This window comes from Nocardiopsis lambiniae, from assembly GCF_031845465.1.
GTDB classification, from domain to species: Bacteria; Actinomycetota; Actinomycetes; order Streptosporangiales; family Streptosporangiaceae; genus Nocardiopsis; species Nocardiopsis lambiniae.
On sequence record NZ_JAVREP010000013.1, the window covers coordinates 1 to 115343 of the forward strand.

Genomic DNA, 115343 nt, shown 5'->3' on the forward strand with positions numbered 1-115343 from the left:
GCGAACGCCCCTGACACCCCCCGTACGGGTAACACCGACGGGCGCCGCCCCCCGCGGGGGGGGCGGCGCCCGTCGCCGTCGATCAGGCCTTGCGGAAGCCGAAGGCCACGCCGAACTCCTCCGATGAGGTGCGGTGCAGATCCGCACCGATCTCACCCGCCGTGAAGGCGTCCGCCAGCACCTCGCCGGCGATGGTCCCACCGTGCTCGGCGAGCGCCCGCGACGTGACCTCGTCGGTGGCCGTCCACCACACCTGGATACGGTCCGACACGTCCAGGCCGCTCTGCTTGCGGGCCTCCTGGAGCATACGCACCATCTCCCGGGCCAGACCCGCCCGACGCAGCTCCGACGTCAGCTCCAGGTCCAGCGCCACCGTCTCACCCGACTCCGAGGCGACCGCCCAGCCCTCACGCGGCTGCTCGGTGACCAACACCTCGTCGGCGCTGACCTCCACCGGCTCGTCCTCGACCCGGACCCGCGCCCAGCCGGTCTCGCGCACCTGGCGCACCAGCTCCGCCGGGTCGGCCACCTGGATCGCCTTCGCGACCAGCGGCGTCCGCTTCGCGAACCGCTTGCCCAGCGCCCGGAAGTTCGGCTTGACCAGGTAGTCCACCAGGTCACCGCCGACCGACGACAGCGAGTCCAGCGACGCCACGTTCAGCTCGTCGGCGACCTGGTCGCGCAACTGCTCCGGCAGGTTCTCGAAGCCCGAGGCGCCCACCAGGGCGCGCGCCAGCGGCTGACGGGTGCGCACCGCCGAGTCCACCCGCGCCGACCGGCCCAGCTCCACCAGACGACGGGTCAACCCCATGTGCTCCGACAGGGCCGGGTCGATCAGGTCCTCGCGCACCTGCGGCCACGACGCCAGGTGCACCGACTCCGGAGCCCCCGGCCGCCGCAGCGCCGCCCAGACGTGTTCGGTCAGGAACGGCACGACCGGCGCCATCAACAGCGTCACCGTCTCCAAGGCCTCGAACAGCGTCGCGAACGCCGCCGCGCCCTCCGGAGTGTCCGCCCCGCCCCAGAAACGGCGCCGCGACCGGCGCACGTACCAGTTGGAGACGTCGTCCACGAACGCGGTCAGGCGACGGCCCGCCGTGGTGGTGTCGAAGGCGTCCATCGCCGCCGTGACGTCGCGGACGACCTCGTTCAGCTCCGACAACAGCCACCGGTCCAACAGCGGCCGGTCCTGCGGCGCCGGCGCGTCCGCCAGCCGGGTGTGGTCCCAGCCCCCGCCGGCGTTCGCGTACAGGGTGAAGAACGACACGGTGCTGTAGTAGGTCAGCAGCACCTTGCGGACGATCTCCTCCAAGGCGGCGTGCCCCACCCGACGGGCGGTCCACGGCGAACCACTGGCCAGCATGAACCACCGCAGCGCGTCGGCGCCGTGCCGGTCCATCACCGGGATGGGCTCCATCACGTTGCCCAGGTGCTTGCTCATCTTGCGGCCGTCCTCGGCGAGGATGTGACCGAGCACCACGACGTTCTCGAACGCGTTGCGGTCGTGCACCATCGTGTTGACCGCCAGCAGCGAGTAGAACCAGCCGCGGGTCTGGTCGATCGCCTCGGAGATGTACTGCGCCGGGAAGTTCTCCCGGAACACCTCCTCGTCGACGTGCGGCGCGCCCCACTGCGCGAACGGCATCGACCCCGAGTCGAACCAGGCGTCGATGACCTCGGGTACGCGCCGCGCCACCCGCTCCTCCTCGGGGAGGGACGGGTCGGCGTCCGGATCGGGGATGACGATGTCGTCCACGTAGGGGCGGTGCGGGTCCAGGTTCGACAGGTCCTGCCCGCTCAGCTCGCTCAGCTCCGCGAGCGAACCCACGCAGATCCGCCGCCCGTCGGGGAACTCCCAGATCGGCAGCGGGGTGCCCCAGTAGCGGTTGCGCGACAACGCCCAGTCGACGTTGCCCCGCAGCCACTCCCCGAAACGGCCCTCCTTGACGTTCTCGGGCACCCAGTTCGTCGCCTGGTTCTGCGCGATCAGCTCGTCCTTGACCGCGGTGGTGCGGATGTACCAGGACGGCACCGCGTAGTACAGCAGCGCCGTGTGGCAGCGCCAGCAGTGCGGGTAGGAGTGCTCGTAGCTCAGATGCCGGAACAGCAGACCCCGGTCCTTCAGGTCCCGCGTCAGCGTCCTGTCGGCCTCCTTGAAGAACACCCCGCCGACCAGGTCCAGGTCCTCCTCGAAGGCGCCGTCGGGGCGCACCGGGTTGACCATCGGCAGCCCGTAGGCGCGGGCCACCGCCATGTCGTCGGCACCGAATGCGGGCGCCTGGTGGACCAGACCGGTGCCGTCCTCGACGGTCACGTAGTCGGCGAGCACCACGTAGTGGGCGGGCTCGTCGAAGGGCACCAGGTCGAACGGACGCCGGTAGGTCCAGCGCTCCATCTCGTCGCCCTCGAAGGACTCCCCGGTGAGTTCCCAGCCCTCCCCGAGGACCTTCTCGAACAGCGGCCGGGCCACGACCAGGCGCTCGTTCCCGTCGGTGGCCACCACGTACTCCACGTCGGGGTGGACCGCCACGGCGGTGTTGGACACCAACGTCCACGGGGTGGTCGTCCACACCAACAGCGCGGTCGGGTGCTCGGGGGCGGCCAGCGGCCCCGACGTCACCGGGAAACGCACGTACACCGACGGGTCGGTGACGGTCTCGTACCCCTGGGCCAGCTCGTGGTCGGACAGGGTGGTGCCGCAACGCGGACAGTAGGGGCTGATCCGGAAGTCGCGGACCAGCAGGTCCTTCTCCCAGATCCGCTTCAGCGCCCACCACACCGACTCCACGTACCGCGGGTCCATGGTGCGGTAGGCGTCGTCCATGTTCACCCAGTAGCCCATGCGCTCGGTCATCGCGGTGAACGCGTCGACGTTGCGCAGCACGGACTCGCGGCACCGGGCGTTGAACTCGGCGATGCCGAAGGACTCGATGTCCTTCTTGCCGGACAGGCCGAGTTCCTTCTCCACGGCCACCTCGACGGGCAGGCCGTGGCAGTCCCAGCCGGCCTTGCGGTCCACGTGGTAGCCGCGCATGGTGCGAAAACGCGGGAAGACGTCCTTGAACGCGCGAGCCTCGACGTGGTGCACGCCGGGCTGCCCGTTGGCGGTGGGCGGGCCCTCGTAGAACACCCAGTTCGGGCCGCCGCGGGTCTGGTCGAGGGAGCGCTGGAAGACGTTCTCCTTCGACCAACGGTCGAGGATCTCGCGCTCCATCGCGGGCAGGTCGATCTGCGCGGGCAGCTGGGGTAGTGCGCGGGATGCGTCCGGCCGGGAGTCGTTGGCCACCGTCGTACCTTTCCATCAGGGGAGTTCCTGACGGAGGGACGAGGCCAGGGGCCCCGCGGTACCACCCTCCTTGGAGACCGTGTTCCGTCCGCGCGACGGCGGCCGGGTCGGTTCCCTCTTCGTTGTGCTTGTCGGGTCTACCGGGGACGCGCGGCGTCCCGTTCTTCCGACGGCTCCGGGGTGATCTTCGTGCCGGTCGTGCCCCCGGGCTCCCACCGCCCCCGGGTCGCTTGGACGGGACCGCGCTTCTAAGCTGTGTCCGTCCGGTCGGGGCCGGCACTACTCGTCCCCATCGACACCCGGGCCCAGGATAACGCAGTGCGGGGCGGAACCTCGCGCTTTTCTCTAGGGAGCGACACCATGGCCGAGAACGTGCGCGGCACCGTCCTGGTGACGCTGTCGGATCGGGACGACGCCGAGGAACTGGCCGAACAGTTGGTCGAGCAGGGCTACGAACCGTGCCTGGTCCACCGGGACATGCTGGCGGGGGAGGACGACGCCGAGGACGCCGACTGGGTCATCGAGGTGCACACGGGCCCGCACGGCGGCCCGGCGGTGTTCGACGAACCGCACCTGGCCGCCCTCGCCGAGGACTACGGCGGCTTCGCCACCGCCGAGTAGCCCCCCGGGCCCGAACCCGGCCCGGGAGGGCCTGCGCCCGGCCGAGGCCGCCCGCGCGCCGACGCCCCCCGTCTCCCCGCCCCACCGGGTGGGAGGCCACCGGTCCGGTCCCCGACACCCCGCACCCGCGCGGGGCCCGTCACCGGGCCCGGTCGTTGCCAAGGGGCCGGTGCTCGCCTAGGCTTCCCCGCACCACTCGCGGCTCCGCCCACGGGGGTGATCCCGCAGGTCGGCGGGGTTCGGGCGGGTGCCGCACGGTCGGGGGAGGCAACGCGATGAAAGCCACCGAGGCGGCGGATATGCCGGTGCTGCCGGGGGAGGACCCCTGGACGTCGGAGGAACTGGTCCGGGTCCGGGAGCGACTGGAGAACGACATCGCCACGGCGCGCGAGGAGATACGCCAGGTCGAGCGACAGGTCGCCGAACGACTCACCGACCCCGTCGAGGGGGCGGGGGACGATCCCGCCGACACCGGGGCCAAGGCCTTCGAACGCGAACACGAGCTGGCGTTGGCCTACAATACTCGTGACCTGCTCGCCGCGAGCGAGCGGGCGATCGAACGGATGCACGCGGGGACCTACGGGATCTGTGAGTCATGCGGTCGGCCCACCGGCAAGGCGCGCCTTCAGGCGTTCCCCCGGGCCACCCTGTGCGTCACCTGCAAACAGCGCGAGGAGCGCCGCTGACTGAGGTAGAGCCCTCCGGGGACAGCAACATGACCACGAACCGCAAGACGGGGATCCCCCCGCGCCGCTATCCGATGCTGGTGCTCATCGCGCTCACCGCCATCGGTGTCGACCTCCTCACCAAGGAATGGGTCCTGGCGACCTTCCACGAGGGTGAACGACTCGACGTCATCGGCAGCGTCGTGCAGTTCACCCTGGTGTACAACACCGGTGCCGCCTTCTCCATGGGCACCGACCACACCTGGGTGTTCTCCACCATCGCCACCGTCGTGGTGATCGCGATCGCCTGCTACGGCCTGCGCGTGCGCAGCGCCTGGTGGGCGGTCGCCCTCGGCCTGATGATGGGCGGGGCCGCCGGCAACCTGCTGGACCGGATCTTCCGCGAGCCCGAACCGTTCCACGGCGCCGTCGTCGACTTCGTCAAGGTGATGAGCTTCCCGGTCTTCAACGTCGCCGACTCCTGCGTGGTGGTCGGGGCGATCCTGGTCGTCGCGCTGACCTTCAAGGGGCTCGACCCCGACGGCACCTGGGCGTCCGACAAGACCGAGGCGGCCGTCGCCACCACCGACGACACCGAGGGCGACACCGCCCCCGGTGACGACACGACCGAAGGGAAGGGCCAGTGAGCGACACCCGCAGCCTGCCCGTGCCCGACGGCCTGGAGGGCGACCGGCTCGACGCGGCGATCGCCCGGCTGTTCGGGCTGTCCCGTACCCGCGCCGCCGAACTCATCGTCGACGGCAGCGTCCTGGTGGACGGCGCCGAGGCGGCCAAGTCCGACCGGGTCCACGCCGGCGCCTGGCTGGAGATCACCCTCCCGCCGCCCCCCACCGCGCCCGTACCCCGCCCCGAGGCCGTGCCGGGCATGCGGATCGTGCACGAGGACGCCGACATCCTCGTGGTCGACAAACCCGTCGGGGTGGTCGCCCACCCCACGGTCGGATGGACCGGCCCCAGCGTCCTCGAAGGCCTGCTGGCCGCCGGCGTGCAGGTGGCCACCAGCGGTGCCGCCGAACGCCAGGGCATCGTGCACCGGTTGGACGCCAACACCACCGGGCTGATGGTGGTGGCCAAGAGCGAGATCGCCTACAGCGTCCTCAAGCGCGCCTTCAAGGAGCGCAGGGTCGACAAGCGCTACCACACCCTGGTCCAAGGGCACCCGGACCCGCTGCGCGGCACCGTCGACGCCCCCATCGACCGGCACCCCGCCGGTGACGGCCGCTGGGCCGTGGTGGCGGGCGGACGCCCCTCGGTCACCCACTACGACACCCAGGAGGCGTTCCGGGCCGCCAGCCTCCTGGAGATCAGGCTGGAGACCGGGCGCACCCACCAGATCCGGGTGCACATGTCGGCGCTGCGCCACCCGTGCGTGGGCGACGCGCTCTACGGGGCCGACCCCACCATCGCCGAACGCCTGGGCGTGCGACGCCAGTGGCTGCACGCGGTACGGCTCGGGTTCGATCACCCCACCGAGCACCGCCCCGTCGAGTACTCCAGCCCCTACCCGCAGGACCTGGAGCGCGCCATGGAGATCCTGCGCGAGGACTGAACCTCCCGCACGCGCCGGACCTCCCGCACACACCGGGGCCCCGACCCGCACCGCGACCGCGAACGGTCCGGTGGCGGATCGGGGCCCCGCGTCGTTCCCGGCCCGGCCCCGGTCAGGCCGAGGGCGGCCGGACCGGCCGGGTGCGGATCATCCCCTGGCACAGGGCCGCGCCGACGATGATGACCACCGCGCCCAAGGGCTGGTTCCAGGACAGGGACTCGCCCATCAGCGTGATCCCGGCGGCGATCGAGATGACCGGCACCACGTAGGTCACCGTGGTGGCCACCGTCGCACCCGCCTCCCGCACCACCGAGTACTGGAGGATGTAGGCCACCCCCGTGCCCAACACCCCCAGCACCACCACCGACGCCACGACCTGCCAGGTCACACCGGTGGGAACGTCGGTGGTCAGGGGCACCAGCACCGCCAGGGGGACGGCGGCCAGCAGCAGTTGCAGGGTGCTCAGCTCCAGCGCGCTGTGGGAACTGCCCGCCACGAACCGGCGCAGGTACGGGGTGCCGATCCCGTAGCAGGCGGTCGCGGCCACCACGAAGGCCATGCCGATCATGGCGTCGCGGTCGCTCACACTCACCTCGCCCAGGGAGTTCCACACCCCGAACACCACCAGCACACCCAGGAACCCGACCGCCAGACCCAGCACCCGGTCCCGGTCCGGGCGCCGCTCGTCGGCCAGCAGCACCATCGAGAAGGCCACCCCGAACAGCGGCGTCGCGGCGTTGACGATGCCCATCACCGCCGAGGGGATGAGCTGCCCCGCGTACCCGAACAGGGTGAAGGGGATCGTGTTGAGCAGGAGCGCGGCGACGGCCATGTGCGCCCACAGACGGGGCGAGGCGGGCCACCGGCCACCGCGCAGCAGCATGACGACCAGGAGCGGCAGGGCGCCGGCGACGATACGACCCAGGGACACCTGCGTCGGCGCCAGCGACTCGGCGGCCACCTTGATGAACACGAAGCTCATGCCCCAGATCAGGGCCAGGAGGGCGAACTTCACCCGCCAGTCGGCCAACGGGCGGCGGGTGTCGACGGGTGAGGCCTCGGGCGGGGAGAGTACGGACATGGAACGGTTGTACCGTGATCCGATGTGTTAGGTCTACTTCGCATTTCTTAACTCGTGAGTTAGTGTCGCTTACATGCTCAGTGTCGACCGCCTCCGTGTCCTCCACGCCATCGCGGCACACGGTTCGCTCAGCGCAGCGGCCGAGGCCCTCCACGTCACCAACTCGGCCGTCTCCCAGCAACTCGCCAAACTCGAACGCGAGGTCGGCCAGTCCCTCGTCGAGCGCAACGGCCGGGGGGTGCGCCTCACCGACGCCGCCGAACTCCTCGTCGAACACGCCGCCCGCATCCTGTCCATGGTCCAACGCGCCGAAGCCGAACTGGAAGCGCACCGCGACGACGTCACCGGACACCTGCGCCTGTCCGCCACCCCCACCGCCGTGCGCGGCATCCTCCCCCAGGCCCTCAACTCCCTGCGCGAGGCCCACCCCCGGTTGCGGGTCGAACTCTTCGAAGAGGAACCCCGCGAAAGCCAGCAGTCCATCGCCCGCGGCGATGTCGACCTCTGCATGGTCATCGACTGGAGGGGATCCCCCCTCACCCTGCCCGACGGCATGAGCCGCGCCCCGCTCATGGAGGACGTCGGCGACATCGCCCTGCCCGCCGACCACCCCCTCGCCCACCGGGAGATCCTGGAGATCGACGAGATCCTCGACCTGCCCTGGATCAGCTGGTCGCGCGGGTCGATCTGCAACGAATGGCTCTACGACATGATCCGCTCACGCGGCGGCGAACCCCGCGTCATCCACAACGTCGAGGAACACCAGACCAAACTCGCCCTCATCGCCGCCGGAATCGGGGCCGCCGTCATGCCCCGCCTCGGCCGCGGCCCCCTACCGGACGGGGTGCGCCTCGTCCCGGTCCAGCCCGCCCTGGTCCGCCAGGTGTACGCGTTCTGGCGCACCGACGCCTCCCGCCGCCCCGCCATCCGCGCGGCCGTCCGCGCCCTGCGCGACGCGGCCTCCACCTACGACACCCGCCCCGTCCCCGTCTGCTGACCACGCCCACCGGAACGGACCGCCCGGACGCGGCGGGGACACCGCGCCCGGGCACCGGTCAACGAGGGGCCTCCAACAGTTCGGACAGGGTGGCCACCGGGCTGATCACCTCCGGGTCCGTGCGCACGTCCACGAGCGTCGGCAGATCGGCTCCCACCGCCTCCCCCAAGGCCTTCACCAGCTCCTCCCCGGTGCGCACGGTCGCCCCCCGGGCCCCCAGGGCACGGGCCCACCCCGCCAGGTCCAACGGCCCACCGATCCGGGTGCCCGCCAACCGCCCCATCTCACGCGCCTGGTGCATGGCGATCGTGCCGTACAGACCGTTCTGGAACACCACGATCGTGATCGCCGCGCCCTCGCGCACCGCCGTCTCCACCTCCTGGCCGGTCATGAGCGCGCCGCCGTCACCGGCCACCGCCACCACGGTGCGCTCCGGCGCCGCGACCTTCGCGGCCACCGCCGCCGGCACCGCGTACCCCATCGCCCCGCTGGTGGGCGCCAACTGGGTGCCCGGATGGCGGAACCACCAACCCCGGTGGAGGAACGACGCGAAGTTCCCGGCGTCGTTGGTCACGATCGCGTCCTCCGGCAACGCCTCCCGCATCCCCGCGACGACCTGCCACGGGTGCATCCCCGGCCCCCCGTGCGCCTCCGTCTCCTCCGGGACGGTCGCCGACTCCACCCACGTCCGCCGGGCCGTGCTCCAGTCCCGGTAAGGGGCCTGGAACGGGGCCTCGGCCAGCTCGCCCAGCGCCACCCCGGCATCGGCGACCACCGACGACCACAGGTCGACGTGCGACCCCGGCCGGCCCGGATCGATGTCGATCCGGGCCACCCGGGCCCGCGTCGTGTCGGGCAGCCGATACCCCTGGGTGGTCGTCTCGCTCAACCGGCACCCCACGACCAGGACCGCGTCGGCCTCCTCCAACGCCGCCAACGTCGCCGGCGGCGTCCCCAACCCCAGATGCCCCAGATAGAGCGGGTGATCGTTGGGGAACACGTCCTGCCGCCGCCACGCGGCGTACACCCCCGCCCCGAACCGTTCGGCCACCCGCACCAGATCCCCGCGCGCCGACCGGGCACCCCCGCCCGCGATGATCACCGGGCGCACCGCGCGGGTCAGCCACGCCGCCAACCGGTCGCGTTCCGCCTCGCCCAACGGCGGCCGTGACGGAGCCGGCGGCCGGGGCGTCCGACCGGCCGCGACCGGCGTCCCGAAAAGGTCCCCGGGCACCGCGATGGCGACCGGCCCCGGACGCCCGGACCGGGCCACCCGGATCGCCTCGGCGGTGACCTCGGCCAACCGGTCGGCCCGGTGCACGGTGGTGGACCACTTGGTGATCGGCGCGTAGAACGCGGTGAGGTCCACCTCCTGGAACGCCTCCCGGCCCAGCCGCTCGGTCTCGGCCTGGCCCAGGAACACGATCATCGGGGTGGAGTCCTGCATCGCGGTGTGCACCCCCACCGCCAGGTTGGCCGCCCCCGGGCCGCGGGTGGCCGCCGCCACCGCCGGGACACCGGTGAGCTTGGCGTCGGCCTCGGCCATGAACCCGGCGCCGTTCTCGTGCCGGGTGGAGATCAGCCGCATGGCGGGATGGCGGTCGATGGCGTCGGCGAGCTCCAGGAAGCTCTCGCCCGGAACGGTGTAGCAGCGGCGGACGCCGGCCGCGGCCAGGACGTCGACCACCGCCTGCGCGGCCGTGCGGTCGGGGGGTGCGGTGCGGTGATCGGCTGTGGCCATGAGGGTGGGGTCCCTTCCATCGTCGCAAGGTCCACTCGGTGCGTCCGGGATCGGCCGGGCGTCTGTCGCCGACTCTGACAGGCGCGCCGAAGCCCGGTCAAGGAACGCCTTCGGCACCCGGGGACGACCGTCCGTCCGCGCGATCCGGTCCACCGTGATCACACCACGGAACGATCGGGGAGGGGGTGGATTCCCCACGATCGCCACGTCCGGCCCCACGGTCCGCGGACCCGTGCCGCGAGGGCCGCCACCGGGCGGCGCACGGGTGCGGCCCGAACGGCACGGACCCGGAATCGCCGGGGGAGCGGTACGGCCACCCCGGCCGCCTCACAACCCCAGGGCCCGCAACCCGGCGGTGACACCGGCCGCGACCAGGACGACCACCAGGAACGGGGCGCGCAGCGCCAACGCCGCCACGGCCGCGCCCACCCCGCCCATCCGGGCCGTGTCCCACGCCAGGGCCTGCCCCTCACCGCGCAGCGCCTCCACGGCGATCAACGCCGCCAACAACGCCAACGGCACGGCGGTCGCGAACCGGCGCAGCCACACGTTGTCGAGCAACCGGCGGGGCGCGGCCAACCCCGCGTACTTCAGCAGGTAACACCCGACCGCGGTGGCGATCAACGCGATCCACAGGGTCACGACCGCACCTCCTCGGTGTCGTCGGCGGTCTCGGCGGCCGGGGACTCCGGACCGATCAGGGCGATGAGCGCGGCCGAGGCGGCCAACAGCACCGGCACCCCCGGCGGCAGCACCGGAGTGGCCGCGAGCGCCAGTCCCGCGCCCAGCCCGGCGATCAGCCGGGCGCGGGCGCCGCCCTCGCGCAACCGGGGCCACAGCAGGGCCAGGAAGATCGCCGGGCCGACCGCGTCCAGCCCCCACGCGTCGATGTCGCTCACCCGCCGGGTGGCCAACGCGCCCACCAGCGTGGTGACCACCCACGACGTCCCCAGGACCACGAAGGTCGTCGTGAACGCCAGCCGGGCCGACGCCCGATCCGGTTGGGCCAGCGTCGCCGCCGTGGTCTCGTCGATGACCCCGTGCGCGGCCAGCGCGCGCCGCACACCGCCGCGCCACCCCAGCACCTCGGCCAGCCGAAGGCCGTACAGGGTGTTGCGGGCGCCCAACAGCAGGGCCCCGAGCATCCCGGCGACGAGATCGCCGCCGCCGGCGACCACACCGATCAACGCGAACTGGGACGCTCCGGTGAACATGAACGCACTGGTGAACACGGCCTGGGCGGGCGACAGTCCGGCGGCCACGGCGGCGGTGCCGAAGGCCAGACCGGCGGCGCCCACGGCGACACCGATCCCGAGGCCGTCGCGCACCGCGGGAGAACGCAGAAGGGAGATGGCTTTCACGTTCGCCCACGTTAGGAGCGGGGCGGGGCGCCGTCTTGTACGTTCTTGCGCCCGGCTCAGAGGACGGACAGCGCCCGCTGGTAGGCGCCCGGCGGCACCCCGAGGTGTCGGCGGAAGTGCCGGTTGAGGTGCGCCTGGTCGGTGAACCCCACCTCCACGGCCACCTCGCTCGGCCGGCGGCCGGCCACCAGCAGGGCGCGGGCGCGGCCCACCCGCACCTGGTTGAGGTAGGCGTGCGGGGGAAGCCCGTACGTGGCCGAGAACGCCCGGGACAGCGCGAAGGGGCTCAGACCCACCTCGGCCGCCAACTCCTCCAGGGTGGGCGGGCCGGTCAACCGGGCCGCCAGGATCTCCCGGGCCCGGACCGCCTCGGGGCGGGCCGAACGCTCGCGGACCTCCGGGGGGCGTTCGCGTCCGTGGGAGCGCAGCAGCGCCGCGATCCCGCGCCGTACCAGGGAGGAGGAGCCCAGCCGGTCGCCGCGTTCGGCCGCCAGGTGCGCCGCGTGCAGGAGCCGGGACGCGTCGGGCGCGTCGATGCCCGACTCGGTGAACGCCGGGGTGCCCCGCAACCCCAGCTCCCGAGCGATGTCCACCACCACCTCCGGCTCGGGATAGAACACCCGGTAGGCCCAGCCCTCGGGGACGCCCGCGTGCCCGGTGTGCACCTCGTCGGGGGCGACCACGGCCAGCCCGCCCGGACCCACCCGGGAGGTGCCGCCCGGGTGGGTGTACTCCTCGACGCCGCCGGTGATGATCCCGAAGGTGTAGGTGGGGTGCGTGTGCCGGGTGAAGGTGGTGGTGACGAACCGGGCGGTGAGCATCTCGGTGCCCGGCAGCCCGGAGAAGCGCCAGTAGCGCGCGTGCTCGGCGCGCGGATCCTCAAGGGCGGGGTGAACGACACTGGGCATGCCCATGCGCCCAGGTTAGTCGCCGGGGCCCGGACCCGGCCGGAGCGGTACTACGCTGCGGGCATGACCACTACCGAGATCCGCCCGGCGCGCGGGGAGCGCGATCGCGCCGCCGTGTTCGTCATCCGGGGCGCCGTCTTCGTCGCCGAGCAGAAGGTGCCCATCGAGGAGGAGTGGGACGAGCGCGACCCGGCCGCCGAGCACCTGCTGGCCCTCGTCGACGGTGTGCCCGCCGGTACCGTCCGACTCGTCGACCAGGGCGACGGGACCGGCCTGCTCGGACGCATGGCCGTCCTGCCGGAGCGGCGCGGCGCCGGCCTGGGGGCCGCCCTGGTGCGGGCCGTGGAGGACCGGGCCCGCGCACGCGGACTGCGCGCGGTGGAGTTGCACGCCCAGACCCACGCGCTGGGCTTCTACGAGCGGCTCGGCTACGCCGCGCACGGCGAGGAGTTCCTCGACGCCGGGATCCCGCACCGCCACATGGTCCGCGACCTCGCCTGACCTCGCGGACGCGTGCTCCCCGTCCTCCGGCGGTGTGACGGGGAGCGCACGTGCGGGCGATACCCGACCGGAATACCACCGAGTAGGATTCGGTTTGACGTTGGTGTCCCCGACCACCAGCCCACACGCCGATCCGACGAGGAACACATGACGGTCAACACGCAGCCGGCCCCCCAACGCCCCGACCCCCGGGCCTTCGGGCTCCCCGTCGTCGAACAGGCCGACATCCCCGCCGAGCTGCGCGACCTGGTGGCCCGCGTCCACACCCTCATCGACGTGGTCGCCAACACCGGAGCCGACACCGACACCCTCGCCGAGGCCGCCGCCACCATCGAGGACGTCACCGCCCGCCTCGACGTCGCCCGCCGCCAGATCGGCACCATGGTCCGCCGCGAACTCGACGACGGCACCGCCGAACACGGCACCATCACGAACATCGTCGCCGGCGACACCAACCCGGCCGCCCCACCGCTCTTCCTCCAGCCCACCGCCGAGGGCGTGCGCGGCGAGGTCACCCTCGGCACCCTCTACCAGGGCCCGCCCGGACTCGTCCACGGCGGCTGGATCGCCGCCCTCCTCGACCAGGCCGTCGGCACCGCCTCCTCCCTGGCCACCTCACCCGGCCTCACCGCCAAACTCGAGGTGGACTACCGCAGGCCCACCCCCCTGTTCAACCCGCTGGAGATCACCGCCGAAGTGCGGCGCACCGAACGGCGCAAGGTCTTCGTCACCGGCCGCATCCGCGTCAACGGCGAGATCACCGCCGAGGCGAACGCCATCATGGTGCGCGTCGAGATCCCCGCATAGGCGGGTCCCCGTGCACACACCCCACGGACGCGCTACCATCACGGACATGACCCACCGCTATCGCGTGTTTAACGAGCCGACGCTCCCGTCGGCCGTCGACACGTAGGCGGAAACGGGAACGTCGGCAACAGAGCACTCGGGCATCGCGCCCCGGTGCTCTTTCGCTTTCCAGGCGGCCGACACCCCCGCGCGGGACACCGTACGGCCGCACCCAACGCGACCGGAGGCCACCGTGCACGACCAGACCACCACCCCGTCCACCACCCACGAGATCGCCCGGCTGCGCGAACACATCGACGACGTCGACGCCCGCCTCGCCGAACTCCTCGAACAACGCGCCCTCATCGCCGCCCGGGTCCAACGGCTCAAGCCCGTCGGCTACTTCGCCGGCCGCGACATGGACCGCGAACGCCGCCTCGTCGAACGCATGGCCCGACACGCTCCCCGCCTGGGCGCCGACCGGCTCGCCGCCATCATGGACAGCGTCATCAGCGCGGGCCTGGCCGCCGCCGAGGAGGAGGCCACCCGCCAACACCGACCGTGACCGGACGGCCCGGGCGGCCACCGTCCCCCGCCCCGAGGCGGCGAGGACGCGCGGCCCGGGCCCCATCCGAACCCCGGACCCCGAAAGCCGCCCCGACCCGTCGGCGCCGCGCACCCACGGGCCACCCGCCCTCCCGACGGAGCCGGGCACCCGGTCACGGCGCCACGTCCACCCAGACGAGCCGGTGATCCGACCCCGGGAACGGACGCCCGGCACCCGTGAGCCGCACCAACGGGTCGTCCAGAGCGGGCCAGAACACACCCCGCGCACCCACCGACGAACCCCGCGACGGCAACACGTAGTCCACCCTCAGGTGCCCCCGCCGCGTGTCCTCCGCGCACACCTCCCCGTGCCCCACGGCGCCCACCGCGCTCCCCACCCGGCCCCGGCCACCCTGGGAGTGAGGCAGCGGATCCACCACCCGGGAATGCTCCAACAACCGGGTGATCGCCTTGGACGACGACGCGCCCTCCCCGGGATCGGCGTTGAGATCCCCGGCCACCACGAACGGCGCCCCCGGCTCCAGACCGCCGCGCACACCCGCGTCGTCCCGTATGTAGCCGTCCGCGCCAGGGGTCAGATAATCCACCCAGAACCGGACCTCGTCGTGATTGCGCAGCACGTTCCGCCGCTCCGGACCGTCGAACGCCGGCGGCGTCGGATGCGACGCCAACAGGTGCACCGGACGGCCCCACCCCGGATCCACCGGCAGATCCCAGTGACTCTTGGACGACAACCGCGCCACCGCCCGCGCCTCCGGCGAGAAGAACGGACCCCCGGTCACCGGATCCACCGGCAGCAGCGCACCGGGCATCTCCGCCCACCGCAACGACCGGAACGTGCGCGCCCGCGCCACGCCCAACGGGTACCGCGAGAACACCGCCATCCCGTACTGGCCGGGAAACCGACCGAACCCCAACGCGTCCTCGGCGTAGGCGACGCTCCCCGGCTCCCTCACGACCCGACCGTCACCGTTGAGATCCACACCCGACGCCACACCCGTGTTCACCGGAGCCGCGTAGGCGTACGGGTAATCGACACCCTCCGCACCGTTCCACCCCCGCGCCAGATACCCCCGCGCGAACGACCGCAGGGCCCGCCCCGTGGGATCGTGGTCGAACTCGTTCACCAGCAGCACGTCGGGGCGCACCCGCTGCACGATCTCGGCGATCACCCGCGCCCGCCCCCACCCCGCGGACGCCAACGCCCGAGCCATCCCCCCGGGCCGCCCCCGGGACAGGGCCGTGTTGAACGTCGCGAACCGCACCGCCCCCTCGGGCACGGGCGGCGGCACCGACGGCGACACCGCCACGGCGGGCGGAGCGATCGGCGCGTCCTCGGTGACGAGGACCAGGGTGGCGGTCGAGGCCGGACGGAGAGAGGTCACCGACCCATCCTCGCGCCCACCGGGAAAATCCCTTGCGCGAGGCGCCCGACTCCGCTTCCCTGACAGGCATGCCCGAACCCAACCTCCCCTTCCGCTGGGACGTGGAACGCGATCACACGGGATCCCTCACCGAACCCGTGCGGCCGGACGGGACCTACGTGGACGCCCTCGTCGAGTGCGCGGCCAAGGTCCTGGCCCGCAGCGCGGACCGGGACCTGTACTTCGTCGGTCGTTCCCCCGACAGCCTGTACGACCTGCTCCACGGTGTCCTCGCCGACACCCCGCACCGCGACCGCGTCCACCGGCTGCCGCTGTCCCTGTACGGATGCGACGGCGGGAACCTCACCCCGACCGAGCGCGCACAGCTCCGGGTCAACCTGACCGCCCAGGGCATCACCCCGGCCCGGCTCGTCGGGGGCGGCCGGGCCATCGTGTTCTGCGACCTGGTCAACGAGGGGAGCACGTTCGAGAACCTGCACCGGGAGCTGACGGCCTGGGCCGACGACGAACGCGCGGACCGCAACCGGATCCGCGGCCGGATCGGCTACCTGGGGATCGTCGCCCGGGAGAAGACCAGCCCCAACACGTGGCGTTGGCAGCAGCACGCCCCCTGGGTGGAGGAGCTGCCGTCCCGCGCGGTGCGCAACGTGTCGATTCCCGGATGGCTGTGGGGCTTCCTGGGGAACGTCCAGCCCAAGACGGAACCGTCGTTCCGCCGCACCCGCTGGGCCGACCCCGAGGTCGCCCGTCCGCGCCACGACGAGAGGACCCGCGCCGCCCTGTCGGCCGCGGTCGCCCTCCACGATCGGGGGCGCGACCCCGAGGTCCGCGACGCGTTCCGACAGGCGCTCACCGCCGACCCCGCCTTCCGCGAACCCTGGCTGCGCACCCTCGCCCACAGCCTCCGTTCCTGAGGAGGAGACCGAATCCGAGCCCCGTGCCGCGTCGCCGGTGCTGAGACACCACCCCACCGGACGCGAACGCCATCGCGAGGCCGCCCGGCCGACCCGGGCCCGGCTCGCGGACCTCATCCCGCACTCATCCATGCTCTCGACTGTGGAGACCGCCCAACGGTCGCCACCGGAAGCCCGAGAGGGCGACGAGGCGTTCTCCGGGTTCACCGAACCCTGTGATGAGGTGCCCGGAACCGGGAGAGCCCTCGACCGGGTGACGCCACCTGTGGAAAACCGGGGGAGGGGTGGTCGCGGATCGTATGGTGTGGTCATGGTGGAGAACAGGGAGCACGTGGACGAACCGGCCGGGTACGCCTCGGTCGATGTCGCGCTGCGCGCCGCCGTCGAAGCCGTCGACCGGGCACTCGGCGGACCGGTGCCCCCCGGGGACGAGGCCCTGGTACTGGACCTGATCACCGCCGTCCACCGCCACATGGACGCCATCGAGCACCGCGCCCTGATCGCGCTGGCCCGTGTACAGGCACGAGGACGCCTCCTGGAGGTGGGAGGACAGCGCACCATGGCCGCCTGGATGACCCACGCCTACGGCATCTCCTCCCGTCGGGCCGCGGAAATGGAACTCCTGGCCCAACAACTCCACCACGGACGGTTGCCCGACACCGAACAGGCCCTGGAGCGAGGCGAGGTGTCCCTCGGCGAGGCCATCGCGATCGCCAAAGAGGCGGACAAGGCCGCCGCCCACGCCGACCACCTCGAAGAGACCCTCGCCGACGGCGACACCGAACGGATCTCCCCCGAGGAGGCGCGCAGGACGATCGAGGCCTCCGTCCTCGCCGCCCGGGAGAACAGCGACACGTTGTCGGTGGCGCGGATCCACCGTCTCGGCAACCGACTACGGGCCTCCCTGGCACCGGACCGCCTTGAGGAGGACCACACCTGGGCGTACGCCGGACGCGGGGCCCGGTTGACCACCACCCACGACGGAGCCTTCCGATTCGAGGTATGGGGAGCGGCCGCCGACGCCACCCTGGTGCGAGCCTGTCTGGACTCCTACACACCGCCCCCGCCCACCGGTCCCGACGCCCTCGTGACCCCGAGGACCGAGCGCACCTACGAGGCGTTCACCACCGCGATGGGCGTGGCCCACGCCCACCACGACTGCGCCGGCGTCGAAACACCCGTGGTGCGCTTGGACGTACTGGTGCCCGACACCGTGCTGGCCGGCGATACCACCGCCGGGGCGGCCGTGACCGACACCGGACGGGTGCTCCCCGTATCGGTGCTCCGTGAATGGTTGACACGCTCCACGATCCGCCCGTTGTTCGTCGACGGTGAGGGAGTGGTCAGGTACGTGGGAGAACGACGTCGACTGGCCTCCTCGGCGCTACGGGCGGCGGTCTTCAAGAACCACAGCGGATGCGCGTGGGAACAGGGATGCGACCTGCCGTTGCGGTGGTGTCAGACCGACCACATCGTGGAGTTCTTCCAAGGAGGACCCACCCGGGCCGACAACCTGCAACCACTGTGCTCCATGCACAACCGGCTCAAACACCGCCGGGCGCTGGCACGGGACCGGCACGGATACTGGGCCGGACGCCCCCACCGCGGCCACCGGGCCGACACCGACCGGGAGAGAAGACGGACATCGTCCGACACGGCGGGACGGTTCCCGGCGCCACCACCCGAGCCACCCCCGACCGCTCCGGTGCCCTGACCCGCGCCCTCGACCAGGTCACCCGACCCCGCCCGCACCCCGGTGCGCTCACCCGGTCGTTCCGCGGCCCCCGACATCGTCGACGCGGTCCGTCCCCGAGCCATGGCGGATGCGCTTCGAGCGTCGTGGGAAAAGCGTAGGCTCAAGAGACACCACCCGTCCGCCCACCCTTCCGGGAGCACTCCACCCATGGCAGACTCCTTCGTCCACCTGCATGTCCACACCGAGTACTCCATGCTCGACGGTGCGGCCAAGCTCAAGCCTCTGTTCAAGGAGGCGGGGAGACTGAACATGCCCGCCGTGGCGATGACCGACCACGGCAACATGTTCGGGGCGTACGAGTTCTACCAACAGTCCAAAGGCACCGGGGTCAAGCCGATCATCGGCATCGAGGCCTACGTGGCGCCCGAGTCGCGCTTCCACAAGAAACGCGTGTTCTGGGGGCGGGCCAGCGGCTCCGACGACACCGCGGCCGAGGGCGGCAAGGACATCTCCGGCGGCGGACGCTACCTCCACATGACGATGCTCGCCCGCAACGCGACCGGGCTGCGCAACCTCTTCAAGATGTCGTCCCTGGCCTCCACCGAGGGCTACTACATGAAGCCCCGCATGGACCTGGACCTGATGTCCGAGAACAGCGAGGGCATCATCGTCTCCACCGGGTGCCCCTCCGGCGGCGTGCAGACACGCCTGCGGCTGGGACAGGAGAAGGAGGCGATCGAATACGCCGCCGGTCTCCAGGACATCTTCGGCAAGGAGAACGTCTTCCTGGAGCTGATGGACCACGGCGTGCCCATCGAGAAGGAGGTCCGCGACGGCCTCCTCAAGGTCGGCCGGGAACTCAAGATCCCACCCCTGGTCACCAACGACTCCCACTACGTCTACGAGTCGCAGGCCGACGCCCACGACGCCCTCCTGGCGGTCGGCGTGGGCAAGAACCTCGACGACCCCACCCGGTTCCGGTTCAACGGTTCCGGCTACTACCTCAAGAGCGTCGACGAGATGCGCGGCCTGCTCACCTTCGACGAATGGCAGGAGGGGTGCAGGAACACCCTCCTCATCGCCGAGCGCATCGACCCCAACGCCTACGACGAGGTGTTCGCGCACCGCCAGCTCATGCCCGAGTTCCCGGTGCCGGAAGGGGAGGACCAGGCATCCTGGCTGGCCAAGGAGGTCGAGCGGCTGCTCAGGAGCCGCTACCCGGACGGGGCGAGCGACGAAGTGCGCCGCCGGGTCGACTTCGAACTCGGCATCATCAACGAGATGGGCTTCCCCGCCTACTTCCTGGTCGTCTCCGACATCTGTCAGTACGCCCGCAAGGAGGGCATCGCCCTGGGCCCGGGTCGTGGTTCGGCGGCCGGCTCGATGATCGCCTACGTCCTGGGCATCACCGACCTGGACCCCCTCGAACACGGCCTGCTGTTCGAGCGGTTCCTCAACCCCGAGCGCGTGTCCATGCCCGATATCGACCTCGACTTCGACGAGCGTCGGCGCGGCGAGATGATCGAGTACGTCACCCGACTGTACGGCGCCGAGCGCGTCGCGCAGATCCTCACCTTCGGCACCATCAAGGCCAAGGCGGCGGTCAAGGACTCCACCCGCATCCTCGGCATGCCCTATTCGGTGGGCGACCAGATCACCAAGGCCTTCCCCGCGGCCGTGGGCGGCAAGGAGATCCCGCTCGACGCCGTGTTCAACGCCGAGCACGAGCGGTACCCCGAGACCACCGAGCTGCGCAACCTCGTCGACAACGACCCCCAGGTCGCCAAGGTCATGGAGACCGCGCGCGGTATCGAGGGACTGACCCGCGGCACCGGTGTGCACGCGGCCGGCGTCATCCTGTCCAAGGAACCCCTGATCGACGTCATCCCGCTGCACATGCGTGACGCCGACGGGGCCATCATCACCGGCTTCCCCTACCCTCAGTGCGAGGACATGGGGCTGCTCAAGATGGACTTCCTGGGCCTGCGCAACCTCACGATCATGGACGACGCGGTCAAGTCCATCAAGGAGGCCGAGGGCCTCGACATCGACCTCGCCCAGCTCTCCTTGGACGACAAGAAGACCTACCAGCTGCTCTCGCGCGGTGACACCCTGGGCGTCTTCCAGCTCGACGGCGGCGCCATGCGCAACCTCCTCAAGCGGATGGAGCCGAAGAAGTTCGGCGACATCGCGGCCGTCCTGTCCCTGTACCGGCCCGGCCCGATGGCGGCCAACGCCCACAACGACTACGCCGACCGGTCGAACGGGCGCCAAGAGGTCACCCCCATCCACCCCGACCTCAAGGACGCCCTGGAGCCGATCCTCGGGGAGACCTTCCACCTGCTCGTGTACCAAGAGCAGATCATGGCCATCGCCCAGCAGCTGGCCGGGTACACGCTGGGCGGCGCCGACCTGATGCGTCGCGCCATGGGCAAGAAGAAGAAGGAGGCCCTGGAGGCGGAGGAGGCCAAGTTCTTCCCCGGGGCCATGGAACGCGGCTTCTCCAGGGAGGCCGTGCAGGCGCTGTGGGACGTCATGCTGCCGTTCGCCGGCTACGCGTTCAACAAGTCGCACGCCGCCGGGTACGCCCTGGTCTCCTACTGGACCGCCTACCTCAAGGCCAATCACCCCGCCGCGTACATGGCCGCGTTGCTGACCTCGGTCAGTGACGACAAGGACAAGATGGCGGTCTACCTGGCCGAGTGCCGGGCTCAGGGCATCAAGGTGCTGCCGCCCGACGTCAACGAGTCGGGTCTGCGCTTCACCCCGGTGGGCAAGGACATCCGCTTCGGCATGGGCGCTGTGCGCAACGTGGGCGCCAACGTCGTCAACTCGATCATCAAGACCCGTACCGAGAAGGGCGACTACACGTCCTTCACGGACTTCCTGTCCAAGATCGAACTCGCGGCCTGCAACAAGCGGGTCATCGAGTCCCTCGTCAAGTCGGGGGCGTTCGACTCCCTCGGTCAGCCCCGTCGCGAGCTGTACCGTCACCACGAGGCCGCGGTGGACGGCATGATCAGCTCCAAGAAGCAGGAGGCGCACGGCCAGTTCGACCTGTTCGGCGGCGGGGACACGGACGGTGACTCCACCCCGATCGGATTGAACATCCAGTGGGGCGATGAGGAGTGGGACCGCAAGACCAAGCTGGCCTTCGAGCGGGAGATGCTGGGCCTGTACGTGTCCAGCCACCCGCTGGCCGGCGCCGAGCGGGTGCTGGCCCGTTCCCGGGACACCTCCATCGCCCAGATCGTCGCCGGTGAGATGAGCCGGGAGCGCAACGAGGTGCGCATCGCCGGGCTGATCTCGAAGGTGGAGAAGCGGGTGAACAAGGCGGGCAACCAATGGGCGATCGCCACCGTGGAGGACCTGGACGCCTCGATGGAGGTGCTGTTCTTCCCCAAGACGTTCCCGTTGTACGTGGACGCCCTCATCGAGGACACCGCGGTGACGGTCAAGGGCCGTCTCAATGACAGGGACGGCACGTGGTCGATGTTCGCCTCGGAGATGTCGATGCTGGACATCTCGCACATCACCGAGGGAGAACCCCCGGTGCTGCTGACGGTGGACGAGAAGCGGTTGACCCCGGACCTGGTCGATGAGTTGCGCCAGGTGTTGAGCACCCACAAGGGGGAGACCCCGGTGCGGATCCGGGTGGACAACCCGGTCCGTTCCAAGATCTTCGCGGTGGACCGCTACTCGGTGCGGATCTCCCCGGAGTTCAACGGTGAGATGAAGAGCCTGTTGGGGGCGTACGCGGTCGACTACTAGACCGGATGTTGCCCTGATCCCCCTACGAGGAGATCGGCACCCTGGCCTACCAACTCGGCGCTGTGGCGGTCCAGGTGGAGCGGGCCAAACGCCTGCTGTCCGACACCAAGCGCGGCCTCTACCGCATCCTCGCCGCCGACGACACCGCCCCTCGGGGGGACGACGAACTCGACTGACACCGTCGGACACGGAGAACGGGTGTCGGCCGCGATCGCGGCCGACACCCGTTCGGTGTTCTCCGAGCGTCCTACTCTCCCGTGGTGCCGTCGGCGAGTTCGCGCAGGAGGTCCAGGTGTCCGTTGTGGCGGGCGGTCTCCTCGATCATGTGGACCAGGACCCAGCGCAGCGTCGTACGCCCCCGGGACCCCAGCACCTTGCGCGAGGAGGACCCGAGTTCCAGTTTCGCGGTGATCTCCCGGGACCTGGCGCATTGCGCCTCGTACTCCTCCAGCAGCGTCCCCAGGGGCACCTCGGCCCCCAGCCGCCATTCGGCGTCGGGGTCCTCCTCGCCGTAGGGGGCCAGGTCGGGCTGGTCGAGCATGACCGACTCGAACCAGAACGCCTCCACCCATCGCAGATGACAGACGATTCCGCCCACCGTCATCAACGGCGACGTCGGCAGCGGCGCCGCCGCCGACAACGACGGCTCCAGCCCGGCGCATTTGGCGTGGACCGTGGCGCGGTGCCAGTCCAGCCACGAGGTGAGCATGGTGCGTTCGTCGGCGGCCATCGGAGGGTCGACACGGGCGGTAAGGGGAAGGCGCAGAGTGCTGTTGTTGTCGCTCATGCCGGTATTCTCCGTTCCGGTCATGTCGTCGGGCCACCGGTTTTCCATGGTGACGACACGATGGCGAGGAGAAGGCCGCAGATGAACGACCAGAACAGGGCGAACGCACCGCGCGCGCCGCGCCCGGTGATCGTGGGCGCCTGCGTGTTCGGGGCACCGGCCTTGGCCGGGGTGTTCCTGGGTCTGCTCTGGTGGCTCGTGGCCCCCGACCGCGCCGAGGGCACCGTCCTGGGAGACGGCGGGGTCTTCACCGGCACCAGCGAGGCCCTGTTCGCGGGGGAGGGGACCTTCGTCATCATCACCGCGCTGGCCGGGCTCGTCTCCGGTTACGCCGTCTACATGGCGCAGTTCCCCCTGGCCCGACGCCGCCCTCGGGACCTGCGCCTGCTGTGTCTCATCGCCGGTTTCCTCGGTTCGGTCGCCGGCACCCTGCTGACCTGGCGCGTCGGTGTCCTGCTGGACGCCCCCCTGCACGCCGCCCTGGAACGGGCACAGCCCGGCGATCGGGTCACCCTCGGTCTGGACCTGGCCGCGACCGCGTTCCTGGTCGCGTGGCCCTTCGTCTTCGTCCTCCAATACGCCCTGCTCGACGTGATCAGCATGCTCCGGAGGGACCTGCCGGGCGTGCCCGGGACGCGGTCCACCGCCGCGCGCGACGACGAACCCCTCGCACCCGCCCCGACGCCGACCGGCCCCTCGCCGGTGGGCGAGGGGCCGGATCCGTTGCCGCGCTGACGGGTCAGAGGGTTCGCACGCTGTCCTCGTACATGCCATCGAGGATCTCCTGGTACTTGGCCTCCACCGCCCGACGCCGCATCTTCAGGCTCGGCGTGATCTCGCCGCCCTCCACGGTCAGGTCGTTGGGCAGGATCGCGAACTTCTTGACGGTCTCGTGCCGGGGCAGGGTGAGGTTGAGTGCGTCGATGGCCTCTTGGACCATCGCGCGTACCTTCGGGTCCCCGGTCAACCCGGCGTAGTCGAGTGCGCCCAGTCCGTTCTCCTCGGCCCAGGTCGCGATGGCCTCGGGGTCCAGGGCGACCAGTGCCACGCAGTAGGCGCGGCGGTCGCCGTGCACCACCAGGTTGCTGACGTAGGGGCACAGTGCCTTGAACCGGCTCTCGATGCCCTGCGGCGCCACGTACTTACCGCCGGAGGTCTTGATGAGCTCCTTCTTGCGGTCGGTGATGCGCAGCTTGCCGTCCTCCAGGACGCCGATGTCGCCGGTGGCGAACCAGCCGTCCTCGTTCAGGACCTCCTCGGTGGCGCCCGACATGTTGTGGTAGCCGCGCATGACGCCGCCGCCGCGCAGCAGGATCTCCCCGTCCTCGGCGATCTTCACCTCCGTGCCGGGCATCGGCAGGCCCACGGTGCCGAACCGGATGTCACCGGGACGGTTGAGGAACGAGCCGGCGCTGGTCTCGGTGAGCCCGTAACCCTCCAGGATGATGATCCCGGCGCCGTGGAAGAACCGGCCGATCTCGGGGGCCAGCGGGGCGCTGCCGGAGATGAAGAACTTCAGTCGGTCGCCGAAGCGGGCGCGCAGCTTGGAGAAGACCAGCCGGTCGGCCACCTTGTGCTGGAGGGCCAGCGCCCCGGTGGGCTCCTTGCCCTCCTCTTTGAGCCGGGCCACCTTGTCGCCGACGCCCACGGCCCACGTGAAGATGCGGTACTTGGCGCCACCGGCCTCCTTGGCCTGCATGACGACGCGGTTGTAGACCTTCTCGAAGATGCGGGGCGCGGCCGCCATGAAGGTGGGACGCACGATGGCGAGGTTGTCGACGATCTTGTCGACCCGCCCGTCCACGGCGGTGAGGAAGCCCACCCGTAGCTGGCTGACCTGCATGAGTTTGCCGAACACGTGGGACAGGGGCAACCACAGGTACTGGACGTCCTGGGGGGTGAGCAGTTCCCAGCCCTGACCGCGCAGTTCCTCGTCCAGGTCCGACAGGGCCTGCGCCTCGTAGAGCCAGTTGCCGTGGTCCAGCCGCACCCCCTTGGGACGTCCGGTGCTGCCGGAGGTGTAGATGAGGGTGGCGAGGTGGTCGGATTCCACCGACCCGACGAGTTCGCCGAACAGGTCGGGCCTCTCCTCGTGCGCCTTCGCGCCCAGTGCGCTCAGCTCGTCGAGGGTGATGACCCAGCCGTCCTCACCGCCTTCGCCGTCGAAGACCACGACCTTGGACACGCCGGGGATCTGTGCCCGCTGGTCGACGAGCTTGGCCACCTGTTCGGCGTTCTCGGCGAAGACCACCATGCTGCCGGAGTCGGCGATGATGTAGGCCGCGTCGGGGGCGGTGGACGAGGGGTAGATGGTCGTGGACGCACCGCCGGCGCACAGGATCGCCAGGTCGGCCAGGATCCACTCGATCCTGGTGCCGGCGGCGATCGCGCAGCGGGCCTGCGAGGTGACCCCCAGGGAGTGCAGGCCCAGTGCGAGGTCGCGCACCCGGTCGCGGGTCTGGGACCAGGTCAGGGTCTCCCAGGTCTCGGGAGCGCCGGTCGTGTCGGGGACGGGGTAGGTGAACGCCGTCGCGTCGCCGCTCTCGGCGACACGCGAGACGAACATGTCCGGAACAGACGAGAAGGGGGATGCAGTGTTACCCATGTCACAAAGCTACCTTCGGGTAGTGGGGGCGGCAACAGCCGATGTCCGCTTGTGACCGGGTACCCCCGCATCCTTCCCGCGATCCACGCGGGAAAAGCTCAGTCCGTGCCGATGGGGGCGGTGACCGCCTCGGTGAGCGAGATGAGGTCGCCGGGGGTCAGTTCCATTTGCAACCCGCGCCGTCCGGCCGACACGTACACCGTCGGCAGATCCCTCACCGACGCGTCGATGACCGTCCGCAGTCGTTTGCGCTGACCGAGCGGGCTGATACCGCCCCGCACGTACCCGGTCGCCTTCTCCGCCCTGGCGGGATCGGCCATCACGGCCTTCTTCCCGCCCACGGCGGCGGCCAGCGCCTTGAGGTCCAGTGTGGTGCTCACCGGTACCACCCCGACGATGAGGGTCCCGTCCACCTCGGCCACCAGTGTCTTGAACACCCGTTCGTGGGGCACCCCCAGCGCGTCGGCGGCGTCGGTCCCGTAGGAACGGCCTTCCCCGCCCTCCACCTCGTACGGGTGCAGGGTGTAGGTGGTCTTCGTCCTTCCGGCCGCCACGGTCGCGGGCGTCGCCTTTCCGCTCATGGGCTCCCCCGGTCCCTCTTCGCAGGCGTACGTCCGGTCGGCCCCGGAGGCCTGCTCTGTAGGGCAGGCTAACGAACTTCGTGCGGTTCGCGGCCCGACGGGCCAGGGGCGAAGGTCCTCAGTTGAAGGAGACCCCGTTGTTGAGGAAGGGGCCGGCGGGCAGGGTGTTGAGGGTCGGCGTGTGCACGATGCGGTTCTCCCGGCGCAGGAACCGGGCCAGCACCGCCAACCGGGTCGCCGCGTCCTCGGCCTCCAACAGGCGCTGCTTCTCGGACTGGTCGAGCACGACCGTCTCGGACAGGGCGTAGGACAGCGGGATCGGTTCCTTGGGCATCTCCGAGAACGCCCCCGTGCTCAACCCCGCCGCGGACAACCGCTCCCGGTAGATCTCGAACAGCGTTCGCGCCCGTTCGGCGTGCTCCTCGGCGTCCGGGCCCGCCGCCTCGGGCAGGAACCCCACCGAGGCGGTCGGATAGACGTCGGGGGAGGAGGCGTCGACCTCCGTCAGGTCCTCGATGGAGAACCGGGTGCCGCCCTCGATCACCAGGTCGTAGCGGCCGTCGTCGTAGGTGCGCACGTTGCGGACCAACGCGGTGCAGCCGACGCCGCTCACCCGCGGCAACCGGACGTCACCCCCCAGGGTGGGCGCCCCCACCGTGCTCTCGGCGCTCTGCGCCGACGAGGTGCCCGCCACCTCGTGTCCCAGTTCGATCCACACCACCCCGAAACGCCGGGGCGAGCGATCGCGCACGGCGGGCTCGCCCCGGGTGAGGGTGGGGCCGAGCAGTTCGGCCACCAACCGGCGGTAACGCGGTTCGAAGACGTGCAGGGGGACGTTCACACCGGGGAACAGAACGGTGTTCAACGGAAAGATCGGCAGAGCCTGGACCATGGCCCCAGTATGCCTTTCGTCACGGCGGCCGAGGCCCGGACACCCGGAGGGGCGCCCGGCTCCCACCGGGCGCCCCTGGGGCGTCGAACGAGACTCAGGAGACGGAGGGACCCGCCGTGGTCGGCGCGTCCTGGCTGCCCTTGTCCTCGCTGGGCATGTCACGCGCCACGAAGTTCTCCACGTCGAACAGGTTCCCGTAGGAACGGTCCATCACGTTCAACAGGGTGGACATCTTGGCGATCTCCTCCACCTGCTCCTGAATGAACCACTGGAGGAACTGCTCGCCGGTGTAGTCGTCCTCGTCGCGGGAGACCTTGGCCAGCCGCTGGAACTGGTCGGACACCTCGCGCTCCTGGCGCAGGGCCAGGGCGACCAGGTCGCGCGGCGCGGCGAACTCGGTCTCGATCTCGTCCACGCCCGGGAACGCGAAATCGATGTCCCGGTCGATGAGGTAGCGCACCAGCATCATGGCGTGGTCGCGCTCCTCCAGAGACTGTTCGTAGAACACCCGCGCCAACTGGGGAAGGTCCTGGGTGTCGAACCAGGCGGCGATGGCCACGTACTGGTGGGAGGCCGTCAGCTCATGCCGCACCTGGTCGACGAGGAGTCGGTGGAACTTGGAAAGGCCACTATCGCTGCTCTTGTTCGAAGTCATGTATCCATAATAACGCATGAAAAGCCATTGGGGGAAATCAAGAAACGCCTTGAAATTTGTTAGGCAAGCCTTTCTGAAACTTTTTTAGGTTAGGTATGCCAAAGTAAGGAGGAACTTATTTCGAGTGTTCGTGCGCACTGGTGGCGAATGCCGGAAAGGCGGCCTCTCGCACCTTCGGTTCCGATGTGGCGTCCATCATTCGGACGCCCGAGCCCACCCGTCGGGCGTCGCCCCCTAGACTGGGGTCGTGATCAGTCGAATCGACCTCCGAGGCAGCCAGGACGACCCCCGCGACGCACTCCCGCGCGCGGCGATGGACGTGGCGGACGCCGCCGAGCGCGTGCGCCCCCTCTGCGAGGACGTTCGCCATCGCGGTGTCGAGGCGCTGATCGAGATCACCGAGCGCTTCGACGGGGTCCGCCTCACCGACATCCGTGTCCCCAAGGACACCATCGACGCCGCCCTGACCGACCTCGACCCGGCCGTGCGCGCCGCGCTGGAGGAGTCCATCCGCCGCGCCCGCAAGGTCCACCGGGACCAGCGCCGCACCGACCACACCACCGACGTCGTGCCCGGCGGCACCGTCACCGAACGCTGGATCCCCGTCGACCGCGTCGGCCTCTACGTGCCCGGCGGCCGTGCCGTCTACCCCTCCAGCGTCATCATGAACGTCGTCCCCGCCCAAGAGGCCGGGGTCCGCTCCCTGGCGGTCACCTCACCGCCCCAGAAGGAGTTCGGCGGCCTGCCGCACCCGACGATCCTCGCCGCCTGCGCCCTGCTCGGCGTCGACGAGGTCTACGCCGTCGGCGGAGCCCAGGCCGTCGCCATGTTCGCCTACGGCGCCGGCGACTGCGCCCGCGTCGACATGGTCACCGGGCCGGGCAACATCTGGGTCGCCGCCGCCAAACGCCTTCTCAAGGGCATCATCGGCATCGACGCCGAGGCCGGTCCCACCGAGATCGCGATCCTCGCCGACGCCACCGCCGACCCCGACCACGTCGCCGCCGACCTCATCAGCCAGGCCGAGCACGACGTGGTGGCGGCCTCCGTCCTGGTCACCCCGGACGAGGCCCTGGCCGACGCCGTCATCGAACGCCTGCGCGTCCGCACCGCCGCCACCCGGCACGCCGACCGCGTTCGCGAGGCCCTGTCCGGACCCCAGTCCGGCGTCGTCCTGGTCGACGACCTCGACCACGGCCTCGACGTCGTCAACGCCTACGCCGCCGAACACCTGGAGGTCATGACCGCCGACGCCGCCGCCGTCACCGCCCGCGTGCGCAACGCCGGGGCGATCTTCGTCGGCGCCTTCTCCCCGGTCTCCCTCGGCGACTACGCCGCGGGATCCAACCACGTGCTGCCCACCGGCGGCTGCGCCTGCCACAGCGGCGGCCTCAGCGTGCAGACCTTCCTGCGCGGGGTGCACGTCGTCACCTACGACCGCGACGCGCTGGCCGATGTCGCCCATCACGTCATCACCCTGGCCGAGGCCGAGGACCTGCCCGCCCACGGCGAGGCCGTCGCCGCGCGGCTCACCCCGCCCACGGCCTGAACCGCGACGAAACCGGACGGTGGCCGACGCCCCGGGCCCGCGCGCCCGTGCGGCCCCACCGGGGTCCCGTGCGCCCCACCGACCACGACCGACCATGAGCGTGACACCCGTGAGCTTCACTCTGAACGACCTGCCACTCCGCGACGACCTGCGCGGCCGCTCGCCCTACGGGGCACCGCAGCTCGACGTCCCGGTGGTCCTCAACACCAACGAGAACCCGCACCCGCCGTCGAAGCGCCTGGCCCGCGCCCTGGCCGACGCCGTCGCCGAGACCGCGCTGGGCCTCAACCGCTACCCGGACCGCGACGCCGTCCGCCTGCGGCGGGGACTCGCCGACTACCTCGGCCACGACCTCGGCACCGCCAACGTGTGGGCGGCCAACGGCTCCAACGAGATCCTCCAGCAGATCCTCCAGGCCTTCGGCGGCCCCGGCCGGGTCGCCATGGGCTTCGAGCCGTCCTACTCGATGCACCCCATCATCTCCCGCGGCACCGGCACCGGCTGGGTGTCGGTGCCCCGTGACGCGGACTTCCGCGTCGACGTCGACGCCGCCCTGGCCGCCATCGCCGAGCACGCGCCCAGCGTCGTCTTCCTGACCTCGCCCAACAACCCCACCGGCACCGCGCTGGACATCGCCGACATCGAGCGGGTCACCGCCGCCGCGCCCGGCGTCGTCGTCGTCGACGAGGCCTACGCGGAGTTCCGCCGCGAGGGCACCCCCAGCGCCCTGGCCCTGCTCGCGGACCACCCGCGCCTCATCGTCTCGCGCACCATGTCCAAGGCGTTCGCGCTGGCCGGGGCCCGCCTGGGCTACCTGGCCGCGCACCCGGCCGTCGTCGACGCCCTCCAGCTCGTCCGCCTGCCCTACCACCTGTCGGCCGTCACCCAGACCGTCGCCCTGGTCGCCCTGGACCACGCCGACGAGCTCCTCGGCGCCGTCGACGACCTGCGCGCCGAACGCGACGCCCTGGTGGAGTGGCTGCGCGCCCACGATTTCGCCGTCGCCGACTCCGACGCCAACTTCGTCCTGTTCGGCGCGTTCGAGGACCGCACCGAGGTCTGGAAGGCCATGCTCGACCGGCAGGTCCTCATCCGCGAGGTCGGCCCGCCCGGCTGGCTGCGCGTCACCGTCGGCACCCCGTCGGAGATGGCCGCGTTCCGCGACGCGCTGCTCGCCGTCACCGGGCGCTGAACCGGCCCGGACCCCGTTTTCCCACAGGAGGAACCCACCATGAGCCGTATCGGACGCGTCGAGCGCGCCACCAAGGAGACCAAGGTCCTGGTCGAGATCGACCTCGACGGCACCGGCGTCGCCGACGTCTCCACGGGCGTCGGCTTCTTCGACCACATGCTCGACCAGCTCGCCAAGCACGGTCTGTTCGATCTGACCGTGCGCACCGAGGGCGACCTGCACATCGACTCCCACCACACGATGGAGGACACCGCCCTGGCCCTGGGCGCCGCCTTCCGCGAGGCCCTGGGCGACAAGACCGGCATCCGCCGCTTCGCCGACGCCAAGGTGCCCCTGGACGAGGCGCTCGCCGAGGTGACCGTCGACGTCTCGGGCCGCCCTTACCTGGTGCACGGCGAACCCGAGGGCATGGCCCCGATGATCGGCGGCGACTACGACACCACCATGACCCGCCACATCCTGGAGTCGTTCGTCGCCCAGGCCCGGGTCGCCCTGCACGTCCACGTCCCCTACGGCCGCAACGCCCACCACATCGTCGAGTGCCAGTTCAAGGCGCTGGCGCGGGCGCTGCGCTTCGCCACGGAGAAGGACCCCCGCGTCACCGGGGTCCCCTCCACCAAGGGCGCCCTGTAGATGGACGATCTGTGGGGACTGGCCCTGATCGTGCTGGGCGGCTTCCTCGGCGGAGGCGCCTACGCGCTGTGGAAGGTCAACAAGCCCATCGCCGTCGCCCTGGCCGGGTGCACGGTGCTCGCCGTGGTCTCGGGCGCGCTGCGCCTGGGCTACTTCTAAGGGGAGGAACCCCATGCCGTCACGCGTGGTCGTCTTCGACTACGGGTCGGGCAACCTGCGCTCGGCCCAGCGCGCCATGGAACGCACCGGCGCCGACGTCACCGTCACCTCCGACCCGCACGCCGCCTTGGACGCCGACGGCCTGGTCGTCCCCGGCGTGGGCGCCTTCAGCGCCTGCATGGCGGGTCTGAAGGCGGCGCACGGCGACCGCATCATCGGCCGTCGTCTCGCCGGCGGACGCCCCGTCCTGGGCATCTGTGTCGGCATGCAGGTGCTCTTCGACAAGGGCGTGGAACGCGCCGACCCGCAGGCCGAGGACCAGGTCACCGACGGCTGTGGCGAATGGCCCGGCACCGTCGAACGCCTGCACGCGCCGATCCTGCCCCACATGGGCTGGAACACCGTCCGTCCCCCGGAGGACTCGCGACTGTTCGCCGGGATCGGGCCGCAGGACCGCTTCTACTTCGTGCACTCCTACGCGGTGCGCGCCTGGGAGCTCGTTCCGCACGACCCGCGCCTCGCCCCGCCCAAGGTGACCTGGGCCGAACACGGCGAGCCGTTCGTGGCCGCCGTCGAGAACGGCCCCCTGTGGGCCACCCAGTTCCACCCGGAGAAGTCCGGCGACGCCGGGGCCCGCATCCTGGCCAACTGGGTCGCCACCCTCCCGCAGACATAGCTTTCGGACCAACGAGCACGAGAAGGCCCCATGACCGGCGAGACCAACCCGCCCGCACTCGAACTCCTGCCCGCCGTGGACGTCGCCGGCGGCCAGGCCGTCCAACTCGTCCAGGGCAAGGCCGGGTCGGGCGGACAGTACGGCGACCCCTTCAAGGCCGCGACGGCCTGGCAGGAGGCCGGCGCCGAGTGGATCCACCTGGTGGACCTGGACGCCGCCTTCGGCCGCGGCCACAACCGCGACCTGCTGCGCGACATCGTCGGCCGCCTCGACGTCAAGGTCGAGATGTCCGGCGGCATCCGCGACGACGAGTCGCTGGCCGCGGCCCTGGCCACGGGCTGTACCCGGGTCAACATCGGCACCGCCGCCCTGGAGAACCCCGAGTGGTGCGCGAAGATCATCGCCGAACACGGCGACAAGATCGCCATCGGCCTGGACGTGCGCGGCACCACCCTGGCCGCGCGCGGCTGGACCCGTGACGGCGGCGACCTCTTCGAGACCCTGGCGCGCCTGGAGTCGGAGGGTTGCGCCCGCTACGTCGTCACCGACGTCAACAAGGACGGCACCCTCAAGGGCCCCAACCTCGACCTGCTGCGCACCGTGTGCGAGCGCACCGACAAGCCCGTCGTGGCCAGCGGCGGCGTCTCCAGCCTGGCCGACCTGCGCGCCATCGCCGCGCTGGTCCCGCTGGGTGTGGAGGGCGCCATCATGGGCACCGCCCTGTACGAGGGCGCGTTCACCCTGGAGGACGCCCTGGCGACCGTCGCGGAGGCCGCCCGGTGAGTCTCGCGGTCCGTGTCATCCCCTGCCTGGACGTCGACGCCGGCCGGGTGGTCAAGGGGGTCAACTTCGAGAACCTGCGCGACGCGGGGGACCCCGTCGAACTCGCCGGCACCTATGACGCCGGCGGCGCCGACGAACTCACCTTCCTGGACGTCACCGCTTCCAGCGGTGACCGGGAGACCACCTACGACGTGGTGCGCCGCACCGCCGACCAGGTGTTCATCCCGCTCACCGTCGGCGGCGGCGTGCGCACCACCGAGGACGTCGACCGGTTGCTGCGCGCCGGGGCCGACAAGGTGGGCGTCAACACCGCGGCGATCGCCCGCCCCGAACTCATCCGTGAGATCGCCGAGCGGTTCGGCCGCCAGGTCCTGGTGCTCTCGGCGGACGTCCGCCGGGTCCGCGAGGGCGACGCCCTCACCCCCAGCGGGTTCGAGGTGACCACGCACGGCGGTCGCCGGGGCACCGGCGTCGACGCCCTGGACTGGTGCGAACGCGCCGCCGAGCTGGGCGCGGGGGAGATCCTCCTCAACTCGATGGACGCCGACGGCACCAAGCGCGGCTTCGACCTGGAACTGATCCGCGCGGTGCGGGCCCGGGTGGGGGTTCCGCTCATCGCCTCCGGCGGGGCGGGCGCGGTCGAGCACTTCGCCCCGGCCGTCGACGCGGGCGCCGACGCGGTCCTGGCCGCCACGGTGTTCCACTTCGGCGAGTTCACCATCGCCGACGTGAAGGAGAGCCTGCGCGGAGCGGGCCACACCGTCCGCTGACCACGACCCGTCCGCGGCCCGTTCCGGGAACGGGCCGCGGACACGGATCCCCCGCGCCGTGGTCGGCCCGACGGGTGGCATTCCGACACGAGTGGAACCGGTGACACCGGCGTCGTCGACCGCGCCCTCCGTGCCCCGGCCGGTCATCGGGGCCGCCGGAGGTCCCGTCTCCGCGGGCGCCCGCCCCTCCTCCCGGGCCCGCGCACCGTCCCGTTCCATCGTCTCCTGGACGGAATAGCACCGATCCGCCCGACGCTGAAACAATCCGGTGGAACCTGTCGGTGCCGCTGGATAGGTTGGCACGACACGCGCCCCGTGCCCTTCGGCATGCCCGAAAGGACGCGGGGCGCCATCGTCGATCCGCGCCGGGAACCCTCCCACGAGGAGCACGCGCCCGGCCGCGCACAGGACCCAGGAGAACGGGACGCGTATGGCGCAGGGCACGGCAACAGCGGGAACGCACACGGAGGAGGAAGCCGACGCCTCACCCGACACCGCGCACAGAGGGGTGTTCGGCCGGGGCATGAGGGTGCTGTGGGTCGCCGCCCGCACCGAACCGTGGATCTTCACCGTCGCCGTCCTCGGTGCCGTGCTGCACGCGGCCGTCACCGTCGGTTCGGCCTCCGTCCTCGGACACCTCACCGATGCCACCATCATCCCGGCCTTCGCCCAGGGGGCCACCACCACCGGGGCCCTCGTCGCGGCCGCCGCCCTGCTCATGGCCGTCGGTCTGGGCAAGGCGATCGGCATCGCCCTGCGCCGCATGCTCGCGGCCCTCATGCAGTTCCGCCTCCAGGCCCGTTACCGCCGCTCCGTCGCCCGCAAGTACCTCGAACTGCCCCTGGCCTGGCACCACCGCCACCCCACGGGACGGCTCCTCTCCAACGCCAACGCCGACGTGGAGGCGGCCTGGCAGCCCCTGGCACCCCTGCCCATGGCCGTGGGCAGCGTCTTCATGCTCGTCATCGCCGCCGTCGCGATGCTCGTCACCGACCCCGTCCTGGCCCTGGTCGCCTTCGTCGTCTTCCCCGTCCTGGTCCTGGCCAACGTCATCTTCCAGCGCCGCGTCTCACCCATGGCCTCCCGCGCCCAGGCGCTGCGCGCCGAGGTCAGCGGTGTCGCCCACGAGTCCTTCGACGGCGCCCTCGTCGTCAAGACCCTCGGCCGCGAGGACACCGAGACCGAACGCTTCACCGAATCCGCCCACCGCCTGCGCGACGCCCTCATCCAGGTCGGTCGGTTGCGTTCCATGTTCGACCCCGTCATGGAGGCCCTGCCCAACTTCGGCGTCCTGGCCGTCCTCCTCCTGGGCATGTGGCGGCTGTCCACCGGGGACATCGAACCCGGCGACCTCGTCCAGATCGCCTTCCTGTTCACCCTGCTGTCCCTGCCCATCCGCTCCTTCGGCTGGATCCTGGGCGATCTGCCCCGCAGCGTCGTGGGCTGGGACCGGGTCCAGTCCGTCCTGCGTTCGGAGGGCTCCATGGAGCACGGCGACCGCGTCCTCGCCGACAGCCCCACGGGCATCGCCCTGAGCGTCCGCGACGTCGTCTTCTCCTACGCCGACTCCTACGACACCGACGGCCGCGACCTCATGGACGACCACGAGGGCGGGCCCCGCACCGTCGTCCTCGGCGGCGTCGACCTGGACATCGCCCCCGGCCGCACCGTCGCCCTCGTCGGCCCCACCGGTTCGGGCAAGTCCACGCTCACCACCGTCCTCATGCGTCTGGTCGACCCCGACGCCGGGACGGTCTCCTACGACGGCGTCGACGTGCGCGACCTGGCCCGCGACCAGATCCCCCGCCACGCCGCACTCGTCCCCCAGAGCACCTTCGTGTTCGAGGACAGCGTCCGCGGCAACGTCACCCTGGGCGAGGACATCGACGACGAGCGGGTGTGGGCCGCCCTGCGGCTGGCCCGCGCCGACGGGTTCGTCGCCGAACTCGACGGCGGCCTCGACGCGCCCCTGGGGGAGAAGGGCACCACCCTCTCCGGCGGCCAACGTCAGCGTCTCGCCCTGGCCCGCGCCGTGGTCCGGCGCCCCCGGCTGCTCATCATGGACGACGCCACCTCCGCCGTGGACCCCCAGATCGAAGCCCAGATCCTCGCCGGCCTGCGCGAACGCGACGCCGCCGCCACCGTGGTCGTCGTCGCCTACCGGCGCGCCACCATCGAACTCGCCGACGAGGTCGTCTACCTCGAACAGGGGCGTGTCCTGGCCCGCGGCGCCCACGCCGACCTCCTGGAGACCTCCCCCGGCTATAACAGGCTCGTGACCGCCTACGAGCGCGCCTCCGCCGAGAACGACGCCGAGCGCGCCCCCCTCCCGGAGGGCCCCGCCCCCGTCGACCCCACCCGCCGAGCCGCGGTCCGCGGCGACGACCTCACCGAGGAGACGAGCCGATGAGCGCGCCCACCCGCACCCGGGACCGTGGTGAACCCACCGTCGACGGGAGCGACGCGCCGACGCGCGCCGATTCCCCGGTGTCCCTGCACCGGTCCACCGGCTCGGCCATGGACACCCTCCGCCGCGGCCTGCGCCTGTCCCCGGAGTTCGCCAAGGGGCTGTGGCTGACCCTGGTGTTCGCGGTCGTCGCGACCGTCGGCAAGGTCGTCGTGCCCGTCGCCGTCCAACAGATCATCGACAACGGCCTCGTCACCGAGGGCGGCCCCGACCTCGGGTTCGTCGCCCGGATGGTCGGCGTCTGCGCCGCCCTGCTCGCCTGCACCATGGTCTGCTCGTACCTGATGAACGTGCGCCTGTACAAGGCCACCGAGTCGGGGCTGGCGACCCTGCGGCGCAAGGCCTTCCGGCACGTCCACGACCTGTCCGTCCTCACCCAGAACAGCGAGCGCAAGGGCGCCCTGGTCTCCCGCGTCACCAGCGACGTCGACCAGATCAGCACGTTCATGCAGTGGGGAGGCATCCTCCTCATCGTCAGCACCGGGCAGCTCCTCGTCGCCACCACCCTCATGGCGGTGTACTCCTGGCAGCTCACCATCGTCGTGTGGGTCTGCTTCCTGCCGCTGCTGTTCGGTGTGCGCTGGCTCCAAAGGCTCCTGTCGAAGGCCTACCTGAAGGTCCGCGAGCGCACCGGCGACATGCTCGGTGTCATCGGCGAGACGGTCATGGGCGCCGCCGTCATCCGTGCCCACGGCACCGAGGAGCGCACCGCCGACCGTATCGACAGGTCCGTCCTGGCCACCCGGCGCGCCCAGGTGCGCGCCCAGCGCCTGTCCGTGGCGGTCTCCCCGTTCGCCGAGATCGTCTCCGCGGTGGGCAACACCGCGGTCGTCCTCATCGGTGTGTGGCTGGGCCTGGACGGCGACCTCACCGCCGGCCGCCTCATCGCGTTCCTGTTCCTGATGACCCTGTTCATCCAGCCGATGATGATGGCCACCGAGATCTTCAACGAGGCCCAGAACGCCATCGCCGGTTGGCGTCGGGTGCTGGGCGTCCTGGACACCGTCCCCGACATCGCCGACCCCGGCGAGGCCGGCCGGGTCCTGCCGCGCGGACCCGTCCGGGTCGACTTCGACCGTGTGAGCTACTCCTACCCCGACGGCCCCGTCGTCCTGGACGACGTGTCCGTGGAGATCGCCCCCGGCACCCGGCTCGCCGTGGTGGGGGAGACGGGTTCGGGCAAGACCACCTTCGTCAAGCTCCTCACCCGTCTGATGGACCCCGAGCACGGCACCGTCCTGCTGGACGGGGTCGACCTGCGCGACGTCGCGTTCTCCTCACTGCGCGGACGCGTCGTCATGGTCCCGCAGGAGGGCTTCCTCTTCGACAGCTCCCTGGGCGACAACATCCGCTTCGCCCGCCCCGAGAGCACCGACGTCGAACTGGAGGCCGCCATCACCGACCTGGGTCTCGCGGAGTGGCTCGACAGCCTCGCCCACGGTCTGGACACCCCGGTGGGCCAGCGCGGTGAGTCCCTGTCGGCGGGCGAGCGCCAGCTCGTCGCGCTCATCCGCGCCTATGTCGCCGACCCCGACCTGTTGGTCCTGGACGAGGCGACCTCCGCCGTCGACCCGCACACCGAGATGCGCATCCAGCGCGCTCTGGACCGGCTCACCCGGGGTCGTACCTCCGTGGCCATCGCGCACCGCCTGTCCACCGCCGAGGCCGCCGACCGCGTCCTGGTGTTCGACGACGGGCGCATCGTCCAGAGCGGTTCCCACACCGAACTGGTCGCCCGGCCGGGCGTCTACGCCGACCTGTACGCCTCCTGGGTGCGCTCCTCGGCGTGAGGGGCCGCGTTCACCGACCCGGCGAACCCCACCAGTGGGCCGCCAGCAGGCCCGGGACCACGGTCTCGGCCATGAGGGAGACGTCCGGGTCGGTGTCGCCCGGGTAGCGCACCGTCAGCTCCGCCCCCGGCACGCGTTCGCGGCCGGGGGTGGGGCCCACCGCCACGAACCGGCCCCGCAGCTGCCCCAGGTGTTCGGAGAACCGTTCGTCGTAGGTGGAACCGGCGAACAGCAACGCCCGATAGTCCGTCCGGGCCGCCATGTACCGGTCGGTGTGCGACCACTCCCCGGTCTCGCAGGTCCGCGCCACCATCACCGGGCCCTTGCGCAGCAACTGCGCGCCCTGCACGGCCGACACCGTCCGCTCGGCCGGCGCCACCAGGTGCACACCGTGCGATGACGTCAACGTCTCGGCGGCCTCCGGAACCCACGTGGGCGCCGACGACGTCAACGCCTGCACCGCGTTGGCCGTCCGCCGCAACAACCCCGGCAGGGTCCGGCTGCTCCCCAGTACCGGCGCCCCCAGCCGGTGCCCCAGGAGCAACGCCAGCGCCAACGCGTGCTGGTAGGCGCGGCATCCCAGCCCCGCCGCCTCCGCGCCGGCGTGCAGGGGGACCAGCAGGTCCGCGTACCGCGCCACCACCGCGTCGGCGTCCGCCGCCAGCACCACCACCGGGGAACGGCCCACGTACCGGTCCAGGGCCGTGCACAGCTCGCGCTGGCCTCCGCCCAGGCTCACGCCCACCACCAGGGTCTCCGACCCGGCGGGCGGCTCCTGCGCCGACGCCGAGGAGTCCGCGAACGCGCCGATCCCCGCCAGCCGCAACCGGGCCGCCGCGACCTCGCACACGCCCCGGGCCGCCCCGATCCCCAGGAGGCGCACCGCCGCCGGCTCGTCGTCGAGCAACGCCGGCAACGCCGCGTAGGGGTCCCGGCGCGGAAAGCGGTCGGCGAGCGCGGTCAAGGCGGCGGGCATCCCCGCCAGGTCGGCGGCCAGCGCCTCTGCGGTCACGGCAGACCCCCACATCGTCCTGATCGGGCCGCCCCGGGCGGCGGCCTCGCGCACGCACTCTAACCTCCCGGGGAGAGCGCCCCGGTGACGCGGGCCCGACGGCCGCCCATAACCTGGAGGGCATGAGTGTCACCAGCCTCGATCCGGCCATCGCCGCCCGACTCAAGCGCACCGAGGACGGTCTCGTCCCCGCCGTCGTGCAGCAGCACGACACGGGCGAGGTCCTCATGCTCGCCTGGATGGACGACGAGGCGCTGCACCGCACCCTCACCACCGGGACCGCCACCTATTGGTCGCGCAGTCGCGGCGAGTACTGGGTCAAGGGGGCCACCTCCGGCAACACCCAGCGTGTGGTGTCGGTCGCACTCGACTGTGACGGCGACACCCTGCTGCTCCGCGTCGAACAGACCGGGGCCGCCTGCCACACCGGTGACCGCACCTGCTTCGACGCGGGACGGCTGCTGTGACCTCTCCCACGCCCCGGGCCCGCCGCGAATACGGGATCGCCGTCGTCGGTCTGGTCGTCGGCGCCGCGCTCCTGCTCGCCTCGGCCGGGCGTGTGTGGGCCACCGGCGACCTCACCGCCGCCGGGCCGGTCTCCGCCGCCCCGGTCGAGGTCACCGGCGCGGACCTCACCGGCGTCCCGAGCGGTATCGGCTGGGCCGGTCTGGCCGGGATCGCCGCGCTCCACGCCGCCCGCGGACGGTTCCGGCGCCTCATCGGCGCCCTCCTGGCCTTGGGCGGTGTCCACAGCCTCATCGCCATCGTCGGCGCCGTGCGCCCGGAGGCGCTCACCGCCGCCGTCGACGACGCCGCCTCCGTCGGCGCGGCCCGGGCCGACGGGGTGCCCGACCTCATCGTCGTCGGCCCCGCCATGGCTGCGGCGGGTGCCGTCCTGCTCTTCCTGGTGGGGGTCCTCGCGCTGGTGCGCGCCCCCTCATGGCCCGGTATGGGGAACCGGTACGATCGGGACGCCGCACCGCGCGCGGACCACACCTCGACACCCGCCGACCTGTGGAGATCTCTCGACGCCGGTGACGACCCCACACTCGACGCCCCCGGTGGCGACACGGCCCCCGCGCAGCCCGCGGGACGTGCCGCCACCGGGGACGGCACCGCACCCGCACAGCCGACCGCCCGGTCGGCCGACTCGAAGGAGAAGCCCTGATGTCCGCTGATGAACACCACGACGACCACGGCAACACCGTCTCCGCCTGGTTCCTCACCGTTTCCTGGATCGTCGCCTGGTCCGTCGCGGCCGTGGCCATCATCTTCGGTGGCGACCTCATCACCTGGGTCGTCGTCGGCCTGGTCGCCAGCGTCGTGCTGGCGGTCGTCGCCGGTGTGATGAAGAAGGCGGGCCTGGGCCGCAAGGAGCCGCGCCCGGTGCCGCCGACCCGTGAGGAGTGGGAGGCGGCCAACAAGAAGGCCGTCGCCTAGACCTTTTCCGCCTCTCGGGGGACCCGCCCATGGGATCTCGCGGCCACATCCGGACAGAACCGGCGAATCCGCAGCTCACAACGACTGAGTAACGGAAAATGGACGAAGGTCCCATGGGGCGGGTAGATTCACCTCCACCGGCCGTGACCGCCGTGCGTATCGACTGGTGGTCCGCCCCCGCGGTCTGGCAACATGCGTATTCGTCCGCGGCGTGAACGCACCGGTGAACCGACCTTGGCCCATGTCGGTCCGCGTGCCCTGCCACACGCCGCGTTCCGCAACCCTTGTCCACGTTCTGGAAAGTTGTTCTCATGAGCTATGGTCCCCCGCCCCCCGCCGGTCCTCCCGGATACGGTCCGCCCGGTGGCGGTTACGGCCCGCCCCCCGGCTCCACCCCGCCGGACAACGGCCTCACCTGGGCCATCGTCGCCATCTTCTGCTGCTGGCCGTTCGCCATCCCGGCCCTCATCAACGCGACCAAGGTCAACGACCTGTGGAACCGCGGTGACCAGGCCGGCGCGCTGGAGGCCCAGGCCCAGGCGAAGAAGTGGACCAAGTGGGCCTTCATCTCCGCGGGCATCATGTGGGGCCTCATCATCGTCTTCTACATCCTGATGTTCGTGCTCTTCGGTGCCGCCATGACGGCGTCCACCACCACCTACTGACGGACGCCGGTAGGGCCCTCTGCCCCCGGACGCCGGACGGCGTCCGGGGGCAGAACCCTTTTCCACCCCATCGACCCTTAAGCTGGTTCACGTGCAGCCCGAACAGAGCGACCACCGGCCCGGGACCCCCGGTCCGGCCGAGCACGCGCCCCTTCCCCTCGGACAGCGGATCCTGCGCAGGCTGCACCGGGTCCCCCCGCCCGTCTGGCCGTTGAGCGCCGGTGCGATCGCCCTGGCGGGCGCCACCCTCCTCCACTTCGTGGATCCCAACGAGCCGGGCAACTACCCCACCTGCCCCTGGCTGCTGATGACCGGCACCTTCTGCCCGGGCTGCGGGACCATGCGCGCCATCGCGCTCACCACCCAGGGGGACGTCCTCGGCGCGATCAGCATGAACCCCCTGCTGACCCTGCTCGTCCCCTACATCCTGTGGTCGTACGTCCAGTGGGTCGCCTCCACGATCCGCCCGCCCCGGAGACCGCCCCGGCCCACGCCCTCCTGGTTCCTGTGGACCCTCACCGTGACCGTCACGGGCTTCTGGGTGGCCCGCAACCTCCCCTGGTTCTCCTTCCTCGCCCCCGGGACACCGCTGTTCCCCGGCTGGTGACCCGGGGCGTCCACCGAGTCCACGTACCGAAAGGCCCGCACCATGAGCTACCCACCCTCCGGCGGTTACGGTCCGCCCTCCGGCGGCTATGGCCCGCCCCCCGGGGGTTACGGCCCCCCTCCCGGTGGTTTCGGCGGCCCGCCGCCCCCCTCCGGCCCGCCGAAGAACTACCTCGTCCACAACATCCTGGGCATCTTCGGCTGCACGGTCATCGGCATCATCGGCCTCATCTTCGCGCTCCAGGTCAACAGCAAATGGCAGGCCGGGGACTACACGGGCGCCGAGGAATCGGCCAAGGTCGCCAAGATCATGGGCATCATCGGCCTGGTCGGGTTCATCCTCGCCCTCCTGTTCGTGGTGCTCTACGTCGTGCTCATGGTCATCGGATTCGCCATGCTCGGCACGGCCACCAGCGATCCCTACTACTACTGACGGGTGAGCCCCTCGGCCACTCCATCGCGGCCGGCGGGGCGCCCCCGGATCACCACCGACTCGCTACCGTTTCGTCATCAGGGACCTCTAATCTCGCTTATCGGAGAGCCGACCGCCCCGGTCGGACACCTGACGAGAAACGGTCCCCCATGAACATGCCCGCCGAACAGCCGAAGAACTACCTCGGCCTCAACATCCTCGGCCTCTTCGGCTGCACCGTCGCCGGCATCATCGGCATCATCTTCGCCCTCCAGTCGAAGAACAAGTGGGAGGCCGGGGACCACTCGGGCGCCCAGGACGCGGCCAAGATCGCCAAGATCACCGGCATCATCGGCCTGATCGGCTTCATTCTCGTGGCCCTCTACATCGTCCTCGTGGTCATCGTCGGCGGAGCGATGGTCGCCGGCATGTAGCCGCCCCCGCCATCGGCCCCCGCCATCGGCCCCCGCCACACGCCGTGTGCGCGGGGGCGACGGCGTCCCCGCCCCCCGGTGTCGATACGATGAGCCCACACGGCGCGACGACGGTCTCCACCGGCGGCGCCCGCGGCCCGCGTCCCGGCGAGCGCCGCGACCGGCCACGACGATAGGGAGCGGTAACCAGTGAGCGTGCTCGACGAGATCCTCGACGGAGTACGCGCCGACCTGGCCGAACGCCAGGAGGCACTGCCCCTGGACCGGCTCAAGGAACAGGCCGCGTCGGCGCCCACCCCCAAGGACGCCGAAGCCGCACTGCGCCGCCCCGGCGTCCACGTCATCGCCGAGGTCAAGCGGGCCAGCCCCTCCAAGGGCCCCCTGGCGACCATCGCCGACCCCGCCGCACTGGCCCGCGACTACGAGGCCGGCGGCGCCGCCCTCATCAGCGTCCTCACCGAACAGCGCCGCTTCAACGGCAGCCTCGCCGACCTGCGCGCCGTCGCCCGCGCCGTCGAGACGCCGCTGCTGCGCAAGGACTTCGTGGTCAGCTCCTACCAGCTGTGGGAGGCCCGCGCCTTCGGCGCCTCCGCCATCCTGCTCATCGTCGCGGCCCTGCCCCAGGAGGCCCTGGTCTCCCTGGTGGAGCGGGCCCGATCCCTGGGACTCATGCCGCTGGTGGAGGTCCACGACGAGGACGAGGTCGACCGCGCCCTCGACGCCGGCGCCACCGTCATCGGTGTCAACGCCCGCAACCTCAAGACCCTGGAGGTCGACCGGGACACCTTCGCCCGGCTCGCCCCCCGCATCCCCTCCGACATCGTCAAGATCGCCGAGTCCGGCATCCGCGGGCCGCACGACCTGCTGGCCTACGCCGGTGCCGGCGCCGGAGCCGTCCTGGTCGGTGAGAGCCTGGTGCGCGGTCGCAACCCGCGCGAGGCCGTCGCCGACCTGGTGACCGCCGGAGCGCACCCCGCTCTGCGGGACCGGAACTAGGGGACGGACGGCTCCATGGGGGGAACGACGGCGCACACCGCCATCACGGCCCGTACCGGCCGTCGATGGCGATGGCTCTAGGGAACCCGCCGCGCACCACGCGCGCCCGCGGGTTCCCGTCGCCGCGTTGACCCACGTCAGAAACGCGCCGCGGGCTCCGAGACCGTCACCCGCGGCGCAGGTCCGGCCGACGCGCGCACCTCCTCGCGGCGCACGCCCGGGGTGGGCCGTCGACCCAGCATCCGAAGGACACGTCCCATGAACCACGATCCGCACCTGCCCGACGCGCGCGGGCATTACGGCCGCTTCGGCGGTCGCTTCGCCCCCGAGGCGCTCATCGCCGCCCTCGACGAGGTCGAGACCGCATGGGAGAAAGCCCGTCAGGACCCCGACTTCCAGGCCGAACTCGCCGGACTCCTCAAGGACTACACGGGGCGCCCCAGTGCCCTCACCGAGGCCCGTAACTTCTCCGAGCACTGCGGCGGCGCCCGGGTCCTGCTCAAGCGCGAGGACCTCAACCACACCGGGTCGCACAAGATCAACAACGTGCTCGGCCAGGCCCTGCTCACCAAGCGCATGGGCAAGACCCGGGTGATCGCCGAGACCGGCGCGGGACAGCACGGCGTGGCGACCGCCACCGCCTGCGCCCTCATGGGTCTGGAGTGCGTCATCTACATGGGGGAGGAGGACACCCGCCGCCAGGCGCTCAACGTCGCCCGTATGCGCATGCTCGGCGCCGAGGTCGTCCCCGTCACCATCGGCAGCCGCACCCTCAAGGACGCCATCAACGAGGCGTTCCGGGACTGGGTCGCCAACGTCGACCGCACCCACTACCTGTTCGGCACCGTCGCCGGCCCCCACCCCTTCCCGAAGCTGGTCCGCGACCTGCACTTCGTCGTCGGCGCGGAGGCCCGTGAGCAGGTCCTGGAGCGGATCGGCCGACTGCCCGACGCCGTCGCCGCGTGCGTGGGCGGCGGCTCCAACGCGATGGCGATCTTCGCCGCGTTCATCCCCGACGCGTCGGTCGCCCTGTACGGGTTCGAGGCCGGCGGCGACGGCGCCGACACCCCCCGCACCGCCGCCTCCATCAGCTCGGGAAGCCCCGGCGTGTTCCACGGGGCCCGCACCTTCGTCCTCCAGGACGAGTACGGGCAGACCCTGCCCAGCCACTCCATCTCCGCCGGCCTCGACTACCCGGCGGTGGGTCCCGAGCACGCCCATCTCGCCGACACCGGCCGGGCACACTACGAGGCGATCACCGACGCCGAGGCCATGGAGTCCTTCCGGCTGCTGTGCCGCACCGAGGGCATCATCCCGGCCATCGAGAGCGCCCACGCGCTGGCCGGCGCCCGCACACTGGGGGAGCGGCTCGGACCCGACGCCGTCATCCTCGTCAACCTCTCCGGGCGCGGTGACAAGGACGTCGACACCGCGGCCGCCTACTTCGGCCTGATCGACGCGAAGGACGAGGCGTGATGACCGTGACGACCCTTCAGAGCAAGCTCGCCGAGGCCCGCGACCAGGGCCGGGCCGCCCTCATCGGCTACCTCCCCGCCGGTTTCCCCGACGTGGAGTCCTCCATCAAGGTCATCGAGGCCATGGTCGCCGGCGGTTGCGACGTCATCGAGGTGGGCCTGCCCTACTCCGACCCGATGATGGACGGCCCCACCATTCAGCGCGCCGCCGATGTCGCCCTGGCGGCCGGGACCACCACCGACGACGTGTTCCGTGTGGTCGAGGCGACCGCCGCCACCGGTGCCGCGGCCGTGGTCATGTCCTACTGGAACCCCATCGAGCGCTACGGGGTGGAGCGGTTCGCGGGCGAACTGGCCAAGGCGGGCGGGGCCGGGGTCATCACCCCCGACCTCATCCCGGAGGAGGCGGGGGAGTGGACGGTGGCCACCGACGCCGCGGGTCTGGACCGGATCTTCCTGGTCGCGCCCTCCTCCACCGACCGGCGGTTGGAGCTGACCACCCGGGCCTGTGGCGGGTTCGTGTACGCGGCCTCGCTCATGGGCGTCACCGGTACCCGCACCCAGGTCGCCGACACCGCCGCCGGGCTGGTGCGGCGCACCCGGGAGGTGACCCGTGATTCGGGTCTGCCGATCTGTGTGGGGCTGGGCATCTCCACGGGGGTGCAGGCCGCGGAGGTGGCCTCCTACGCCGACGGGGTCATCGTCGGTGCCGGTTTCTGCCAGCGGGTGTTGGACGCGCCGGACCTGGAGACGGGGCTGATCGCGGTGACGTCCTTCGCCGAGGAGCTCGCGGCGGGCGTCAGGTCCCGCTGAGAGGGGACCTCGGGGGTGATCCCGGGGGACCTCGGACATCGTCGGCGGGCCGTCCCCTCACGGGGGCGGCCCGTTCTCTCTTCCTGCTGGTCAAAGCCAGGGTTAAGTCGGTGAGAATCGGGTGAGAAGGGGCCTTCCGGGGGTCGGTGACACCGCCGGCGGGGGTCGCGCGGTGGTGTGATGGGGGAGTGACGGACACCGGGGTCCGGTAGCGGTGCGCCCGGTTCCACCGCCCGGGGTCGTCGGGTGATCACAGACGGTAGGATCTGCATGGTCACCGAGAGCGACTCCATAGGTGCGGAGTGCGACAAATCAGCCCCCGATTCCCGAAGGCCCACTCCATGGACACAACCGACGAAACCCCCGCCCTCGTCTCCGGGTCGCGCTGGGACACCGTCCAACCCTGGATCACTTTCGTCTGCCGCCTCGCCCTCGCCGGAATCCTCGGGTACTCGGCCTTCTCCAAGTACCCGCCCGCGCTCTCCGTCCAGGCGGTCGAGGCCTACGACCTCTTCCCCCACGAGCTCGCCCGCCTCATCGGCTACACCCTCCCCCTCTTCGAGCTCGCCCTGGCCGTTCTCCTCCTCGTGGGCCTGGCCACGCGCTTCACCGGTGCCGTCGCCACCCTGCTCATGCTCGTCTTCATCGCCGGGATCGTCTCGGCCATGGCCCGCGGCCTGAGCATCGACTGCGGCTGCTTCGGCGGCGGCGGCGCGGTCGACCCCGAGGAGACGACCTACGGCCTCTCCATCACCCGCGACATCGGCTTCGCGGCACTGGGGGCCTTCATCGCCCTGTGGCCCCGCTCGCCCCTCGCCCTGGACCGCGCCCTCGGACTCTTCCGCTGACCCGCGATCCACGACCACCCCGGAACACAGGAACAGAGGAACACCATGGGGAGCGAAACGCGCAAACGCGCCCGCGAACACCTCAAGGAACGACGGGCCAAGGAGAAGAAGGCCGCGGCCCTGCGCAAGAACCTGATCGTCGTCGGCGCCGCCGCCGCGGTCGTCCTCCTAATCGTCGTGATCGGCTACGCCGTCCTCGACTCCGACCGGAGCGAGGGCTACACCGGGCCCATCGCCGCCCAGACGGTCCAGGAGGACGGCAGTGTCGTCATGGCGGACGACGGCGTCCAGGCCCCCGTCGTCGAGGTCTACGCCGACTACCAGTGCCCCGCCTGCCGTCAGTTCGAGATCACCAACGGCGGCCTCCTCAAGGAACGCGCCGCCCGGGGCGAGGCCATCGTCCACTTCCGCCCGGTGAGCATCTTCGCCCAGCAGCAGGTCCCCATCAGCGGCAACTCGCTGCGCGGCGGCGCCGCCGCCCGCATCGCCGCCGACCACGGCGTCTTCGTCGAGTACAACGACGTGCTCTTCGAGAACCAGCCCACCGAGGGCCGCGAGGGCTTCTCCACCGACCAGCTCAAGGGATGGTTCGCCGAACTGGAGACCTCCCCCGGTCAACAGGAGGAGTTCGGCGCCCGCCTCGACGAGGAGGCCGCCGTCGTCACCGAGTTCACCGAGGAGTTCCTGCCCGCCCTCACCCAGGACGCCGTGGACCGGATCGGCCAGGAGACCCTCGGCACCATGGTCCTCACCGACCTCCTCGCCTGGGGCGCCGACAACGGTCACGACCCCGCCTTCCTGGAGGGCACCTACACCGGCGAGATCATCGAGGCCACCGGCAACGCCTACACTCGCTACAGCGGTGACGACGCCTTCGGCGGCACCCCCTCCATCTACATCAACGGCACCTTGCTCGACAACAACACCGCCATGACGGTCAGGGGCCTCTCGGAGGCGATCGCCTCCGCCGACCCCGGTAAGGTCGAGACCCAGCCGTTGGGCGACGGGGGTGACGAGGAGTAGCACCCCCGAGGACACCCCCCGCACGCGGGGCGAACCCGAGAGCAGAGCAGTGACATTGTCGTCGACAGCCATCGAGGGCGCGGCCGGAACCGGTCGCGCCCTCGCGGCCATCCCCAGCCCGCAGGTGAACTCGATCCCGATCGGGCCCCTGGAGATCCACTTCTACGCGCTGTGCATCCTCGCCGGTGTGATCGTCGCCGTCCTGTGGAGCGAACGCCGCTGGAAGGCGATGGGCGGTGAAGCCGGCACCATCCTCGACATGGCCGTGTGGGCGGTCGTCCTCGGCCTCATCGGCGGCCGCCTCTACCACGTCATCAGCGACGCGCAACTGTACTTCGCCGAAGGCCGCGAACCCATCCGCGCCCTCTACGTGTGGGAGGGCGGACTCGGCATCTGGGGGGCCGTCCCCATGGGCGCCCTCGGCGTGTGGCTCGTCGCCCGCAAACGCGGCCTGTCGATGTCCAAGCTGTCCTTCGCCATCGCCCCCACCCTCCCCCTCGCCCAGGCCATCGGCCGCTGGGGCAACTACTTCAACCAGGAACTGTTCGGCCGGCCCACCGACGTCCCCTGGGCCGTGGAGATCCACCCCTACCCGGAGGGCCACCTGCGCCCCGGCATGGAGTTCGGTGTCACCACCTACCACCCCACCTTCCTCTACGAATCCCTCTGGTGCCTGGGCCTGGCCGTCCTGCTCGCCTGGGCCGGCCGCCGCTACGAGTCCTCCCTCCAGGGCGGCCGTCTCTTCGCCCTCTACGTCATGGGCTACTGCGTGGGCCGCTTCTGGATCGAGTACCTGCGCGTCGACCCCGCCAACGACTTCTTCGGCCTGCGCCTGAACAACTGGACCTCCATCGTGGTCTTCGTCGGCGCCCTGGCCTACTTCGTCTGGGCCGGTCGACGGCTCGACGCCTTCTCCGGTTCGGTCCTGCCCCACGGCGCCGACGCCGGGACCCAGGTGTTCGGGGTCACGGGGGGCGGTGAGGTCGGTAACGACGGAACCGTCTACAGCACCGCCGACACGGGGGATTCGGACCTCGACACCCCAGGTGGGGACGCCGGCACGGAATACCACCCGAGCCCCGAGCGATCTAGTAGCGAGGGCTCGACCGAGAACGACGCCGATACGGGAACCGATTCCGGGGCGAAGCCCGAGTAGACACGGGGAAGGTCGCACGCCCGCCGTAACGGGCGAGACGACCGCGCACGACATCCACCTCCACCCATGAGGGTGGCGACGTGCCCGCACGTGCCCCCGTACCTTTCGAGCAGACCACGGGTGACCATTGAGAAAGACCGTGAGCAGAGCCGAGTCCGGGTCCGGCCGTAGAGGTCGGCGCGGCGGTACCCGCCGCGCCGACACCGGCCGTATCCGCGACAACGCCGACGACTACGGCCACGACGAGGCGTACGACTACGACCCGGAGGAGGACTACTCCGCCGAGTACGGTCACGCCTCTCCTCGTGACGACGACCACGACCCCGTCGCCGATCAGGGGTCCGCGGACGACTCCGGGGAGCACCGGGACGACCGGGCCCCCCGGGGACGCCGCGGAGCCCGCCGGGCCGCCCCGGCCAAGGACACCGCGCAAGGCGGCACGGTGGACCGGGTGTCCGCCTTCTCCGCCTCCGCGATCAAGAAGGTCTCGGTCCTGGGCGACCGGTCCAACCAGATCGTGTACACCCTCGCCGAGCAGAGCAAGCGCAAGCGCGGCACCGTGATGCTGGGCGTCCTCACCGGCGCCTTCGCCGTCGCCCTGGTCGCGCTCCTGGGTCTGCTCTCGTACCAGCTCTTCAGCGGGGCCGGCGGGGTCACCTCCGGTGGCGACGGCAGTGTCGTCGCCCCGCCCGAGGGGCACAGCACCCTCACGCCGCAGCTCTACCTGTCCGAGCCCGACCGCGCCGACGTCTTCGGACCCATCGAGGAGCGGCCCGAGGGCCTCGAACCGATGACCGAGGAGGCGGTGTTCGGTCCCGTCGGGGAACTCGAACTGGACGACATGAGGCTGGAGCTGCGCGACGGCATGGTCACCGACTCCTGCACCTCCCTGGTGTGGGGCGAGGAACTCGGCCAGAGGCTCATCGACGCCGACTGCGTCAACGCCGCCTCGGGCCTGTACACCGACGCCGACCAGGACCACGTCGCCCAGGTCACCCTGTTCGACCTGGCCGACGCCGACGCCGCGGCCGACGTCGAGGCCGCCCTGGACCCGACCAACGCCGAGACCGGCGCCGGGTTCCTACTCAGCCGCACCAGCGACGAGATCCCCGGCCTCCAGGACGGTTTCAGCCAGGCCAACGTCCAGGTCATGGGCCACTACCTGGCGGTCTTCTGGGTGGCCCGCACCGACGGCAGCCCGCCCGGGGAGGACACCGACCTGGCGAAGTTGAGCGTGGCCTCCATGAACGCGGTCGGCTACGTCTACGACGAGGTCATCACCGCGCAGGCGCGACAGGAGTAGCGGACCGACCGACCGCTCCACCGAGACGGCCGTGCCCCCATCGGGAGCACGGCCGTTCGCGCGCCCCGGACGTCCCGATAGGATCTCGGACAGATCACCCGGTCACGCGACCGGGTCGAGCGCGGGGCGCGCACACCGCTCCGGGGCGGCCCCCTGATCCCCCCGCGACGCCCTCGCCGAGTGCGATGGGCCCGGTGGCGCGCACGCGGGCCCGTCATCCGAGGAAAGGTCCATGGGGTGTCCCCTTCTGAAGCGTCGGCGTCCGGCACAGCGGGACGTCGGAGGAAGAACAGCGAACCCGATGACGCCGGGCGCTCCTCCCGTACGAACGGCCGCCGCCGCTCCGGAGGACGCCGAAAGCAGGAACCCAGGCGGTTCGGTCGGCTCATCGGTGTCATCGGCGGTGTCCTGGTCGTCGCCCTCATCGGTCTCGGCGTCGTCCTCTACCTCGACCGGGGCGGGGAGGGCGGCGGGGACGGCTCCCCGCCGCGGACCCGACCCGTCGCCTACTCCGTCTCCGACAGCGAGACCAACGACATCAACACGGTGCTGGCCACCCGCGAGGCCGACAACCGCCCCCTCAACGAGGGTGAGCTGTTCGGTGAGCGCAGCGCCGAGATCTCCAGCCGGGGCGTGGCCTTCACCCTGCGCGACTTCGAGCTGGCGGAGGACTGCTCGGGCGCGGTGTGGGGCGACGGCGTCGCCGAGGCCCTGGCCGGTGCCGACTGCACCCAGGCCGGGCGCGGCACCTACGTGTCCGACGACCACTTCGGTGTGGTGGCCATCTTCAACCTCGCCGACATCGAGGGCAGCCGGGCGGTCGCCGCCGCCATGGCCGAACCCGAGCTCCCCGAGGGGGAGGAATCGCCCGCCGACGCGCCCGTCACCGGGTTCGTGATGCCGCCTTCGGGCGCCGACCCCTTCGACCGGCTCGGCTCGGGTTACAGCGCGGCCGAGGCCACGATCAGCGGCCACTACCTGGTGGTGGTGTGGGTGCAGCCCACCGACTCCGCATCGGTCGACGAACGCGTGAGCCTGGCCAGCCCCCTGGTGACGCTGGGCAACTTCCGGGACCCGCTCTACCGGCGTCTGGTCAACCTCAAGGACGACACCGACACCACCGAACCGACCGGGGGCACGGGCGTCGAGACCACCGGGCCCGGCACCGGCGGCTGACCCGCGCCCGGGGTCGCGCCCGCGCGGGCGCGACCCCGGGACGCTCACTCCTTCGCCGCCGCCGCCCACACCCGTTCGGCCACCGAACGCAGCTCCGCGAACCGGTGTCCGGGCAGGTCCAGCAGGGTGTGACCGGAGACCCACTCCGGAGCGGCGGTCACCGCGTGGCGGGCGGTGCGCTTGTTGATCGGTTCCTCGCGCTCCCGCGCGACGCGGATCGTCCCGGCCCGCAGCACCGACGTCAACGTGCCGTGGGCGTGCTCTTGGACGTGCGCCAGCAGCCGGTCGACCGGGTCCGTCGGCTCGGGGGCGGGCGTCAACCGGATCGCCGTCAGGTCCGGGGCGCCGAAACCGCGCAGGAACCGCACCCGGAACCGCGGCTCCACCAGGGCGCGCAGCCCCGTCTGTCCCCGTTCGTCGCGCACGCACGCCGCCGCCGACGGCACCAGCAGGTACCCGGTCCCGTCGGGGCAGGCCAGCGCGGCCCGTGCCGCGATCCGATCCCATCCGCCGGTCAGGTCCACCACGGGCGGCCCCGACAGCGGCACGGCCGTCTCCATCCACGTGGACAGGCGCACCCGCCCCGAGGCGGGCGGCACCGACGACGGCCACGCCCCCACGGGCACCGGCCGGGCCCCGGTCTCCTCGGCGACCCGCGCCACCACGGCGCGCGCCCGTTCCTCGTCCAGCGCCCCCTTGGCCTCCTTGGCGTTCACGCCCTGGCTGTAGACGCGGGCGGGGCCCTCACCGGCCGGGGGAAGGGTGCGCGACAGCGGCCGCAGCACGTACAGGTCCGAGGCCGCCCCGATCGACTCGGCGCCCTCGTACCGGTTGAAGTCCGGCCACATCGCCTCCATCACCAGGTCCGATCGCAGGAGCCGGGCCTGGGTGGCCGCCGCGAGCCGGGGTGTGGTCTCACTGACCCCGTAGGCCACCAGCACCCGGCCCCTGCGCGGGTCGGCCATGCCCTCCAGGCCCCGGCGCACGAACAGTTCCACCCCGTCGGGGGTGTAGGGCGGGTCGGTGAAGACCACGTCCGCCGCGCCGCGCAGCGCCGGCGGCAGTCCCAGCCGCAGGTCGGCGTGATGGGTGCGCACGGCCAGGCCCAGACGGTCGGAGACCGCGTCGATGTGCGCCAGCACCCGCTCGTCGATGTCGACGACCAGGACCCGTGCCCGCGGCCGGGTCAGCGCCAACGCGACCGAGGTCAGGTCGTGGTCGCCCACGCACAGCACCGTGCGGTCGTCCAGGTCGAACCGGGTGGTCAGGAACAGGGCCCGGCGCAGGGCCGTCTCGGCGGTCGCCGTGACGTGGTCCAGGTCCGGGTCGGAGGCGGGCCCCTCGGCGACGGCGCGGGCGATCTCGGCGGCGGCCCGCCCGTGCCGGGGCAGCAGGTGCGCCACCGGGTCGGCGAGCGTGTCCCCGGCCGCCCCCGCGTAGTGGGCGGGGTGCGTCGGCCGTACCCGGACGCCGTCGCTCTCGGGTACGGCCTCCCCGGCCTCGACCAGGGTCCGCAACAGCGACACCACCAGGGTGCGGGCCACCCCGGTGGCCCGCACCAGGTCGTCGGGGCCGCACGGGTGCCCGGTGGACAGCGCGGCGAGGACCCGGCGCAGCCGGGGCGCGTCCACGCCGTGGTCGCGGAGCGCGCGCCGCGCCGCCTCGGGCAGGGGGGCGGGCGGGGTGTCGGTGTCGCGGGGGCCGGGGGCGTCGTCCGGTCCGGGGGAGATGGGGTCTACAGCCATGCCCCGATCGTCCCACGCCCCGGGCGCGGACATCGATCCGCAGGTCAGGGTGGTGCGTGAAGGATGAGGGAGATATCACTCGCGTGCGGACCCGAGTCCCCCTTGGGGGGAGTGTTAACACCGGGGTAATGTGGTGGCGCGGCGCACCGCGCTCGCGCGCCCAGGGCGGCGAACTCGACCAACCGTCGTGTTTTATCCGCTTTGGGAGGTTTACCGGGATTCCCTGGTGGAAAAACCGGCTAGGCACACCCTCGACGGGGAACCACCCGTACGAGGGACCGTGACACCACCCGTAAGGTGTCCACGACACGTCACCCGGGGTGCACCGCGGCACCCTATGGTCTAGACCTGCGATCCACATCGCGGCTGGACCCGCACGAAGAACGCAACACCGCTCGCAGCGGGCGACCATCCGCCATTCGCACCACGAGGACGTGGCCGCGGTACGGTGGCGGGCCACGGCGTCCACGACCCGAGCACCCACAACTTCACGCACGCAGCAGGGCCAATGTCGTCCCGGATGCGCTTTTCACGAAGCCGACGCAAGACGACAGGAGGGTAGATGCCCGCTGGTCAGGTGCGGCGTTCGTCCGTCCGAACGAACGTTGAATCCACTTCTCAGGGCCTGTACGACCCCGCCTTCGAGCACGACGCCTGTGGTGTGGGCTTCGTCGCCGATCTCACCGGCCGCCGCGGCCACGACATCGTGCAGAAGGCTCTCACCGTACTGCGCAACCTCGACCACCGAGGCGCCTCCGGTGCCGACCCCGACGACGGAGACGGCGCGGGCATCCTCACCCAGATCCCGCACGAGCTCTACACCGAGGTCTGCGACTTCGAGCTGCCCGCCGCCGGCGCCTACGCCGTCGGCATCGCCTTCCTCCCCGCCGACGCCGCCGAGCGCGCCGCCGCCATCGACACGATCAACGCGATCGTCGCCGACGAGGGCCTCACCCTCCTGGGCTGGCGCGACCTGCCCTTCGAGCCCCAGTACAGCGGCCCCGCCGCCCGCGAGGCCATGCCCTACTTCGGGCAGCTCTTCATCGCCGGCACCCCCGGCACCGCCACCGACGGCATCACCGGCATCGAGCTGGAGCGCTACGCCTACTGCGTCCGCAAGCGCGCCGAACACGAGACCGACGTCTACTTCCCGAGCCTGTCCCCGCGCACCATCGCCTACAAGGGCATGCTCACCACCCCGCAGCTGGAGCCGTTCTTCCCCGACCTGTCCGACCGGCGCTACGCCTCCGGCCTGGCCCTGGTCCACTCCCGGTTCTCCACCAACACCTTCCCGTCCTGGCCCCTGGCCCACCCGTTCCGCTACGTCGCCCACAACGGTGAGATCAACACCGTCAAGGGCAACCGGAACATGATGCGCGCCCGCGAGGCCAAGCTCGCCAGCGACCTCATCCCCGGCGACCTCGACCGGATCTTCCCCATCGTCGACCCCGACGACTCCGACACCGCGTCCTTCGACGACGCCCTCGAACTCCTCCACCTGGGCGGTCGCTCGCTCCCGCACGCCGTGCTCATGATGATCCCCGAGCCCTGGGAGAACCACACCGAGATGGACCCGGACGTCCGGGCCTTCTACGAGTACCACTCCACCCTCATGGAGCCCTGGGACGGGCCCGCCTCCGTGTCCTTCACCGACGGCACCCTCGTCGGCGCCGTCCTGGACCGCAACGGCCTGCGCCCCGGACGCTACTGGGTCACCGAGGACGGCCTCGTCGTCCTCGCCTCCGAGGCCGGCGTCCTCGACATCGACCCCGCCACCGTCGTCCGCAAGGGCCGCCTCCAGCCCGGCCGCATCTTCGTCGTCGACACCGCCCAGGGGCGGATCATCGAGGACGAGGAGATCAAGGCCGAGCTCGCCGCCCAGCACCCCTACCGGGAGTGGATCGACTCCGGCGTCCTGCGCATGTCCGACCTGCCCGCCGCCGAGCCCGTCCCCGTGACCGAGCTCAACCGCGCCCAGCAGGTCTTCGGCTACACCGAGGAAGAACTCCGGATCATCCTCACCCCCATGGCCCGCACCGGCGCCGAGCCCATCGGCTCCATGGGCACCGACACCCCGGTGGCCGCGCTCTCCGAGCGCTCCCGCCAGCTCTTCGACTACTTCTCGCAGAACTTCGCCCAGGTCACCAACCCGCCCCTGGACGCCATCCGCGAAGAGATGGTCACCAGCCTGTCCACGCTCCTGGGCGCCGAGCACAACATCCTCGAATCGGCCCCCGGCGACACCCGACGCCTCGTCCTGGCCACCCCGGTCATCGACCAGGACGAACTCGCCGCCATCGTCTCCGCGGGCCGCACCGAACCGGCCCTGAAGACCTTCACCGTCGACGGCACCTACCCCGTCGACGGCGGCGGCGAAGCCCTGGCGGCCCGCCTCACCGAGATCAACGGCGAGATCGACGCCGCCATCGCCGACGGCGCCCACATCCTCGTCCTCAGCGACCGCGGCGCCGACCCGAGGCGGGCGCCCGTCCCGTCGCTGCTGCTCACCGGGTCGGTCCACCACCACCTCGTCCGCGAGAAGACCCGCACCGAGGTCGGCCTCATCATCGAAGCCGCCGACGTGCGCGAATGCCACCACGTCGCGCTCCTCCTCGGGTACGGCGCCTCCGCCGTCAACCCCTACCTCGCCCTGGCCACCGTCCGGGACCTGGTCCAGCGCGGCACCATCGGCGGCATCGACGCCGACGACGCCGTCCGCAACACCGTCAAGGCGTTCGGCAAGGGCGTCCTGAAGGTCATGTCCAAGATCGGCGTCTCCACGGTCAGCTCCTACACCGGAGCCCAGATCTTCGAGGCCCTCGGCCTCGGCGCCGAGGTCATCGACCGCTGCTTCACCGGCACCACCTCCCGCCTCGGCGGCGTCGGCTTCGACGTCCTCGCCGAAGAGGTCGCCATCCGCCACCGCCGCGCCCACACCGACAACACCGGCTCCGGCGCCCACCGGCGTCTGGAGATCGGCGGCGAGTACCAGTGGCGCCGCGAGGGCGAACCGCACCTGTTCGACCCCGAGACGGTCTTCAAACTCCAGCACTCCACCCGCACCCGACGGTACGAGATCTTCAAGGAGTACACCAGCAGGGTCGACGACCAGGCCGAGAGGCTCATGACCCTGCGCGGCCTCTTCCGCTTCAAGGAGGGCGTGCGCGAACCGATCCCCATCGACGAGGTCGAGCCCGTCTCCGCGATCGTCAAGCGCTTCTCCACCGGCGCCATGTCCTACGGCTCCATCTCCGCCGAGGCCCACGAGACCCTCGCCATCGCGATGAACCGCCTCGGCGGCAAGTCCAACACCGGCGAGGGCGGCGAGGACCCCGCCCGCTTCATCCCCGACGCCAACGGGGACCTGCGGCGCAGCGCCATCAAGCAGGTCGCCTCCGGCCGCTTCGGCGTCACCTCGCACTACCTCACCAACGCCGACGACATCCAGATCAAGATGGCCCAGGGCGCCAAGCCCGGCGAGGGCGGCCAACTGCCCGGCCACAAGGTCTACCCGTGGGTGGCGAACACCCGCCACTCCACCCCCGGCGTCGGGCTCATCTCCCCGCCGCCCCACCACGACATCTACTCCATCGAGGACCTCGCCCAGCTCATCCACGACCTCAAGAACGCCAACCCGTCCGCCCGGGTCCACGTCAAGCTGGTCTCCGAAGCGGGCGTCGGCACCGTCGCCGCCGGCGTCTCCAAGGCCCACGCCGACGTCGTCCTCATCTCCGGCCACGACGGGGGCACCGGCGCCTCGCCGCTGACCTCCCTCAAGCACGCGGGCACCCCCTGGGAGCTCGGCCTCGCCGAAACCCAGCAGACCCTGCTGCTCAACGGCCTGCGCGACCGCATCGTCGTCCAGGCCGACGGCCAGATGAAGACCGGCCGCGACGTCATCGTCGCCGCCCTGCTCGGCGCCGAGGAGTACGGCTTCGCCACCGCCCCCCTCGTCGTCTCCGGCTGCGTCATGATGCGCGTCTGCCACCTCGACACCTGCCCCGTCGGCGTCGCCACCCAGAACCCCGTCCTGCGCGAACGGTTCTCCGGCAAGGCCGAATACGTGGTGAACTTCTTCGAGTTCATCGCCCAGGAGGTCCGCGAACACCTCGCCGCCCTCGGCTTCCGCAGCCTCGACGAGGCCATCGGCGCCGTCGACCTGCTCGACACCACCGAGGCCGTCCAGCACTGGAAGGCCAAGGGCCTGGACCTGGCGCCCATCCTCCACGAGGTGGAGCCCTGGGGCGGGGACCACCGCGTCCAGCGCCGCATCCAGGACCACGGCCTGGAGAAGGCCCTCGACAACACCCTCATCCAGCTCGCCGAAGGCGCGCTCGACTTCGGCCGACCCGTCAAGCTCGAACTGCCCGTCCGCAACGTCAACCGCACCGTCGGCACCATGCTCGGACACGAGGTCACCAAGCGCTACGGCGCCGACGGCCTGCCCACCGACACCATCGACGTCACCTTCACCGGGTCCGCGGGCCAGTCCTTCGGCGCCTTCGTACCCAAGGGCGTCACCCTCCGGCTCAAGGGCGACGGCAACGACTACGTCGGCAAGGGCCTGTCCGGCGGCCGGGTCATCGTCCGCCCCGCCGACGCCTCGCGCCTCGTCGCCGAGGAGCACATCATCGCCGGCAACGTCATCGGCTACGGCGCCACCTCCGGGGAGATCTTCCTCCGCGGCATCGTCGGCGAACGCTTCTGCGTCCGCAACTCCGGCGCCCTCGCCGTCGTCGAGGGCATCGGCGACCACGGCTGCGAGTACATGACCGGCGGCCGTGCCGTCGTCCTGGGCCGCACCGGCCGCAACTTCGCGGCCGGCATGTCCGGTGGCATCGCCTACGTGCTCGACCTCGAACCCGGCCGCGTCAACGCCGAGATGGTCGCGATCGAGGAGCTCACCGACGAGGACCGCGCGTTCCTCACCGACGTGCTCACCCGACACCACGCCGAGACCGGATCCACCGTCGCCCAGAGCCTCCTGGCCGCCGGCGACACCGGCCTCGACCGGATCGCCAAGGTCATGCCGCGCGACTACAAGCGCGTCCTGCTCGCCCAGGCCCAGGCCGAGCGAGAAGGCCGCGACGTCGACGAGGCCGTCATGGCCTCCGCGCAGTCCTGAGCGTCAGCCGACACGAGAGGAGGAACGATCATGGCCGACCCCAAGGGTTTCTTGAAGATCACCGAACGCGAGCTCCCCGTACACCGACCGGTGGACGTTCGCATTCAGGACTGGCGCGAGGTCTACGAGGACTTCGACCGAGGGACCGTCACCAAGCAGGCGTCCCGCTGCATGGACTGCGGCATCCCCTTCTGCCACAACGGCTGCCCGCTCGGCAACCTCATCCCCGAGTGGAACAACCTCGTCCACACCCACGACTGGGCCGAGGCGATCGAGCGGCTCCACGCCACCAACAACTTCCCCGAATTCACCGGCCGGCTGTGCCCCGCACCCTGCGAATCCGCCTGCGTGCTCGGCATCAACCAGCCCGCCGTCACCATCAAGAACGTCGAGGTCTCCATCATCGACCGCGCCTGGGAGGAGGGCTGGGTCAAGCCCCTGCCCCCCACCGTGCGCACCGGTAAGAGGATCGCCGTCGTGGGCTCCGGCCCCGCCGGCCTGGCCGCCGCCCAACAGCTCACCCGCGCCGGCCACGACGTCACCGTCTACGAACGCGCCGACCGCATCGGCGGCCTGCTCCGCTACGGCATCCCCGAGTTCAAGATGGAGAAGCGGCACATCGACCGCCGCATCGCCCAGATGACCGCCGAGGGCACGGAGTTCCGCACGAGCACCGACATCGGCGTCGACATCACCGTCGAGGAACTGCGCGCCGACAACGACGCGGTCGTCCTCACCGGCGGTGCCACCGCCTGGCGCGACCTGCCCGTCCCCGGCCGTGAACTCGCCGGCGTGTACCAGGCCATGGAGTACCTGCCCCAGGCCAACCGCGTCCAGTTCGGCGACTACGACCGCGCTCCCATCCACGCCGAGGGCAAGCACGTCGTCGTCATCGGCGGCGGTGACACCGGCGCCGACTGCGTCGGCACCGCCCACCGCCAGGGTGCCGCCGGCGTCACACAGCTGGAGATCATGCCCAAGCCGCCCGTCCACCGACCCGACGCACAGCCCTGGCCCACCATGCCCACGCTGTACAAGGTCACCAGCGCCCACGAAGAGGGCGGCAAGCGCGTCTACTCCGTCAACACCCTGGAGTTCCTCGGCGACGACGACGGCCACGTACGCGCCCTCAGGCTCGTCGAGGTCAAGCGCACCGACAAGGGCTTCGAACCCGTCGAGGGCACCGAACGCGAGATCCCCGCCGACCTCGTCACCCTCGCCATGGGCTTCGTCGGCCCCCAGAAGGAGGGCATGATCGAGCAGCTCGGCGTCGACCTCGACGGACGCGGCAACGTCGTCCGCGACACCGACTACCGGACCAGCGTCGACGGCGTCTACTGCGCCGGCGACATGGGCCGCGGCCAGTCCCTCATCGTCTGGGCCATCGCCGAGGGGCGCTCCGCTGCCGCCGCCGTCGACCGCGACCTCACCGGCCGGGACGGCGAACTGCCCGTCGCCATCCCGCCCACCGCCCGACCCCTCGTCTGACCCACGGGGCGTACCGTACGGGGCGCACGGGATCCTCCCGCGCGCCCCGTACGCGTACCCGCCGTGACGTTGCACACCGGTGACCCCACCGTGTCGGAGCACCGGCCCCGGCCCCGACACACTGGAACCCCGGCCCCCGACCCCGGCGCCCCCCACCCCCCACGGGAGCAACGACCATGGTCTACCGCCTCATCGGCGACGCCGCCATGCTCTTCCACTTCGCGTTCATCCTCTACATCGCCGTCGGCGGATTCATCGCCTGGAGGTGGCCCCGCACCTTCTGGATCCACCTCGGCGTCGCCCTCTACGGCCTGGCCATCAGCATCGTCGGTTGGACCTGCCCCCTCACCCACGTCGAGAACTGGGGCCGTGAGAACGCCGGACAGGCCGGACTCGCCGAGGAGGGCTTCATCGACCACTACCTCACCGGCGTCATCTACCCCGCCGACGACCTCCGCCTGGTCCAGACGGGCGTCGGCGTGGTCGTCGTCCTCTCCTGGATCGTCCTCGCCGTCCTCACCCGCCGCCGCGCCCGCGCCGAGAGCACCACCGCGACCTGACCCTTTCGAGACCCGCGACGCCTACCATCGGACCATGGCCTACAGGCTCGTCGCCGACACGGCCATGGTCCTCCACATGGCCTTCCTCGTCTATGTCGTCCTCGGCGGGTTCATCGCCTGGAGGTGGCCCCGCACCTTCTGGATCCACCTCGGCGTCGCCCTCTACGCCTTCGGCATCGTCCTCATCGGCTGGGAGTGCCCCCTCACCCACGTCGAACGATGGGGCCGCGACCGGGCCGGCCAGGAGGGCCTGCCCCCCACCGGATTCATCGACCACTACCTCACCGGCGTGGTCTACCCGGAGGAGCACCTCGGCACCGTCCGCCTCGCGGCAGCCCTCCTCATCCTCCTCACCTGGACGGTCCTCGCCGTCCGCGGCGCGCACCGCCTCCATCGCACGTAAAGAACACGAATGGATTGATCGACGGCGCGGGACCCCGCCCACCCCCAGGGGTACCGTTCCGACATGAGCGTTGTGACCTGGGAATCCTTCCTCGCGGCCGAACACTTCATCATGCGCACCGCCCGGCTCCTCGACCGGCACCGGTTCGCCTACCACTTCCAGGCCGGACCCGCGCAGCCCGTCCGCTCCGCCCTCTCCGCCTACCGCAACATCGACGGCGGCTACGGCAACGCCCTCGACCCCGACCTGCGCGGACACGCCAGCCAACCCCTGGCCGTCGACACCGCCCTGCGCATCCTCGACGAACTCGGCCCCGTCCCCCACGACCTCGGCCAGGGCATCTGCCGCCACCTCGCCTCCGTCGCCGCCCCCGACGGCGGCCTCCCGCCCGTCACCCCCGCCGTCCGCCACACCGAATCCGCGCCCTGGTGGCGCCAACGCACCGACTTCGGCCCCGACCTCGCCCTCACCGCCTCCATCACCGGCCGCCTCCACCGGCACAACATCACCCACCCCTGGCGCGACCGCGCCACCGCCTACTGCTGGAAGCACATCGACGCGCTCCACTGGACCGAACCCCACGAGGCCGTCGGCATCTGCGCCTTCCTCCAACACGTCCCCGACCGGCCCCGGGCCCTCCACACCATCAACCGGCTGTCCACCATGATCCGGGCCGCCGTCAACGTCCGACCCGCCGACGGCGCGGGCGTCCCCGGGCCCCGCTCCGCCGCTCCCCGCCACCACGTCCACACACCCCTGGACCTGGCGCCCGACCCCTCCTGCATCGCCCGCCCCCTGTTCACCGACTCCGAGATCGACGACGCCCTCGAACGCCTCGAACGCACCCAACGCCCCGACGGCGGCTGGGACACCTCCTGGGACCACTGGGACACCGCCGCCACCCTCGAACTCGAAGGCATGCGCACCGTCCAGCGGCTCCGCGTCCTCCGTGCCTACGGCCGCCTCGCGCCCACCCTCCCCACCCCCCGACGCGACCGCTGAACACCCCTGGGGCCACCACCGCGAAAGCCCCACGGGACCGTTGGTGCACAGCCCGGATCCACCTTCCCGCAGCCTGAGATACGTCCATTCGCAACCTGGTTTAGACCACTGCATCCCCCGGACGCTCTAAAGTGTTATCCGTGACACGTCGAGCAAAGATCGTCGCGACCCTCGGTCCCGCCACTTCGAGCCCGGAGATCCTCCGCAAGCTCGTCCACGCCGGACTGGACGTCGCCCGACTCAACCTCAGCCACGGAACCCACGACGACCACAGCGCCAACCTCGCCACCCTGCGAGCGGCCGCCGAGGACGTCGGACGAGCGGTCGGCGTCCTCGCCGACCTCCAAGGACCCAAGATCCGCGTCGGCACCTTCGCCGACGGCCCCGTCGAACTCAACGTCGGGGACGAGTTCACCATCACCATCGATGACGTCCCCGGTGACGCGCACCGCGTCTCCACCACCTACAAGGGCCTGCCCAACGACGTCCGACCCGGCGACCGCGTCCTCATCGACGACGGACGCATCGTGCTGGAGTGCACCAAGACCACCGGCAGCGACGTCCACACCCGGGTCGTCTACGGCGGCGTCGTCTCCAACCACAAGGGACTCAACCTCCCCGGAGTCGCCGTCAGCGTCCCCGCCCTCACCCAAAAGGATGAGGACGACCTGCGCTGGGCCCTGCGCAACCGCGTCGACATGGTCGCCCTCTCCTTCGTCCGCAGTCCCGCGGACGCCGAGGAGTGCCACCGCATCATGGACGAAGAGGGCCTCACGGTGCCCCTCATCGCCAAGATCGAGAAGCCCCAGGCCGTCGAGCGCCTCCAGGACATCATCGAGGTCTTCGACGCCGTCATGGTCGCCCGCGGCGACCTCGGCGTCGAACTGCCCCTGGAGAACGTCCCCATGGTGCAGAAACGCGCCGTCGAACGCTGTCGCGACAAGGCCAAACCGGTCATCGTCGCCACGCAGATGCTCGAATCCATGATCGGAGCCCCCCGGCCCACCCGCGCCGAGGCCTCCGACGTCGCCAACGCCGTCCTCGACGGCGCCGACGCCGTCATGCTCTCCGGAGAGACCAGCGTCGGCAAGTACCCCGTCGAGACCGTCGAGACCATGGCCCGCATCATCAGCGCCGCCGAGCAGGAGTCCCTGCGCGCCTCGCACATCCTCAACCGGGTGCCCGAGACCACCGGCGGGGCCATCGCCCGCGCCGCCGCGGAGATCGGCGCCACCATCGGCGCCAAGGCGCTCGTGGCCTTCACCATGTCCGGTGAGACCGCCCGCCGCCTCGCGCGCTACCGGTCGCCCATCCCGCTCCTGGCGTTCACCACCGAGAACGCCACCCGCGGACGCCTCTCCCTGACCTGGGGAGTGGAGACCAACCTGGTCCCCTGGGTCGACAACACCGACGACATGGTCCGCCAGGTCGAGAGCGAACTGCTCCAACTCGGTGACTACACCAAGGGCGACAAGGTCGTCATCGTGGCCGGCAGTCCGCCCGGGACCACCGGTTCCACCAACTCCCTGCGCGTCCACCGCCTCGGCGACACCGTCGCCCTCGACGGCGTCTGACACGCGTCATCCGGTGTCCGGTCCGGGACGTATGAGCCGCGTCCACGGACCGGGGCCGGATGTGGCGGCACCCACGGAACACGCCCCGGGGCCTGTTCTCGAACGCTCTTGCGCGCCCTCGGGGCGGGGTTCCGTGGCCCGGGGCGAACGTCCGGGGAACGAGGGCGTGAGCGCGGGGCGAAGGCTCCCGTTCTCCGGGCGCGCCGAGCACGGACCGAAGCGGGGCGGAGGTTCGAAGGAACACGCCCTAGCGGTGGGTCTCCTGCTCCTGGCCGCCCGTCTCGGGCAGCACCCGCTCCAACGGCATGTCCCAGGGCAGCAGGTTCCACGGGCTGCGCGGATCCTCGGTGAGCAGGCCCAGCGCCGCCCACACCCGGTCGGTCCCGCCGTGGTCGCCCTCCACACCCTTCTCCGGCCACAACAGGTAACCGGCGTGGAAGGCCATCGACAGCTGCTGCCACGACGAGTACCGTCGCTGGAGATCCGACGCCACCCGGCGCAACGTCGTCTGCGACTCCACCGGACTCAACCAGTCCAGGGTGGCACCACCGCACACCAGGCGGATCACGTGCACCGACTTCCACCACTGGTAGGCGCCGATGATCACCGTCTCATCGCCCTCGGCCACACCCGTGACCATCCGCAGCCGGTGCACCTGCTCCGGTGACAGGGGCACCTGCTCACCGGTGGTGCGACCGCCCTGGTCGAGCGGCAGCCGCGACCGGGCCGACCCGGCCGCCAGGTCCACCACCAGATCCACCGAGGGACCGGTGTGCAACTCGCCCATCTGCCGGTCGATCGCCGCCAACAACGACTCCCGGTCGGTCACGTTCCACTGGCGCTCCAGCAGCCGCCGGTAGGACCGCCGCAACGTCGGCCGCGCCACCACGTCCCAGGGTTCGGCCAGCGCCACCCGGAACGGCGCGGCCACCGCCGCCGCCCACCGCTCGGTGCTGAGCGGGGCGTCCGCGTCCTTGGTGCGCAACGTCGGGGACTCGCGGGAACCGAGCACCAGCTCGACGAAGGAACCGACGGCCAGCGCCACCGCCGGCGGGAACGCCCACCCGGGCGCCACCGCCACGAGCACGACCACGAGCAACGCGACCGGTGTCAACAGCCACGGCCGACGCCGACCGGACCCCCAGGCCACCACGACCCAGGCGCCGATCACCAGTGCGCCGAACACCCCGGCCGCCGCGGTCAGCACCCGTTGCTCCTCTCCTGAGAACCCGCCTCCGATTCTCAAGGATCCTCGAAGCCCGCCCGCGCGGGCGACCGAACCCACGGGTTGTACTCAGGTTGTGGCCGTGATGTGACCGGTTGGACCCGCCTTGCCCGGGCATGAAGTGACAAACGGCCCTTTTCGTCCCGAACCGGCCGGGTAGTTACAGAGGTTCCACGCAGCCAGAACCGGGCACCGAACCCACCGCCCCCCGACCCCCGGTCCGGTCGTGACGCACGTCGGTCGACGTCCGCCGCGAACGGCGGCCCCGGAAAACGGCTCGACGGACCCACCGTGCGCTGACACGGTGGCACCCATGACGAACCTCGAACTCCTGACCGCCGCGGACGTACGACTCATGCAGGCTCTGGCGCAGCGCATCACCGCCACCCGCCCGGACCTGGTCAACGCGGACGCGGCGTTCGGCGAACTGGCCTGGAACTGGGGCAAGGGGCACGCCGCCGACGGCGCGACCTGGCCCCGTCGGCTGTGGTTCTCCGACGGCGACCTGATCGCGTGGGCCTGGGCCCACCTTCCGCGCCGGGTGAGACTGAGCGACGGGTCGGTGAGGGACGTCACCGGCGCCCACCTGGTGTACCAGGTCCACCCCGACCACGCCGGACTGGTCGACGAGGTGATCGACTGGTACGACGTCACGGCGGCGGGCCTCGAACGCACGGTGGTGCCCGGCGCCGCCGACACGTTCGCCCTGGAGCGGTGGGCCGCGCACGGCTACGGGACCGACCCGTCCTCCCTCGGGGACACCGGCTCCTGGACCCTGCTCAACGAGCGGGACCTCACCGACCTGGAACGGCCGGTCCTGCCGGACGGATTCCGGTTCCGCACCGCCGACGAGGTCGGCCCCCAGGCCGCGGTCCGGGCCCACCTGGACGCCTGGGCCCCCTCGGCGTACACGATCGAGTCCTACCGGGGCGTCCGGGACACGGAGGCCTACCGCGGCGACCTGCACGTCCTGGTGGAGGCGCCGGACGGAACGTTGGCCTCCTCGACGATCATGTGGCTCGACGAGGCGAACAGGACCGCCCAGTTCGAGCCGGTCGGGACGCATCGGGACCACCGGCGCAGGGGGCTGGCGAGGGCGATGCTCCTGCACGGGATGCACCTGGCGCGGGCGGCCGGGGCCACGCACATGACGGTCGCCTGCCTGGGGGCGCCGGGGCATCCCCGGGCGCGCGGGCTGTACCACGGCGTCGGGTTCCGCGAGTTCACCCGGGACGCGCCGCTCATCAAGACCGCGGGCTGAGGACCGGTCGGCGCGGACGAGGGCGGGGCGCACGTCCGTCCATCTCCCCGGAAGGTCCTCGATGGGCGGCCGACGGCCTTCCCTCGCGGCGACTCCTCCTCCGGCCTCGCGATGAACGCGCCGTGACTCCGCTCGCGACGGGCGGCACCCACGGGACACGCCTCAACTCTTCGGCCCCACGAACGTGTCGAGTCGCGCGACGGCGTCCCTTCGGGCGACGGAGACGGAGATCTTGTCCCGGTGCGGGGGCCTGCGTTGCACGCGGACCCTCCAGGGGATCTCCAAGAGGTCGAGGGCGTCGGTGAACAGGTCGACGATGTCCCGGGAGGCGTTGACGAACTCGTACCGGGGGTACTCGTGGTACCTCCAGCCTTCGGGGGTGAGGCGGCGCACCCGGTTGATCCCCCGCCAGCCGTCGGAGTGGATCAGACCTTTGACGAACTCCTCCGGGTGGACGCGCACGATCTCCCGCTGCCAGGGTTCCAGCGTGATGGTCCGCTCGTGCTTCTTGCCGGGGCCGTGCTGGGGGAACAGGCAGGGCCAGTGTTTCCAGTCCGAGTACACCTCGGTGCAGCCCGTGCGCTGGGCTCGTCCGATGGAATGGCCGGGTAGGACCATGCCCATGGAGACCGCGTACTCGTCCATGAGTCCGGGCCACATGTCGGTGCAGGAGACGCGCAGTCGCCACACACCGCGGGTGCCGTCGCCGGTGGGGCTGATGGTCCCATCGCCCAGATAGAGACCCAGAAGGTGGCCGTAGGCCCGGAGGTCGGTGGGAGGTCGAGGGATCGGCTCGCAGCGAGGGCACTCGCCGTTGTCACGGTACTTCTCTATGAGGGAGCGATTTCGAGACCAGGATCGGAGCGTGGCGCAACTGATGCCCAGGCGTCGGGAGACTTCGGCCTGCGATAGCCCCGTGTCCAGCATGGAGACCGCCGAGCGGCGGATGTGGGATGAGTACATACCGTGCAGGGTCGCTCACACCTAGGACAATATGGCGGCGTCTCCCCAGGTCATGGGTGGTATGTCTGAAATGACGAAAGCCGCCCGATCGGGCGGCTTTCGTCTGCTTGTACCCCGGGTGGGATTCGAACCCACACTGTATGGTGTTTGAGACCATTATCTCTGCCGTTGGATTACCGGGGCTTTTGGGGTTTATGTCCGGCTTTGGGTTGGGTTGCTCCAAGGCGGTGAACCGGCGACGGTCGGCCAACGGTGATGTCACGATTGGCCAGCATTGCCGGTCCCGACGAACAGCATCCTAGCGGATCTCGGTACTCTCGTGTACGTGACGAGGACGCAGAGCCGCGTGGTGATCGCGGAAGACGAGGCCCTGATCCGCCTGGACCTCAAGGAGATGCTCGAAGAGGACGGTTACGCCGTCGTCGGCGAGGCCGGGGACGGGGAGACGGTGATCCGGCTCGCGCGCGAGCTCAAGCCGGATCTGGTGATCACCGATATCAAGATGCCCGTGCTCGACGGCCTCTCCGCCGCCGAGCGCATCGCGGGGGAGCGGATCGCTCCGGTCGTGATCCTGACCGCCTTCTCGCAGCGCGAGCTGGTGGAACGGGCGCGCGACGCGGGTGCCATGGCCTACCTGGTCAAGCCCTTCAGTAAGGCCGACCTGGTGCCCGCCATCGAGATGGCCACCTCCCGCTACGCCGAGTTGGCGGCGCTGGAGGCGGAGGTGGGCGGTCTCCAGGAGCGTCTGGAGACCCGCAAGCTGGTCGAGCAGGCCAAGGGCCTGTTGCAGAGTCGGCACGGGATGAGCGAGCCCGAGGCGTTCCGTTGGATTCAGAAGAACTCCATGGACCGACGCCTGACCATGCGCAAGGTCGCCGAGACGGTCGTGGAGACCCTCGGGGGCAAGCAGTCCTGACGAGCTCCTCCCAGGGGGACCGAACAGGGGCCGTGCCCGTCCGGGTGCGGCCCCTTCATCGTGTTCGGATGGACGCGGAGTGTCGTAGGAAATGTGCAGATCGCTCACCCCAGGCGGGAGAAACGAGACAAGTGTCCAGGGTCAAGGGGGTTCCTGTGACGGTTGGGTCTCGTTTCTGCACGATGGGGTGACGTTTGGGTCACGTGGCTTAAGTGAAGCTGAATGACCAGCCTAAACCGGGCTAAACTCGCCGCACCGAACAGCAATGGACAACGGTGTCGAATGCGCGCATACGGCACTGTTAACCCTCAGATGCGCAAGGAGCGCGCGTGCGCACACGCCTCGTGACCGTGCTGCTCGCCCTGATCACCGCCATCCTGGTGATCCCCGGGCCTGCGGCGACGGCGGACGAACAGGGCGGTGAGACGCTGCACGGTCAGATCCGCAACCCGGACGACCGGGATCAGGGTGTCGAAGGCATCTCGATTCAGGTGTTCGATGGTGAGGACGAGATCGGTGCGGCCGATACCGACTCTGATGGAAATTGGGAAGTAGGGCTGCCCGGACCGGGCACCTACCGTGTCGTGGTGGACCAGGAGTCCGTCCCCAGCACATTCGCCGTACGGGAGACGAGCCTCGTCTCCGACGGTGAGGCGGAGGTGGAGGTACCCGCAGGCGAACAGCGCGTCCTGATCGTCGCCCTGGAACGCCCCGACGGGGGTGAGGCCGAGGAGTCGGCCTCTCCCACGGACGAGGGCGCGGGATCCGATGAGGCCGCGGAGGACGAGGACACGGTCGTTCCGGCGGCCAGGGGTTCCTTCGGGGACCGGTTCGTCCAGCTGGCGGCCGCGGGTCTCCTGTTCGGCCTGGTGATCGCGGTGTCCGCGATCGGCCTGTCGCTGATCTTCGGTACGACGAAGATGATCAACTTCGCCCACGGCGACATGGTCACCTTCGGTGCGATGGTCGCGCTGGTGTTCAGCAGCGGCGCGGTGGGACTGGGCAACTCCCTGCTGGCGATCTTCGCCGGTCTGGGCGGCGCGGTGCTCATCGCCGTCCTCCTGGAACAGCGCCTGGGGCGTACCGCCCTGATCGTCGCCCAGTGGTCGTCGATCTTCGCGGGCATCGCGCTGGCCACCGTGCTCGGTGTGCTGGGCGACTCGGTGGGCTGGCAGGTGCCGCTGTGGATCGCCGCGGGCATCGCGGTGGTCATGGGCGCCGTCCTGGGCGCCTCCATGGAGCGGTACATCTGGCGACCGCTGCGCAAGCGCAACGTGGCACTGATCCAGTTGTTCATCGTCTCGATCGGTCTGGCGCTGATCCTGCGCCACATGATCCTGGTGATGTTCGGCGCGGGTCGCAGCCGGTACTCCGGTTTCCAGATCCAGGAGCTGGTGCGTCTGGGCCCGATCTCCATGCCGCCGCGCGACCTGGTGGTCATGGCCGTGGCGATCGTGGTCCTGGTGGCCGTGGCGTGTCTGCTCCAGTTCACCCGGATCGGCAAGGCGATGCGCGCGGTCTCGGACAACCGGGACCTGGCGGAGTCGTCGGGTATCGACGTGGACCGGGTCACCCTGTACGTGTGGGGCCTGGGCGGCGGTCTGGCGGCGCTCGGCGGTGTGCTCTACGGCCTCAACCAGGTGGTGGAGTACGAGATGGGCTTCCGCCTGCTGCTGCTGATGTTCGCCGCGGTGATCCTGGGTGGTCTGGGCACCGCCTACGGCGCGATGGTCGGCGGTATCGCGGTCGGCCTGGTGGCGATGTTGTCCACCCTGTGGTTCCCGTCCCAGCTGATGCAGGCGTGGGCATTGGCGTTGATGATCCTCATGCTGCTGATCAGGCCTCAGGGTCTGCTCGGTCGTGCTGAGCGGGTCGGCTAGGAGAGAAGACGATGGACATCATTTCTATCCTCGCCGAATCCGTGCGGTCGGCGTTCGGCCCGATCGCGGCGATCTACGCTCTCGCGGCCATCGGTCTGAACCTGCACTTCGGGTACACGGGCCTGCTGAACTTCGGCCAGGTCGGTTTCATGCTGGTGGGCGCCTACGGTGTCGGCATCAGCGTGTCGGTGTTCGAGCTGCCGCTGATCGTCGGTTTCGGTGTGGGCCTGTTGTGCGCCCTGGTGCTGGCGCTGCTGCTGGGTATCCCGACGCTCCGATTGCGGGCGGATTATCTGTCGATCACGACGATCGCGGCGGCGGAGGTCATCCGACTGATCTATCGGGCGGGGTTCGCCGAGCCGCTGACCGGTGGTGTGTACGGTCTGCAGAACCTGGCCGGTGACTTCCGCGTGTGGAACCCGTTCGACGCGGGGGCCCGGTACGGGTTCGGCGACATCACGTACACGGGTGCGCAGATGTGGACGATGACGGTGACCTGGTCGCTGGTCGTCCTGATGGCGGGGCTGACGTGGCTGTTGATCCACAGCCCGTGGGGTCGTGTCATCAAGGGTGTCCGTGAGGACGAGGACGCGGTCCGCAGCCTGGGCAAGAACGTCTTCACGTACAAGATGCAGGCCCTGGTGCTCGGTGGTCTGATCGGTGCGCTGGCGGGTTGCATGATGGCGATGCACCAGGCGTCGATCCAGCCCGACCAGTTCAAACCGCAGGTGACGTTCTTCCTGTGGGTGATCCTGCTGCTGGGCGGCGCCGGTCGGGTCCTCGGGCCGATCCTGGGTTCGATGCTGTTCTGGTTCCTGATGAACTTCACGGACGGTCTGCTCAAGGGCCTGGGTCAGGACCTGGGGCTGCTGCCGTTCTTGAACGGGCCGGACTACGGCGCGATCCAGCTGGCCTTCGCGGGTCTGATGCTGGTCGTGCTGATCGTGTTCCGTCCACAGGGCTTGATCGGGGACCGCAAGGAGATGTTGATCAATGTCAAGTGACGAGACCGTGGTCGACCGGATGACGGGTGCCGAGACGGTGCCCGGCTCGAAGAAGCCCGACCCGATCCTGGTGGTCGACGACGTGCGGCGTTCGTTCGGCGGTCTGACCGCCGTGGACGTGGAGCACCTGGAGGTGCAGCGCGGCACGATCACGGCGTTGATCGGTCCGAACGGCGCCGGCAAGTCGACGCTGTTCAACCTGCTCACCGGCTTCGACCGGGTGGATCAGGGGACGTGGTCGTTCCAGGGGAAGCGGATCAGCGGCAGGAAGGGCCACCAGGTGGCCCGGGCCGGGATGGTCCGTACGTTCCAGCTGACCAAGGCGCTGACCCGGTTGACGGTGCTCGACAACATGTTGTTGGGCGCGACGGGGCAGACGGGCGAGCGGATCGGCGGGGCGTTCCTGCGTCCGTTGTGGCAGGCCCAGGAGCGGGCCAACACGGAGCGCGCGCTGGAGCTGCTGGAGCGGTTCAAGTTGATCGCCAAGCGCGACGAGATGGCGGGTTCGCTGTCGGGTGGTCAGCGCAAGCTGCTGGAGATGGCGCGCGCGTTGATGACCGACCCGGACATGATCATGTTGGACGAGCCGATGGCGGGTGTGAACCCGGCGCTGGTGCAGTCGTTGCTGGGGCACATCACGTCGTTGCGCGATGAGGGCAAGACGGTGTTGTTCGTCGAGCACGACATGGACGTGATCATGGGCATCAGCGACTGGATCGTGGTGCTCGCCCAGGGGCAGATCATCGCCGAGGGGCGTCCGTCCGATATCCGCTCGAACCAGCAGGTCATCGATGCCTACCTGGGTTCCCGTGAGGAGGAATGACGATGAGTGAGAACGGGGACCCGCGGCCGGGTTCGGAGAAGCCGCCGGAGTCGGTGGAGGAGGTCGTGGTGGCCCAGGAGCACCGTGAGGAGCTGCTGGAGCACGCCATGGAGGAGTCCTTGGAGGTGGGTGCTCCGGAGGACTACCTGGTGCTGGCCAAGGAGCTGGTGGCCGGGTACGTGCCCGGGGTGAACATCCTCAACGGGTGCACCCTGACCCTCACCGAGGGTGAGGTCGTGGCGATCATCGGACCCAACGGCGCGGGCAAGTCGACGTTGATCAAGACGATCTTCGGTCTGATCCCGATCCGTGAGGGTGCTCTGACGCTGCGCGGCAAGAGCATCTCGGGTCTGCCGGCGCACAGTCTGGTGGAGCGCGGTGTGGGGTACGTCCCGCAGACGCAGAACGTGTTCCCGTCGCTGACGATCGAGGAGAACCTCCAGATGGGGGCGTTCCTGCGGCCGAAGGCGTTCACGGAGCGGTTCGCGTTCGTGGCGGAGCTGTTCCCGCTGTTGGGGGATCGGCGCAAGGCCAAGGCCGGGTCGTTGTCGGGCGGTGAGCGCCAGATGGTGGCGATGGGCCGGGCCTTGATGATGGATCCGTCGGTGCTGCTGCTGGACGAGCCGACGGCGGGTCTGTCGCCGCTCTACCAGGAGGAGGTGTTCCAGCGGGTGAAGCAGGTCAACGAGGCGGGTGTCTCGGTGATCATGGTGGAGCAGAACGCCCGCCGGTGCCTTCAGATCTGTGACCGCGGGTACGTGCTGGACCAGGGCCGCAACGCGTACACGGGTACGGGCGCGGATCTGTTGAACGACCCGAACGTCATCGAGCTGTACCTGGGGACCCTGGCCAAGGGCTGAGTCCGTTCGTACGAGGGGCGTCCCGTGAGGGGCGCCCCTTCGTCGTGCGCGGCGCCGGGGCGGGCCCGTGCGGGGCGGGAGGACGTCCCGGCCGTGGGCGCCTCCCGTGGGCGGGTGCGGCGGGGCCCCCGGCCGCGGCGGGGGCCGTCAGGGGCGGCCGTCCGGGTCGGTGCGGGGCCTTCCCCGGCGCCGTCTCCTCGGGTGGGGCGGCGCGGCCTGCTCTCCCCGGGTGTGCCGGTGTGCGCACCTCGACCGGTGGCCGGTACGACGCCGGGAACGCCTCACCCCGGGTGTGCGGGTGTGGACCAGGGGCCGGGGCGTGGACCCGTTCTCTCCGGGCGTGCGGGTGTGCGGGGCGCTCGGTGTCCTCCCTCGCGGTCGGGCCCCTCCCGGCGGCCGGTCCGGGACCCCGGCGGGCCCCGGCGGACGCCACGTGGCCGCGGCCCAGGGGACGGAGGGCCGATCCGCCGGGACCGGGGACGTGCCCCGGCCGGGCGTCGACGCGGTCCCGGCGGGGACACGGGAACGCCCCCGGGGGGATCCCCCCGGGGGCGTTCGCCGTGATCTTCGGATGGTCCGAGGTCGGTGCGAGCCGACTCCGGGTCCGTTACTCGTTGACCGAGTACTCCTCGAAGCCGAGGGTCTCGTAGCCGTCGTCGCCGAAGTGGAAGATCTGGAAGGTGGCGGAGGTCGGGTCGCCGTTGTCATCGAAGTCGATGTTGCCGCTGACGCCCTGGTAGTTGATCTCCTCGCCGTCGGCGAGCAGGTCACGGCACTCGGCGAAGCTACCGCACTCGGTGCCCTCCGGGGCGCTCACGCCGGCCATCTCGGAGACGTACTCCGCCGGGTCGACGCTGCCCGCGGCCTCGGCGGCCAGGGCGATCACGGTGACGCAGTCGAACACCTGCGGGGCGAACTGGTAGACCTCCAGGTCCGGGGCGAACGAGCCGAGGCCGTCGTTGAACTCGGGGTTGTCCGCACCGGGGGCCACGCCGGTGATGCCGTTGACGATCTCCGGGTTGCTCTCGTCGACGCTGTCACCGAGTTCGGGGCTGTTGAGGCCGTCGGTGATGTAGAGCTGGTCGCCGGAGACGTCGTTCTCCAGGAGCTGGGCGATGACCTGCGCGCCCTCCTCGAAGGAGATGAGCGCGATGGCGTCGGGCTCTTCGCTGCCGACCGCGTTGACGACGGAGTCGAAGGTGGTCGAGTCGGGGTCGTAGGTCTCGCTGACGACGACCTCGACGCCCTCGGCCTCCAGCTCCTCCTGGAGACCGCCGGCGTAACCGGAGCCGTAGTCGTCGGCGCGGGCGACGATGGCGACGCTCTGGTGGCCGTCCTGGATGATCTTGCGGGCCATGACCGGACCGGACAGCAGGTCGCTGGGCGCGGTACGGAAGTAGTAGCCGCCGTCCTCGATGTTGGTCAGCTCCGGGGAGGTGTTGGACCCGGAGCACTGGACGATGTTGGAGCCGGTGATGGTGTCGTAGGTCGCCTGGGTCATACCGGAGGCGGCGGCACCGATGACGGCGTGGACGCCGTCGGAGACGAGGGCGTTGGCGGCCTCGTTGGCCTGGGCCGCGTCACCGGCCTCGTCGCCCTCGACGATCGCGGGGAGTTCGGTGCCGAGGATGCCGCCGGCGCCGTTGATCTCCTCGATCGCGTACTCGGCGGCGGTGATCTGGGGCGGGCCGAGGAAGGCGAGGCTACCGGTCTGGGGGTAGAGGATGCCGAACTGGAAGGCGTCGCCGTCGCCGCCGCCACCTCCGCCGCCGTTGTCGCCGCCGTCGCCGCCACACGCAGTAAGCCCCAGTACCAGGGCCGCGGTTGCGGCAGTGAGGCCTAGGACCTTCTTGCTTGCCATGATCGTGGTCACTCCGTTCAACCGGCGAGCACGCGCTGCGTGGTGCAGCCGTGCCGGATGGTGCTCTTGCGCCCTGATGCCCATGATGTGTGGCATGACTTAATCGGGAGCGTTAGCGGAGCTTAATCACGGAAGTTCGCCGATCGAAAGCGCGAAATGCCCGTTGGTGCCGACTCGCCGTCAGGCTGTTATGCCTCTGTAGTCATTCGTGACGTCCCGGGTGTTCTTCCTGGACGGTCGGCCGTGCTCTGTACCGGAGGGGTGACAAAGTGTCGCGACGGTGGAGGGGGAGGGGTCCGACCGTCGAGGTGTGACGGTCGGACGACGACGGTGTCACAGGCGTGCTTCGCGGTGTCGTGAAGAGGGGCTGTTCTGGGCGGGGGTCTCGCGCAGCATGCAGGTGAGGCGGGAGGTGCACACCTTGCGGTCCTGCTCGTCGGTGATGGTGATGTCCCAGGTGGCCAGGGTGCGGCCGAGGTGGACGGGGACGGCGACGCCGGTGACGTGCCCGTCGGTGGCGGAACGGTGGTGGGTCGCGTTGATCTCGATGCCGACGGCGATCCCGCCCAGGGCCCGGGCGTGGACGTTGGAGCCGATGGAGCCCAGGGTCTCGGCCAGGACGCAGGAGGCGCCCCCGTGCAGGAGGCCGAACGGCTGGGTGTTGTCCTTGACCGGCATGCGGCCGACGACGCGCTCGATGGAGACCTCGGTGATCTCGATGCCCATGCGTTCGACCAGGGCGCCGGTGAGGGCGCCGATCTCCATCGCCTCGCGCGGGCCCTCGGGGTCCGTCGTCATGGTGTGCCGCCTTTCGGTTGGGTGAAGTGTCCGCGTCGCATCCTAGGATTCACCTGTGGTGACCAATCGTGAGACCCCCGAGACCTCGCAGGCCGGCGGACGCGCCCGCCTTCTTCTTCTGGACGGCCACTCGATGGCCTTCCGCGCGTTCTTCGCGCTGCCGGTGGAGAAGTTCGGCACCGGCACCGGCCAGTCGACCAACGCCGTGTACGGCTTCGCGTCGATGCTGGTGAAGTTGCTCAGAGACGAGGAGCCCACCCATGTCGCGGTGGCGTGGGACCTGTCCGGTCCCACCTTCCGGCACGAGGAGTACGCCGAGTACAAGGACGGACGTTCGGAGACCCCTCCGGAGTTCCCCTCCCAGGTGCCGCTCACCCAGGAACTGATGCGGCTCATCGGGGTGGTGAACCTGTCGTCGCCCGGTTACGAGGCGGACGACGTCATCGCCACGTTGGCGCGGTTGGGCGGCGAGGCGGGCGCGGAGGTGCTCATCGCCTCCGGTGACCGGGACGCGTTCCAGCTGGTCACCGAGTCCTGCACGGTGTTGTACCCGGGCAAGAGCCTGTCGGACCTGCGCCGGATGGACCCGGAGGCGGTCGAGGACAAGTACGGGGTGACCCCGCCCCGGTACCGCGATCTGGCGGCGCTGGTGGGGGAGAAGGCCGACAACCTTCCGGGTGTGCCCGGGGTGGGTCCCAAGACCGCGGCGAAGTGGATCGTCAAGTACGGATCGTTGGACGGGTTGATCGAGCGCGTCGACGAGATCGGCGGCAAGGTCGGGCAGAACCTGCGCGATCACCTGGGCGATGTGCTGCGCAACCAGCGGCTGAACCGGTTGGCCACCGATGTGGACCTGGGGGTGACCCTGGACGACCTGGTGTTGGGCCGGGCCGACCGGGCGGGGGTGGACGCGCTCTTCGACAACCTGGAGTTCGCCTCCAACCTGCGCGAGCGCCTGTACGCGGTGCTGAGCACCGGTGAGGACGAGGTGCGGGACCCGGTCGACGGCGAGGGGTTCGAGGTCGACCTGACGGTGGCCGGGACCGGCGCGTTGGCGGCCTGGTTGACCGAGCACGCCTCGGTGGACGACGTCACCGCGGCGGCGCCCGCCGGGTTGGCCGTGGACGGGGTGTGGGGTCAGGGCACCGGTCGGGTGGACGCGTTGGCGGTCTCCGTGGCCTCCGGCGCGGCGGTGTTCGTCGACCCGTCGCTGTTGGACGCCGCCGACACCGAGGCGTTGGGGGGGTTCCTGGCCGACCCGGAGCGCCCCAAGACGGTGCACGAGTACAAGGGCGCGGTGTTGGCCCTGGGCGCCCACGGGTGGGCCCTGGACGGAGTGGTCAGCGACACCGCGCTGGCCGCCTACCTGGTCCAGCCGGGGCAGCGCCGGTTCGACCTGACCGACCTGTGCCGTAAGTACCTGGGCCGGGAACTGGACGAGGGGACCTCCGGCGATCAGCTCGCCCTGGACCTGGGGGGCGGTGAGGGTTCCTCGGACCGCCGGCGCGAGGTCGCGGTGCGGGCGATGGCCACCCGGGACCTGGCCGGGGTGTTGGCGGCCGAGGTGGACGAGCGCGGCGGCACCCACCTGCTGGGCGGGGTGGAGCTGCCGTTGGTGTCGGTGCTGGCGCGCATGGAACGGGCGGGGATCGCCGCCGACCGCGTCTACCTGGAGGAGTTGCAGGGCGAGTTCGCGTCCGCGGGGCGGGCCGCGGTGGAGCGGGCGCACGAGATCGTGGGCCGGGAGTTCAACCTGGGGTCGCCCAAACAGTTGCAGCAGGTGTTGTTCGAGGACCTGGGGCTGCCCCGGACCAAGAAGATCAAGACGGGGTACACGACCGACGCCGACGCGCTGACGTGGTTGGCCGCGCAGACCGACAACGAGCTGCCGGCGGTGTTGCTGCACCACCGGGACCAGACCAAGTTGCGGACCACGGTCGAGGGCCTGATCAAGACGATCGCCGATGACGGGCGCATCCACACCACGTTCAATCAGACGGTGGCGGCCACGGGACGGCTCAGTTCCACCGACCCCAACCTCCAGAACATCCCCGTGCGCACCGACGTGGGTCGGCGGATCCGGCGGGCGTTCGTGGTCGGTGAGGGGTACGAGGAGCTGTTGACCGCCGACTACAGCCAGATCGAGCTGCGGATCATGGCCCACCTGTCCGAGGAGAAGGCGCTCATCGACGCTTTCAACAGCGGCTACGACTTCCACGCGCAGATGGCGGCGCAGGTGTTCGGCACCACGGTGGAGGAGGTCGACGGTGAGGCCCGGTCGCGGATCAAGGCGATGAGCTACGGGTTGGCGTACGGGTTGAGCGCGTACGGTCTGTCGCAGCAGTTGGGCATCACCCCCGAAGAGGCCAAGCGGCTCATGGAGGACTACTTCGCCGAGTTCGGCGGGGTGCGCGACTACCTGAACGCGGTGGTGGAGGAGGCGCGCAAGGTCGGCTACACCGAGACGATGCTGGGGCGCCGCCGGTACCTGCCGGATCTGACCAGTGACAACCGCCAGCGCCGGGAGATGGCCGAGCGGATGGCGTTGAACGCGCCGATCCAGGGCTCGGCGGCCGACATCATCAAGGTGGCGATGCTCCAGGTCGACTCGGCGTTGACCGAGGGAGGGTTCGCCTCCCGGGTGTTGTTGCAGGTGCACGACGAACTGGTCGTGGAGATCGCGCCGGGTGAGCGCGAGGCGGTGGAAAACCTCGTGCGTCACGAGATGAGCACCGCCTATGATCTGCGTGTTCCGCTGGCCGTGTCGGTCGGGGGCGGACGCAGTTGGCACGACGCCGCGCACTAGCGGTGCGAACGGAGGGGGATGGTGGTCGTGAACGCGGGTGCCGCCGATGACGGCGGTCTGATCGTGGGTCCGGTCACCGTCCCCGCCGACGCCCTGGTGTGGCGGTTCTCCCGGTCGTCGGGGCCGGGCGGGCAGCATGTCAACACCTCCGACACCCGGGTGTCGCTGTCGTTGGACGTGGCCGGGTGCGGCGGGTTGGGGCGGACCCGGCGCGAGCGGGCCCTGGAGCGGCTGGCGGGGCGTCTGGTGGGCGGGGTCCTGACGGTGACGGTGCAGACGCACCGGTCGCAGGTGCGCAACCGGGTGGAGGCCCGGGAGCGGATGGCCGCCCTGTTGGCGGAGGCGATCGCGCCGCCGCCGCGTGAGCGGAGGGCGACGCGGCCGGGTCGGGCGGCCCGGCAGCGGCGGCTCGACGCCAAACGGCGACGCGGTGATGTCAAACGGTCACGCTCGCGTCCTCCGTTGGACTGACCGTATTGGAGGAACGGGGCGTTCGATGATGCTCCGTTCCGAGGTGTGGACGGACCGTGTCGGTCGCCCCGGGGAGGGGCGGGAACACCTGCCGTGCCGGGTGTCGGACCAGTTCGAACGGGGCGGTGCCGCCTGGTTGATCTTCGCCCGTGCACTCGGGTACATTGCCGCCATTGCGATCTTCGTCGGGTTGGCTGCTCGGGGTTCCGATTGACCAGGACGCCCTTGTCTCATATGCTGGCCGGAGCGTTGTGGGTTCGTGCGCTGTTCTGCGCCTCCGTTCAGGGGGCAAGGGACGGCACCACCCGGGTCCGGGCTTTGGACCCGGCGGTCGGTGGTCGCGGAAGGCTCCTTTCCGCGGTGACACCGTTCCTCTCCTTTGGATGATGGATCGGCGGGCTCGGATCTGCGGCGTGCCCATCTTCCTGAATCTGTCCGTATCCGGAGTCCACCCACAAATGACGAGCAGCACCGAGGCCACCTCGACACCCCAGGTAGCGGTCAACGACATCGGGTCCGAGGAAGCCTTCCTCGCGGCGATCGACGAGACCATCAAGTACTTCAACGACGGTGACATTGTCGAGGGCACCATCGTGAAGGTCGATCGAGACGAGGTCTTGCTCGATATCGGCTACAAGACCGAGGGTGTGATCCCGTCCCGGGAACTCTCGATCAAGCACGACGTCGACCCCGGTGAGGTCGTCGCCGTCGGCGACCAGGTCGAGGCCCTGGTCCTCCAGAAGGAGGACAAGGAAGGCCGTCTGATCCTGTCCAAGAAGCGCGCCCAGTACGAGCGCGCCTGGGGCACGATCGAGAAGATCAAGGAAGAGGACGGCGTCGTCACCGGCACCGTCATCGAGGTCGTCAAGGGTGGTCTCATCCTCGACATCGGCCTCCGCGGCTTCCTGCCCGCCTCCCTGGTCGAGATGCGCCGTGTCCGCGACCTCCAGCCCTATGTCGGCCGTGAGCTCGAAGCCAAGATCATCGAGCTGGACAAGAACCGCAACAACGTGGTCCTGTCCCGCCGTGCCTGGCTGGAGCAGACCCAGTCGGAGGTCCGCCAGACCTTCCTCAACACCCTCCAGAAGGGCCAGATCCGCAAGGGTGTGGTCTCCTCGATCGTCAACTTCGGTGCGTTCGTGGACCTGGGCGGCGTCGACGGCCTGGTGCACGTCTCCGAGCTGTCCTGGAAGCACATCGACCACCCCAGCGAGGTCGTCGAGGTGGGCCAGGAGGTCACGGTCGAGGTCCTGGACGTCGACATGGAGCGCGAGCGCGTCTCCCTGTCGCTGAAGGCGACCCAGGAAGACCCGTGGCAGCAGTTCGCCCGGACCCACCAGATCGGCCAGGTCGTCCCCGGCAAGGTCACCAAGCTCGTCCCGTTCGGCGCGTTCGTCCGCGTCGAGGAGGGCATCGAGGGTCTGGTCCACATCTCCGAGCTGGCCGAGCGCCACGTGGAGGTGCCCGAGCAGGTCGTGCAGGTCGGCACCGAGATCTTCGTCAAGATCATCGACATCGACCTCGACCGCCGTCGCATCAGCCTCTCGCTGAAGCAGGCCAACGAGAGCGTCTCGCCGGACCAGGTGGACTTCGACCCCACCCTGTACGGCATGGCCGCCGAGTACGACGAGCAGGGCAACTACAAGTACCCCGAGGGCTTCGACGCGGACAGCGGCGAGTGGCTCGACGGTTACGAGTCCCAGCGCGACGAGTGGGAGCGCAGCTACGCCGAGGCTCAGACCCGGTTCGAGGCGCACCGCAAGCAGGTCGAGGAGGCCCGCGCGGCCGAGGCCGAGGCCGCCAACGCCCCGGCTCCGGAGGAGGAAGAGGAGTACACCGGTGGTGCTCCGAGCACCAACTCCGGTTCCGACACCTCCAGCGGCGCCCTGGCCTCGGACGAGGCTCTGGCCGCCCTGCGCGAGAAGCTCGCCGGCGGCGAGGCCTGATCGGTTCTCCGTGAGCTGATCGGCCGGTCCCGCTCGCGGGTCCGCTGAAAGTCGGCCGAAGGGCCGTCCCCTCCCGAGGGGGCGGCCCTTCGTCGTGTCCCGGGGACGCGGACGGCCTGCCCCGGCGCGACCGCCCGCCGCGGGCGGTCGCGCCGTGCGCGTCCCCTGAGGACCTTCCGGGGCGGGGTGGTGCGCGGCGGGGCGGCTGTTCGCGGAACACGCCCTAAGGTCGTTGTACGCCCCGGTGCGCGGGGCGTGTGAGGAGACGGCGTGTTCGAGATCCACCCGGCCACCCCCGCCGACGCGGGGGAGATCCACACCGTGCAGCGGGCGGCGTTCGTCGACGAGGCCCAGGCCTACGGGGACCCGTTCATCCTGCCGCTGACCGAGAGCCTGGAGCGGGTGGAACACCTCTTGGGCGAGGCGGACGCACTGGTGCTCAAGGCGGTGGTCGGGCATCGGATCGTCGGGGTGGGGCGTGCTCGGGTGACGGGCACGACCGGGGTGGTGGGCCGCCTGGCGGTGGTGCCGGACCTGCGCCGCAGGGGGATCGCCCGGGCCCTGTTGGAACGGTTGGAGGGGGAACTGTGCGCCCGGCACCCCGACCTGGCGGCGATGACCCTGTCCACCGGGGCGCAGAGCGTCGAGAACCAGCGGCTGTACCGGCGGGCGGGGTACGCGGTGACCCATCGGGAGCGGGTCGCCGATCATCTGGTGATGGTGCACATGCGCAAGGAGTTGACGACGGTCACCGCGGCCGGCTGAGGGCCGTACCCGGTACCCCGGTGACCCGCCCCGGCGCAGGGCCCGGTCGAGACGGTGGGGCCGGCCGAGGGGGCGGGTGTCGGCGGTCGCCCCCGCGAGGCGACCCGCGGCGGGTGTGACGGGCACCGGGGGCGGGCTAGGGTCGTCGCATGCTGAAAGTGGGACTCACAGGGGGGATCGGCTCGGGCAAGAGCGCGGTCTCCACGGAACTGTCGGGCTACGGCGCGGTGGTCATCGACGCCGACGCCATCGCCCGTGAGGTGGTGGAGCCGGGTACGCCGGGGCTGGCCGCCGTGGTCGCGGAGTTCGGGGAGGGCGTGCTCACCGGGGAGGGGCGCCTGGACCGCGCCCGGCTGGGGGAGATCGTCTTCGCCGACGGGGAACGCCTGGCGCGGCTCAACGCCATCGTGCACCCGCTGGTGGGCGAACGCAGCGCCGAGTTGATGGCGCGTGCCGAGGCGGAGAACGCCCCGATGGTGGTCTATGACGTTCCGCTGCTGGTGGAGAACGGCCTACAGACGCTCTACGACGTGGTGGTGGTCGTCGACACCCCCGACGAGGTGCGGGTGGAGCGGGTGGTGGCGAACCGGGGCATGGACCCCGAGCAGGTGCGGGCGCGGATCCGGGCGCAGGCCGATCGAGAGGTCCGGTTGGCGGTGGCGGACCTGGTGGTGGACAACTCCGGTTCCCCCGAGAGGCTCAGGGAACGGGTCGCCGAACTCTGGAGGGAACTGCTGGCCCGCGCCTCCTGACCGGGTGAGGGGACGGGCGGCGCGCGGCGTCCGAGGGGCGTGCCCCCCTGAGCCCCGGGTGCGCTGAGGCCCGCGGAGCCGTCGTCGGCCAGGGTCCGCGGTCAGTCTTCGGCGGCCCCTGCCGAGGGCTGGGGTGTCGCGGCCCGTCGTGGTCGTGGGACGCCCGCCGGGCGGGCGTCCCCGGTGGGCGGGGTGTCGGGTGCGGTGTCGGGCCGTCGGTCCCCGGGGTGCAGTGCCGCCGACAGCGACGAGCCGGCGTCGACGGCCTCACGGACCAGTTCCTCCCGGACCGAGTGCGCGGCCCGCACGCTGAGCAGGCTGTCGTCGATCTCGTCGGTGTACATGGTGTCGCGGGCGGTGGTCAGGGCCAGGTCGGCGTATTCGGCGGCACGGTCGGCGATGGCCTGGCACTGTTCCCACTCGCGGTGGGCGGTCACCGCGGCGTGGACGCGTTCGCCGTAGTCGGCCAGGACGGCGATGCGTTCGGAGAGGGCGGTGTGGGCGCGCGCGACCGCCTCTTCCTGGGGTTGCAGGGCCCGGGTGACCTGCGGTGAGACCGCTTCCCGTCTGCGTTGTACGACTTCCCTGCGCAGGGTGCGCAGGCGCAGCAACTCCTGCGACATGCGCCATTCCTCCTCACGGAGCAGGGGCAGGGTGTGGGCGGCGTCGAAGGACCCGCCGAGCACCCGGGTGCCCTCCTGGACCCGGTCGGTGGCCTGCTGGAGGCGGGCGAACAGGTGGGCCTCGGGCTCCTCGTGGCGGGTGGCGTGGCTGTAGGGGCGGCCGAAGTCCTGGGGGAGGACGTAGCGGTGGCGGTGCTCGGAGGCCAGCCGGGGGAGCATGCCGGGGCGCATGACGGCGCCCGCCCCGCCCACGGTGACGAGCAGGTAGAGCGCGGCGGTGGAGGCGCTGCCGGGCACGGCGGCGGCCAGTGGCTCCAGGGCGCCGCCCAGGAGCAGGTTCCCGGTGAGGACGATGGCGCTGGACACGGGCAGTGCCCAGAAACCGTGCATGAGGAGGTCGGCCCAGTCGTCGGCGAGGGATCCCCGGTCGGAGATCAGCCCCAGGAGGACGGCGGTGACGATCAGGCACAGCAGGGCGATGAGCGGTGCGGCGGAGCCGGGGACGAGCAGGGCGAGCGCGGCCAGGGAGGCGCCGCCGGCCGCGGTGAGCGCTGCTCCGCGCCGCCAGGTGAGCCGCGACGAGGGGCCGAGGGAGTCGGGCAGGAGCCGCTCGGGATGGTCGCGCAGGCGGGTGAGCGTGCGGCGCGGCAGGGTGGGGTCGAAGGTGGGTCGGGAGGGGTGGGACACGGCTGGCACCTCATTCCGGGGGCGCAGTGCGCTGATTTCGATGGTAACCCCGTGGCCCCTGCCCGGTCAGGGGTGTTTCCGGGGCGGGCCGCGTGTTCCCGGCCGGGGCGCGGACCGGGCGCGGGTGGTTCCGGACGTGGGATGTCGTGGGCGGTCGGTAGCGTTAGGGAGGGAGGGACCCGTGTGCGGGGGCGGGTTCCGCGGCGACGAGGGAAGAGGGCGACGTGCGACCGGTCACCGAGATCAAGCGCAGTGAGAAGCCGTTCGAGGTGGTCTCGGACATGCGGCCGGCGGGCGACCAGCCCAAGGCGATCGAGGAGATCACCCGGCGGGTGCGGGCCGGGGATCCGCACACGGTGCTGCTCGGTGCGACCGGTACCGGCAAGACGGCGACGGTGGCGTGGACCGTGGAGCGGTTGCAGCGGCCGACCCTGGTGATGCAGCCCAACAAGACGCTGGCCGCGCAGTTCGCCAACGAGCTGCGGCAGATGCTGCCGAACAACGCCGTCGAGTACTTCGTGTCGTATTACGACTACTACCAGCCCGAGGCGTACGTCCCCCAGAGCGACACCTACATCGAGAAGGACTCCTCGATCAACGACGAGGTGGAGCGGTTGCGCCACTCGGCGACGAACTCGCTGCTCACCCGGCGGGACACGATCGTGGTGGCCTCGGTGTCGTGCATCTACGGCCTGGGCACGCCGCAGGAGTACGTGGACCGCATGGCGCGGCTGGCGGTGGGCATGGAGGTCGACCGCGACGATCTGCTGCGCCGGCTGGTGGACATGCAGTACAGCCGCAACGACATGGCGTTCACGCGCGGCACCTTCCGTGTGCGCGGCGACACGGTCGAGATCATCCCGGTGTACGAGGAGCTGGCGATCCGCATCGAGATGTTCGGTGACGAGGTCGAGCGGCTGCTCACGCTGCACCCGTTGACCGGCGAGGTGCTGGGCGAGAGCGAGGAGATGTTCATCTTCCCGGCCTCGCACTATGTGGCCGGTGAGGAGCGCACCGCGCGGGCGGTGGCCACGATCGAGGCGGAACTGGGCGAGCGGCTGGCCGAGCTGGAGGGGCGGGGCAGCCTGTTGGAGGCGCAGCGGCTGCGCATGCGCACCACCCACGACCTGGAGATGATCCGCCAGCTGGGGACGTGTTCGGGTATCGAGAACTACTCGCGGCACTTCGACGAGCGACCGCCGGGCAGCGCCCCCAACACGCTGCTCGACTACTTCCCCGACGACTTCCTGCTGGTGCTGGACGAGTCGCACGTGACGGTCCCCCAGGTCGGGGCGATGTACGAGGGCGACGCCTCCCGCAAGCGCACCCTGGTCGAGCACGGGTTCCGGCTGCCGTCGGCGTTGGACAACCGGCCGTTGAAGTGGGAGGAGTTCGTCGAGCGGATCGGGCAGGCGGTGTACCTGTCGGCGACGCCGGGCCGCTACGAGCTGCGTCAGAGCGCCGGCGACGTGGTGGAGCAGGTCATCCGGCCCACCGGTCTGGTGGACCCGGAGGTGCTGGTCAAGCCGACCGAGGGTCAGATCGACGACCTGGTGCACGAGATCCGGGTGCGGGCCGAGCGGTCGGAGCGGGTGCTGGTCACCACGCTCACGAAGAAGATGGCCGAGGACCTCACCGACTACTTCGCGGAGATGGGGATCCGGGTGCGCTACCTGCACAGCGAGGTGGACACGCTGCGCCGGGTGGAACTGCTGCGGGAGTTGCGGGTCGGCGAGTTCGACGTGCTGGTCGGCATCAACCTGCTGCGGGAGGGCCTGGACCTGCCGGAGGTGTCGTTGGTGGCGATCCTGGACGCCGACAAGGAGGGTTTCCTGCGGTCGGAGACCTCGCTGATCCAGACGATCGGCCGGGCGGCGCGCAACGTGGCCGGTCAGGTGCACATGTACGCCGACAACGTCACCGATTCGATGCGGTCGGCGATCGAGGAGACCAACCGGCGCCGGGCCAAGCAGGTGGCCTACAACACCGAGCACGGGATCGACCCGCAACCGTTGCGCAAGCAGATCGCCGACATCCTGGACTCCCTGAACCGGGAGGACGTGGACACCGAGGAGCTGATGGCGACCGGGTACCGCGGCGCCGGCGGTAAGACGGCGAAGGCGCCGGTGCCGGCGTTGGGGGAGCGGGGCGTGGACGCGTCGAGTCTGCCCCGGGCCGAGTTGGCGGGTCTCATCGACCAGTTGGGCGAGCAGATGCATCAGGCCGCGGCGGACCTGCGGTTCGAGCTGGCGGCCCGGTTGCGTGACGAGATCGGTGAGCTCAAGCGTGAATTGCGCGGCATGGACGCCGCTGGAATGCCCTGAGGGATGGGGGTTCCGGCTTCTTCTTGTCTCGGGAAGGATACGTTGAGACAACGATAGGGTCGCGTAGTTATCTCCGCGTGACATAATCTTGGTCCTGCGCAGGATCTATGTCGCAATTGCCGGATGAATCCGGGTGTGGGGGAAACGATGAGGGCTCGACTCCAGGTCGCCGCCGGCGGCACCGTGCTGCTGAGCACCCTGCTGACCGCCGGATGCGGCCTGGCCTTCGGTCGCGAGGAGGTCCAGGGCCCGCCCCTGCCTCCCGGGGCGGACGCCGTCACGATCCCCGAGGAGAACGTCGACACCGCGGACGTGCTCGTCGTCGTCGACGACGGTTCGCAGATACACGCCGAATGCGCGGGTCGCGAGGTCGTGATCTCGGCCGACGACGCCGTCGTGGTGCTGGACGGGGCCTGTGGCCTGGTCCGCACCACCGGCCGCGGGTCCACCGTCGACGTGGGGTCCGCCGACAAGATCGTGCTGGTCGGTGTCGACAACACGGTCTCCTTCGCGGGCGGGGACCCGGAGGTCGTCAACCACGGTCGCAACACCACCGTCGCCGAGGGCGGCAGCGCCGAGGAGTGAGCCCGAAGGCGCTCCCGGACGGGGCGCGGACCGCGCGCACGCGAATCCGTGTCGGCGCATTGACCGCCCCGCCACCCGAGAGTGACCTTGGATCGGTTACCGTTGTGCGCGTCCACATCCACATCAGAGGGATGAGGGCCACAGATCGGGCAGAGGCCACCACCGAGAGTGAATTCTCGGTATCGGTCGGCTGTTGCGTTCCCCCGCCCGGCTCTGAGGCGATACGGTCGTTCCGTCCCGCTCGTCGTCGAGGCGGCACTGCGGCGGGGAGGACACGGAGACCCGCTAGGGGAGGGGTGGATGAGCGGTTATGTCGCACGGGTGCGACATGATGAGTCGCCCGGGGGCGATGCGGGCCTCGATCCGTTGGTGCGGTCCGCCGCTCAGCGCTGGGCCGCCGCCGACCCGCTGCTACCCGAACCGGTGAGCTTCGCCGCCGACTCCTACCCCCTGTTGACCGTCAGCGACGAGGACGGCCGCACGGTCGCCGCCGGCGCCATGCACTACACCTGGTACCAGCCCGGCGAGGTCGGTCGTATCTGGGGTGTGCCCGACCAGCACTGGCTGACCCCGATCGTCGGTGGCCCCGAGCCCGCGCGCGCCCTGGACTCCCTGCTCACGAGCTGGCGCGACCAACTGGAGGACCTGCCCACCGGCACCGGCTCGGAATCGGCGGCCCTGGTGAGCTGGCCGGCCCGCGACGTGTGCGGTGTCATCCCGCTCCAACGCCACGGCCTCCAGCCCTACACCGTGCTGGCCGCGCGCCAGCGCCGCCGGGGCGTGCCCCCGTCGCTGCCGCCGCGCGACGTCACCATCCGCCTGGCCGATCGCAGCGACCTGACGCAGGTGGTGGGGCTGCTCATGGAGGAGCACCGCTACGAGCAGCACTTCGGCGGGGTGTTCCTGCAACCGGACACCGCCGAGCAGACCCGCAAGGTGGCCGCCCGCGCCCTGGAACGGTCGCGTTCCTGGATCTGGCTGGCCGAACGCCGTGGACGCGCGGTGGGGCTGCTGTGGGTGTCCCCTCCGGAACGCTCCCGCTGGGCGAAGTCGCTGGTCCAGGCGCGTCCGATCGCCCACATCGGCTACGGGGTGGTCACCGCCGCCGAACGCGGGAACGGGATCGGCACCGCCCTGGTGGGCCAGGCCCACCAGGCCCTGGACAGCCACGGGGTGGGCGTCTCGGTGCTCAACTACGCCGCGTTGAACCCGCTGTCGGGGCCGTTCTGGCACCGCATGGGCTACCGCCCGGTCTGGACGACCTGGGAGATCCGCCCCGCCCTCGCCCTGCGCTGACCGCCGTCCCCGGGGCGCGGGGGAACCGGGGGACCCGCGTCGGGCCTCACGGTGTTCCCGGACCGAACCCGCGCGCCCGCGGTGGCGTCACCGTGGGCGCCGCGCCCGTGGACGCCCCCGATCCGGGGCGTCGGAAGCCGGTCGATTAGCCTGTGCCCGGACGCAAGGGCGCGTGGGAGGGACGGACGATGGCCGTGGACGACCGGGGACCCGAGGGCGGAGAGCACGTCGGGATCGTCGAGGTGGGACCGCGCGACGGGTTGCAGAACGAGGCGAAGGCGCTCTCGGTCGAGGACCGGATCGAGATGATCGACCGGGCCGTGGACGCGGGGGTGCGCCGGATCGAGGCGGTCAGTTTCGTCGACCCCCGGCGGGTTCCGCAGATGGCCGGCGCCGAGGAGATCATGAAGGGCGTGCGACGCGCCCCGGACGTCTCCCACATCGGGCTGGTCCTCAACCGGCGCGGCCTGGACCGCGCGGTCCAGGCCGGGGTGTCGGAGGTCAACGTGGCGGTGCCCGCCACGGACGGGTTCTGTGTGCGCAACCAGGGCTGCACCGTCGACGAGATGCTCGACGCGCTCGTCGACATCGACCGCGCCCTCCAGGGCACCGGCATCCCGTTGAGCGTCACCGTGTCGACGGCGTTCGGCTGCCCGTTCGACGGTGAGGTGACACCCGAGCGGGTGGTGGAGGTGGTGCGGCGCGTCGCCGACACCTCGGCGGTGGAGATCGCCCTGGCCGACACCATCGGGGTGGGCGTGCCCGGCCAGGTCACCGGGCTGGTGGGGCGGGTGGGCGAGGTCGCCGGGGGGCGCACCCTGCGCTGCCACTTCCACAACACCCGCAACACCGGTTACGCCAACGCGTGGGCGGCGGTGGAGGCCGGGGTGCGGGTGCTCGACTCCAGCGTGGGCGGGTTCGGTGGCTGTCCCTTCGCCCCGGCCGCGACCGGCAACATCGCCACCGAGGACCTGCTGTACCTGCTGCACCGCGGCGGCCTGCGCACGGGCGTGAGCCTGTCGGCCGCGGCGGCCCTGGGCGACTGGACGGGTGCGCGCCTGGACAAGGCGCCCCCCGCCTACCTGGGGCGGGCCGGGGGCTTTCCCGCCTGAGCCGGGCGAGGCGCTCCGGGTCCCTCGGGGTGTGGTGTTCGTCGCCGTCGGGCGGGCGGACCTCGTCCGCCACGGCCGCCGCCCGTCGGCGCCCCGGGGCCCGTCACCGGAGACGATCCCGATCCCGTGACGCACGTGACACGCTCCCGCCCGCGCGCCCGCGGTTCCGGCCCCGGCGGGATCATCGCTGGTCGTGGAGGGGAACACCCGGGCCCGCCGGTATGTTCTGCGGATGTGGTTCCGCGGAGGGCCTGTTATCCTGGTGCCCCGTGGATGTCCGGCGGACCGAGCGATGATCCCACCGCTCAGGAACCGGACCGCCGCACGGCCGCTCTTGCTCGTACGAGCCCGCCGTAGCCACTCAACCCACGGGAGCAACACTTTGGCATCCGCCGCGAGTACCAAGCACCTCTTCGTTACTGGCGGCGTCGCCTCCAGTCTCGGCAAAGGCCTCACCGCTTCCAGTCTGGGACGGCTCCTGAAGTCGCGCGGTCTGCGGGTCACCATGCAGAAGCTGGACCCCTACCTCAACGTGGACCCGGGGACGATGAACCCCTTCCAGCACGGCGAGGTCTTCGTCACCGACGACGGTGCCGAGACCGACCTGGACGTGGGTCACTACGAGCGCTTCCTCGACACGGAGCTCTCCGCGACCGCGAACGTCACCACCGGTCAGATCTACTCCAGCGTCATCGCCAAGGAGCGTCAGGGCGCCTACCTCGGTGACACCGTGCAGGTCATCCCGCACATCACCAACGAGATCAAGTCCCGCATCTACGCGATGGACGCCCCCGACGTGGACATCGTCATCACCGAGATCGGCGGCACGGTCGGCGACATCGAGTCGCAGCCGTTCCTGGAGGCGGTCCGCCAGATCCGGCACGAGATCGGCCGGGACAACTGCTTCTTCCTGCACGTCTCGCTGATCCCGTTCCTGGGCCCGGCGGGCGAGATGAAGACCAAGCCGACCCAGCACTCGGTCGCCGCGCTGCGCAGCATCGGCATCCAGCCCGACGCCATCGTGTGCCGTTCGGACCGGCCCATCACCCAGAGCCTGAAGGCCAAGATCAGCCTCATGTGCGACGTGGACGAGGCGGGCGTGGTCTCCACCCCCGACGCCCCGTCCATCTACGACATCCCCAAGGTCCTGCACCGTGAGGGCCTGGACGCCTACGTCGTGCGCCGCCTGGGCATGCCGTTCCGCGACGTGGACTGGACCGAGTGGGACGAGCTGCTGCGCCGCGTCCACCAGCCCGACCACGAGGTCACCGTCGCCATGGTCGGCAAGTACATCGACCTGCCCGACGCCTACCTGTCGGTCAGCGAGGCGCTGCGCGCCGGCGGGTTCGCCACCGACACCCGCGTCAACATCCGCTGGGTGGCCAGTGACAACTGCGCCAGCCCCTCGGGGGCCGCCGCCGAGCTGGACGGCGTGGACGGCCTCATCATCCCCGGCGGGTTCGGGGTGCGCGGCATCGAGGGCAAGATCGGCGCCATCCGCTACGCCCGTGAGAACCGCCTCCCGCTGCTGGGCATCTGCCTGGGCCTCCAGGCGATCGTCATCGAGTACGCCCGCAACGTGCTGGGTCTGGAGGGCGCGAACAGCACCGAGTTCGACGACAAGGCCGTCGACCCGGTCATCGCCACCATGGCGGACCAGGAGGACGTGGTCTCGGGCGAGCGCGACATGGGCGGCACCATGCGCCTGGGCCTGTACCCGGCGGACCTGGGCGAGGGCACCCTGGCACGGGACCTGTACGAGGGTGCTCCGCAGGCCTCCGAGCGGCACCGGCACCGGTTCGAGGTCAACAACGCCTACCGGGCCGCGCTGGAGGAGGCGGGTCTGGTGTTCTCCGGCCTGTCCCCGGATGGCAAGCTGGTGGAGTACGTCGAACTGCCCCGGGACGCCCACCCGTTCTTCATCGCGACGCAGGCGCACCCGGAACTGCGCTCCCGGCCGACCAAGGCCAACCCGATGTTCCGCGGTCTGGTCGCGGCGGCCTTGGCGAAGAAGAACTCCTGACGGTGGGGCCGGGCGGGGCACGAGCCTGAGAGGCCAGCACATGAGCGACACCCACCCGGCCGACACCGTGCCCTCGGGGGCGGACGCGAAGATCGCGGACGCCCCCGAGTCATGGCCGGTGGAGCGCTCCGTGGAGCGTTTCCGCAGCCACAAGGTGGGGATGCGCACCGACTGGGTGGAGATGCCCGGTCCGGGCGGGCGGGGCACGAACCCGGCCGCCCGCGACTACATGGAGCATCCGGGCGCGGCAGCCGCGCTGGCCCTGGACGACGCCGGTCGGGTGCTGCTCCAGCGGCAGTACCGGCACGCCACCCGCCACCTGCTGTGGGAGCTGCCCGCCGGGATCATCGACGGCGACGGGGAGGGGCCGCTGGCCACCGCCCGCCGGGAGTTGGTGGAGGAGGCGGGGCTGCGCGCCGAGAGCTGGTACGAGCTCGCCGACTTCTTCCCCAGCCCGGGGTTCTCCGACGAGCGCATCCACGTGTTCCTGGCGCGCGGCCTGTCCGAGGTCCCGGCCGAGGAGATCGACTTCGAACGCGAACACGAGGAGGCCGGTCTGGTCGCCGCGTGGGTGCCGTTGGAGGACGCGGTGCGCCTGGTGATGGAGGGACGGCTGCACAACGGGGCGACGGTGATCGGCGTCCTGGCCGCGCACGCCGCCTCCCGTGACGGTTTCGCCGGTCTGCGCGAACCCGTCGAACCGTGACCGGTCCCGCGCGGTCCGACGCCTTCGCCGAGGACGCTCCGCGGGCGCTGGTGGAGGTGTGCTCGGCGTTCCTGGACCACCTGAGCGCGGAGCGCGCGCTGGCCGACAACACGTTGATGGCCTACCGGCGCGACCTGCGCCGTTACCGGGAGCATCTGGTCGAGGCGGGGGTCACCGCGGTCGAGGGCGTCACGCCCGTGGTGGTGGCCGCCTTCGTGCGGGCGTTGCGGGAGGGCGGGGGCGGACGGGCGCCGTTGTCGGCGGCGTCGGCCGCGCGCGCCCTGGCCGCCGTGCGGGGGCTGCACCGGTTCGCGGTGCGGGAGGGGCGGGCCGGCGTCGACCCGACGACCGACCTGGCCCCGCCCGCGACGCCGATGCGGTTGCCCAAGGCGGTCCCGTTGGAGACCGTCGAACGCCTGTTGGCCGCGGCCGGTCCGGTCGGGACGCCGGCCGCCGGGGACCGGGGCGCCCTGTTGGCGTTGCGCGACCGGGCGCTGCTGGAACTCCTCTACGGGACGGGGGCGCGCATCTCCGAGGCGGTCGGCGCGGACGTGGACGACGTCGCCGACGCGGTCGGCGCGACCGCGGACCCGGACGTCCCCGTGCCCGAGGACCACGTGGGCCTGGTGCGGCTCCTGGGCAAGGGCGGCAAGGAGCGGCTGGTCCCGGTGGGCTCTCACGCCCGGCGGGCGCTGACGGCCTATCTGACGCGCGCCCGACCGGTACTGGCGCGGGCGGGTCGGGGGCGGGGCGGCCCCGCGTTGTTCCTCAACGCCCGGGGCGGTCGGCTCACCCGGCAGGGTGCCTGGGGGGCGTTGGCGGCCGTCGCGGAGCGGGCGGGGGCGGACGGGGTCTCGCCGCACACCCTGCGGCACTCCTTCGCCACGCACCTGCTCGACGGTGGGGCGGACATCCGGGTCGTGCAGGAACTCCTGGGGCACAGTTCGGTCACCACGACACAGGTCTACACACTTGTGACAGTCGACCGGTTGCGGGAGGTCTACGCGGCCAGTCATCCTCGCGCACACCGTCGCGGCGGCTCCGACCTGCGAGAAAGCCCTTCTGCGTAAGGGGTCCGGACCGGGTGGATCCTCGCGTTCGGTTTCCCTCGGGGGCGAAGACGTGGGATTCTACACGTGGGTTTCGTTGAAGTGCGTCGTGTCGGCGTTCTAGAGTCGCCGCACAGAGGTACGTTGCTGTCGACATATTGAGTTTCCGACGGCCGCCAGGCTCCAGGGGCACGGCATCCCTTCGGGCCGTGGCCGGTCCGTAGGGGAGGTCCAGGGTTGTGAACTGGTCGGAGAACGACGTGGCCGCACACGACGCGGCCGTCGGCGAGCAGTCGATCGCCGACCCGGTGACCAATCCCTGGGGCACGACACGCAACACGGGGGCCGATCTGCACGCCAAGAGACCTGAGCGGACCTATCCGGTGCCAGAGCCCATCGATGAACACGGCCCGGCACGGATTGTAGCACTCTGTAATCAGAAGGGTGGGGTCGGTAAGACCACCACGACCATCAACCTCGGCGCCGCCATCGCCGAATACGGCAGACGGGTACTGCTGGTCGACTTCGACCCGCAGGGCGCCCTCTCCGTCGGCCTGGGCCGACTCGATCCGCGCGAACTGGACCTGACCGTCTACAACCTGCTCATGCAGCGGGACGTGGCGGTCGAGGACGTCCTGCTCAAGACGGACATCGACGGCCTGGACCTGATCCCGAGCAACATCGACCTGTCCGCCGCCGAAGTGCAGCTCGTCGGCGAGGTGGCCCGCGAGCAGATGCTCGGCCGGGCGCTGCGGCCGGTCATCGACGACTACGACGTCGTGCTCATCGACTGCCAGCCGTCGCTGGGTCTGCTCACCGTCAACGCGCTCACCGCCGCCGACGGTGTGATCGTGCCGCTGGAGTGCGAGTTCTTCGCGCTGCGCGGTGTGGCGCTGCTCATGGACACCATCCAGAAGGTCCAGGAGCGGCTCAACGAGGACCTCGTCATCGACGGGTTCCTGGGCACGATGTACGACCCGCGCACGCTCCACGCCCGCGAGGTACTGTCCACCATCATCGACGGGTTCGGCGACAAGGTCTACGGGACGGTCATCAACCGCACCGTGCGCTTCCCGGACGCCACCGTGGCGGGCGAGCCCATCACCAGGTTCGACTCGTCCTCGGCCGGCGCCAACGCCTATCGGGATCTGGCCAAGGAGGTGCTGGCGAGGTGGCCTCTCAGCGGTCACGGCGCGTGACCCTACCCGGGGCGGACGAGCTGTTCTTCCGCTCCAGCGGCACCGAGGTGGACGCGGTGCCCGATGTGGACACCGAACGCCGCTACACGGCACCGGAACAACGGGGGAGCCGGACGTCCGAGCGCGCGCGCAGCGCCGGCCGGGTGGTGGAGGGCGCGCCCAAACCGAGTGGTCGCCAACGCCACGACGAGAAGATCACCGTCTACATCTCCGGGCCCGAACTGCTGGCCCTGGAACAGACCCGGCTGTCGCTGCGCGCCGAGCACGGGTTGAGCGCCGACCGGGGGCGGCTGGTCCGTGAGGCCGTCGCGGTGCTGCTCGCCGACTTCGAGGAGCACGGGCCGGCCAGCATGCTGGTGCGGCGACTGAGCGAGGAGTGACACGCCCGCCCGGTGTCGGAGGGGGACACCGGGGGGCGGGAACGAGAGGCACGGGTGTCACCGGCGGGTTCGGGCCGGTGACACCCTTGTCGTATGGGTTACGACGACGAGGGGCCGCGACCATGATGGCCGGACCGGCCCCGGACGAGGCCGTGGAGGCGGGCGAGGGCTCCTTCCAGGTGCACCTCGACAACTTCGAGGGTCCCTTCGACCTGCTGCTGGCGCTCATCGCCAAGCACAAGCTGGACATCACCGAGGTGTCGCTGTCGAGGGTCACCGACGAGTTCATCGCGCACATCCGTGGCCACGGCGATGTCTGGGACCTCGACCAGGCCAGCAACTTCCTCCTGGTCGCGGCGACCCTGCTGGACCTGAAGGCGGCCCGCTTGCTGCCCCGCGGCGACGTCGAGGACGAAGAGGACCTGGCCCTGCTGGAGGCCCGCGACCTGCTGTTCGCCCGACTGCTCCAGTACCGGGCGTACAAGGAGGTCGCCGCGTTCCTGCGCGCCCGCATGGCCGCCCAGGGGCGGCGCTACGCCCGCGCGGTGCCGTTGGAGGAGCGGTTCGAGGCGCTGCGCCCCGAGGTGCTGTTCACGTTGGGGCCGCAGGAGTTCGCGGCGCTGGCCGGGATGGTGTTCACGCCCAAGGAGCCGCCGAGCGTCCCGGTCACCCACATCCACCAGCCCAAGACCTCGGTGAAGGAGCAGGGCGAGCTGATGGTGGTGATGCTGCGCGAGCGCGGGCGGATGACGTTCGCGGAACTGGCCGCCGAGTGCGACGGTACCTTCGAGGTCATCGCGCGGTTCCTGGCGCTGCTGGAGCTGTACCGGGCCGCGAACGTGGGCTTCGATCAGCCCGAGCCGCTGGGGGAGCTGATCGTCACCTGGACCGGCGGGGACGCCGAGGTCGAGGTGGACAGCGAGTACGACGCCGACCCGGCGGACGAGGAGACGGGGGAGGACCGGTGACGGTGGAGGAGAGCACCGAGGTGCCGGCGACGCTGCGCCGTGACCTGGAGGCGGTGCTGATGGTCGTGGACCAGCCGGTGTCGGAGTACGAGCTGGCCAGGACCCTGAGGGTGCCGGTGGCGGTGGTCGTGGAGACCCTGGAGTCGCTGTCGCGGGAATACACCGACCAGGAACGGGGTTTCGATCTTCGGGCGGTGGCCGACGGTTGGCGTGTGTACACGCGGCCGGAGTGCGCCGACATCGTGGAGCACTTCCTCAAGGAAGGGCAGGAGGTGCGGCTGACCCAGGCCGCGCTGGAGACGATGGCGGTGGTGGCCTACCGACAACCGGTCTCCCGTGGCAGGGTCTCCGCGGTCCGCGGTGTCAACTGTGACGGCGTCATGCGTACCCTCGTACTGAGGGGGCTGATCGAAGAGTCCGGACACGACCCGGAGTCCGGTGCCCTGCTGTATCGGACCACCTCCTATTTCCTGGAACGGCTCGGCCTGCGCAGTCTCGACGAGCTGCCGGACCTGGCACCGTTCCTGCCCGACGACATCGAAGGTCTAGACGACACCGGTGAGCACACCTAACGAGAGTTCCCGCGGTGCGCGGGACGACGCCCCGCGCGGTGAGCGCGGCGACCGATACAACGACCGCGGCGACCGAGGACGCCGCGACGACCGAGGTCCCCGAGGTGGGGATGAGCGCGGCCCGAGGGGCCGTGGACGGGATGACCTCCGCGGCGGCGGTGACGACCGTCGCTCCTTCGGCGGCGACCGCGACGCGCGCGGCGGCCGTGATCCCCGTGGCGGTGACGACCGGGGCCGTGGTGGCGACCGGGGCGGCCGTGACGACCGTGGCGGCCGTTCCTTCGGCGGTGACCGCGACTCCCGTGGTGGCCGTTCGTTCGGCGACCGCGACTCCCGTGGCCCCGGTGGTCACCGGGGCGAGCGTGACGGCGGTGACCGCGGCGGCTTCCGCGGTGGCCGTGATGAGCGCGGTGGCCGCTCCTTCGGCGGCGACCGCGGCCAGGGCGGCTCCGGCGGCTACCGGGGTTCCCGCGACGGTGGTGACCGCGGCGGCCGTTCGTTCGGTGACCGCGACTCGCGTGGCCCGGGCGGCCACGGCGACCGTCGTGGTCCCGGTGAGGGCCGTTCGTTCGGTGGCTCCCGTGAGGGCGGCGACCGCCGTTCCTTCGGTGGTGACCGCGACTCCCGCGGCGGCCGTTCGTTCGGCGGTTCGCGTGAGGGCGGCGACCGTGGTGGCCGTTCGTTCGGTGACCGCGACTCGCGTGGCCCGGGCGGCTACCGGGGTTCGCGTGACGGTGGTGACCGTGGTGGTTACCGTGGCGGTCGTGATGACCGTGGCGGTCGTTCGTTCGGCGGTTCGCGTGAGGGCGGCGATCGTGGTGGTCGTTCGTTCGGTGACCGTGACTCGCGTGGTCCGGGCGGCTACCGGGGTTCGCGTGACGGGGACGACCGTGGCCGTGGTGGTCACGGCGACCGCGACTCCCGTGGTGGCCGTTCGTTCGGTGGCTCCCGTGAGGGCGGCGACCGCCGTTCCTTCGGTGGCGACCGCGACTCCCGCGGCGGTCGTTCGTTCGGTGACCGCGACTCGCGTGGTCCGGGCGGCTCCGGTGGCTACCGGGGTTCGCGTGACGGTGGTGACCGTGGTGGTTACCGTGGCGGTCGTGATGACCGTGGTGGCCGTTCGTTCGGTGACCGCGACTCGCGTGGTCCGGGCGGCTACCGGGGTTCGCGTGACGGGGACGACCGTGGTCGTGGTGGTCACGGCGACCGCGACTCCCGTGGCGGTCGTTCGTTCGGTGGCTCCCGTGAGGGCGGCGACCGCCGTTCCTTCGGTGGCTCCCGTGACTCCGACCGTGGCGGCCGTTCGTTCGGTGACCGCGACTCGCGTGGCCCGGGCGGGCCTCGCGGCGAACGCGACTCCCGTGACGAGCGGACCGAGCGTCCCGCCAAGCGGCACAAGGTCGACCACTCGGCCGACCTCCCCGGTGGCCGCAAGGTGCCCATGGGCGACATCAAGAACGAGAACCAGCTCTCCAAGGCCGCCCGTGAGCGACTCAGCGCCCTGCGCGCCGACTACGACCCCAAGGACGAGGAGCGTCCCGACGAGGCGCGCGACAGCTACGCCGACGTCGAGGGCGGCATCCGCCTCCAGAAGGCCCTCGCCGCCGCCGGTGTCGCCAGCCGCCGCGCCAGCGAGGAGATGATCGCCGCCGGTCGCGTCAGCGTCGACGGTGAGGTCGTCCGTCGCTTCGGCGCCCGCGTCGACCCCGAGAAGTCCGAGATCCGGGTGGACGGCATGCGCGTCGTCACCTCCCCGGACAAGCTCTACTTCGCGCTCAACAAGCCGCGCGGCGTGGTCAGCACCATGTGGGACCCGGAGGGTCGCCCCACCCTGGCCGATTACACCGGTCAGACCGAGGAGCGCATCTTCCACGTGGGTCGTCTCGACACCGAGACCGAGGGCCTCATCCTGCTCACCAACGACGGCGAGCTCTCCAACCGGCTCACCCACCCGCGGTACAAGGTCATCAAGACCTACATCGCCAAGGTGCCCGGACCGGTCCCGCACAGCGTGGTCAAGCGACTGCGCGCGGGTGTGGAGCTGGAGGACGGCCCGGTCGAGGTCGACTCCTTCCGCGTGGTCGACAACGACGGCGCCAAGGCCCTGGTGGAGATCCGCCTCCACGAGGGTCGCAAGCACATCGTGCGCCGGCTCATGGAGGCGGTCGGTCACCCGGTCGCGGACCTGGCCCGCACCCAGGTCGGACCGATCGACCTGAACACCCTCAAACTGGGCACGATGCGCGCGCTGACCTCTCGTGAGGTGAGCGAACTCTACAAGGCCGCCGGGCTCTAGCCCCTCGCTTGTGGATACAGTTGACGGCGGTCACGACCACGGGTCGTGACCGCCGTTCCCTTTCCCCTTGAGGGGGCGAACCGATGAGAACGACGGACAAGGCGGGATCCAAGTGGCGGTACGGGCCATTCGCGGAGCTGTGCAGGTCGACGCGGACGAACGCGAGCAGGTGCTGGAGGCCACGGCCGAACTGGTCTCCGAGGTGATGCGGCGCAACGGGTTGGACACCGAGGACGTCATCAGCGTGCTGTTCACCGCCACTCCCGACCTGACCAGCGAGTTCCCGGCGCTCGCGGCCCGCAAGCTCGGGTTCGCCGACGTGCCCCTGATGTGCGCCACGGAGATCGCCGTCCCGCACGCCCTGCCGCGCGTGGTGCGGTTGATGGCGCACGTGGAGACCGACCGGCCCCGCGCCGAACTCCACCACGTCTACCTGCGCGGCGCCCAGGCCCTGCGCCTGGACATCGCGCAGTAGCGCCCTCCCGCACCCTAGTCTGGGAGGACACGGTGAGCGGATGGTCGAGCGGGGGGACACGGTGAGGGTGAGCGGGGACGCGGGAACGCACGACGGACGACCGTCGGTGCGCCGGGTCGCGGTGCTGGGCGCCGGTCTGATCGGTACGTCGATCGCGCTCGCCCTGGCCTCACGCGGTGTCGGGGTCCTGCTCTCCGACCCGGACGCGGCGGCTCTGCGGCTGGCCTGCGAACTCGGCGCCGGGAGTCCGCTGGCGGAGGGCGACGGGCGTCCCGTCGACGTCGCGATCATCGCGGCTCCGCCCGCCGTCGTGCCGACGGTGCTGCGCGACGCCCAGGACCGGGGGTTGGCGCACGTGTACACCGACGCGGCCAGTGTGAAGGCGAGCGTGGTGTTCGCGGCCGAACGCCTCGGGTGCGACATGGCCACGTTCGTGCCCGGTCACCCGATGGGCGGCCGGGAGAAGCGCGGTCCGGGCGCGGCCCGCGCCGACCTGTTCCTCGGGCGTTCCTGGGCGCTGTGCCCGACGGCGAAGGCGGATGCCGGGACCGTGGAGCGGGTCGCCGAGGTGGCCCGACTGTGCGGGGCCGACCCGTTGGTCGTCGACGCGGACGCGCACGACCGGGCGGTGGCGTTGGTCTCGCACGCCCCGCACGTGGCGTCCTCGGCGGTGGCGGCCCGGTTGCTCGGCGCCGACGACGAAGCCCTGACCCTGGCCGGCCAGGGTGTGCGCGACGTCACCCGGGTGGCGGGCGGCGACCCGTCGTTGTGGATGGAGATCCTCGCCCACAACGCCGCCCCGGTCGCGGAGGTGCTGCGGGCGATGGCCGAGGACCTGGCCCGGGCCGCCGACGCCCTGGCGGCGCGGGACCCGGAGGACACCGGGGGAGCGGATCCGGTCCGCGACCTGTTGGTCCGGGGCCGTGAGGGGCACGGACGCATCCCCGGCAAGCACGGCGCGGCGACCCTGCCGGAGTACACGATCATCCCGGTCGTCATCCCCGACGAGCCGGGCACGCTGGGCCGGTTGTTCGCCGCGGCGGCCGACGCCGGGGTGAACATCGAGGACGTGCGCATCGAGCACACCCCGGGTCTTCCGCTGGGCGTGGCGCAGTTGTCCGTGCTGCCCTCGGGGGTGGAGGTCCTCTCCCGGGCGTTGGCCGCCGACGGCTGGTCGGTGCATCCCGGCGCCTGACCGGGGCGTGCCCCCGGTCCGTACGGTACGCGTGATTCCCCCGGTAGTGTGGGGCGTCGGCAGTACGACGAGTGGCAGAGGCAGGGCACGTGAGCGGGCAGGGCAGCACCGAGGGCATCGTCATCGCGATCGACGGTCCCTCCGGGTCGGGCAAGTCGAGCACCTCCAAGGGGGTGGCCAAGGCGCGTGGTCTGCGCTATCTCGACACCGGCGCCATGTACCGCGCGTTGACCTGGTGGATGCTCGACAACGGTGTGGACGTGCACGACCCGGCGGCCGTGGCCGCCGCCGTGGAACGCCCCGTCATCGAGATGGGCACCGACCCGGCCTCCCCGACGATCTCCGTCGACGGCCGCGACGTGGCCGTGGAGATCCGGACCAAGGAGGTCACGGGCAACGTCAGCGCCGTCTCGGCGGTGCCCGAGGCCCGTGCGCTGTTGGTGCGCACCCAGCGCGCGGTCATCGACGCCGCCCGGCGGGAGAGCGCCGGCATCGTCGTGGAGGGGCGTGACATCACCACGGTGGTGGCCCCCGAGGCTCCGGTGAAGCTGTTCCTGACGGCCAGCGCCGAGGCCCGCGCGCAGCGTCGCAGCCGGGAGATCCACACCGGTGACGTGGCCGCCACCCAGGCGGACCTGGCCCGTCGCGACCGGCTCGACTCCAGCCGCGCCCACTCGCCGCTGAAGCGGACCGCCGACGCCACCGAGCTCGACACCACCGGCATGACCCTGGACGAGGTCATCGCCCTGGTCGTCACGTTGGTCGACGAGGCCGCGGCGACGGTCCGCGGCTGACACATCGGGCGGCCCCGGGGCCGCCCCTCCCCCTCGCCGCGCACCCCGTCTCCGGGGTGACGTCGGCCACCGGGGGGAACACACGGACACCCGCGGAGGTTGCCCTTCGCGGTGCACACGTGGTCGCCGTCGGCGTCCACGCCGATCGGGCCGCTCCGTCTCGCACGGGAGCGGCCGGTCGATTTTCGCACTCCTCGCGGCACGCATCCTGGGCGCGCGGGGAATCGAGGACCGGGAGCAGTACATGAGTGACGACTTCGACATCGCCGACATCGGCGTGGACGGCGAACAGGCCGTCCCCCTGCCCGTGGTGGCCGTGGTGGGTCGCCCCAACGTGGGCAAGTCCAGCCTCGTCAACCGCATCATCGGCCGCCGTGAGGCCGTGGTCGAGGACGTGCCGGGGGTGACCCGCGACCGGGTCGCCTACGACGCCGAGTGGCAGAACACCAGGTTCACCCTGGTGGACACCGGCGGTTGGGAGACCAGCGTCAGCGGTCTGGCCGCGATGGTCGCCCGGCAGGCCGAGTACGCGGCGCAGACCGCCGACGTCGTCCTGTTCGTGGTGGACGCCACCGTGGGCATCACCGACGCCGACGAGGCGGTCACGCGGGTCCTGCGCGCCACCAACCGCCCGGTGGTGCTGGCCGCCAACAAGGTGGACGGCAGCATGCAGGAGTCCGACGCGCTGAACCTGTGGAACCTGGGCGTGGGCGAGCCCTACGCCATCAGCGCCCTGCACGGTCGCGGCACCGGCGACCTGCTCGACGCCGTGGTGGAGGCCTTCCCCGAGGGCGCGGAGCGGGCCGAACCCGCCGAGGAGGAGGGCCCGCCGCGCGTGGCCCTGCTGGGTCGCCCGAACGTGGGCAAGTCCAGCCTGCTGAACCGGCTCGCCGGCGAGGACCGGGTGGTCGTCGACTCGGTGGCGGGCACCACCCGTGACGCCGTCGACGAGCTCATCGAGCTGGGCGGCAAGACCTGGAAGTTCATCGACACCGCCGGTATCCGCCGCCGGTTCCGGGCCCTCCAGGGCGCCGACTACTACGCCACCATGCGCACCGGCACGGCCCTGGAGCGGGCCGAGGTCGCGGTGGTCCTCATGGACGTCAGCGAGCCGCTGGCCGAGCAGGACATCCGTGTGGTGGAGCAGGTCGTGGAGGCCGGGCGCGGTCTGGTGCTGGCGTTCAACAAGTGGGACGTCCTCGACGAGGACCGCCGCATCTACCTGGAGAAGGAGATCGACCGTCAGCTGGCGCGGGTCTCCTGGGCTCCCCGGGTGAACATCTCCGCCAAGACCGGCCGCCACATGGAGAAGCTGGTCCCGGCGATCGAGACGAGCCTGGACGGGTGGTCCCGGCGCATTCCGACGGGTCAGTTGAACAACTGGCTCAAGGAGCTGGTGGCGGCCACGCCGCCGCCGGTGCGCGGGGGCAAGCAGCCCAAGATCCTGTTCGCGACGCAGGCGGGGGCCAAGCCGCCGCAGTTCGTGCTGTTCACGACCGGGTTCCTGGAGGACAACTACCGCCGGTTCATCGAGCGTCGGCTGCGTGAGGACTTCGGGTTCGAGGGGTCGCCGATCCACATCAGCATGCGCATCCGCGAGAAGAAGGGCGGCGCGCCGGGCAGGGCCTCCAAGGGCAGTGTGCGGCCGGACCGCCAGCACCGCCGTCGTTCCTGACGGGGGATGACGATGGGGGCGCCCCGAGGGGGCGCCCCCTTTCGCGTGCGCCGGCGGGACCGTCAGGGGCCGGAGGGCAGCCGGCGCACGTTGCTCGGCGGCACGTACCGTTCGTTCTCGCCGCCGGTGCGCGGGTAGGGCAGGCGGGTGCCGCCCGGGGTGTGCGCGGGCACCGGGATGGCGGGCGCCCCCGGCAGCGGTCGGCCGGCGCTCTCCTTCATCCGCCACACCACGATCACGCCGACCGCGCCGGCGACCATCACCGGCCACGCGGGCGCGTAGAGGTCGCCGGTGGACCGGACGAGCGCCTCGGCCAGCAGTGGGGTGGTGCCGCCGAACAGGGCCACCGAGACGTTGAAGCCGATGGCCAGGGCGCCGTAGCGGACGCCGGTGGGGAAGAGCGCGGGCAGCGCGGCCGGGGCGGTGCCGGAGAAGTGCACCAGGGTGATCGCCAGCAGCACGACGCCCAGGGCGACCGCGCCCGTGTCGCCCGTCTGCAACAGCCAGAACGCGGGCAGGGTCAGCACGATGGAGAACAGGCTGCCGGACAGCAGCACGGGTCTGCGGCCCACCCTGTCGCCGAGCCTTCCGACGCCGGTGACGGCGATCAGCATGAGCGCCATCGCGCCCAGGGTGAGGAGCAGCGCCGTGGTGGAGCCGTAGCCGAGTTCGGCCTCCAGGTAGGTGGGCAGGTACGCGGTCACCATGTAGTTGTTGACGTTGAACACCAGCACCAGGCCGATGCACAGCAGCAGGTTGTGCCACTGGCCGACGACGGTCGCGCGCAACCGGCCCTTGCGTCGGCGGCCGTCGGATTCCTCGGCGGACCTTCGGGTGTTCTCGGCGAAGACGGGCGTCTCGTCGAGCCTGACCCGAAGGTACAGCCCGATGGCGCCGAGCGGCAGGGCGAGCAGGAACGGGATCCGCCACCCCCAGGCGAGCATGGCGTCGGGGCCCAGCAACAGGGTCATGGAGGTGACGACGGCGGCGCCGCCCACGTACCCGGCGACGGTGCCGAACTCCAGCCAGGAGGCGAGGAAGCCGCGTCGTTCGTCGGGCGCGTACTCGGCGACGAAGGTGGCGGCGCCGCCGTACTCGCCGCCGGTGGAGAAGCCCTGGACCATGCGGGCGAGCAGCAGCAGGAGCGGCGCCGCGACGCCGATGGTGGCGGCGGAGGGGATGAGGCCGATGCAGAACGTGCCGGCCGCCATGAGCAGCATGGTGGCGGCCAGGACGCGCTTGCGGCCGATGCGGTCGCCCAGCGGGCCGAAGAACATGCCGCCGAGCGGTCGGACGAGGAAGGCCGCGGCGAACGTGGTGAAGGTGGCGATGAGCTGGACGCCCTGGGACTGCGACGGGTAGAACACCAGGCCGATGGTGACGGCGAGATAGCTGTAGACACCGAAGTCGTACCACTCGGTGGCGTTGCCGATGGCGGCGGCGGTCACGGCCTTGCGCGTGGTGCGGTGTTCGGTGGCCAGTGTCCCGGAGTCCGTCGTCTCCGACGGCTTCTCGGGTCGGCCCCCGGGCTGGTGCTCGATCACGTGTCCCCCTTGTTTGATCACTCAAGGGAACACAATAGTGACTTTAGGTGATTTATCCGCGTTCATCGGGGTGTTCCGCCCGTGTCGTCGACCTCGGGCGCGAGCGGTAGCGTGGTCGGTGTCGGCGGAGGGGGAGACATGGACAAGGTCCTGGTCAGCGCTTGCCTGATGGGCCGCCCGGTGCGCTACGACGGGCGGGCCAAACCGGTCGACGACGTGCTCCTCGACCGCTGGCGGGCGGAGGGGCGCCTGGTGGTGCACTGCCCGGAGGTCGCGGGCGGACTGCCCGTGCCCCGGCCGCCCGCCGAGATCGAACCCGGTGCCACGGCCGCCGACGTGATCGACGGCCGGGCCCGCATCCTCACTCCCAACGGCGACGACGTCACCGCGTACTTCGTGGCCGGGGCCCGCGCGGCCCTGGCGTTCGCCCTCGACCGGGGGGTGACGGTGGCGGTCCTCAAGGCGTCCAGTCCCTCGTGCGGGTTCCACGAGGTCTACGACGGCACCTTCACCGGGCGCAGGCGGGCCGGGCGGGGCGTGACCGCGCACCTGCTGGCCGAACACGGCATCGCGGTCTTCGACGAGCACGGGATCGGTGCCGCCGACGCCCGGCTGCGGGGCGTCGGCGACACCGTCGTTCAGGGCCGCACGACCTCGTAACGGGCGCAGGCGAAGTCCCCGGCCCGGTGCACCTCCACCGGCTTCAGGTCCACCCGACCGGCCAGCAGCGGCGCCCCCGCCCCCAGGGTGACGGGCGCGATGGACACGATCACCTCGTCCAGCAGGCCCAGCCGGGCCAGGTCCGCGGCGACCTTCCCGCCGCCCATGAGCCACAGGTCCCCGCCCCCGGCCGACTCCGCCGCCTTCGCGTGCAGGGCGCGCAGTTCGTCGTCGGAGTCGGCGGACGCGAACCGGATGTCGTGCTCACCCTCGAACGCGGGGAGTTCCCGGTGGGTCAGCACCCAGGACGGCACGGCGTACGCCCAGCCCTTCTCGCTCTCGTGCCGGTGCACCCACTCGTAGGTGCTCGCCCCCATCAGGAGGGCGCCGATCCCCTTCAGGAACTCCCCGATCTCCTCCTCCGCCTCATCGGAGTCGGTGGCGAACAGCCAGTCCAACGAGTGGTCCTCGGTGGCGATGAAGCCGTCCAGGCTGGTCGCGGTGTTGTAGACGGTCCTGGTCATGAAGTGCCTCCGTAGTGGGCCTGAAGCCAGAGAAGGGGATCCCCGTGGTCCACCTCCACCCCCTCCGCGCGCAGCATCTCGCGCACGAGTTGCCTGCGGTGCGACGCGTAGGTCAGAACGTGCGCGATCACCCCGCCGAGCAGGAAGCTCTCGGGTGGATCGCACAGGGCGTCCACCAGCCGGTCGCCCCAGGCGCCGCGACGGCCGATGCCCTCGACCGTCGCGATCCAGTGCGGGCCGATCTCCCGGTGGCGGGCCGCCAGCCCGGTGGGGTCGTCGGCACCGCGTTCGGGGAAGTCGGCCCCGTCGATCGAGGCCGACCACACCTCCTTGGACCACACGAGGTGTTCCAGCACGGCGGCGATCGACTCCTCGGGGCCGTCCCATTCCAGGACGGTCCGACCCGGGGCGTGCGTCCTGCGGTAGGCCTCCTCCGACAGGCCCGCGGCCACCTCGATGAGGTGCCCGGTGTCGGCGATGTCGTGGTGGACCTGGAGGGACACGAGGTCCATGCCGGAACGCTCCTCGGGTCGCGACTCGATCCACAGGTGGATCGGCGGGTGGAAGTGGATGCCGTTCGGGGCGGGCAGCCAGGTGCCGCTCCCGGGGGTGGTCGCCCCGGGAGGGTGACCGAAGGCCCGCCCGAACGCGCGGATGAACCCCTCCACCGAGCGGTAGCCGGCGGCGAACGCCGCGTCGGTGACACTGGTGCCCTGACCGATCTGCCAGGCCGCGCGCTCCAGCAGCACCCGTCGGCGCAGCGCGACGGGGGACTCCCCGGTGTCGCGGCTGAGCCGTCGGGAGAAGTGGAACGGTGAGCTGAAGGCCCGTGCGGCCATGTCGCCCAGGGGGGAGTCGTCCTTCTCCAGGACCGCGTCGAGCAGTTCGCGGAGCCGGTCCCGGCCGGTGGTGGGTTCGGTCATGCGACCAGTATGTTCGCGCGGGTCGGCGCGGCGCTTGACCGTTCTTGCGCACCCGCGCGCCGCGCACCCGCGCTCTCCCGCCGACCGCGACGTGGGGTGCGGCGGTCCGTCTCCCGCGAGGGCGGGCACCCGCGGGCGGTCCCGGCCGGCCCCGGGGTGGTCCGGTCCAGCGGCTCGACGTCACCCCGGGCGGGTGGCGGGGCGCGCCTCCCACCGGTCGCCGAAGGTGTGCGTTCCGGGCGTCGGGGTAGCGCCCACTCCGAGAGGCCACCCGGGGAGGGGATCACCATGATCGAACGTGAGGTGACGGTGCGCGCGCCGGACGTGGAACTCGACGGACGCTGGTCGACCTCTCCGGACGCCGTCGGCGCCGTGGTCTTCGCCCACGGCAGCGGCAGTTCCCGGCACAGCCCCCGCAACCGGGCCGTCGCCGACGTCCTGCATCGGTCGGGGATCGCGACGTTGCTGTTCGACCTGCTCACACCGGAGGAGGAACAGGTCGACCGGATCACGCGCGAGCTGCGCTTCGACATCGACCTGCTCACCCGGCGCCTCACCGGGGCGGTGGACTGGCTGGCTGCGCGGGAGGACACGGCGGGGACGCCCATCGGGCTGTTCGGCGCCAGCACCGGTGCCGCGGCGGCGCTGCGGACGGCGGCCGAGCGACCCGACGCGGTCACGGGGGTGGTCTCACGCGGTGGCCGCCCCGACCTGGCGGGTGGCGGGGCGCTCCGGGCGGTGCGCGCCCCGGCGCTGTTCATCGTCGGCGGTGCGGACACCGACGTGCTGCGGCTCAACAAGGAGGCGCTCGACCGGCTCGGCGGGGCCGGTCGGATCCGGGTGGTCCCCGGCGCCACCCACCTGTTCGAGGAGGAGGGCGCGATGGAGGAGGTGGCCGACGCCGCCGGGGAGTGGTTCGTGCGGGTCTTCGGCGCACCGGGAGGGTGAGCGCGGCGGGCGCCCCGCCGGAGGGGAACTCCGGTGCGAGAGCACCCGGTGATGCGATAGAGTCTTGCCCGTCGGTGCCGCTGCGGCGGAGGTCGACGGACGGGACGTAGCGCAGTTTGGTAGCGCACTTGACTGGGGGTCAAGGGGTCGTGGGTTCAAATCCCGCCGTCCCGACAGAGCAGTAGCAGTTCAGAGAGAGGTTCGCCGGGTGGCGGGCCTCTTTCTTCGTCTCCAGTGGGGTCGGGGTGGGGTTGAACCGGGGGCGGGTGGGCCGTCAGCCCACGTCGTGCAGGATGGCGTCCATCGCCCGTGCTCCGGATCGAAGTACCGGCCGGAGTTGGTGACGGTAGATGCGCTCCGTGGTGTCGGTGCCGTCGTGGCCCACGAGGAGTGAGATCTCCTCGATGCTCACACCGTGGTCGGAGAGCAGCGACACGAAGGTGTGGCGCAGCTCGCGCGCTGTCCATTCGTTCTGGTCGAGTCCTGCCTTTCTCATGATGGTGCGCAGGTCCCGCAGGACGTTGTGGTGGTCCAGCGGTGTCCCGTGCCCGGTGCAGAACACCAGGTCGTTGTCCTGCCACAGCTCGGCCGCCGCGAGACGCTCTCGGGCCTGCATGGCCTTGTGCGCGGTGATCGCTTTGACGGCGATGCGGGGCAGTTCCAGGGAGCGCCGTGACCGTCGGGTCTTGGTGTCCCGGTCTCCTCGCACCGAGGTCCACACGTGGATCGTGGGGGCCCCGCCGTTGGTGTCGATCTGGCCCCATGTCAGCGCCCGGATCTCCTCGGTTCGGGCTCCGGTGACGATGGAGAGCACCAGGTAGGCGTACCACCGCGTGCCTTCCGCCGCCTTGAGCACCGCCACGGCCTGTTCCAGCGTCATGGACTTGGAGGGCCGTCCGGGCTTGTCGCCCTTGAGCCTGCCGCGCTGGTCCAGCCGGGCGAGTTCGGCGACGTTGCGGGCCGCCATCTCTTGGATCTGTGCGTAGCGGATGGCGCGCTCCAGCAGGTTGAGCACCAGCCGCAGTGTCCGCGAGGACAGGTGCGGTTTGCGGCCCCGGAGCCAGGCGAGCACATCGGCCACCCGCAGTTCGGCCAGCAGGTACCGGCCGAGGTAGGGGGTGATGTGCGTACGCGCGAGCCGTGTGTAGTTGTCGCGTGTAGTGGGTGCCAGGTCGGCGGTCTGGTCCCGCAGGAACTCCGCCACGCAGTCGGCGACGGTGTAGCGGGCGGGGGAGTTGACCCCCTGGTCCAGCTCTTCCAGGACCTGGGCGAGTTTGTCGTAGAGGGTGTTCTTGTTCTTGCTGCTGACCTTCTTGACCTGGCAGCGGCCGGTGTGCGGGTCCTGGCGGAGGCGGATCTCCGCACGCCAGAGCTTGCGTGCCTTGTCGAGGTAGACCGACACGTCGGGTCGGTCGGCCAGGTCTGCCCTGGTGGGCTTGCGTGGTGTTCTGGGCACCACTCCTCGTCTTTCCCGGGAACGGTCCCGTCCAGCCTAGGCCTGCGCCTGCTTCTCTACGAGGTGGTTGATGTAGGTCTCCAGGGCGGAGCGGGGGACGAGGCGTCGCCGGCCGACGCGGACGGAGGGGAGCTGTCCGGTGGCGATGAGCTTCTTGACGGTGGTGGTGCCCAGGCTCAGCGCGCGGGCGGTTTCCTGGACGGAGTACGCGACCTTGTGTTCCACACCGGGGTCCCTTCTCGCGGACGGGTTTCACTTCCTGGTCGCGATCGGAGGGCCTGATCGGGTTCAGGTGGGGTGTGGAAGGCGTGCGTACGCACTGCGGGCCCTGCCGCTAGAAGCGGCAGGGCCCGCAGAAGAACGGAGATCCGTTGTGCTCATGCCACTAGTGGGGTGGTGTGTGGGGGGGAGGGACGGCTCTACTCGGTCGCGCCCTTGACGGCTGTGAGGAGTGCTCCCCACTCCAACCGGGATGCTTCGATATGGCCGAGGGAGCGGTTCTGGGTGTCACGGAGGGCGGCGCCGTCAGAGGTTCGCTTGGCCTCCACGCAGTGGCCGCCGTTCCCTCCGCTGTAGGAAGACTTACGCCATTCCTTAGTGAGTTCCATCGCGGAACTCCTTCCTGATCGTGCGTAGACGCTCCAAGGAGACCTCTGGCGACCAGGCTACTCCGAGCAGTTCACCGAAAAGCTCGTGAGCCTCCTCGACCTCCGGGCCGTGGTACATGCTGCCCGATAGGGCGTTCTCCAGGTACAGGGCGTCCGGCTGGCCCTCGAAGGACATCAGGACCAGCATGCCGGTGTGGCCGGGGTGGAAGCCGGTCTTCAAGGGAACGATCTGCAACCCCAGCCTATGGGATTCCACCAGTTCGATCAGTTTGTCGAGCTGCTCCACCATGACCCCCACCCCTCCGGTGGGAGCCAGCAGGACGGCTTCATTCACGATGCTGTGGACCCTGGGCGGATCCGGCCTGTCCCAGATGCGCTGGCGTCGCATCCGTCCTTCGACGATCTCTTCCACCGCCTCGGGTGGAGCGAAACGGTTGGATGCCCTGGCCAGGGACCGTGCGTAGGCCCTGGTCTGGAGCAGCCCGGAGATGACCAGGGGGTGGAACTCACGGATGTGCGTCGCTGCCGGTTCGGCCTTCACCAACTCGGAGAGGAAGCTGGGATAGGACTCCCGGTTGCTGAGCTTCACCCACAGCTCTACGAGCTTGCCGTCCGCGCCGAGGAAGTCATCGATGAGGTTGACCTTGTCCCGGCTGGGCCAGTGGGTTCCGCTCTCGAAACCGCTGATCAGCGTGCCTGTCACTTGGATTCGAGAAGCCACTTGAGCCTGTGTCCTGCTGGCTGAGGTCCGATACTTCTTCAGCTCCGTTCCCCACTTCTTGGCGTGCGGCTTCACCTTCTTCTTCACCGATAAGCCACCCTTCACAACCTCGCCATAACCTCTTTGCACACAGATCTATCAGTGTTGAGAGGCTTGGTGATATCACTTCCCAGATAGAAGTGGGTTCCCCAAGCTGGGATCACCGGAGAACTTAACCCACGACACCTGAATGGGTTCCGGGATAACCAGGGAGGAACCACTCATGTCGGAAACGAGGGAAGCAGCCAAGCGGTTGTGCCACTGGGCGGATGAAAGCGGCCTGAAGGCGCTGCCGCATCCCGGCCAGGTGGTCGAGCTGAAGAAGGGGAAGCAGAGTCAGCACGTCCGTCTGTCCCGGACGGAGGGCGGTTGGTTCTGGTTCTGGCTCTGGGAGCCGTTCCGTACCGAGCAAGACGTGTGGGAGGCGGAGAAGGGCCTGCCCATGGGGCAGGAGCGGGACATGGTGCGCCGGGTACTGGCAGTGCTGGAGATCGCCGAGGCAGGGGAGAAGGTGACATGACCTCACACGAGTTCCCCCGTTACCTCGCGGAGGTCCCGCCCGAGGTCGCCGACACCCTCGCAGAAACCGAAGGGGTCGAGCGGGTCACCCACCGACAGGTCCTGTGCTCGGCGGTCGGGCTGCTCAACCTCAAGAAGCGTGGCACGCTCTTCTTCGCCAACGGCGGCGCGGTGCTCATCCGCCCCGGACAGAAGATGATCACTTTCTCCGAGCTGCGGAGGGGCGATCTTCCCAAGCGCTACCTCTGACCTCGCACGGCTCGGAACCCCCAACCCCTTCCACCGATCCCCTGGTGGGAGGGGTTCCGTGCGGTAATGGAGCCTAGATCATGAATGCTCACTTGCACCCCGAACTCCACCGGTCTTTGCAGGTAGTGCTGCTGCCCAACTGCATCATGCTGTCTCGATACGACACCGCCCATGGCCGGAGGCTGGCGTTGTACCTCTCCTGGATCGTAGTCGCAAACAAGCCCGAAGTGGCATCCTAGGCAGCCCGCCGCATGCTGGAGATCGCCAATGGTCTCGGCAGCAAGCGCACCAACGAACGCCCCCGCGTCGTGAGAAGGGCTCTGGAACGGTTCCGCGACGTTCCTGAGCTGCGCGATGCCCTGAGCGCGGCGTAGTCATTCCCATCCGCAGATCCGCGCGGAACTCAGTAGCTGAGTCGGCCCGTGGGTGCGTCGGTCGGTGCACCAATGGGGTGGCCCGTATGACGGGTGCACCCTTACGGATGTTTTTTCCCTGTTCAAAGGATGCTGCACCCCGGTCGATGTGCTGCCCGACATGGGCTGCTAGCCAACATGGATTAATGAAATTCAATCTGTCTTTGAGTTCATTTCCACCTGTTCCAGAGACCACTGGGCTCGTGCCAAGACTTCGTCATAAGTGATTACTTCCGGGTGTGACAAATTATGTCGGTAGAGTTCGAATGATTTTACTTTTTCTGGATGGGGTGCTCCATTTTTTGTTAGGGAGGAGAGTTGTCCGATTACTAGGTAGGATCGAGGTGTTCCGGTATAAATTCTCTCTCCCGTTGGAAATCCTTCTGTGTCGCGAGTCTCTAGCCAGTTGCCGATATCTTCTTTGGCTCGCTCTGCGGTGATGTGAGCCTGGGCAACTCCTCCTGTCACTTCACGTGAAGGCGCCCAACAGCCTGATCGGTATTCGATTTTTTCAAGAAGTGGGTCGTCGTGCAACTTTATTTCTGCAAGAACGAGTGACCGAACGATGCCACTCGTTGTGAGCATGGCGTCTACTCGTTTTCCTGGGCCACCGACGCTAGCTCCTGCGACTGTCTTTTCAAGCTTCTCATCGTCCCATGCTGTGAAAAGTTGGCTTGAGAGTCCTACTCCGAGTATCCAAGGATTTTCTTCAAAGAACCTCTGCCATACAGATTCTCGGCTTCCTCCTTGGCGCTTTATCTCAAATTCTTCCGGGTTGTTAAGGAGCTTATCGAACTCCTCAAGTTTTTTCTTTCGGGCCGCAACGGCAACTACATCTTCCGCGCTTATATCGTTCTCAATTAGGAGTCTAAATTTTTCGGGGTCGATCTTGTACGCTACTTGGGCTGCCTGTGGCAGGGACATGGCAGAGCTCAGTAGTTCGTTGTCTATGGCAGGCTCGTCTGAGTTTTCAGGGCTTGTTTCCCTGAGTGTCAAGAACATGTTGATAAGGCGATCGGATGATTCCTTGTCTAGATTGAGGATGTTTTCGCTTTTTGCGTTTCCCGGGTTCCCGGTGATCTTGTCAAACTTGATCTCGGTCACGTTGCCTTGGTCGCGGACGATCTTCGCTCGAATCTGAACGCGCCCCTTGGCGCTCCGGTGGATTTCCACTTCTATTTCCTCGGCTTCTGTTGGTGTGTTTTGGTTTTGCTTTGCTTCGTAGATCACTTGCCATGAATACCTGGCTGTTGAACCCTTCTCGCTGTTGCGTCCAACTTTTAGAACAAAAGGTTTGCCAAAGTAAATTCTCCCTGGGGTTCGCAGAGATGCATAGTCGGCATCGCTGTTTGGCTCTGGTGGAAACAGGGATTTCCAGTCCATCATGGAGGCCCTTCTAGGGTGATGGCCTTTCGGGCTCTATTATGTCCCACATGTTCTCATGCTGCTTGGAAACCTGAGGATTCATCAGGAGAGGACAGGAGACCCGAGGTGGAGTAGCGGTGGGGTTGAAAAAGGGGCGCCTATGGGCGCCCCTCGGTGACCGGTCCCGTTGCTCGGTGGCCGGGGCGGGGGCCCCGGCCTGCGGGTTCGTATTGTGGGGTGATGGTCCGCGACCCCCGGCGGCTACGCCGGGTGTGCCTGGGGGTCAAGGGGTCGTGGGTTCAAATCCCGCCGTCCCGACAGAGAAGTAGCAGGTCGGAGAAGGGTCCACCGTCAGGTGGGCCCTTCTCCGCGTTCCCGGCGGGGTCGGGGTGGGGTTGAACCGGGGTCGGGTGGGCCGTTGGCCCACGTCGTGCGGGACGGCGTCCATCGCTGGGGGCGCTGACCGGCGCCCCACCCCGGCCGGGACGCTTCGCCCCGGCCGGGGTCGACCGCCCGAAACCTCATATCCGCGCCACCGGAAGCGTCTCTTCCCCCACATGGCGGATGATCGCGTCGACGACGCGATCGAGTGGTTCGGTCGCGTCGATGACGACGCCGTCCTTCGGAATGTCTTCTTTCGTCCGGTGCAAGCGAACGATGAGTTCTCGTTCCGACCGCCTCGCGCCCCACTCGTCGTCCGGTCGCTCGTCGAGGCGTCGATTCAATGTCCTGAGGTCGATCTCAAGGACGAAGACGCCGTCGAAGAGGTCTATGAACTCCGCGAAGTTCTTGGAGCCGCCGCAGAAGAACGTCACCGCGCTGCCTTGGTCGGCGACCAGGGATTTCACCTTGCCGATATTCCAAATATGATGCTCGTGCCTGAACCCGTCCGTCGGTCGTCCGGTTTTCGGGTCGCCTTGATAGGCCAACTCGCGGTCGCCATTGATGGCATGGTGGCCCCGCCGATTCAATTCTCTACAGACCGAGGTCTTTCCGGTGCAGGAAACGCCTTCGATCAGATAATTCCTCACGCCCATGGCCGGATTTTACAAGGGTATGTGGGGCGGGACGCAGGGTCTGGCAGGAATGTCCGGCCACTCGATCACCGTGGTCGGAGAGACGCCGACCCGCCGGTCGCCCGCCGGGCCCGGAGAAGCGTGAGGAGCATCGGTCGAAACCGGCGTGGGAGCACGGAAGGACCGGTCAAAAAGACCGCTCCGTCGTCGCGAGTCGCTCGACATCGGCGCGGTGGTAGCGATCCAGGCGGCCCGGGGCCGGCTCGTGGCGCTCGGCGGTGATCTCGAACCCGTCGGGCCCATGAGCCGGGAGAGCCGCCCGGACCCGTGGCCGTCACGTGTGCCGGGTGTCCTCTTCTTGCGGGGTGCGGTTCCGGAACGGGATCGAGGAGAACACCGCGCCCGGCGCCGCCGAGTGATCGCGGGCCGCGACCATCGCGAACGCGGAACGCGCGCGGACACGGGACCGTCGCCGGGCGAGGGCGTGCGTGAACGCCCTCGCCCCGTACCCGGGCGGATCACCTCACCGGCAGTGCCCGTTGCAGATCCACAGGAAGATGAGCCCGCAGCCGCGGACGTGCGTGCAGCCCTGGAACCCCGCGCAGACGTCGCCGCCACCGCACCAGTCGTTGGACTGGGAGCAGGTGCAGTCGGCCGCCGCCGCGCGCACCGAGGGCTCCTCGGGCGGACCGAGCGTGGCGAGCAGCGCGTGGGCCTCCCGCTCGCCGAAGGCGGCGATCGCGCTCTCCTTGAGATGGTCGAGTTCGGCGTCGGGTCCGGTGCGGAACGTGGTGAACAGGGCCGGCTCGGACAGCAGTTCCCCGGCGCGCTCCAGCACCTCCCGCTGGGCGGCGGTCGGCTCGGGGTGCTCACGGCGGTAGCGGTCCAGGTGCTCGACCCACAGACGGCTGCGCGCCCGGGGGGACAGCTCGCCGAAGATCGCGCGGCGGTAGGTCATGGAGTGGGATCCGAAGGCGTCGAGCCGTTCCGGGAGCCGACCCCGGTTGGTCCGCGCCCAGGTCTGCGCCCGGGTGACCTCCGAGGCGTCGGCCAGGGCGGGGGTGCGTCCGGCCAGGACGAGGCCGACGGCCACGCCCAGTCCGGCACCCGCGCGCAGGAAACCCTTGCGGTCGACCCCGCTCCCGGCGCCCGGGTCGCGCAGGCGGCTCAGCGCGCCGATCAGGCGCAGGGTCGGGACGGGTCCCAGGCGGGTGAGGAGCCGGACACCGAGCGCCGGGCCGGTCCAGGCCCGGGGCCCGTCGGCGTCGACCCGGATCAGGGTGGGGGTCCACGGGGCGTGCGCGCCGTAGACCTCGCGCCGCCACCGCTCCACGTCGGCGTGCGCCAGGGGGAGGAGTTCGATCCTGTCCGAGCAGGTGTCCCGGACCATGTCGGACACGGCGCGGCAGCGCTCGCAGGACGCGTCGAAGGCCAGGATCCAACGGGGGGTTTCGCGTGGTCTCATCCTGTGTCTTTCGGTGGGGATCGGCCACTTCGTCGAATGTAGTTATTTCCTGGAACCCGGTTCCGGTCAAGGGGTGCAGAAGGGCTTTTCCGCCCCGGGGGGTTCCGTTCGCGAGGGTGCGGACGCCCTTGGGTACGCGGCTTTCGGTGTCTTCCGAGGTGAGCGGGGGGCTCGGTGTCCCCTGCCGTCATATCGGTGGATAGCCTTTCCCGTGTCAATGGACCTTTCATGTACGCGGGTGATGGAATGAAGCGAGAATTTTCCGAGAAAAGCGCTCTCGGCGCGGTTTTCATCACCGTGTTCATTGACATGCTGGGTTTCGGGATGATAGTGCCGATCCTTCCCACGTACGCCCGTGAGTTCGACGCCTCCCCGGCCGTCATCGGCGCTCTGATCGCCGTCTACTCGCTCGCCCAACTGCTGCTCGCCCCCGCCGTGGGGCGGGCCTCGGACCGATGGGGGCGGGCCCCGGTCATCGCGGTGACCGCGGCCGGGGCGGCGGTGGGCCACCTGACCATCGGCCTGGCCGGTTCGCTGGCCGCGCTGTTCGTCGGCCGGATCCTGTCCGGTGCCTGCGCGGCCAGCACCGCCGCCGCCCAAGGGGTGGTCGCCGACGTGCTGCCGCCCGAGCGCAGGGCCGGGGGGATGGCGGTCGTCGGCGTCGGCATCGGATCGGGCATCGTGCTGGGTCCGGGCATCGCCTCCCTCCTGGTCGTCCTGGGCGATGACCGGTTGCCGTTCTTCGCCGCGGCGCTCCTGTGCCTGGTCAACATCGTGTGGGCGCTGGTCGCGCTCCCGCGCGGCGGCGTCGCCGCCTCGGGCGCCACCCCGGGCGTCGCGCGCGTCACCGGAGGGCGGGGCGGCCTGCGGGCCCTGCCCGGACTGGTCCCGCTCCTGGCCGTCTCGGGTGCGGTGATGGTCGGTTTCTCGATGATCGACTCCCAGTTCCCCCTGTTCACGGCGGACCGGCTCGGGTTCGGGCCGGTGGAGAACGGCCTGTTGTTCATGTACGTCGGCTTTCTCATCGTGCTGGTGCAGCTCACCGCCACCCGGTGGTTGTCCCGGCGGTTGGGGGAGATCACTCTGATGGCGATCGGCGCGACGGTCCTCGCCGCGGGCGCCGCGCTGGTCCCCCTGGCCGGTGAGTGGTGGCACGTGGCGCTGCCGGCGGCCCTGATCGCCGCGGGCAACGCCACCAACGCCCCCACCACGATGGCGGCGATCTCCCGGGTCACGCCCCAGGAGCGCCAGGGCGAGGCCTTCGGGGTCTCCCAGTCGGTGAACTCCGGGGCCCGGGTGGTCGGCCCGCTGCTCGGCGGGTGGCTGTTCCAGCAGTTCGCGCCCTCGGCGCCCTACGCCGCCGCGGCCGTGGTCCTGGGCCTGACGGCCGCCACCATCTGGGGATTGCGCGGGCGGTCCCGGTCGTGGTGGCACGCCGACGAGGGCGCCGCCCTGCGGTGACGCGGTCCCGGGCCGGGCGTCAGGCCTTCGGGGTGCGAGGGGCGTCTCCGTCGGTGGGTCGGACCTCCCACTCCAGGGCGGGCACCACCATGTACGGGACCAGGGTGGCCACGCCGGCCCCGCACCGGCCGTGACGTTGCAGGTCGATCAGGGCCGAGGCGATCAGGACGGCGTTGTGGCGCAACTCGGAGTCGGTCGTGCCCATCGGGATGACCCGGCGCACGTGATGGCAGCGCGCCCCGTCGACCTCGTGCACCATCCCCACGACATGGGTGCGCGCCAACCGCCGCATCGCCGCCACCGGGGGGATCCGGTACCGGTACCGGCAGCGCAGCCGGACCCCGTCGGGGCCGGTGGACTCCGCCTCGTAGGTGATGGACTCCCAGTCCTCGTCCACCTGTCGGACGGTGGTCCCCATGGCCCGCGCCCACGCGTCGATCCCGGCCCGGTCGTGGGCGGTGAGCACGTCCTCGCGCCCCTCGCGCGTCGGTCCCCGT

General features: G+C 70.7%; 105 protein-coding genes and 2 tRNA genes (1 of these 107 running past the window's edge). 76 read left to right on the forward strand and 31 right to left on the reverse strand.

Annotated features, from left to right (window positions below; all coding sequences use genetic code 11):
* Positions 1–82 precede the first annotated feature (82 nt).
* Positions 83–3286 carry an isoleucine--tRNA ligase gene (gene ileS / locus RM479_RS18640; RefSeq protein WP_311513007.1) on the reverse strand — a complete coding sequence of 1068 codons (3204 nt, stop codon included), beginning with the start codon at positions 3284–3286 and terminating at the stop codon, positions 83–85.
* Between the two features lie 360 nt (positions 3287–3646).
* On the opposite strand from ileS, the gene RM479_RS18645 reads away from it, so the two are divergent.
* The 4 genes from RM479_RS18645 to RM479_RS18660 all read left to right on the forward strand — a co-directional run bounded on the left by RM479_RS18645 (position 3647) and on the right by RM479_RS18660 (position 6142).
* Positions 3647–3907, forward strand: a complete 261-nt coding sequence (locus RM479_RS18645; protein WP_311513008.1) for an amidohydrolase family protein — start codon at positions 3647–3649, stop codon at positions 3905–3907.
* A 275-nt stretch (positions 3908–4182) separates the two neighbouring features.
* Entirely contained in the window at positions 4183–4593 is a 411-nt protein-coding gene (locus RM479_RS18650; RefSeq protein WP_311513009.1) for a TraR/DksA family transcriptional regulator, read from the forward strand.
* Positions 4594–4622: 29 nt separating this feature from the next.
* The gene (lspA, locus tag RM479_RS18655) at positions 4623–5219 is read left to right on the forward strand and encodes a signal peptidase II (protein WP_311513010.1); all 597 of its coding nucleotides are present in this window, start codon (positions 4623–4625) and stop codon (positions 5217–5219) included.
* Positions 5216–6142, forward strand: coding sequence for an RluA family pseudouridine synthase (locus RM479_RS18660; RefSeq protein ID WP_274807828.1), 927 nt, complete (start codon positions 5216–5218; stop codon positions 6140–6142). Before lspA ends, RM479_RS18660 begins: the two co-directional genes overlap by 4 nt.
* Positions 6143–6254: 112 nt before the next feature.
* Here the strand turns inward: RM479_RS18660 and RM479_RS18665 are convergent, their stop codons facing one another.
* A complete protein-coding gene (locus RM479_RS18665) occupies positions 6255–7223 on the reverse strand; it encodes a DMT family transporter (protein WP_311513011.1) in 969 nt (322 codons plus the stop codon).
* A gap of 73 nt (positions 7224–7296) precedes the next feature.
* Between RM479_RS18665 and RM479_RS18670 the strand changes: the two genes are divergently transcribed.
* Positions 7297–8220 (forward strand): LysR family transcriptional regulator, encoded by a 924-nt coding sequence (locus RM479_RS18670; RefSeq protein ID WP_311513012.1) that lies wholly within the window; start codon positions 7297–7299, stop codon positions 8218–8220.
* A 58-nt stretch (positions 8221–8278) separates the two neighbouring features.
* Here the strand turns inward: RM479_RS18670 and RM479_RS18675 are convergent, their stop codons facing one another.
* The 4 genes from RM479_RS18675 to RM479_RS18690 form a co-directional block, all read right to left on the reverse strand.
* Positions 8279–9961 (reverse strand): thiamine pyrophosphate-dependent enzyme, encoded by a 1683-nt coding sequence (locus RM479_RS18675; protein ID WP_311513013.1) that lies wholly within the window; start codon positions 9959–9961, stop codon positions 8279–8281.
* A 327-nt stretch (positions 9962–10288) separates the two neighbouring features.
* On the reverse strand, positions 10289–10603 hold the full coding sequence (locus tag RM479_RS18680) for an AzlD domain-containing protein (protein WP_311513014.1): 315 nt from the start codon (positions 10601–10603) through the stop codon (positions 10289–10291).
* Complete coding sequence (locus tag RM479_RS18685; RefSeq protein WP_311513015.1) at positions 10600–11322, reverse strand: AzlC family ABC transporter permease; 723 nt, start codon at positions 11320–11322, stop codon at positions 10600–10602. Before RM479_RS18685 ends, RM479_RS18680 begins: the two co-directional genes overlap by 4 nt.
* Before the next feature lie 56 nt (positions 11323–11378).
* Positions 11379–12236 (reverse strand): helix-turn-helix domain-containing protein, encoded by an 858-nt coding sequence (locus RM479_RS18690; protein WP_311513016.1) that lies wholly within the window; start codon positions 12234–12236, stop codon positions 11379–11381.
* Positions 12237–12293: 57 nt separating this feature from the next.
* Here RM479_RS18690 and RM479_RS18695 point away from each other — a divergent pair, with 57 nt between their 5' ends.
* From RM479_RS18695 to RM479_RS18705, 3 genes are all read left to right on the forward strand, one after another.
* The gene (locus tag RM479_RS18695) at positions 12294–12731 is read left to right on the forward strand and encodes a GNAT family N-acetyltransferase (RefSeq protein WP_311513017.1); all 438 of its coding nucleotides are present in this window, start codon (positions 12294–12296) and stop codon (positions 12729–12731) included.
* Between the two features lie 147 nt (positions 12732–12878).
* A complete protein-coding gene (locus RM479_RS18700) occupies positions 12879–13538 on the forward strand; it encodes a PaaI family thioesterase (RefSeq protein WP_311513018.1) in 660 nt (219 codons plus the stop codon).
* 232 nt (positions 13539–13770) lie between these two features.
* Positions 13771–14082 carry a chorismate mutase gene (locus RM479_RS18705; RefSeq protein ID WP_311513019.1) on the forward strand — a complete coding sequence of 104 codons (312 nt, stop codon included), beginning with the start codon at positions 13771–13773 and terminating at the stop codon, positions 14080–14082.
* Between the two features lie 154 nt (positions 14083–14236).
* On the opposite strand, the gene RM479_RS18710 is transcribed toward RM479_RS18705, so the two are convergent.
* Positions 14237–15469 (reverse strand): endonuclease/exonuclease/phosphatase family protein, encoded by a 1233-nt coding sequence (locus tag RM479_RS18710; protein WP_311513020.1) that lies wholly within the window; start codon positions 15467–15469, stop codon positions 14237–14239.
* A gap of 68 nt (positions 15470–15537) precedes the next feature.
* Between RM479_RS18710 and RM479_RS18715 the strand changes: the two genes are divergently transcribed.
* The 3 genes from RM479_RS18715 (at position 15538) to dnaE (ending at position 21850) form a co-directional block, all read left to right on the forward strand.
* Entirely contained in the window at positions 15538–16383 is an 846-nt protein-coding gene (locus RM479_RS18715) for a hypothetical protein (protein ID WP_311513021.1), read from the forward strand.
* Between the two features lie 310 nt (positions 16384–16693).
* Positions 16694–18097 (forward strand): HNH endonuclease signature motif containing protein, encoded by a 1404-nt coding sequence (locus tag RM479_RS18720; RefSeq protein ID WP_311513022.1) that lies wholly within the window; start codon positions 16694–16696, stop codon positions 18095–18097.
* Between the two features lie 189 nt (positions 18098–18286).
* Positions 18287–21850: a DNA polymerase III subunit alpha gene (dnaE, locus tag RM479_RS18725; protein WP_311513023.1), complete on the forward strand. Its 3564-nt coding sequence runs from the start codon at positions 18287–18289 to the stop codon at positions 21848–21850.
* Between the two features lie 247 nt (positions 21851–22097).
* Here the strand turns inward: dnaE and RM479_RS18735 are convergent, their stop codons facing one another.
* Positions 22098–22637: a DinB family protein gene (locus RM479_RS18735; RefSeq protein ID WP_311513024.1), complete on the reverse strand. Its 540-nt coding sequence runs from the start codon at positions 22635–22637 to the stop codon at positions 22098–22100.
* Between the two features lie 81 nt (positions 22638–22718).
* Between RM479_RS18735 and RM479_RS18740 the strand changes: the two genes are divergently transcribed.
* A complete protein-coding gene (locus RM479_RS18740; protein ID WP_311513025.1) occupies positions 22719–23372 on the forward strand; it encodes a hypothetical protein in 654 nt (217 codons plus the stop codon).
* Positions 23373–23376: 4 nt separating this feature from the next.
* Here the strand turns inward: RM479_RS18740 and RM479_RS18745 are convergent, their stop codons facing one another.
* The 4 genes from RM479_RS18745 to RM479_RS18760 form a co-directional block, all read right to left on the reverse strand.
* A complete protein-coding gene (locus RM479_RS18745; RefSeq protein ID WP_311513026.1) occupies positions 23377–25242 on the reverse strand; it encodes an AMP-dependent synthetase/ligase in 1866 nt (621 codons plus the stop codon).
* Positions 25243–25340: 98 nt separating this feature from the next.
* Positions 25341–25796, reverse strand: coding sequence for a Cys-tRNA(Pro) deacylase (gene ybaK / locus RM479_RS18750; protein ID WP_311513126.1), 456 nt, complete (start codon positions 25794–25796; stop codon positions 25341–25343).
* 145 nt (positions 25797–25941) lie between these two features.
* Positions 25942–26715, reverse strand: a complete 774-nt coding sequence (locus RM479_RS18755) for an LON peptidase substrate-binding domain-containing protein (protein ID WP_311513027.1) — start codon at positions 26713–26715, stop codon at positions 25942–25944.
* 94 nt (positions 26716–26809) lie between these two features.
* Entirely contained in the window at positions 26810–27370 is a 561-nt protein-coding gene (locus RM479_RS18760; RefSeq protein WP_274807848.1) for a ferritin, read from the reverse strand.
* A 247-nt stretch (positions 27371–27617) separates the two neighbouring features.
* Between RM479_RS18760 and hisD the strand changes: the two genes are divergently transcribed.
* The 9 genes from hisD to RM479_RS18805 all read left to right on the forward strand — a co-directional run bounded on the left by hisD (position 27618) and on the right by RM479_RS18805 (position 37389).
* Positions 27618–28919, forward strand: coding sequence for a histidinol dehydrogenase (gene hisD / locus RM479_RS18765; RefSeq protein WP_311513028.1), 1302 nt, complete (start codon positions 27618–27620; stop codon positions 28917–28919).
* A 94-nt stretch (positions 28920–29013) separates the two neighbouring features.
* The gene (locus tag RM479_RS18770; RefSeq protein WP_311513029.1) at positions 29014–30111 is read left to right on the forward strand and encodes a histidinol-phosphate transaminase; all 1098 of its coding nucleotides are present in this window, start codon (positions 29014–29016) and stop codon (positions 30109–30111) included.
* Positions 30112–30150: 39 nt separating this feature from the next.
* Positions 30151–30744 (forward strand): imidazoleglycerol-phosphate dehydratase HisB, encoded by a 594-nt coding sequence (hisB, locus tag RM479_RS18775; RefSeq protein ID WP_274807851.1) that lies wholly within the window; start codon positions 30151–30153, stop codon positions 30742–30744.
* Positions 30745–30903, forward strand: a complete 159-nt coding sequence (locus RM479_RS18780) for a hypothetical protein (protein ID WP_274807852.1) — start codon at positions 30745–30747, stop codon at positions 30901–30903.
* A 13-nt stretch (positions 30904–30916) separates the two neighbouring features.
* The gene (gene hisH / locus RM479_RS18785) at positions 30917–31579 is read left to right on the forward strand and encodes an imidazole glycerol phosphate synthase subunit HisH (RefSeq protein ID WP_311513030.1); all 663 of its coding nucleotides are present in this window, start codon (positions 30917–30919) and stop codon (positions 31577–31579) included.
* A gap of 30 nt (positions 31580–31609) precedes the next feature.
* Positions 31610–32362, forward strand: a complete 753-nt coding sequence (priA, locus tag RM479_RS18790; protein ID WP_311513031.1) for a bifunctional 1-(5-phosphoribosyl)-5-((5-phosphoribosylamino)methylideneamino)imidazole-4-carboxamide isomerase/phosphoribosylanthranilate isomerase PriA — start codon at positions 31610–31612, stop codon at positions 32360–32362.
* Positions 32359–33132 carry an imidazole glycerol phosphate synthase subunit HisF gene (gene hisF, locus RM479_RS18795; protein ID WP_311513032.1) on the forward strand — a complete coding sequence of 258 codons (774 nt, stop codon included), beginning with the start codon at positions 32359–32361 and terminating at the stop codon, positions 33130–33132. Before priA ends, hisF begins: the two co-directional genes overlap by 4 nt.
* Before the next feature lie 430 nt (positions 33133–33562).
* Positions 33563–35542, forward strand: a complete 1980-nt coding sequence (locus RM479_RS18800) for an ABC transporter ATP-binding protein (protein ID WP_397222562.1) — start codon at positions 33563–33565, stop codon at positions 35540–35542.
* Positions 35539–37389, forward strand: a complete 1851-nt coding sequence (locus tag RM479_RS18805; RefSeq protein ID WP_311513033.1) for an ABC transporter ATP-binding protein — start codon at positions 35539–35541, stop codon at positions 37387–37389. The genes RM479_RS18800 and RM479_RS18805 overlap by 4 nt, the downstream gene beginning before the upstream one ends.
* A gap of 10 nt (positions 37390–37399) precedes the next feature.
* Here RM479_RS18805 and RM479_RS18810 read toward each other — a convergent pair whose 3' ends face one another.
* Entirely contained in the window at positions 37400–38401 is a 1002-nt protein-coding gene (locus tag RM479_RS18810) for a sugar isomerase (RefSeq protein WP_311513034.1), read from the reverse strand.
* A 122-nt stretch (positions 38402–38523) separates the two neighbouring features.
* Between RM479_RS18810 and hisI the strand changes: the two genes are divergently transcribed.
* From hisI to RM479_RS18885, 15 genes are all read left to right on the forward strand, one after another.
* Positions 38524–38868, forward strand: coding sequence for a phosphoribosyl-AMP cyclohydrolase (gene hisI / locus RM479_RS18815; protein ID WP_311513035.1), 345 nt, complete (start codon positions 38524–38526; stop codon positions 38866–38868).
* Positions 38865–39569: a Trp biosynthesis-associated membrane protein gene (locus tag RM479_RS18820; RefSeq protein WP_311513036.1), complete on the forward strand. Its 705-nt coding sequence runs from the start codon at positions 38865–38867 to the stop codon at positions 39567–39569. The genes hisI and RM479_RS18820 overlap by 4 nt, the downstream gene beginning before the upstream one ends.
* Complete coding sequence (locus RM479_RS18825) at positions 39569–39841, forward strand: HGxxPAAW family protein (protein WP_274807860.1); 273 nt, start codon at positions 39569–39571, stop codon at positions 39839–39841. Before RM479_RS18820 ends, RM479_RS18825 begins: the two co-directional genes overlap by 1 nt.
* Positions 39842–40152: 311 nt before the next feature.
* Positions 40153–40506, forward strand: coding sequence for a CD225/dispanin family protein (locus RM479_RS18830; protein ID WP_311513037.1), 354 nt, complete (start codon positions 40153–40155; stop codon positions 40504–40506).
* Positions 40507–40597: 91 nt separating this feature from the next.
* Positions 40598–41113 carry a DUF2752 domain-containing protein gene (locus RM479_RS18835; RefSeq protein ID WP_397222566.1) on the forward strand — a complete coding sequence of 172 codons (516 nt, stop codon included), beginning with the start codon at positions 40598–40600 and terminating at the stop codon, positions 41111–41113.
* 42 nt (positions 41114–41155) lie between these two features.
* The gene (locus RM479_RS18840) at positions 41156–41545 is read left to right on the forward strand and encodes a CD225/dispanin family protein (protein ID WP_311513038.1); all 390 of its coding nucleotides are present in this window, start codon (positions 41156–41158) and stop codon (positions 41543–41545) included.
* Positions 41546–41694: 149 nt separating this feature from the next.
* Positions 41695–41958 (forward strand): CD225/dispanin family protein, encoded by a 264-nt coding sequence (locus tag RM479_RS18845; RefSeq protein ID WP_311513039.1) that lies wholly within the window; start codon positions 41695–41697, stop codon positions 41956–41958.
* 189 nt (positions 41959–42147) lie between these two features.
* The gene (gene trpC / locus RM479_RS18850) at positions 42148–42954 is read left to right on the forward strand and encodes an indole-3-glycerol phosphate synthase TrpC (RefSeq protein ID WP_274807865.1); all 807 of its coding nucleotides are present in this window, start codon (positions 42148–42150) and stop codon (positions 42952–42954) included.
* A gap of 258 nt (positions 42955–43212) precedes the next feature.
* Positions 43213–44430, forward strand: coding sequence for a tryptophan synthase subunit beta (gene trpB, locus RM479_RS18855; protein ID WP_311513040.1), 1218 nt, complete (start codon positions 43213–43215; stop codon positions 44428–44430).
* Positions 44430–45242 (forward strand): tryptophan synthase subunit alpha, encoded by an 813-nt coding sequence (gene trpA / locus RM479_RS18860; RefSeq protein WP_311513041.1) that lies wholly within the window; start codon positions 44430–44432, stop codon positions 45240–45242. Before trpB ends, trpA begins: the two co-directional genes overlap by 1 nt.
* 341 nt (positions 45243–45583) lie before the next feature.
* Positions 45584–46090: a MauE/DoxX family redox-associated membrane protein gene (locus RM479_RS18865; protein ID WP_274807868.1), complete on the forward strand. Its 507-nt coding sequence runs from the start codon at positions 45584–45586 to the stop codon at positions 46088–46090.
* A gap of 45 nt (positions 46091–46135) precedes the next feature.
* Positions 46136–47113: a DsbA family protein gene (locus tag RM479_RS18870; protein ID WP_311513042.1), complete on the forward strand. Its 978-nt coding sequence runs from the start codon at positions 46136–46138 to the stop codon at positions 47111–47113.
* 55 nt (positions 47114–47168) lie between these two features.
* Positions 47169–48269, forward strand: a complete 1101-nt coding sequence (gene lgt, locus RM479_RS18875; protein WP_311513043.1) for a prolipoprotein diacylglyceryl transferase — start codon at positions 47169–47171, stop codon at positions 48267–48269.
* Between the two features lie 139 nt (positions 48270–48408).
* Positions 48409–49572 (forward strand): hypothetical protein, encoded by a 1164-nt coding sequence (locus RM479_RS18880; RefSeq protein ID WP_311513044.1) that lies wholly within the window; start codon positions 48409–48411, stop codon positions 49570–49572.
* A gap of 237 nt (positions 49573–49809) precedes the next feature.
* Positions 49810–50748 (forward strand): hypothetical protein, encoded by a 939-nt coding sequence (locus RM479_RS18885; RefSeq protein ID WP_311513045.1) that lies wholly within the window; start codon positions 49810–49812, stop codon positions 50746–50748.
* Positions 50749–50792: 44 nt separating this feature from the next.
* On the opposite strand, the gene RM479_RS18890 is transcribed toward RM479_RS18885, so the two are convergent.
* Positions 50793–52493: a bis-aminopropyl spermidine synthase family protein gene (locus tag RM479_RS18890; protein WP_311513046.1), complete on the reverse strand. Its 1701-nt coding sequence runs from the start codon at positions 52491–52493 to the stop codon at positions 50793–50795.
* Between the two features lie 562 nt (positions 52494–53055).
* Between RM479_RS18890 and gltB the strand changes: the two genes are divergently transcribed.
* The 6 genes from gltB to pyk all read left to right on the forward strand — a co-directional run bounded on the left by gltB (position 53056) and on the right by pyk (position 62645).
* A complete protein-coding gene (gltB, locus tag RM479_RS18895; RefSeq protein ID WP_311513047.1) occupies positions 53056–57618 on the forward strand; it encodes a glutamate synthase large subunit in 4563 nt (1520 codons plus the stop codon).
* 30 nt (positions 57619–57648) lie between these two features.
* Positions 57649–59106: a glutamate synthase subunit beta gene (locus tag RM479_RS18900; protein ID WP_311513048.1), complete on the forward strand. Its 1458-nt coding sequence runs from the start codon at positions 57649–57651 to the stop codon at positions 59104–59106.
* A 176-nt stretch (positions 59107–59282) separates the two neighbouring features.
* Positions 59283–59666, forward strand: a complete 384-nt coding sequence (locus RM479_RS18905; RefSeq protein ID WP_311513049.1) for a DUF2784 domain-containing protein — start codon at positions 59283–59285, stop codon at positions 59664–59666.
* 34 nt (positions 59667–59700) lie between these two features.
* Positions 59701–60069 (forward strand): DUF2784 domain-containing protein, encoded by a 369-nt coding sequence (locus tag RM479_RS18910; protein ID WP_311513050.1) that lies wholly within the window; start codon positions 59701–59703, stop codon positions 60067–60069.
* Positions 60070–60141: 72 nt separating this feature from the next.
* On the forward strand, positions 60142–61071 hold the full coding sequence (locus RM479_RS18915) for a prenyltransferase (RefSeq protein ID WP_311513129.1): 930 nt from the start codon (positions 60142–60144) through the stop codon (positions 61069–61071).
* Positions 61072–61211: 140 nt separating this feature from the next.
* Positions 61212–62645: a pyruvate kinase gene (pyk, locus tag RM479_RS18920; RefSeq protein ID WP_311513051.1), complete on the forward strand. Its 1434-nt coding sequence runs from the start codon at positions 61212–61214 to the stop codon at positions 62643–62645.
* A gap of 247 nt (positions 62646–62892) precedes the next feature.
* Here pyk and RM479_RS18925 read toward each other — a convergent pair whose 3' ends face one another.
* Positions 62893–63852, reverse strand: coding sequence for a DUF1266 domain-containing protein (locus RM479_RS18925; protein ID WP_311513052.1), 960 nt, complete (start codon positions 63850–63852; stop codon positions 62893–62895).
* A 331-nt stretch (positions 63853–64183) separates the two neighbouring features.
* Here RM479_RS18925 and RM479_RS18930 point away from each other — a divergent pair, with 331 nt between their 5' ends.
* On the forward strand, positions 64184–65131 hold the full coding sequence (locus RM479_RS18930) for a GNAT family N-acetyltransferase (protein ID WP_311513053.1): 948 nt from the start codon (positions 64184–64186) through the stop codon (positions 65129–65131).
* Between the two features lie 162 nt (positions 65132–65293).
* Here the strand turns inward: RM479_RS18930 and RM479_RS18935 are convergent, their stop codons facing one another.
* Together RM479_RS18935 and RM479_RS18940 are read right to left on the reverse strand one after the other, a co-directional pair.
* The gene (locus RM479_RS18935; RefSeq protein ID WP_311513054.1) at positions 65294–66094 is read right to left on the reverse strand and encodes a helix-turn-helix domain-containing protein; all 801 of its coding nucleotides are present in this window, start codon (positions 66092–66094) and stop codon (positions 65294–65296) included.
* Between the two features lie 110 nt (positions 66095–66204).
* Positions 66205–66277 (reverse strand) — tRNA-Leu (locus RM479_RS18940).
* Positions 66278–66440: 163 nt separating this feature from the next.
* On the opposite strand from RM479_RS18940, the gene RM479_RS18945 reads away from it, so the two are divergent.
* The 5 genes from RM479_RS18945 (at position 66441) to RM479_RS18965 (ending at position 71577) form a co-directional block, all read left to right on the forward strand.
* Positions 66441–67010, forward strand: coding sequence for an ANTAR domain-containing response regulator (locus tag RM479_RS18945; protein ID WP_274808129.1), 570 nt, complete (start codon positions 66441–66443; stop codon positions 67008–67010).
* Between the two features lie 329 nt (positions 67011–67339).
* On the forward strand, positions 67340–68890 hold the full coding sequence (locus RM479_RS18950; protein ID WP_311513055.1) for a branched-chain amino acid ABC transporter permease: 1551 nt from the start codon (positions 67340–67342) through the stop codon (positions 68888–68890).
* Positions 68891–68901: 11 nt separating this feature from the next.
* On the forward strand, positions 68902–69894 hold the full coding sequence (locus RM479_RS18955) for a branched-chain amino acid ABC transporter permease (RefSeq protein WP_274807883.1): 993 nt from the start codon (positions 68902–68904) through the stop codon (positions 69892–69894).
* On the forward strand, positions 69884–70717 hold the full coding sequence (locus tag RM479_RS18960) for an ABC transporter ATP-binding protein (protein ID WP_311513056.1): 834 nt from the start codon (positions 69884–69886) through the stop codon (positions 70715–70717). The genes RM479_RS18955 and RM479_RS18960 overlap by 11 nt, the downstream gene beginning before the upstream one ends.
* A 2-nt stretch (positions 70718–70719) precedes the next feature.
* A complete protein-coding gene (locus tag RM479_RS18965) occupies positions 70720–71577 on the forward strand; it encodes an ABC transporter ATP-binding protein (RefSeq protein WP_397222577.1) in 858 nt (285 codons plus the stop codon).
* A gap of 607 nt (positions 71578–72184) precedes the next feature.
* Here RM479_RS18965 and RM479_RS18970 read toward each other — a convergent pair.
* Positions 72185–73438, reverse strand: coding sequence for an ABC transporter substrate-binding protein (locus RM479_RS18970; protein WP_311513058.1), 1254 nt, complete (start codon positions 73436–73438; stop codon positions 72185–72187).
* Positions 73439–73771: 333 nt separating this feature from the next.
* Complete coding sequence (locus RM479_RS18975; RefSeq protein ID WP_311513059.1) at positions 73772–74236, reverse strand: hotdog fold thioesterase; 465 nt, start codon at positions 74234–74236, stop codon at positions 73772–73774.
* Between the two features lie 55 nt (positions 74237–74291).
* Here RM479_RS18975 and polA point away from each other — a divergent pair, with 55 nt between their 5' ends.
* The 5 genes from polA (at position 74292) to coaE (ending at position 80976) form a co-directional block, all read left to right on the forward strand.
* Positions 74292–77042, forward strand: coding sequence for a DNA polymerase I (gene polA / locus RM479_RS18980; protein WP_311513060.1), 2751 nt, complete (start codon positions 74292–74294; stop codon positions 77040–77042).
* 18 nt (positions 77043–77060) lie between these two features.
* Positions 77061–77513, forward strand: coding sequence for an alternative ribosome rescue aminoacyl-tRNA hydrolase ArfB (gene arfB / locus RM479_RS18985; protein ID WP_311513061.1), 453 nt, complete (start codon positions 77061–77063; stop codon positions 77511–77513).
* A 458-nt stretch (positions 77514–77971) separates the two neighbouring features.
* Entirely contained in the window at positions 77972–79459 is a 1488-nt protein-coding gene (gene rpsA / locus RM479_RS18990; protein ID WP_274807890.1) for a 30S ribosomal protein S1, read from the forward strand.
* 270 nt (positions 79460–79729) lie between these two features.
* Positions 79730–80224: a GNAT family N-acetyltransferase gene (locus RM479_RS18995; RefSeq protein WP_311513062.1), complete on the forward strand. Its 495-nt coding sequence runs from the start codon at positions 79730–79732 to the stop codon at positions 80222–80224.
* Between the two features lie 149 nt (positions 80225–80373).
* Positions 80374–80976 carry a dephospho-CoA kinase gene (coaE, locus tag RM479_RS19000; RefSeq protein WP_311513063.1) on the forward strand — a complete coding sequence of 201 codons (603 nt, stop codon included), beginning with the start codon at positions 80374–80376 and terminating at the stop codon, positions 80974–80976.
* Positions 80977–81077: 101 nt separating this feature from the next.
* Here the strand turns inward: coaE and RM479_RS19005 are convergent, their stop codons facing one another.
* Positions 81078–82286: a hypothetical protein gene (locus RM479_RS19005; RefSeq protein WP_311513064.1), complete on the reverse strand. Its 1209-nt coding sequence runs from the start codon at positions 82284–82286 to the stop codon at positions 81078–81080.
* Positions 82287–82510: 224 nt separating this feature from the next.
* On the opposite strand from RM479_RS19005, the gene uvrB reads away from it, so the two are divergent.
* The 16 genes from uvrB (at position 82511) to der (ending at position 100935) form a co-directional block, all read left to right on the forward strand.
* Positions 82511–84610 carry an excinuclease ABC subunit UvrB gene (gene uvrB / locus RM479_RS19010; RefSeq protein WP_274807894.1) on the forward strand — a complete coding sequence of 700 codons (2100 nt, stop codon included), beginning with the start codon at positions 82511–82513 and terminating at the stop codon, positions 84608–84610.
* A gap of 147 nt (positions 84611–84757) precedes the next feature.
* Positions 84758–85195, forward strand: coding sequence for a DUF3060 domain-containing protein (locus RM479_RS19015; protein WP_311513065.1), 438 nt, complete (start codon positions 84758–84760; stop codon positions 85193–85195).
* A gap of 300 nt (positions 85196–85495) precedes the next feature.
* The gene (locus RM479_RS19020) at positions 85496–86491 is read left to right on the forward strand and encodes a GNAT family N-acetyltransferase (RefSeq protein ID WP_274807896.1); all 996 of its coding nucleotides are present in this window, start codon (positions 85496–85498) and stop codon (positions 86489–86491) included.
* A 188-nt stretch (positions 86492–86679) separates the two neighbouring features.
* Positions 86680–87603: a hydroxymethylglutaryl-CoA lyase gene (locus RM479_RS19025; protein ID WP_311513066.1), complete on the forward strand. Its 924-nt coding sequence runs from the start codon at positions 86680–86682 to the stop codon at positions 87601–87603.
* A gap of 382 nt (positions 87604–87985) precedes the next feature.
* A complete protein-coding gene (locus RM479_RS19030) occupies positions 87986–89626 on the forward strand; it encodes a CTP synthase (RefSeq protein WP_311513067.1) in 1641 nt (546 codons plus the stop codon).
* Between the two features lie 40 nt (positions 89627–89666).
* Positions 89667–90332: an NUDIX hydrolase gene (locus tag RM479_RS19035; protein ID WP_311513068.1), complete on the forward strand. Its 666-nt coding sequence runs from the start codon at positions 89667–89669 to the stop codon at positions 90330–90332.
* Positions 90329–91402: a tyrosine recombinase gene (locus RM479_RS19040; RefSeq protein WP_311513069.1), complete on the forward strand. Its 1074-nt coding sequence runs from the start codon at positions 90329–90331 to the stop codon at positions 91400–91402. The genes RM479_RS19035 and RM479_RS19040 overlap by 4 nt, the downstream gene beginning before the upstream one ends.
* A gap of 218 nt (positions 91403–91620) precedes the next feature.
* A complete protein-coding gene (locus RM479_RS19045; protein ID WP_274807905.1) occupies positions 91621–92580 on the forward strand; it encodes a ParA family protein in 960 nt (319 codons plus the stop codon).
* Complete coding sequence (locus tag RM479_RS19050) at positions 92577–92960, forward strand: hypothetical protein (RefSeq protein WP_274807906.1); 384 nt, start codon at positions 92577–92579, stop codon at positions 92958–92960. Before RM479_RS19045 ends, RM479_RS19050 begins: the two co-directional genes overlap by 4 nt.
* A gap of 122 nt (positions 92961–93082) precedes the next feature.
* Positions 93083–93928 (forward strand): segregation and condensation protein A, encoded by an 846-nt coding sequence (locus RM479_RS19055; protein WP_311513070.1) that lies wholly within the window; start codon positions 93083–93085, stop codon positions 93926–93928.
* A complete protein-coding gene (gene scpB / locus RM479_RS19060) occupies positions 93925–94500 on the forward strand; it encodes an SMC-Scp complex subunit ScpB (RefSeq protein ID WP_311513071.1) in 576 nt (191 codons plus the stop codon). Before RM479_RS19055 ends, scpB begins: the two co-directional genes overlap by 4 nt.
* A complete protein-coding gene (locus tag RM479_RS27695) occupies positions 94487–96796 on the forward strand; it encodes a pseudouridine synthase (protein WP_311513072.1) in 2310 nt (769 codons plus the stop codon). The genes scpB and RM479_RS27695 overlap by 14 nt, the downstream gene beginning before the upstream one ends.
* A gap of 112 nt (positions 96797–96908) precedes the next feature.
* Positions 96909–97271 (forward strand): chorismate mutase, encoded by a 363-nt coding sequence (gene aroH / locus RM479_RS19070; protein WP_311513073.1) that lies wholly within the window; start codon positions 96909–96911, stop codon positions 97269–97271.
* Between the two features lie 40 nt (positions 97272–97311).
* On the forward strand, positions 97312–98466 hold the full coding sequence (locus tag RM479_RS19075; RefSeq protein ID WP_311513074.1) for a prephenate dehydrogenase: 1155 nt from the start codon (positions 97312–97314) through the stop codon (positions 98464–98466).
* A gap of 89 nt (positions 98467–98555) precedes the next feature.
* Positions 98556–99260, forward strand: coding sequence for a (d)CMP kinase (gene cmk / locus RM479_RS19080; RefSeq protein ID WP_311513075.1), 705 nt, complete (start codon positions 98556–98558; stop codon positions 99258–99260).
* 223 nt (positions 99261–99483) lie between these two features.
* On the forward strand, positions 99484–100935 hold the full coding sequence (der, locus tag RM479_RS19085) for a ribosome biogenesis GTPase Der (protein WP_311513130.1): 1452 nt from the start codon (positions 99484–99486) through the stop codon (positions 100933–100935).
* Between the two features lie 62 nt (positions 100936–100997).
* Here der and RM479_RS19090 read toward each other — a convergent pair whose 3' ends face one another.
* Positions 100998–102479 carry an MFS transporter gene (locus tag RM479_RS19090; protein WP_397222591.1) on the reverse strand — a complete coding sequence of 494 codons (1482 nt, stop codon included), beginning with the start codon at positions 102477–102479 and terminating at the stop codon, positions 100998–101000.
* 138 nt (positions 102480–102617) lie between these two features.
* On the opposite strand from RM479_RS19090, the gene RM479_RS19095 reads away from it, so the two are divergent.
* Entirely contained in the window at positions 102618–103139 is a 522-nt protein-coding gene (locus tag RM479_RS19095; RefSeq protein ID WP_311513076.1) for a DUF523 domain-containing protein, read from the forward strand.
* On the opposite strand, the gene RM479_RS19100 is transcribed toward RM479_RS19095, so the two are convergent.
* Both RM479_RS19100 and RM479_RS19105 read right to left on the reverse strand, forming a co-directional pair.
* Positions 103118–103663: a dihydrofolate reductase family protein gene (locus tag RM479_RS19100; protein ID WP_311513077.1), complete on the reverse strand. Its 546-nt coding sequence runs from the start codon at positions 103661–103663 to the stop codon at positions 103118–103120. The genes RM479_RS19095 and RM479_RS19100 overlap by 22 nt on opposite strands.
* Positions 103660–104586, reverse strand: a complete 927-nt coding sequence (locus tag RM479_RS19105) for a helix-turn-helix domain-containing protein (RefSeq protein WP_311513078.1) — start codon at positions 104584–104586, stop codon at positions 103660–103662. The genes RM479_RS19100 and RM479_RS19105 overlap by 4 nt, the downstream gene beginning before the upstream one ends.
* 288 nt (positions 104587–104874) lie before the next feature.
* Between RM479_RS19105 and RM479_RS19110 the strand changes: the two genes are divergently transcribed.
* A complete protein-coding gene (locus RM479_RS19110; protein WP_311513079.1) occupies positions 104875–105534 on the forward strand; it encodes a dienelactone hydrolase family protein in 660 nt (219 codons plus the stop codon).
* A gap of 100 nt (positions 105535–105634) precedes the next feature.
* Positions 105635–105708 (forward strand) — tRNA-Pro (locus RM479_RS19115).
* 100 nt (positions 105709–105808) lie between these two features.
* On the opposite strand, the gene RM479_RS19120 is transcribed toward RM479_RS19115, so the two are convergent.
* The 4 genes from RM479_RS19120 to RM479_RS19135 all read right to left on the reverse strand — a co-directional run bounded on the left by RM479_RS19120 (position 105809) and on the right by RM479_RS19135 (position 108448).
* Complete coding sequence (locus RM479_RS19120; RefSeq protein ID WP_311513080.1) at positions 105809–106990, reverse strand: site-specific integrase; 1182 nt, start codon at positions 106988–106990, stop codon at positions 105809–105811.
* Positions 106991–107026: 36 nt separating this feature from the next.
* A complete protein-coding gene (locus tag RM479_RS19125) occupies positions 107027–107215 on the reverse strand; it encodes a helix-turn-helix domain-containing protein (protein ID WP_311513081.1) in 189 nt (62 codons plus the stop codon).
* A 194-nt stretch (positions 107216–107409) separates the two neighbouring features.
* Complete coding sequence (locus RM479_RS19130; protein ID WP_274807919.1) at positions 107410–107598, reverse strand: DUF397 domain-containing protein; 189 nt, start codon at positions 107596–107598, stop codon at positions 107410–107412.
* Positions 107585–108448 (reverse strand): helix-turn-helix domain-containing protein, encoded by an 864-nt coding sequence (locus RM479_RS19135; protein ID WP_311513082.1) that lies wholly within the window; start codon positions 108446–108448, stop codon positions 107585–107587. The genes RM479_RS19130 and RM479_RS19135 overlap by 14 nt, the downstream gene beginning before the upstream one ends.
* A 133-nt stretch (positions 108449–108581) precedes the next feature.
* Here RM479_RS19135 and RM479_RS19140 point away from each other — a divergent pair, with 133 nt between their 5' ends.
* The 3 genes from RM479_RS19140 to RM479_RS19150 all read left to right on the forward strand — a co-directional run bounded on the left by RM479_RS19140 (position 108582) and on the right by RM479_RS19150 (position 109500).
* Positions 108582–108878 carry a hypothetical protein gene (locus RM479_RS19140; protein WP_274807920.1) on the forward strand — a complete coding sequence of 99 codons (297 nt, stop codon included), beginning with the start codon at positions 108582–108584 and terminating at the stop codon, positions 108876–108878.
* Positions 108875–109126: a hypothetical protein gene (locus tag RM479_RS19145; RefSeq protein WP_311513083.1), complete on the forward strand. Its 252-nt coding sequence runs from the start codon at positions 108875–108877 to the stop codon at positions 109124–109126. The genes RM479_RS19140 and RM479_RS19145 overlap by 4 nt, the downstream gene beginning before the upstream one ends.
* A gap of 251 nt (positions 109127–109377) precedes the next feature.
* The gene (locus tag RM479_RS19150) at positions 109378–109500 is read left to right on the forward strand and encodes a hypothetical protein (RefSeq protein ID WP_311513084.1); all 123 of its coding nucleotides are present in this window, start codon (positions 109378–109380) and stop codon (positions 109498–109500) included.
* Positions 109501–109692: 192 nt separating this feature from the next.
* Here RM479_RS19150 and RM479_RS19155 read toward each other — a convergent pair whose 3' ends face one another.
* From RM479_RS19155 to RM479_RS19165, 3 genes are all read right to left on the reverse strand, one after another.
* Positions 109693–110925, reverse strand: coding sequence for a Shedu immune nuclease family protein (locus RM479_RS19155; RefSeq protein WP_274807922.1), 1233 nt, complete (start codon positions 110923–110925; stop codon positions 109693–109695).
* A gap of 500 nt (positions 110926–111425) precedes the next feature.
* Complete coding sequence (locus tag RM479_RS19160; RefSeq protein WP_311513085.1) at positions 111426–111941, reverse strand: AAA family ATPase; 516 nt, start codon at positions 111939–111941, stop codon at positions 111426–111428.
* A gap of 502 nt (positions 111942–112443) precedes the next feature.
* On the reverse strand, positions 112444–113385 hold the full coding sequence (locus RM479_RS19165; protein ID WP_311513086.1) for a bacteriocin fulvocin C-related protein: 942 nt from the start codon (positions 113383–113385) through the stop codon (positions 112444–112446).
* 246 nt (positions 113386–113631) lie between these two features.
* Here RM479_RS19165 and RM479_RS19170 point away from each other — a divergent pair, with 246 nt between their 5' ends.
* Positions 113632–114846, forward strand: a complete 1215-nt coding sequence (locus tag RM479_RS19170) for an MFS transporter (protein ID WP_311513087.1) — start codon at positions 113632–113634, stop codon at positions 114844–114846.
* 19 nt (positions 114847–114865) lie between these two features.
* On the opposite strand, the gene RM479_RS19175 is transcribed toward RM479_RS19170, so the two are convergent.
* On the reverse strand, positions 114866–115343 hold the 3' portion of the coding sequence (locus tag RM479_RS19175; RefSeq protein WP_311513088.1) for a hypothetical protein. 29 nt of this gene lie beyond the right edge of the window; 478 of the gene's 507 nt are visible here — the last part of the coding sequence; the start codon falls outside the window, past its right edge; the stop codon is at positions 114866–114868.

What these genes read in the sequence shown, in the direction of transcription:
- RM479_RS18645 (WP_311513008.1), top strand. Translation starts at nt 3,647, where the DNA reads ATGGCCGAGAACGTGCGCGGCACCGTCCTGGTGACGCTGTCGGATCGG.
- RM479_RS18650 (WP_311513009.1), top strand. Translation starts at nt 4,183, where the DNA reads ATGAAAGCCACCGAGGCGGCGGATATGCCGGTGCTGCCGGGGGAGGAC.
- lspA (WP_311513010.1), top strand. Translation starts at nt 4,623, where the DNA reads ATGACCACGAACCGCAAGACGGGGATCCCCCCGCGCCGCTATCCGATG.
- RM479_RS18665 (WP_311513011.1), bottom strand. Translation starts at nt 7,223, where the DNA reads ATGTCCGTACTCTCCCCGCCCGAGGCCTCACCCGTCGACACCCGCCGC.
- RM479_RS18670 (WP_311513012.1), top strand. Translation starts at nt 7,297, where the DNA reads ATGCTCAGTGTCGACCGCCTCCGTGTCCTCCACGCCATCGCGGCACAC.
- RM479_RS18675 (WP_311513013.1), bottom strand. Translation starts at nt 9,961, where the DNA reads ATGGCCACAGCCGATCACCGCACCGCACCCCCCGACCGCACGGCCGCG.
- RM479_RS18690 (WP_311513016.1), bottom strand. Translation starts at nt 12,236, where the DNA reads ATGGGCATGCCCAGTGTCGTTCACCCCGCCCTTGAGGATCCGCGCGCC.
- RM479_RS18695 (WP_311513017.1), top strand. Translation starts at nt 12,294, where the DNA reads ATGACCACTACCGAGATCCGCCCGGCGCGCGGGGAGCGCGATCGCGCC.
- RM479_RS18700 (WP_311513018.1), top strand. Translation starts at nt 12,879, where the DNA reads ATGACGGTCAACACGCAGCCGGCCCCCCAACGCCCCGACCCCCGGGCC.
- RM479_RS18715 (WP_311513021.1), top strand. Translation starts at nt 15,538, where the DNA reads ATGCCCGAACCCAACCTCCCCTTCCGCTGGGACGTGGAACGCGATCAC.
- RM479_RS18720 (WP_311513022.1), top strand. Translation starts at nt 16,694, where the DNA reads ATGGTGGAGAACAGGGAGCACGTGGACGAACCGGCCGGGTACGCCTCG.
- dnaE (WP_311513023.1), top strand. Translation starts at nt 18,287, where the DNA reads ATGGCAGACTCCTTCGTCCACCTGCATGTCCACACCGAGTACTCCATG.
- RM479_RS18735 (WP_311513024.1), bottom strand. Translation starts at nt 22,637, where the DNA reads ATGAGCGACAACAACAGCACTCTGCGCCTTCCCCTTACCGCCCGTGTC.
- RM479_RS18740 (WP_311513025.1), top strand. Translation starts at nt 22,719, where the DNA reads ATGAACGACCAGAACAGGGCGAACGCACCGCGCGCGCCGCGCCCGGTG.
- RM479_RS18745 (WP_311513026.1), bottom strand. Translation starts at nt 25,242, where the DNA reads ATGGGTAACACTGCATCCCCCTTCTCGTCTGTTCCGGACATGTTCGTC.
- RM479_RS18755 (WP_311513027.1), bottom strand. Translation starts at nt 26,715, where the DNA reads ATGGTCCAGGCTCTGCCGATCTTTCCGTTGAACACCGTTCTGTTCCCC.
- RM479_RS18760 (WP_274807848.1), bottom strand. Translation starts at nt 27,370, where the DNA reads ATGACTTCGAACAAGAGCAGCGATAGTGGCCTTTCCAAGTTCCACCGA.
- RM479_RS18770 (WP_311513029.1), top strand. Translation starts at nt 29,014, where the DNA reads ATGAGCGTGACACCCGTGAGCTTCACTCTGAACGACCTGCCACTCCGC.
- hisB (WP_274807851.1), top strand. Translation starts at nt 30,151, where the DNA reads ATGAGCCGTATCGGACGCGTCGAGCGCGCCACCAAGGAGACCAAGGTC.
- RM479_RS18780 (WP_274807852.1), top strand. Translation starts at nt 30,745, where the DNA reads ATGGACGATCTGTGGGGACTGGCCCTGATCGTGCTGGGCGGCTTCCTC.
- hisH (WP_311513030.1), top strand. Translation starts at nt 30,917, where the DNA reads ATGCCGTCACGCGTGGTCGTCTTCGACTACGGGTCGGGCAACCTGCGC.
- priA (WP_311513031.1), top strand. Translation starts at nt 31,610, where the DNA reads ATGACCGGCGAGACCAACCCGCCCGCACTCGAACTCCTGCCCGCCGTG.
- RM479_RS18800 (WP_397222562.1), top strand. Translation starts at nt 33,563, where the DNA reads ATGGCGCAGGGCACGGCAACAGCGGGAACGCACACGGAGGAGGAAGCC.
- RM479_RS18805 (WP_311513033.1), top strand. Translation starts at nt 35,539, where the DNA reads ATGAGCGCGCCCACCCGCACCCGGGACCGTGGTGAACCCACCGTCGAC.
- hisI (WP_311513035.1), top strand. Translation starts at nt 38,524, where the DNA reads ATGAGTGTCACCAGCCTCGATCCGGCCATCGCCGCCCGACTCAAGCGC.
- RM479_RS18825 (WP_274807860.1), top strand. Translation starts at nt 39,569, where the DNA reads ATGTCCGCTGATGAACACCACGACGACCACGGCAACACCGTCTCCGCC.
- RM479_RS18830 (WP_311513037.1), top strand. Translation starts at nt 40,153, where the DNA reads ATGAGCTATGGTCCCCCGCCCCCCGCCGGTCCTCCCGGATACGGTCCG.
- RM479_RS18840 (WP_311513038.1), top strand. Translation starts at nt 41,156, where the DNA reads ATGAGCTACCCACCCTCCGGCGGTTACGGTCCGCCCTCCGGCGGCTAT.
- RM479_RS18845 (WP_311513039.1), top strand. Translation starts at nt 41,695, where the DNA reads ATGAACATGCCCGCCGAACAGCCGAAGAACTACCTCGGCCTCAACATC.
- trpB (WP_311513040.1), top strand. Translation starts at nt 43,213, where the DNA reads ATGAACCACGATCCGCACCTGCCCGACGCGCGCGGGCATTACGGCCGC.
- trpA (WP_311513041.1), top strand. Translation starts at nt 44,430, where the DNA reads ATGACCGTGACGACCCTTCAGAGCAAGCTCGCCGAGGCCCGCGACCAG.
- RM479_RS18865 (WP_274807868.1), top strand. Translation starts at nt 45,584, where the DNA reads ATGGACACAACCGACGAAACCCCCGCCCTCGTCTCCGGGTCGCGCTGG.
- RM479_RS18870 (WP_311513042.1), top strand. Translation starts at nt 46,136, where the DNA reads ATGGGGAGCGAAACGCGCAAACGCGCCCGCGAACACCTCAAGGAACGA.
- RM479_RS18890 (WP_311513046.1), bottom strand. Translation starts at nt 52,493, where the DNA reads ATGGCTGTAGACCCCATCTCCCCCGGACCGGACGACGCCCCCGGCCCC.
- gltB (WP_311513047.1), top strand. Translation starts at nt 53,056, where the DNA reads ATGCCCGCTGGTCAGGTGCGGCGTTCGTCCGTCCGAACGAACGTTGAA.
- RM479_RS18900 (WP_311513048.1), top strand. Translation starts at nt 57,649, where the DNA reads ATGGCCGACCCCAAGGGTTTCTTGAAGATCACCGAACGCGAGCTCCCC.
- RM479_RS18905 (WP_311513049.1), top strand. Translation starts at nt 59,283, where the DNA reads ATGGTCTACCGCCTCATCGGCGACGCCGCCATGCTCTTCCACTTCGCG.
- RM479_RS18910 (WP_311513050.1), top strand. Translation starts at nt 59,701, where the DNA reads ATGGCCTACAGGCTCGTCGCCGACACGGCCATGGTCCTCCACATGGCC.
- RM479_RS18930 (WP_311513053.1), top strand. Translation starts at nt 64,184, where the DNA reads ATGACGAACCTCGAACTCCTGACCGCCGCGGACGTACGACTCATGCAG.
- RM479_RS18935 (WP_311513054.1), bottom strand. Translation starts at nt 66,094, where the DNA reads ATGTACTCATCCCACATCCGCCGCTCGGCGGTCTCCATGCTGGACACG.
- RM479_RS18955 (WP_274807883.1), top strand. Translation starts at nt 68,902, where the DNA reads ATGGACATCATTTCTATCCTCGCCGAATCCGTGCGGTCGGCGTTCGGC.
- RM479_RS18960 (WP_311513056.1), top strand. Translation starts at nt 69,884, where the DNA reads ATGTCAAGTGACGAGACCGTGGTCGACCGGATGACGGGTGCCGAGACG.
- RM479_RS18965 (WP_397222577.1), top strand. Translation starts at nt 70,720, where the DNA reads ATGAGTGAGAACGGGGACCCGCGGCCGGGTTCGGAGAAGCCGCCGGAG.
- RM479_RS18970 (WP_311513058.1), bottom strand. Translation starts at nt 73,438, where the DNA reads ATGGCAAGCAAGAAGGTCCTAGGCCTCACTGCCGCAACCGCGGCCCTG.
- RM479_RS18975 (WP_311513059.1), bottom strand. Translation starts at nt 74,236, where the DNA reads ATGACGACGGACCCCGAGGGCCCGCGCGAGGCGATGGAGATCGGCGCC.
- arfB (WP_311513061.1), top strand. Translation starts at nt 77,061, where the DNA reads ATGGTGGTCGTGAACGCGGGTGCCGCCGATGACGGCGGTCTGATCGTG.
- rpsA (WP_274807890.1), top strand. Translation starts at nt 77,972, where the DNA reads ATGACGAGCAGCACCGAGGCCACCTCGACACCCCAGGTAGCGGTCAAC.
- coaE (WP_311513063.1), top strand. Translation starts at nt 80,374, where the DNA reads ATGCTGAAAGTGGGACTCACAGGGGGGATCGGCTCGGGCAAGAGCGCG.
- RM479_RS19015 (WP_311513065.1), top strand. Translation starts at nt 84,758, where the DNA reads ATGAGGGCTCGACTCCAGGTCGCCGCCGGCGGCACCGTGCTGCTGAGC.
- RM479_RS19020 (WP_274807896.1), top strand. Translation starts at nt 85,496, where the DNA reads ATGAGCGGTTATGTCGCACGGGTGCGACATGATGAGTCGCCCGGGGGC.
- RM479_RS19025 (WP_311513066.1), top strand. Translation starts at nt 86,680, where the DNA reads ATGGCCGTGGACGACCGGGGACCCGAGGGCGGAGAGCACGTCGGGATC.
- RM479_RS19035 (WP_311513068.1), top strand. Translation starts at nt 89,667, where the DNA reads ATGAGCGACACCCACCCGGCCGACACCGTGCCCTCGGGGGCGGACGCG.
- RM479_RS19055 (WP_311513070.1), top strand. Translation starts at nt 93,083, where the DNA reads ATGATGGCCGGACCGGCCCCGGACGAGGCCGTGGAGGCGGGCGAGGGC.
- RM479_RS19075 (WP_311513074.1), top strand. Translation starts at nt 97,312, where the DNA reads ATGGTCGAGCGGGGGGACACGGTGAGGGTGAGCGGGGACGCGGGAACG.
- RM479_RS19095 (WP_311513076.1), top strand. Translation starts at nt 102,618, where the DNA reads ATGGACAAGGTCCTGGTCAGCGCTTGCCTGATGGGCCGCCCGGTGCGC.
- RM479_RS19100 (WP_311513077.1), bottom strand. Translation starts at nt 103,663, where the DNA reads ATGACCAGGACCGTCTACAACACCGCGACCAGCCTGGACGGCTTCATC.
- RM479_RS19105 (WP_311513078.1), bottom strand. Translation starts at nt 104,586, where the DNA reads ATGACCGAACCCACCACCGGCCGGGACCGGCTCCGCGAACTGCTCGAC.
- RM479_RS19110 (WP_311513079.1), top strand. Translation starts at nt 104,875, where the DNA reads ATGATCGAACGTGAGGTGACGGTGCGCGCGCCGGACGTGGAACTCGAC.
- RM479_RS19130 (WP_274807919.1), bottom strand. Translation starts at nt 107,598, where the DNA reads ATGGAACTCACTAAGGAATGGCGTAAGTCTTCCTACAGCGGAGGGAAC.
- RM479_RS19140 (WP_274807920.1), top strand. Translation starts at nt 108,582, where the DNA reads ATGTCGGAAACGAGGGAAGCAGCCAAGCGGTTGTGCCACTGGGCGGAT.
- RM479_RS19145 (WP_311513083.1), top strand. Translation starts at nt 108,875, where the DNA reads ATGACCTCACACGAGTTCCCCCGTTACCTCGCGGAGGTCCCGCCCGAG.
- RM479_RS19150 (WP_311513084.1), top strand. Translation starts at nt 109,378, where the DNA reads ATGCTGGAGATCGCCAATGGTCTCGGCAGCAAGCGCACCAACGAACGC.
- RM479_RS19155 (WP_274807922.1), bottom strand. Translation starts at nt 110,925, where the DNA reads ATGATGGACTGGAAATCCCTGTTTCCACCAGAGCCAAACAGCGATGCC.
- RM479_RS19160 (WP_311513085.1), bottom strand. Translation starts at nt 111,941, where the DNA reads ATGGGCGTGAGGAATTATCTGATCGAAGGCGTTTCCTGCACCGGAAAG.
- RM479_RS19165 (WP_311513086.1), bottom strand. Translation starts at nt 113,385, where the DNA reads ATGAGACCACGCGAAACCCCCCGTTGGATCCTGGCCTTCGACGCGTCC.
- RM479_RS19170 (WP_311513087.1), top strand. Translation starts at nt 113,632, where the DNA reads ATGAAGCGAGAATTTTCCGAGAAAAGCGCTCTCGGCGCGGTTTTCATC.